Origin of the sequence: Microbacterium meiriae, assembly GCF_040702565.1 — a bacterium.
Taxonomy (GTDB): Bacteria; Actinomycetota; Actinomycetes; order Actinomycetales; family Microbacteriaceae; genus Microbacterium; species Microbacterium meiriae.
In genome coordinates this window covers 394,246-505,239 of the sequence record NZ_JBFBLJ010000002.1, presented here as the reverse complement: position 1 = coordinate 505,239, position 110,994 = coordinate 394,246, and the positions used below count along the sequence as shown (strand labels likewise).

General features: G+C 68.9%; 117 protein-coding genes (2 of these 117 cut by a window edge). 72 read left to right on the top strand and 45 right to left on the bottom strand.

The window, feature by feature from the left end; translation table 11 throughout:
* Positions 1–60, bottom strand: partial view of a glycogen debranching protein GlgX gene (gene glgX / locus AB0310_RS09890; RefSeq protein ID WP_259953756.1) — the 5' portion only. The gene continues 2,121 nt to the left of window position 1, outside the view; 60 of the gene's 2,181 nt are visible here — the first part of the coding sequence; its start codon is at positions 58–60; the stop codon falls past the left edge of the window.
* Positions 57–341, bottom strand: coding sequence for a hypothetical protein (locus AB0310_RS09885; RefSeq protein WP_060922071.1), 285 nt, complete (start codon positions 339–341; stop codon positions 57–59). Before AB0310_RS09885 ends, glgX begins: the two co-directional genes overlap by 4 nt.
* 206 nt (positions 342–547) lie before the next feature.
* On the opposite strand from AB0310_RS09885, the gene AB0310_RS09880 reads away from it, so the two are divergent.
* The 4 genes from AB0310_RS09880 (at position 548) to AB0310_RS09865 (ending at position 4,540) form a co-directional block, all read left to right on the top strand.
* Positions 548–1,870: a GAF domain-containing protein gene (locus tag AB0310_RS09880; RefSeq protein WP_259953759.1), complete on the top strand. Its 1,323-nt coding sequence runs from the start codon at positions 548–550 to the stop codon at positions 1,868–1,870.
* A 170-nt stretch (positions 1,871–2,040) separates the two neighbouring features.
* Positions 2,041–3,591 carry an acetaldehyde dehydrogenase ExaC gene (gene exaC, locus AB0310_RS09875; protein WP_280567886.1) on the top strand — a complete coding sequence of 517 codons (1,551 nt, stop codon included), beginning with the start codon at positions 2,041–2,043 and terminating at the stop codon, positions 3,589–3,591.
* A 70-nt stretch (positions 3,592–3,661) separates the two neighbouring features.
* Positions 3,662–4,051, top strand: coding sequence for a DUF779 domain-containing protein (locus tag AB0310_RS09870; RefSeq protein ID WP_366237139.1), 390 nt, complete (start codon positions 3,662–3,664; stop codon positions 4,049–4,051).
* An 84-nt stretch (positions 4,052–4,135) separates the two neighbouring features.
* Positions 4,136–4,540 (top strand): arsenate reductase ArsC, encoded by a 405-nt coding sequence (locus AB0310_RS09865; protein WP_522727336.1) that lies wholly within the window; start codon positions 4,136–4,138, stop codon positions 4,538–4,540.
* A gap of 259 nt (positions 4,541–4,799) precedes the next feature.
* Here AB0310_RS09865 and AB0310_RS09860 read toward each other — a convergent pair whose 3' ends face one another.
* Complete coding sequence (locus AB0310_RS09860) at positions 4,800–5,000, bottom strand: hypothetical protein (RefSeq protein WP_366237138.1); 201 nt, start codon at positions 4,998–5,000, stop codon at positions 4,800–4,802.
* 61 nt (positions 5,001–5,061) lie between these two features.
* A complete protein-coding gene (locus AB0310_RS09855) occupies positions 5,062–5,700 on the bottom strand; it encodes a TetR/AcrR family transcriptional regulator (protein ID WP_366237137.1) in 639 nt (212 codons plus the stop codon).
* A gap of 63 nt (positions 5,701–5,763) precedes the next feature.
* Here AB0310_RS09855 and AB0310_RS09850 point away from each other — a divergent pair, with 63 nt between their 5' ends.
* A complete protein-coding gene (locus tag AB0310_RS09850; protein WP_366237136.1) occupies positions 5,764–7,074 on the top strand; it encodes a glycosyltransferase in 1,311 nt (436 codons plus the stop codon).
* 224 nt (positions 7,075–7,298) lie between these two features.
* On the opposite strand, the gene AB0310_RS09845 is transcribed toward AB0310_RS09850, so the two are convergent.
* On the bottom strand, positions 7,299–8,387 hold the full coding sequence (locus AB0310_RS09845; RefSeq protein ID WP_259953769.1) for a DUF3137 domain-containing protein: 1,089 nt from the start codon (positions 8,385–8,387) through the stop codon (positions 7,299–7,301).
* On the bottom strand, positions 8,384–9,289 hold the full coding sequence (locus AB0310_RS09840; RefSeq protein ID WP_366237135.1) for a hypothetical protein: 906 nt from the start codon (positions 9,287–9,289) through the stop codon (positions 8,384–8,386). Before AB0310_RS09840 ends, AB0310_RS09845 begins: the two co-directional genes overlap by 4 nt.
* Before the next feature lie 65 nt (positions 9,290–9,354).
* Between AB0310_RS09840 and AB0310_RS09835 the strand changes: the two genes are divergently transcribed.
* The gene (locus tag AB0310_RS09835) at positions 9,355–9,714 is read left to right on the top strand and encodes an avidin-fold protein (RefSeq protein WP_292797011.1); all 360 of its coding nucleotides are present in this window, start codon (positions 9,355–9,357) and stop codon (positions 9,712–9,714) included.
* A 2-nt stretch (positions 9,715–9,716) separates the two neighbouring features.
* Here the strand turns inward: AB0310_RS09835 and AB0310_RS09830 are convergent, their stop codons facing one another.
* Entirely contained in the window at positions 9,717–10,304 is a 588-nt protein-coding gene (locus tag AB0310_RS09830) for an Lrp/AsnC family transcriptional regulator (protein ID WP_234024180.1), read from the bottom strand.
* A gap of 151 nt (positions 10,305–10,455) precedes the next feature.
* On the opposite strand from AB0310_RS09830, the gene AB0310_RS09825 reads away from it, so the two are divergent.
* Genes AB0310_RS09825 through AB0310_RS09805 form a run of 5 tightly spaced genes read left to right on the top strand, consistent with a single transcriptional unit; the run spans position 10,456 to position 15,664 of the window.
* The gene (locus AB0310_RS09825; protein WP_187662751.1) at positions 10,456–12,039 is read left to right on the top strand and encodes an ABC transporter substrate-binding protein; all 1,584 of its coding nucleotides are present in this window, start codon (positions 10,456–10,458) and stop codon (positions 12,037–12,039) included.
* 11 nt (positions 12,040–12,050) lie between these two features.
* Positions 12,051–13,112, top strand: coding sequence for an ABC transporter permease (locus tag AB0310_RS09820; RefSeq protein ID WP_280567911.1), 1,062 nt, complete (start codon positions 12,051–12,053; stop codon positions 13,110–13,112).
* A complete protein-coding gene (locus tag AB0310_RS09815; protein WP_366237134.1) occupies positions 13,109–14,020 on the top strand; it encodes an ABC transporter permease in 912 nt (303 codons plus the stop codon). The genes AB0310_RS09820 and AB0310_RS09815 overlap by 4 nt, the downstream gene beginning before the upstream one ends.
* Positions 14,017–14,832 carry an ABC transporter ATP-binding protein gene (locus AB0310_RS09810; protein ID WP_187662748.1) on the top strand — a complete coding sequence of 272 codons (816 nt, stop codon included), beginning with the start codon at positions 14,017–14,019 and terminating at the stop codon, positions 14,830–14,832. The genes AB0310_RS09815 and AB0310_RS09810 overlap by 4 nt, the downstream gene beginning before the upstream one ends.
* Positions 14,825–15,664 carry an ABC transporter ATP-binding protein gene (locus tag AB0310_RS09805; RefSeq protein WP_259952709.1) on the top strand — a complete coding sequence of 280 codons (840 nt, stop codon included), beginning with the start codon at positions 14,825–14,827 and terminating at the stop codon, positions 15,662–15,664. The genes AB0310_RS09810 and AB0310_RS09805 overlap by 8 nt, the downstream gene beginning before the upstream one ends.
* A 58-nt stretch (positions 15,665–15,722) precedes the next feature.
* Here AB0310_RS09805 and AB0310_RS09800 read toward each other — a convergent pair whose 3' ends face one another.
* Positions 15,723–16,427 (bottom strand): hypothetical protein, encoded by a 705-nt coding sequence (locus AB0310_RS09800; RefSeq protein ID WP_315636742.1) that lies wholly within the window; start codon positions 16,425–16,427, stop codon positions 15,723–15,725.
* A gap of 226 nt (positions 16,428–16,653) precedes the next feature.
* On the opposite strand from AB0310_RS09800, the gene rpsF reads away from it, so the two are divergent.
* The 4 genes from rpsF (at position 16,654) to rplI (ending at position 18,321) form a co-directional block, all read left to right on the top strand.
* Positions 16,654–17,022: a 30S ribosomal protein S6 gene (gene rpsF, locus AB0310_RS09795; RefSeq protein ID WP_021201450.1), complete on the top strand. Its 369-nt coding sequence runs from the start codon at positions 16,654–16,656 to the stop codon at positions 17,020–17,022.
* Positions 17,023–17,027: 5 nt separating this feature from the next.
* The gene (locus AB0310_RS09790; RefSeq protein ID WP_025102815.1) at positions 17,028–17,531 is read left to right on the top strand and encodes a single-stranded DNA-binding protein; all 504 of its coding nucleotides are present in this window, start codon (positions 17,028–17,030) and stop codon (positions 17,529–17,531) included.
* 71 nt (positions 17,532–17,602) lie between these two features.
* Entirely contained in the window at positions 17,603–17,857 is a 255-nt protein-coding gene (gene rpsR, locus AB0310_RS09785; protein WP_017829850.1) for a 30S ribosomal protein S18, read from the top strand.
* A gap of 11 nt (positions 17,858–17,868) precedes the next feature.
* A complete protein-coding gene (gene rplI, locus AB0310_RS09780) occupies positions 17,869–18,321 on the top strand; it encodes a 50S ribosomal protein L9 (protein ID WP_187662744.1) in 453 nt (150 codons plus the stop codon).
* Between the two features lie 80 nt (positions 18,322–18,401).
* Here rplI and AB0310_RS09775 read toward each other — a convergent pair whose 3' ends face one another.
* Positions 18,402–20,096 (bottom strand): trypsin-like serine protease, encoded by a 1,695-nt coding sequence (locus tag AB0310_RS09775; protein ID WP_366237133.1) that lies wholly within the window; start codon positions 20,094–20,096, stop codon positions 18,402–18,404.
* An 87-nt stretch (positions 20,097–20,183) separates the two neighbouring features.
* Between AB0310_RS09775 and AB0310_RS09770 the strand changes: the two genes are divergently transcribed.
* Positions 20,184–22,310 (top strand): CapA family protein, encoded by a 2,127-nt coding sequence (locus AB0310_RS09770; RefSeq protein ID WP_366237132.1) that lies wholly within the window; start codon positions 20,184–20,186, stop codon positions 22,308–22,310.
* Between the two features lie 16 nt (positions 22,311–22,326).
* Positions 22,327–22,692, top strand: coding sequence for a cupin domain-containing protein (locus AB0310_RS09765; RefSeq protein ID WP_062637798.1), 366 nt, complete (start codon positions 22,327–22,329; stop codon positions 22,690–22,692).
* 201 nt (positions 22,693–22,893) lie between these two features.
* Here AB0310_RS09765 and AB0310_RS09760 read toward each other — a convergent pair whose 3' ends face one another.
* Together AB0310_RS09760 and AB0310_RS09755 are read right to left on the bottom strand one after the other, a co-directional pair.
* Positions 22,894–24,600: a beta strand repeat-containing protein gene (locus tag AB0310_RS09760; protein ID WP_366237131.1), complete on the bottom strand. Its 1,707-nt coding sequence runs from the start codon at positions 24,598–24,600 to the stop codon at positions 22,894–22,896.
* Between the two features lie 102 nt (positions 24,601–24,702).
* Positions 24,703–25,767 carry a hypothetical protein gene (locus AB0310_RS09755; protein WP_366237130.1) on the bottom strand — a complete coding sequence of 355 codons (1,065 nt, stop codon included), beginning with the start codon at positions 25,765–25,767 and terminating at the stop codon, positions 24,703–24,705.
* A 517-nt stretch (positions 25,768–26,284) separates the two neighbouring features.
* Between AB0310_RS09755 and dnaB the strand changes: the two genes are divergently transcribed.
* The 5 genes from dnaB (at position 26,285) to AB0310_RS09730 (ending at position 32,262) form a co-directional block, all read left to right on the top strand.
* Positions 26,285–27,658, top strand: coding sequence for a replicative DNA helicase (dnaB, locus tag AB0310_RS09750; RefSeq protein WP_268776890.1), 1,374 nt, complete (start codon positions 26,285–26,287; stop codon positions 27,656–27,658).
* A gap of 108 nt (positions 27,659–27,766) precedes the next feature.
* Positions 27,767–29,509, top strand: a complete 1,743-nt coding sequence (locus AB0310_RS09745; RefSeq protein ID WP_366237129.1) for a KAP family P-loop NTPase fold protein — start codon at positions 27,767–27,769, stop codon at positions 29,507–29,509.
* Positions 29,510–29,586: 77 nt separating this feature from the next.
* Positions 29,587–30,264, top strand: coding sequence for a hypothetical protein (locus tag AB0310_RS09740; protein WP_366237128.1), 678 nt, complete (start codon positions 29,587–29,589; stop codon positions 30,262–30,264).
* A gap of 122 nt (positions 30,265–30,386) precedes the next feature.
* The gene (locus AB0310_RS09735; RefSeq protein WP_366237127.1) at positions 30,387–31,529 is read left to right on the top strand and encodes a queuosine biosynthesis protein queC; all 1,143 of its coding nucleotides are present in this window, start codon (positions 30,387–30,389) and stop codon (positions 31,527–31,529) included.
* Positions 31,507–32,262: a TatD family hydrolase gene (locus AB0310_RS09730; protein ID WP_366237126.1), complete on the top strand. Its 756-nt coding sequence runs from the start codon at positions 31,507–31,509 to the stop codon at positions 32,260–32,262. Before AB0310_RS09735 ends, AB0310_RS09730 begins: the two co-directional genes overlap by 23 nt.
* Before the next feature lie 75 nt (positions 32,263–32,337).
* Here AB0310_RS09730 and AB0310_RS09725 read toward each other — a convergent pair whose 3' ends face one another.
* Complete coding sequence (locus AB0310_RS09725; protein ID WP_366237125.1) at positions 32,338–32,622, bottom strand: helix-turn-helix domain-containing protein; 285 nt, start codon at positions 32,620–32,622, stop codon at positions 32,338–32,340.
* Between the two features lie 676 nt (positions 32,623–33,298).
* Between AB0310_RS09725 and AB0310_RS09720 the strand changes: the two genes are divergently transcribed.
* On the top strand, positions 33,299–33,673 hold the full coding sequence (locus tag AB0310_RS09720) for a hypothetical protein (protein WP_366237124.1): 375 nt from the start codon (positions 33,299–33,301) through the stop codon (positions 33,671–33,673).
* Positions 33,674–33,684: 11 nt separating this feature from the next.
* Here the strand turns inward: AB0310_RS09720 and AB0310_RS09715 are convergent, their stop codons facing one another.
* Positions 33,685–33,966 (bottom strand): helix-turn-helix domain-containing protein, encoded by a 282-nt coding sequence (locus tag AB0310_RS09715; RefSeq protein ID WP_127012852.1) that lies wholly within the window; start codon positions 33,964–33,966, stop codon positions 33,685–33,687.
* 319 nt (positions 33,967–34,285) lie between these two features.
* Between AB0310_RS09715 and AB0310_RS09710 the strand changes: the two genes are divergently transcribed.
* From AB0310_RS09710 to AB0310_RS09660, 11 genes are all read left to right on the top strand, one after another.
* Positions 34,286–35,005: a TnsA-like heteromeric transposase endonuclease subunit gene (locus AB0310_RS09710; protein WP_127012851.1), complete on the top strand. Its 720-nt coding sequence runs from the start codon at positions 34,286–34,288 to the stop codon at positions 35,003–35,005.
* The gene (locus AB0310_RS09705; protein ID WP_366237123.1) at positions 35,002–37,122 is read left to right on the top strand and encodes a TnsB C-terminal domain-containing protein; all 2,121 of its coding nucleotides are present in this window, start codon (positions 35,002–35,004) and stop codon (positions 37,120–37,122) included. Before AB0310_RS09710 ends, AB0310_RS09705 begins: the two co-directional genes overlap by 4 nt.
* Positions 37,119–38,249, top strand: a complete 1,131-nt coding sequence (locus AB0310_RS09700; RefSeq protein WP_366237122.1) for an AAA family ATPase — start codon at positions 37,119–37,121, stop codon at positions 38,247–38,249. The genes AB0310_RS09705 and AB0310_RS09700 overlap by 4 nt, the downstream gene beginning before the upstream one ends.
* Positions 38,249–40,246 carry a TniQ family protein gene (locus AB0310_RS09695; RefSeq protein ID WP_366237121.1) on the top strand — a complete coding sequence of 666 codons (1,998 nt, stop codon included), beginning with the start codon at positions 38,249–38,251 and terminating at the stop codon, positions 40,244–40,246. The genes AB0310_RS09700 and AB0310_RS09695 overlap by 1 nt, the downstream gene beginning before the upstream one ends.
* 102 nt (positions 40,247–40,348) lie before the next feature.
* A complete protein-coding gene (locus AB0310_RS09690; protein ID WP_366237120.1) occupies positions 40,349–42,298 on the top strand; it encodes a type I restriction-modification system subunit M in 1,950 nt (649 codons plus the stop codon).
* Positions 42,295–43,623, top strand: coding sequence for a restriction endonuclease subunit S (locus AB0310_RS09685; RefSeq protein WP_366237119.1), 1,329 nt, complete (start codon positions 42,295–42,297; stop codon positions 43,621–43,623). Before AB0310_RS09690 ends, AB0310_RS09685 begins: the two co-directional genes overlap by 4 nt.
* Complete coding sequence (locus tag AB0310_RS09680) at positions 43,620–46,718, top strand: type I restriction endonuclease subunit R (RefSeq protein WP_366237118.1); 3,099 nt, start codon at positions 43,620–43,622, stop codon at positions 46,716–46,718. The genes AB0310_RS09685 and AB0310_RS09680 overlap by 4 nt, the downstream gene beginning before the upstream one ends.
* Before the next feature lie 31 nt (positions 46,719–46,749).
* On the top strand, positions 46,750–47,682 hold the full coding sequence (locus AB0310_RS09675; protein WP_366237117.1) for a hypothetical protein: 933 nt from the start codon (positions 46,750–46,752) through the stop codon (positions 47,680–47,682).
* A 28-nt stretch (positions 47,683–47,710) separates the two neighbouring features.
* Positions 47,711–48,736, top strand: a complete 1,026-nt coding sequence (locus AB0310_RS09670) for a DUF4238 domain-containing protein (RefSeq protein ID WP_366237116.1) — start codon at positions 47,711–47,713, stop codon at positions 48,734–48,736.
* Positions 48,733–50,202, top strand: coding sequence for a nuclease-related domain-containing protein (locus tag AB0310_RS09665; protein WP_366237115.1), 1,470 nt, complete (start codon positions 48,733–48,735; stop codon positions 50,200–50,202). The genes AB0310_RS09670 and AB0310_RS09665 overlap by 4 nt, the downstream gene beginning before the upstream one ends.
* A 21-nt stretch (positions 50,203–50,223) precedes the next feature.
* Entirely contained in the window at positions 50,224–50,796 is a 573-nt protein-coding gene (locus AB0310_RS09660; protein ID WP_366237114.1) for a GIY-YIG nuclease family protein, read from the top strand.
* 188 nt (positions 50,797–50,984) lie between these two features.
* Here the strand turns inward: AB0310_RS09660 and AB0310_RS09655 are convergent, their stop codons facing one another.
* Positions 50,985–51,617, bottom strand: a complete 633-nt coding sequence (locus tag AB0310_RS09655) for a helix-turn-helix domain-containing protein (RefSeq protein WP_366237113.1) — start codon at positions 51,615–51,617, stop codon at positions 50,985–50,987.
* 91 nt (positions 51,618–51,708) lie between these two features.
* On the opposite strand from AB0310_RS09655, the gene AB0310_RS09650 reads away from it, so the two are divergent.
* Entirely contained in the window at positions 51,709–52,185 is a 477-nt protein-coding gene (locus AB0310_RS09650; protein ID WP_366237112.1) for a hypothetical protein, read from the top strand.
* On the opposite strand, the gene AB0310_RS09645 is transcribed toward AB0310_RS09650, so the two are convergent.
* Positions 52,182–52,787 carry a TetR/AcrR family transcriptional regulator gene (locus AB0310_RS09645; protein ID WP_366237111.1) on the bottom strand — a complete coding sequence of 202 codons (606 nt, stop codon included), beginning with the start codon at positions 52,785–52,787 and terminating at the stop codon, positions 52,182–52,184. The two genes, AB0310_RS09650 and AB0310_RS09645, sit on opposite strands and share 4 nt — an antisense overlap.
* Positions 52,788–52,819: 32 nt before the next feature.
* Between AB0310_RS09645 and AB0310_RS09640 the strand changes: the two genes are divergently transcribed.
* Positions 52,820–53,809 carry a DMT family transporter gene (locus AB0310_RS09640; protein WP_187662735.1) on the top strand — a complete coding sequence of 330 codons (990 nt, stop codon included), beginning with the start codon at positions 52,820–52,822 and terminating at the stop codon, positions 53,807–53,809.
* Here AB0310_RS09640 and AB0310_RS09635 read toward each other — a convergent pair.
* From AB0310_RS09635 to AB0310_RS09610, 6 genes are all read right to left on the bottom strand, one after another.
* Positions 53,749–53,976: an RNA-binding S4 domain-containing protein gene (locus tag AB0310_RS09635; RefSeq protein ID WP_366237110.1), complete on the bottom strand. Its 228-nt coding sequence runs from the start codon at positions 53,974–53,976 to the stop codon at positions 53,749–53,751. The two genes, AB0310_RS09640 and AB0310_RS09635, sit on opposite strands and share 61 nt — an antisense overlap.
* A 28-nt stretch (positions 53,977–54,004) precedes the next feature.
* A complete protein-coding gene (locus tag AB0310_RS09630; protein WP_232089130.1) occupies positions 54,005–54,904 on the bottom strand; it encodes a hypothetical protein in 900 nt (299 codons plus the stop codon).
* 170 nt (positions 54,905–55,074) lie between these two features.
* Entirely contained in the window at positions 55,075–56,400 is a 1,326-nt protein-coding gene (locus AB0310_RS09625) for a sensor histidine kinase (protein WP_366237109.1), read from the bottom strand.
* Positions 56,393–57,070 (bottom strand): response regulator transcription factor, encoded by a 678-nt coding sequence (locus AB0310_RS09620; protein ID WP_187662732.1) that lies wholly within the window; start codon positions 57,068–57,070, stop codon positions 56,393–56,395. The genes AB0310_RS09625 and AB0310_RS09620 overlap by 8 nt, the downstream gene beginning before the upstream one ends.
* A 119-nt stretch (positions 57,071–57,189) precedes the next feature.
* Positions 57,190–57,714 (bottom strand): putative immunity protein, encoded by a 525-nt coding sequence (locus AB0310_RS09615; RefSeq protein WP_366237108.1) that lies wholly within the window; start codon positions 57,712–57,714, stop codon positions 57,190–57,192.
* A gap of 23 nt (positions 57,715–57,737) precedes the next feature.
* Entirely contained in the window at positions 57,738–58,196 is a 459-nt protein-coding gene (locus tag AB0310_RS09610; RefSeq protein WP_366237107.1) for a DUF6194 family protein, read from the bottom strand.
* Positions 58,197–58,257: 61 nt separating this feature from the next.
* On the opposite strand from AB0310_RS09610, the gene AB0310_RS09605 reads away from it, so the two are divergent.
* Positions 58,258–59,055 carry a MerR family transcriptional regulator gene (locus tag AB0310_RS09605; protein WP_366237106.1) on the top strand — a complete coding sequence of 266 codons (798 nt, stop codon included), beginning with the start codon at positions 58,258–58,260 and terminating at the stop codon, positions 59,053–59,055.
* On the opposite strand, the gene AB0310_RS09600 is transcribed toward AB0310_RS09605, so the two are convergent.
* The gene (locus AB0310_RS09600) at positions 58,988–59,737 is read right to left on the bottom strand and encodes a DeoR/GlpR family DNA-binding transcription regulator (protein WP_187662729.1); all 750 of its coding nucleotides are present in this window, start codon (positions 59,735–59,737) and stop codon (positions 58,988–58,990) included. The two genes, AB0310_RS09605 and AB0310_RS09600, sit on opposite strands and share 68 nt — an antisense overlap.
* A 54-nt stretch (positions 59,738–59,791) precedes the next feature.
* Here AB0310_RS09600 and AB0310_RS09595 point away from each other — a divergent pair, with 54 nt between their 5' ends.
* Together AB0310_RS09595 and AB0310_RS09590 are read left to right on the top strand one after the other, a co-directional pair.
* Positions 59,792–60,157, top strand: coding sequence for a DUF4406 domain-containing protein (locus AB0310_RS09595; RefSeq protein ID WP_366237105.1), 366 nt, complete (start codon positions 59,792–59,794; stop codon positions 60,155–60,157).
* Positions 60,158–60,166: 9 nt separating this feature from the next.
* Positions 60,167–60,343 carry a hypothetical protein gene (locus AB0310_RS09590; RefSeq protein ID WP_025102796.1) on the top strand — a complete coding sequence of 59 codons (177 nt, stop codon included), beginning with the start codon at positions 60,167–60,169 and terminating at the stop codon, positions 60,341–60,343.
* Between the two features lie 70 nt (positions 60,344–60,413).
* Here the strand turns inward: AB0310_RS09590 and AB0310_RS09585 are convergent, their stop codons facing one another.
* The 4 genes from AB0310_RS09585 to AB0310_RS09570 all read right to left on the bottom strand — a co-directional run bounded on the left by AB0310_RS09585 (position 60,414) and on the right by AB0310_RS09570 (position 64,009).
* Positions 60,414–61,778: an LLM class flavin-dependent oxidoreductase gene (locus tag AB0310_RS09585; RefSeq protein ID WP_366237104.1), complete on the bottom strand. Its 1,365-nt coding sequence runs from the start codon at positions 61,776–61,778 to the stop codon at positions 60,414–60,416.
* A 73-nt stretch (positions 61,779–61,851) separates the two neighbouring features.
* Entirely contained in the window at positions 61,852–62,559 is a 708-nt protein-coding gene (gene pnuC, locus AB0310_RS09580) for a nicotinamide riboside transporter PnuC (RefSeq protein ID WP_187662726.1), read from the bottom strand.
* 2 nt (positions 62,560–62,561) lie between these two features.
* Positions 62,562–63,089 carry a GNAT family N-acetyltransferase gene (locus AB0310_RS09575; RefSeq protein WP_366237103.1) on the bottom strand — a complete coding sequence of 176 codons (528 nt, stop codon included), beginning with the start codon at positions 63,087–63,089 and terminating at the stop codon, positions 62,562–62,564.
* A 2-nt stretch (positions 63,090–63,091) separates the two neighbouring features.
* Complete coding sequence (locus tag AB0310_RS09570) at positions 63,092–64,009, bottom strand: DUF808 domain-containing protein (RefSeq protein ID WP_315636724.1); 918 nt, start codon at positions 64,007–64,009, stop codon at positions 63,092–63,094.
* Positions 64,010–64,161: 152 nt separating this feature from the next.
* On the opposite strand from AB0310_RS09570, the gene msrB reads away from it, so the two are divergent.
* Positions 64,162–64,629: a peptide-methionine (R)-S-oxide reductase MsrB gene (gene msrB / locus AB0310_RS09565; protein WP_268776905.1), complete on the top strand. Its 468-nt coding sequence runs from the start codon at positions 64,162–64,164 to the stop codon at positions 64,627–64,629.
* Positions 64,626–65,168, top strand: a complete 543-nt coding sequence (gene msrA, locus AB0310_RS09560) for a peptide-methionine (S)-S-oxide reductase MsrA (RefSeq protein WP_268776906.1) — start codon at positions 64,626–64,628, stop codon at positions 65,166–65,168. Before msrB ends, msrA begins: the two co-directional genes overlap by 4 nt.
* An 87-nt stretch (positions 65,169–65,255) precedes the next feature.
* On the opposite strand, the gene AB0310_RS09555 is transcribed toward msrA, so the two are convergent.
* The 5 genes from AB0310_RS09555 to AB0310_RS09535 all read right to left on the bottom strand — a co-directional run bounded on the left by AB0310_RS09555 (position 65,256) and on the right by AB0310_RS09535 (position 69,823).
* On the bottom strand, positions 65,256–66,056 hold the full coding sequence (locus tag AB0310_RS09555) for an alpha/beta fold hydrolase (RefSeq protein WP_366237102.1): 801 nt from the start codon (positions 66,054–66,056) through the stop codon (positions 65,256–65,258).
* Between the two features lie 108 nt (positions 66,057–66,164).
* Complete coding sequence (locus tag AB0310_RS09550; RefSeq protein WP_136052327.1) at positions 66,165–67,634, bottom strand: catalase; 1,470 nt, start codon at positions 67,632–67,634, stop codon at positions 66,165–66,167.
* Positions 67,635–67,698: 64 nt separating this feature from the next.
* Entirely contained in the window at positions 67,699–68,118 is a 420-nt protein-coding gene (locus tag AB0310_RS09545; protein WP_187662721.1) for a Fur family transcriptional regulator, read from the bottom strand.
* Positions 68,119–68,187: 69 nt separating this feature from the next.
* Entirely contained in the window at positions 68,188–69,105 is a 918-nt protein-coding gene (locus AB0310_RS09540; RefSeq protein ID WP_187662720.1) for a J domain-containing protein, read from the bottom strand.
* 64 nt (positions 69,106–69,169) lie between these two features.
* On the bottom strand, positions 69,170–69,823 hold the full coding sequence (locus tag AB0310_RS09535) for an IMPACT family protein (protein WP_268776908.1): 654 nt from the start codon (positions 69,821–69,823) through the stop codon (positions 69,170–69,172).
* Between the two features lie 133 nt (positions 69,824–69,956).
* On the opposite strand from AB0310_RS09535, the gene AB0310_RS09530 reads away from it, so the two are divergent.
* From AB0310_RS09530 to AB0310_RS09520, 3 genes are all read left to right on the top strand, one after another.
* A complete protein-coding gene (locus AB0310_RS09530) occupies positions 69,957–71,201 on the top strand; it encodes a sensor histidine kinase (RefSeq protein ID WP_366237101.1) in 1,245 nt (414 codons plus the stop codon).
* Positions 71,198–71,821, top strand: coding sequence for a response regulator (locus AB0310_RS09525; protein WP_025102775.1), 624 nt, complete (start codon positions 71,198–71,200; stop codon positions 71,819–71,821). The genes AB0310_RS09530 and AB0310_RS09525 overlap by 4 nt, the downstream gene beginning before the upstream one ends.
* Before the next feature lie 78 nt (positions 71,822–71,899).
* Positions 71,900–72,352 (top strand): DUF2871 domain-containing protein, encoded by a 453-nt coding sequence (locus AB0310_RS09520; RefSeq protein ID WP_187662717.1) that lies wholly within the window; start codon positions 71,900–71,902, stop codon positions 72,350–72,352.
* Positions 72,353–72,356: 4 nt separating this feature from the next.
* On the opposite strand, the gene cycA is transcribed toward AB0310_RS09520, so the two are convergent.
* Positions 72,357–73,820 carry a D-serine/D-alanine/glycine transporter gene (gene cycA, locus AB0310_RS09515; protein ID WP_259952645.1) on the bottom strand — a complete coding sequence of 488 codons (1,464 nt, stop codon included), beginning with the start codon at positions 73,818–73,820 and terminating at the stop codon, positions 72,357–72,359.
* Between the two features lie 176 nt (positions 73,821–73,996).
* On the opposite strand from cycA, the gene AB0310_RS09510 reads away from it, so the two are divergent.
* On the top strand, positions 73,997–75,469 hold the full coding sequence (locus AB0310_RS09510; protein WP_259952644.1) for an MATE family efflux transporter: 1,473 nt from the start codon (positions 73,997–73,999) through the stop codon (positions 75,467–75,469).
* Positions 75,470–75,582: 113 nt separating this feature from the next.
* Positions 75,583–75,984, top strand: coding sequence for a hypothetical protein (locus tag AB0310_RS09505; protein WP_187662715.1), 402 nt, complete (start codon positions 75,583–75,585; stop codon positions 75,982–75,984).
* Positions 75,985–75,987: 3 nt separating this feature from the next.
* Here AB0310_RS09505 and AB0310_RS09500 read toward each other — a convergent pair whose 3' ends face one another.
* Positions 75,988–77,697, bottom strand: coding sequence for an AMP-binding protein (locus tag AB0310_RS09500; RefSeq protein ID WP_366237100.1), 1,710 nt, complete (start codon positions 77,695–77,697; stop codon positions 75,988–75,990).
* Positions 77,698–77,739: 42 nt separating this feature from the next.
* Positions 77,740–78,207, bottom strand: a complete 468-nt coding sequence (locus AB0310_RS09495; RefSeq protein WP_366237099.1) for an Lrp/AsnC family transcriptional regulator — start codon at positions 78,205–78,207, stop codon at positions 77,740–77,742.
* Positions 78,208–78,319: 112 nt separating this feature from the next.
* On the opposite strand from AB0310_RS09495, the gene AB0310_RS09490 reads away from it, so the two are divergent.
* Complete coding sequence (locus tag AB0310_RS09490; RefSeq protein ID WP_366237098.1) at positions 78,320–79,558, top strand: trans-sulfuration enzyme family protein; 1,239 nt, start codon at positions 78,320–78,322, stop codon at positions 79,556–79,558.
* A gap of 150 nt (positions 79,559–79,708) precedes the next feature.
* Complete coding sequence (locus AB0310_RS09485; protein WP_366237097.1) at positions 79,709–81,115, top strand: hypothetical protein; 1,407 nt, start codon at positions 79,709–79,711, stop codon at positions 81,113–81,115.
* Positions 81,116–81,209: 94 nt separating this feature from the next.
* Here the strand turns inward: AB0310_RS09485 and AB0310_RS09480 are convergent, their stop codons facing one another.
* On the bottom strand, positions 81,210–81,680 hold the full coding sequence (locus AB0310_RS09480; protein ID WP_081811533.1) for an acyl-CoA thioesterase: 471 nt from the start codon (positions 81,678–81,680) through the stop codon (positions 81,210–81,212).
* Between the two features lie 136 nt (positions 81,681–81,816).
* Here AB0310_RS09480 and AB0310_RS09475 point away from each other — a divergent pair, with 136 nt between their 5' ends.
* A complete protein-coding gene (locus AB0310_RS09475; protein WP_187662710.1) occupies positions 81,817–82,431 on the top strand; it encodes a ClpP family protease in 615 nt (204 codons plus the stop codon).
* Entirely contained in the window at positions 82,428–83,030 is a 603-nt protein-coding gene (locus tag AB0310_RS09470; protein WP_280569888.1) for a ClpP family protease, read from the top strand. Before AB0310_RS09475 ends, AB0310_RS09470 begins: the two co-directional genes overlap by 4 nt.
* Positions 83,031–83,100: 70 nt before the next feature.
* Here the strand turns inward: AB0310_RS09470 and AB0310_RS09465 are convergent, their stop codons facing one another.
* The 3 genes from AB0310_RS09465 to AB0310_RS09455 form a co-directional block, all read right to left on the bottom strand.
* Positions 83,101–83,451, bottom strand: a complete 351-nt coding sequence (locus AB0310_RS09465) for a helix-turn-helix domain-containing protein (protein WP_366237096.1) — start codon at positions 83,449–83,451, stop codon at positions 83,101–83,103.
* 62 nt (positions 83,452–83,513) lie between these two features.
* The gene (locus tag AB0310_RS09460) at positions 83,514–83,984 is read right to left on the bottom strand and encodes a MarR family winged helix-turn-helix transcriptional regulator (protein WP_366237095.1); all 471 of its coding nucleotides are present in this window, start codon (positions 83,982–83,984) and stop codon (positions 83,514–83,516) included.
* 17 nt (positions 83,985–84,001) lie between these two features.
* Positions 84,002–84,652, bottom strand: a complete 651-nt coding sequence (locus AB0310_RS09455; protein WP_268776914.1) for a GTP cyclohydrolase II — start codon at positions 84,650–84,652, stop codon at positions 84,002–84,004.
* A 115-nt stretch (positions 84,653–84,767) separates the two neighbouring features.
* On the opposite strand from AB0310_RS09455, the gene AB0310_RS09450 reads away from it, so the two are divergent.
* A complete protein-coding gene (locus AB0310_RS09450) occupies positions 84,768–85,607 on the top strand; it encodes a sulfurtransferase (RefSeq protein WP_187662705.1) in 840 nt (279 codons plus the stop codon).
* Here the strand turns inward: AB0310_RS09450 and AB0310_RS09445 are convergent.
* Positions 85,595–86,521 carry a hypothetical protein gene (locus AB0310_RS09445; RefSeq protein WP_268776915.1) on the bottom strand — a complete coding sequence of 309 codons (927 nt, stop codon included), beginning with the start codon at positions 86,519–86,521 and terminating at the stop codon, positions 85,595–85,597. The two genes, AB0310_RS09450 and AB0310_RS09445, sit on opposite strands and share 13 nt — an antisense overlap.
* A gap of 289 nt (positions 86,522–86,810) precedes the next feature.
* Between AB0310_RS09445 and AB0310_RS09440 the strand changes: the two genes are divergently transcribed.
* From AB0310_RS09440 to AB0310_RS09430, 3 genes are read left to right on the top strand one after another with little or no spacing between them, the layout of a single operon-like run.
* Entirely contained in the window at positions 86,811–87,461 is a 651-nt protein-coding gene (locus AB0310_RS09440) for an acyl-CoA synthetase (protein WP_259952631.1), read from the top strand.
* The gene (locus AB0310_RS09435) at positions 87,458–87,817 is read left to right on the top strand and encodes a hypothetical protein (RefSeq protein WP_187662702.1); all 360 of its coding nucleotides are present in this window, start codon (positions 87,458–87,460) and stop codon (positions 87,815–87,817) included. The genes AB0310_RS09440 and AB0310_RS09435 overlap by 4 nt, the downstream gene beginning before the upstream one ends.
* A gap of 49 nt (positions 87,818–87,866) precedes the next feature.
* Positions 87,867–89,300 carry an MFS transporter gene (locus AB0310_RS09430; RefSeq protein ID WP_366237094.1) on the top strand — a complete coding sequence of 478 codons (1,434 nt, stop codon included), beginning with the start codon at positions 87,867–87,869 and terminating at the stop codon, positions 89,298–89,300.
* A gap of 10 nt (positions 89,301–89,310) precedes the next feature.
* Here the strand turns inward: AB0310_RS09430 and purB are convergent, their stop codons facing one another.
* Both purB and AB0310_RS09420 read right to left on the bottom strand, forming a co-directional pair.
* Complete coding sequence (purB, locus tag AB0310_RS09425) at positions 89,311–90,693, bottom strand: adenylosuccinate lyase (protein ID WP_259952724.1); 1,383 nt, start codon at positions 90,691–90,693, stop codon at positions 89,311–89,313.
* A gap of 14 nt (positions 90,694–90,707) precedes the next feature.
* A complete protein-coding gene (locus AB0310_RS09420) occupies positions 90,708–91,229 on the bottom strand; it encodes a low molecular weight protein-tyrosine-phosphatase (RefSeq protein WP_187662700.1) in 522 nt (173 codons plus the stop codon).
* Positions 91,230–91,394: 165 nt separating this feature from the next.
* Here AB0310_RS09420 and AB0310_RS09415 point away from each other — a divergent pair, with 165 nt between their 5' ends.
* The gene (locus AB0310_RS09415) at positions 91,395–91,649 is read left to right on the top strand and encodes a hypothetical protein (RefSeq protein ID WP_187662699.1); all 255 of its coding nucleotides are present in this window, start codon (positions 91,395–91,397) and stop codon (positions 91,647–91,649) included.
* Entirely contained in the window at positions 91,646–92,941 is a 1,296-nt protein-coding gene (locus AB0310_RS09410; protein ID WP_366237093.1) for a hypothetical protein, read from the top strand. Before AB0310_RS09415 ends, AB0310_RS09410 begins: the two co-directional genes overlap by 4 nt.
* 35 nt (positions 92,942–92,976) lie before the next feature.
* On the opposite strand, the gene AB0310_RS09405 is transcribed toward AB0310_RS09410, so the two are convergent.
* Genes AB0310_RS09405 through AB0310_RS09395 form a run of 3 tightly spaced genes read right to left on the bottom strand, consistent with a single transcriptional unit; the run spans position 92,977 to position 94,009 of the window.
* Positions 92,977–93,381: a phage holin family protein gene (locus AB0310_RS09405; RefSeq protein WP_187662697.1), complete on the bottom strand. Its 405-nt coding sequence runs from the start codon at positions 93,379–93,381 to the stop codon at positions 92,977–92,979.
* 34 nt (positions 93,382–93,415) lie between these two features.
* On the bottom strand, positions 93,416–93,799 hold the full coding sequence (locus tag AB0310_RS09400) for a type II toxin-antitoxin system death-on-curing family toxin (protein WP_366237092.1): 384 nt from the start codon (positions 93,797–93,799) through the stop codon (positions 93,416–93,418).
* A gap of 3 nt (positions 93,800–93,802) precedes the next feature.
* Entirely contained in the window at positions 93,803–94,009 is a 207-nt protein-coding gene (locus AB0310_RS09395; RefSeq protein ID WP_101847995.1) for a ribbon-helix-helix protein, CopG family, read from the bottom strand.
* A gap of 67 nt (positions 94,010–94,076) precedes the next feature.
* Here AB0310_RS09395 and AB0310_RS09390 point away from each other — a divergent pair, with 67 nt between their 5' ends.
* The 6 genes from AB0310_RS09390 (at position 94,077) to AB0310_RS09365 (ending at position 100,205) form a co-directional block, all read left to right on the top strand.
* Positions 94,077–95,144 (top strand): histidinol-phosphate transaminase, encoded by a 1,068-nt coding sequence (locus AB0310_RS09390; protein WP_187662694.1) that lies wholly within the window; start codon positions 94,077–94,079, stop codon positions 95,142–95,144.
* 105 nt (positions 95,145–95,249) lie between these two features.
* Positions 95,250–96,377: a thiamine pyrophosphate-dependent dehydrogenase E1 component subunit alpha gene (locus tag AB0310_RS09385; protein ID WP_366237091.1), complete on the top strand. Its 1,128-nt coding sequence runs from the start codon at positions 95,250–95,252 to the stop codon at positions 96,375–96,377.
* Positions 96,374–97,354: an alpha-ketoacid dehydrogenase subunit beta gene (locus AB0310_RS09380; protein ID WP_366237090.1), complete on the top strand. Its 981-nt coding sequence runs from the start codon at positions 96,374–96,376 to the stop codon at positions 97,352–97,354. The genes AB0310_RS09385 and AB0310_RS09380 overlap by 4 nt, the downstream gene beginning before the upstream one ends.
* 122 nt (positions 97,355–97,476) lie before the next feature.
* Positions 97,477–98,841 (top strand): dihydrolipoamide acetyltransferase family protein, encoded by a 1,365-nt coding sequence (locus AB0310_RS09375; RefSeq protein WP_268776921.1) that lies wholly within the window; start codon positions 97,477–97,479, stop codon positions 98,839–98,841.
* 51 nt (positions 98,842–98,892) lie between these two features.
* Positions 98,893–99,516, top strand: a complete 624-nt coding sequence (locus tag AB0310_RS09370; protein WP_366237089.1) for a flavin reductase family protein — start codon at positions 98,893–98,895, stop codon at positions 99,514–99,516.
* Between the two features lie 17 nt (positions 99,517–99,533).
* The gene (locus tag AB0310_RS09365; protein WP_366237088.1) at positions 99,534–100,205 is read left to right on the top strand and encodes an ArsR/SmtB family transcription factor; all 672 of its coding nucleotides are present in this window, start codon (positions 99,534–99,536) and stop codon (positions 100,203–100,205) included.
* A 247-nt stretch (positions 100,206–100,452) separates the two neighbouring features.
* Here AB0310_RS09365 and AB0310_RS09360 read toward each other — a convergent pair whose 3' ends face one another.
* Complete coding sequence (locus AB0310_RS09360; protein ID WP_366237087.1) at positions 100,453–101,667, bottom strand: ROK family protein; 1,215 nt, start codon at positions 101,665–101,667, stop codon at positions 100,453–100,455.
* 96 nt (positions 101,668–101,763) lie between these two features.
* On the opposite strand from AB0310_RS09360, the gene AB0310_RS09355 reads away from it, so the two are divergent.
* The 10 genes from AB0310_RS09355 to AB0310_RS09310 form a co-directional block, all read left to right on the top strand.
* A complete protein-coding gene (locus tag AB0310_RS09355) occupies positions 101,764–103,089 on the top strand; it encodes an ABC transporter substrate-binding protein (protein WP_259952563.1) in 1,326 nt (441 codons plus the stop codon).
* Positions 103,086–104,000, top strand: coding sequence for a carbohydrate ABC transporter permease (locus AB0310_RS09350; protein ID WP_101848001.1), 915 nt, complete (start codon positions 103,086–103,088; stop codon positions 103,998–104,000). The genes AB0310_RS09355 and AB0310_RS09350 overlap by 4 nt, the downstream gene beginning before the upstream one ends.
* A complete protein-coding gene (locus tag AB0310_RS09345; protein ID WP_366237086.1) occupies positions 104,000–104,878 on the top strand; it encodes a carbohydrate ABC transporter permease in 879 nt (292 codons plus the stop codon). The genes AB0310_RS09350 and AB0310_RS09345 overlap by 1 nt, the downstream gene beginning before the upstream one ends.
* A 37-nt stretch (positions 104,879–104,915) precedes the next feature.
* Positions 104,916–106,607, top strand: coding sequence for a glycoside hydrolase family 13 protein (locus AB0310_RS09340; RefSeq protein ID WP_366237085.1), 1,692 nt, complete (start codon positions 104,916–104,918; stop codon positions 106,605–106,607).
* 64 nt (positions 106,608–106,671) lie between these two features.
* Positions 106,672–107,679, top strand: coding sequence for a metal ABC transporter substrate-binding protein (locus tag AB0310_RS09335; protein ID WP_366237084.1), 1,008 nt, complete (start codon positions 106,672–106,674; stop codon positions 107,677–107,679).
* A complete protein-coding gene (locus AB0310_RS09330) occupies positions 107,676–108,527 on the top strand; it encodes a metal ABC transporter ATP-binding protein (RefSeq protein WP_370428263.1) in 852 nt (283 codons plus the stop codon). Before AB0310_RS09335 ends, AB0310_RS09330 begins: the two co-directional genes overlap by 4 nt.
* Positions 108,524–109,396, top strand: coding sequence for a metal ABC transporter permease (locus tag AB0310_RS09325; protein ID WP_419181691.1), 873 nt, complete (start codon positions 108,524–108,526; stop codon positions 109,394–109,396). Before AB0310_RS09330 ends, AB0310_RS09325 begins: the two co-directional genes overlap by 4 nt.
* A gap of 121 nt (positions 109,397–109,517) precedes the next feature.
* A complete protein-coding gene (locus AB0310_RS09320) occupies positions 109,518–109,934 on the top strand; it encodes a Fur family transcriptional regulator (protein WP_187662687.1) in 417 nt (138 codons plus the stop codon).
* A complete protein-coding gene (locus AB0310_RS09315) occupies positions 109,931–110,971 on the top strand; it encodes a permease (protein ID WP_187662686.1) in 1,041 nt (346 codons plus the stop codon). Before AB0310_RS09320 ends, AB0310_RS09315 begins: the two co-directional genes overlap by 4 nt.
* Positions 110,964–110,994, top strand: the beginning of a protein-coding gene (locus AB0310_RS09310) for a TIGR03943 family putative permease subunit (RefSeq protein ID WP_187662685.1). 782 nt of this gene lie beyond the right edge of the window; the window shows 31 of its 813 coding nt (coding positions 1–31); the start codon lies at positions 110,964–110,966; the stop codon falls past the right edge of the window. Before AB0310_RS09315 ends, AB0310_RS09310 begins: the two co-directional genes overlap by 8 nt.

The following is a 110,994-nucleotide window of genomic DNA, read 5'->3' as shown; positions in this document are numbered from 1 at the left end:
CTGACCGTCGAAGGTGGCCCCCAGCGGGTACGCGGACCCGGGCCAGACCTCGCCGCTCATCCGGCGAGGGCGTGGTCGCGCGAGCCCGCGGCCATGGCACTGACGATGCTGACGGCATGGTCGTAGTCGTACACCTGAGCGATCTCCACAGCCCGAGGATACGGGTGTCCGAGGTAGCAGACGTAGAGCGGCGGCACGACCTCGATGTATCCGACGGGAGCGTCGTGCGCGACGACGTACCGGTCGAAGTCGATCCGCTCGCAGGCCGGCTCGGTCGCGGCGGGGTGGGCCGCGTCGGCGCGCTGCGAGGAGCCAGTGCTGGTGGGGGTGTGGACGTTCATGGCGCCTCCTGACTCGTGATGGGACCACGATAGGAACCGGGAACGGATTCGAGAACGGTATTGCCATCCGGGCCTCGACCGGCTACGCACCCGATGACGGCGGGATCACTCCCTGTTGCCCTGACCACTGCCGCGGCCGCTGTTCCGCCCGGTCGATCCTGCTCGTACACTGAGGGCACGCTCTCGACTCCAGAAACGGAGAACGCGTGTCTGCGACGTGGCACGATCCGCGGGAGGCGTCGCCGACGGCGTCTCGCCTCCTCGTCGAGCGTGCGCACGAGGAGCTCATCGCCGGCAACCTCGACGACCACCGCCTCCGCGAGGTGCGGCCACTCGTGCGGGAGTCGTGGGAGCGGTCCTGGCGCCGCCGTGTCGGTCCGGAGGCGCTGCCACCGCTCGACCTGTTCGAGGACGAGCTCGACGCCTATCGTCTGACTCACCCGCTCGCCTCCGCGATGGAGATGATCCGCGCGCTGCTGCTTCCGGGCGACTCCGAGGACTCGGGGGTCGTGATCGCCGTCGGAGATCAGGCAGGGCGCCTGCTGTGGATCGAGGGCGATGCGCAGCTCCGGTCCCTCACCGAGGGCATGGGGTTCGTGGCCGGCGCGAACTGGGCGGAGGACGCCGTCGGCACGAGCGCCCCGGGCACGGCGCTCGCCCTGGAGCGGTCGGTGCAGATCCGTGGGGCCGAGCACTACAACCGCCTGGTGCACCCGTGGTCGTGCAGTGCGGCGCCCGTGCGCGACCCGGAGACGCAGCGGGTCCTCGGCGTGATCGACATCACCGGCGGACCCGAAGTGGTGACCCCGCAGGCGCGACTGCTCGTCGACGCGACGGCGCGGGCGGTCGAGTCCGAGCTCCTCGTGGCGCGGCTGCAGCGACGAGCGGAGCCTCCGGCTCGACGCCTGCCGGGCAGGACCCCGCCGGAACCCCTCGCTCGCGCGCGACTGCAGGTGCTCGGACGCGACCGTGCCCGGTTGGAGACCGCGTCGGCACACGAGGAGGCCGTCACCGAGCTCAGCGCCCGGCACGCGGCCATCCTCCTGATGCTGGCCGTGCACCGCCAGGGCCTCTCCGCCGACCGGCTCGCGGAGCTCGTCTACGGTCCCGGGGTCTCGCCGGACACCCTGCGGCCGGAGATGGTGCGCCTGCGCAAGGTCCTGGAGCGGGCGGCCCCGGATCTCGTGCCGGAGTCCCGCCCGTATCGCCTTCCAGTGCCGCTGGAGACCGATGCTCAGGACGTGCTATCCCTCCTTGATCGCGGCGCCCACCGGGTCGCGCTGACGGCCTACCGGGGGCCGGTGCTGCCGGATTCGACTTCGCCCGGCGTCGAGGAGTTCCGCGATTCGGTCCGTGCGGCGCTGCGGGAGGTGATGCTGTCGGGGGCGAGTCTGGACGTGCTGCTCGCCTATGCGGACACCCCCGAGGGGAGCGAGGACGCGGAGGTGCTGCGGCTCGCGCTGGAGATGCTGCCGGCGCGCTCGCCGCGTCGTGCCGGTCTCGTGACGCGGATCGAGCGCCTCGGCTGATTCGAATCGCCCGATTGGTGCCATTTCGGCCGCGGATGCAGCCAGGTGAGCGATTCGAACGGGGCGCAACCGGCTGCAACGTTGCGCATCGGGAGTGCAACGGGGAGCGGCCTAGCGTCGAGGGAACACCGCGGCATCGACGCCGCGGCGCCCCCGTCGAAGGAGACCCCATGACCATCGTCGAAGAAGACGTGTCCCTCGCCTACGCCGCCCCCGGACAGCCCGGAGCGGTCGCGAACTACCGGCCCCGCTACGGTCACTACATCGGCGGCGAGTTCGTCGAGCCCGCCAAGGGCCAGTACTTCGAGAACATCAGTCCCGTCAACGGCAAGCCCTTCACCGAGGTCGGCCGCGGCACCGTCGAGGACATCGACCGCGCCGTCGACGTCGCCTGGAAGGCCTTCAGCGCCTGGGGCAAGACCAGCCCCGCGGAGCGCTCCGTGATCCTGAACCGCATCGCCGACCGGATGGAGCAGCACCTCGAGGAGATCGCGGTCGCGGAGACGTGGGAGAACGGCAAGCCCGTGCGGGAGACCCTCGCCGCCGACATCCCGCTCGCGATCGACCACTTCCGCTACTTCGCGGGGGTGCTCCGCGCGCAGGAGGGCGGCATCAGCCAGCTCGACGAGAACACCGTCGCGTACCACTTCCATGAGCCGCTCGGCGTGGTCGGGCAGATCATCCCCTGGAACTTCCCGATCCTCATGGCCGTGTGGAAGCTGGCGCCGGCGCTCGCCGCGGGCAACTGCATCGTCATCAAGCCTGCGGAGCAGACCCCCGCGTCGATCCTGTTCCTGTTCGACATCATCGGCGACCTGCTGCCGGCCGGGGTCGTGAACATCGTGAACGGCTTCGGGATCGAGGCTGGCGCGCCGCTCGCGCAGCACAAGCGCATCCGCAAGGTCGCCTTCACCGGCGAGACCACGACCGGCCGCCTCATCATGCAGTACGCCTCGCAGAACCTCATCCCGGTCACCCTGGAGCTCGGCGGCAAGAGCCCGAACGTCTTCTTCGAGGACGTCGCCCGCTCCACGAGCGACCCGTTCTACGACAAGGCGCTCGAAGGCTTCACGATGTTCGCGCTCAACCAGGGCGAGGTCTGCACCTGCCCGTCACGCGCCCTCATCCAGCGCTCGATCTACGACGGCTTCCTCGCCGACGGCCTCGAGCGTGTGGAGAAGGTCGTGCAGGGCAATCCGCTCGACCCTGCGACGATGATCGGCGCGCAGGCCTCGAACGATCAGCTGGAGAAGATCCTCAGCTACATCGACATCGGCAAGCAGGGCGGGGCCCGGCTGCTCACGGGAGGCGAGCGCGCCGACCTCGGCGGCGACCTCAGCGAGGGCTTCTACGTGCAGCCGACCGTGTTCGAGGGGACGAACGACATGCGGATCTTCCAGGAGGAGATCTTCGGTCCGGTGCTCTCGGTCACCTCGTTCGACGACTTCAACGACGCGATCTCGATCGCGAACGACACCCTGTACGGGTTGGGGGCCGGTGTGTGGAGTCGCAGCGGCGACACCGCGTACCGCGCGGGCCGGGCGATCGAGGCTGGTCGCGTGTGGACGAACACCTACCACCAGTACCCGGCGCATGCCGCGTTCGGCGGGTACAAGCAGTCGGGGGTGGGCCGCGAGAACCACAAGATGATGCTCGACCACTACCAGCAGACGAAGAACCTCCTCGTCTCGTACGCGGAGGGCCCGATGGGCTTCTTCTGATCCGCCCGAGCCCGGGTGTCGGGCGGCGCTCGCCGCGCCGTCCGGCACTCGGCATTCCGGAAGGAGTCCCATGGCCAGTCAGACCACGCCCGCCCGCGTCGCGGTGACCGACCCCGCCGCCGCGCTCGTCCGCGAACTCACCGCGCAGCACGGGCCGCTCATGTTCCACCAGTCCGGCGGCTGCTGCGACGGCTCCGCCCCCATGTGCTACCCCGTGGGGATGTTCCTCACCGGTCCCGGCGACGTGCTCCTCGGCACCCTCGACGTCGGGCTCGACGATCCGGTCGAGGTCTACATGTCGGCCTCGCAGTTCGAGTACTGGAAGTTCACGCACCTCACCATCGATGTCGTGCCGGGGCGCGGCGCCGGGTTCAGCGTCGAGGGCCCCACGGGGATGCGCTTCCTCATCCGGTCGCGAATGCTCGACCCCGCCGAGCTGGCGGGCCTCAGCCTGGCCTGAGGGCCTTCGAATCGCCCGATTGGTCCCATTTCGGCCGGAGATGCAGCTAATCAAGCGACTCGAGCGGGATACGCTGGCCCCATCGTGAACGCACCACACCGACCCTCCGTCCTCTTCGTCTGCGTGCACAACGCGGGGCGCTCGCAGATGGCCGCCGGCTTCCTCCGGCACCTCGCCGGCGACCGCATCGAGGTGCGCTCCGCCGGGTCGATGCCCGCTGCCGAGATCAACCCCGTCGCGGTGGCGGCGATGGGGGAGCTCGGCATCGACATCACGGCCGAGCAGCCGAAGGTGCTCACGACCGAGGCCGTGCAGGCGTCGGACGTCGTGATCACGATGGGCTGCGGTGACGCGTGCCCGTTCTTCCCCGGCAAGCGCTATGAGGACTGGGTGCTCGATGACCCCGCCGGTCAGGGAATCGATGCCGTCCGGCCGATCCGCGACGATATCCGCGGCCGCATCGAGACCCTCGTGGCCGAGCTGCTCTGACCCGCGCTCAGCCCGCCCCGTCGAGCACCTGTCAGGGGGAGAGCTTCGGCCTGGAGCTCTCTGGCAGCGACGGCACCCGAGTGCCCTGGACCCGGACTGCGGAGTTCAGGTAGAGAGCTGCCACTGCGAGCGCCACCAGGCCACCGATCACGGCCAGCACCGGACTCGGTGAAGCGAATGCTCCGAAGGAGGCCATGATCCCTTGGATCAAGAACATTGCGCTGAGGAGGATTCCGCTCCCTCGTGTGCTGGTCATCTTTCACCAGGGGCGTGGGGCGTCCGACTCTCCGGGGCTACGGAACGTTCGTGCCGCCACGACGACGGCCGCCACGATAACCACGGTGGCCCACACGAATCCGAGTTCGAACCTGAGGACCGTGAGCGGTACGACGGTGAGCACGATCCCGACGATGACGACGAGCAGATACCCGACCTTGGCGGTCGGTGTCTTGATGCGCATGAGTAGCACGTTACGCGTTGGTTGACGAATCGGTCAACGAATGTCCTCGCCGACCTCGTCGTCACGCCGACGGAGAGGCCGCGGCGAGCACAGCACTCCGCAGCCAGGAGCGGTAGCGGTCCGGCGACCAGCCGGACTGCACGACGAGCTGCTGGTGGCTCTCGGGCGAGAGCAGGAACGAGAGCACGTCGGCGAGGGTGTCGCCGTCGAGGTCGGAGGCGACGATGCCCCGGCGCTGCAGTTCCGCCGCGAACCCCCGGTAGTCCGCCGCCCGGTTCGCGAGGATGCGCTGCAGGGCGGCATCGACGACCGGGTCGGAGAGCGCCGCGCCCAGGAGGACCGTCCAGAGGGCATGCCCGCGCTCGTTCGCGGCGCCGATCTGCGTGATGACGGCGTCCAGGAAGACGTCGTCGGGCAGGGCCGTCAGTCCCGAACCGGCCTCGGTGTCGGCGAGGGTCTCGGCGGCTTCCGAGCCGGAGAAGGTGACCTCGAAGGCGGCGATGAGCAGTTCCGCCTTCGCCGCCGTGGTCTTCACCGTCTCCGCGGACACCCCGGCCTCCCTGGCGATCGCGGAGATCGTCGTCGCCTGGTATCCCTGCGCGGCGAACAGGCGGGCGGCCGCCGCGACGATGCGCGCACGGGTCTCCTCGGCCTGGCGGGTCCGCAGGGCGGAGCGGTAGGGGCGCACACTCGACGTCATTGACTTTCCTCAAAGGGTGATGAATACTTCAACGGTACAACCAACCCTATCGAGAGAGCCGCCATGTCCCGTTACCTCCTCACCTGCACTCCCGCTCACGGGCACGTGCTCCCGCTGCTGCAGGTCGCCAGGCACCTGGTCGCGGGCGGGCACGAGGTCCTCTTCCTCACGAGCAGCCGATACGAGGAGCGGGTGACAGCGGCCGGTGCGCTGTTCCGCCCGCTGCCCGCGGAGGCCGACGTCGATCTCGACGACGCGAACGGCGCGTTCCCCGAGCGCGAAGGTCTCACCGGGGCGGCCGCGCTCCGTTTTGATATGAGCACCCTCTTCATCCGCCCGGGTCGGGCTCAGCTCGAGGCCGTGCGCGTCGAGCTGGCGCGGAACCGCATCGACGCGGTCCTCACCGAACCGCTGTTCGTCGGTGCTGCGCTGCTGCAGCGGTTGCGGAAGGCCGAGCGGCCCCCGGTCGTGGTCCTCGGGATCTTCCCGCTCGGCGCTCGCAGCGTCGACACGGCCCCGTTCGGGCTCGGAGTCACGCCGATGCCCGGGCCGTTCGGACGCGTGCGCAACGCCTTCCTGCGTCTGGTGGCGGAGCGCGTGATCTTCGGGGGCGTGCAGAGGGAGGCCGATGCCATGGCGCGCGAGGTCGTCGGCCGCGATCTCGGCGGATTCGTGCTCGACTGGGCGGGCCGCGCCGACGCGTACGTGCAGTTCTCGGTTTCCGCGTTCGAATACCCACGGTCCGACCTCCCGGCGTCCGTGCATTTCGCCGGGCCCCTTCCGGCCGCGCCGTCGACGGCACCGCTGCCGGACTGGTGGTCCGACCTTGACGGTCGGCGGCCCGTGATCCACGTCAGTCAGGGCACCATCGCCAACGCGGACTTCGGTCAGCTCGTGCTTCCCACGATCGCCGGGCTCGCCGCGACCGACGCCCTCGTGGTGGTATCCACCGGCGGCCGTCCTGTCGTCGCGCTCCCGGCGGAGCTGCCGGCGAACGTCCGGGTCGCCGAGTACCTGCCCTACGACCGGCTGCTGCCGGAGATCGACGTGTTCGTCACCAACGGCGGCTTCGGCGGGGTGCAGCAGGCCCTGGCCCAGGGTGTCCCGCTGGTGGTCGCGGGTCAGACGGAGGACAAGGTCGAGGTCTCCGCCCGAGTCGGGTGGACCGGCGTGGGCATCAACCTGCGGACGAATGCGCCGAAGCCGGGACAGGTCGTCGCGGCCGTGCACCGGGTGCTGGCCGAGCCGGCGTTCCGCGACCGCGCACGGCAGGTCGGAGAGGCGATGCGCGCTGCGGACGCCTGGCAGACGCTCGACGCGGTCCTGGCGGGGGAGGCCACTCGGGCCGCACCAGACAGCGCGATGCACCGCTGACTGCCGCGCGGGAAAGTGCATTCCCGCGCATGAACGCAACCGGGTGCAACGTCCGCCGGTATACCATCCGGGTATCGCCACGCAGCGTCAGTCCCCAGCTGACCACGGGCGGGACGGTCGAACCGTCAATGCGGAGGGAACGTCGAATTCCTTTCGATCCCGAGGGGGGATGGGGTGGGCGTCGGTTCCCCAGAACGACACCCACCCCCACATCGGACTCGTCGTCAGTTCCAGCGGCTGAGCATCCAGAAGACCGCGAAGCCGATCACCACGAGGATCGGCACCCACGTGCCCGTGCGCTTGAGGCGCCGACCCTGCGGCGCGACCCCCGGCGGTGGGGTGATCATCCCCGCCGGCGGAGCGAACGGGAGCGCGTGGCCCCCGGGCGCCGCCGCGGCAGCGAGGCGGTCGTCGCGCCACCGCGCCCACTGGTCGAGCTTGGTCAGCAACGCGCCCACCGTTCCGAACAGCCAGGCCCACGTCGCCGGATCGAGTGTGGAGGCCCGGCGGGGCGTGTAGAGGAACAGCCAGTCGTCGACGATCTCGACGTCGAGCTGCGCGGCGTTGTCGATGAAGCGCGCCATGATGTCGGGCGTGAAGAGGTAGAGCGCGTCCTGCTCGTAGCCTTCGGGGCAGTACAGGGTGAAGTGCTGATCGAAGTCGCCCTCGAGCGACAGACGCTGCGCCCGCTGGAACGACGCCGGCAGGTTGGAGCCGAAGCCGTTGTTGCCCTTCGCGTCGAGCACGATGTTCGGCAGGGGCACATCCAGCTTCACGGCGACGTAGCCCCAGCGATACGTCGTCGAGTTCTTCCCGGACTGCACCGTGTACTGGTAGTTGCCGAACTCCACGAACCGCGGGTGGGTTCCGCGGACGAGGTCGGTGGCCAGGCGCGAACGGCCGAGGTGGAAGATCATTCCGGGGAGCGGCGGATCGTCCACGCGGGGCTCGTACGTCATGCCGTTGGCCTGCGCGAACCGGTGCAGGCGGTACCGAGCGGTGCGCGCGTTGCGGACGCCCATCCAGACGAGCACACCCACTCCCGCCGCCACCAGGAGCAGGAGGACGAGCGGGATCGCCGCGGAGGCGGGGGACCCACTGCCCGCTGCCAGCGCCACCACCACGGAGGCGAGGATCGGGAGCAGCACGACTCCGGCGATCGCCACGGCTACGACGGCGATGATCGACGACACCGCCATGCCGGTCGTCCGCCGGGACCGGAGCTCCGCCGTGAAGGCGCGGACGGCGGCCGGGTCGACCGGATCGGTGAGGGGACGCGCGTCGAACGACGCCGACGCCTGCGGAGACGTCATCGGTTGACCTCGTCGGCGTCCCAGGTGAGGTCGGCGCCCTCGCGAAGCGCCTTCGCCTCCAGACGTTCGTCCGTGCAGATCGCGCGGACGAGGTCGGGCGAGCCCGCGACGATCGTGGAGTCGTAGTCGATCTCCGAGACCATCACCCACGTGCGATCCTTCGGCCACAGGATGTTCGGGCTCTGCGCGGAGGGCGGGAAGCCGTGCTCCTCGCCCACCCGGTCGCGCCACGGCACGCCGAGCACCCAGGCCGGATCGATGAAGTCCCTGGCGCCGCCGGAGAACAGCACGTAGCCGCGCCCGGGGAGCTGCAGCCGCGGCCCTTCGGAGATCTCCCGCGAGAGGATGCCGTCCTGCCAGGTGGGCTTCCGGAAGACGTTGTTGAACGGGTCGTGGATGCTCCGGTCGAGCATCGCCTGATGGTTCGGGTCGTCGCTGAACGTGAGGAACGCGCGGGACGGGCCGTCGCCGAAGAACCCGACGAGGGCGCCGAACCCGTCCCAGAGCGCGACGACCCCGTCGTCCGGGGTCGCGGTGTGGGCGGCGAGGTGCCCGGCCAGGATCGACACGAGGTCGCTGTCGAGCGCACCCTCGAGCGGCGCCGTGAACTCGCGGCCGTCCGGAGCGATGCGGGTCCGCCAATCGGCGTCGACGGGAGTCCGCACGATCCGGTGCCACTGCGCCTCCGCGTGCATCGTCGTGCCGAAGGTGGCGGCGGTCTGCGCCCAGCTGACGCGTACCTCGGAATCCGCTGCCGTGGGACTCTCCCGCACGGTGGCGGGATGGAAGACCCGGGCGTACGCGGGGAAGCCGCGGGGGACGACCGCGTGCATGCTGCCCAGACCGTCGTCGAGGGTCTCGCGCAGCCACGCGCCGACGCCGGGGTCAGCGATCCACTCCATGCGACCACGGTACCGGCCGTGTCCGACGACGCGAGCCGCGGCCGTCGATCCCTCATAATCGAGGGGTGACTGCCACCGCGATCCTCCCCTCCCTCGACGGCCGACGCTTCCGCATGGTCTCGTCCACGACCTCCGCCGTCGACCCCGACGCCCCCAGCGTCTTCGAGTACTTCGAACGCGACGGCGCGATCTGGGGCGGCTACGAGGGCGACACGGTCACCTTCGGGAAGTTCGTGGGCACGCGTACCGGCGACACGATCTGGGTCTCGTTCGTCCACGTGCTCAAGGCCGACGGCACCGTCGTCACCGGGGACGGCGAGAGCGAGCTGGAGCTCACCGACGACGGCCGCATCCGTCTGGTCGAGCACTACGAGATGCACGGTCTCCCGCAGCTGAGCGTCGTCGAGGAGATCCCGGCCGCCTGACCTCAGCGCGGCGGGAGCGCATCCCGACCGGGGGAGGCCGGCGTCCACCGGGTCATCCCCAGCGGGACCTCGGTCTGCCGCTCCGGCAGGTCGCCGGGCAGCAGGTAGGGCCGCCGGATCACTTCGTCGAGCACGACGACGCTGACCACCGTCCGCACCTCCGGAAGCTGCGCGATGACCCCCGTCGAGAACTCGTGCACGCCGCTCACGTCGACGGCGCGGATGAGCAGCATCGCGTCGTGCTCCCCGGTCGTGATCGCGCACCACTCCACGTCCGGCATCTCGATGATGCGCTCCCGGAACGAGGCCCAGGCCTGCGGCATCACCGTGACGAAGACGAGCGCCCCGATCGACAGCCCGGCCTTCGCCTGATCCACGCGCGCGCTGAATCCGGTGATGACGCCGTCGTGCACGAGCGACTCGACCCGCGTGTAGGCGCTGGCCCGCGAGATGCCGACCTTCTCGGCCAGCGCGGCGATCGAGACGCGACCGTTATCGCGCAGCACATCGAGGATTCTGTACGCCGTCTCATCCAAAGGGGCGGCACTTCGTCCAGATTGCTTCGACGGATCCGCGTCCTTGCTGGACATATTGCTCCTCACATCCGAGGTTCTCGACAATGCGTGCCTGTGTGACGCGCACTTGCTGGACACATCGTCGCATATGATGCGAATCTGATCCCCGGTCGTCCACATCGGTGGCGACCGGACCCGAATGTACTCCTCGCCCTTGGAGGCCCTGATGTCGTCACGCCGTATCACGCCGGTCATCGCGCTCGGAGCCGTCGCGCTCCTGGCGCTCGCAGGTTGCTCGGGAGGGAACTCGGCGAACAACTCCGAGTCGTCCCAGGGCTCCGACTCCCTCGTCATCGACACCGCGTTCTCGATCGAGACGACCGACCCGGGTCACACCTACGACCCGACCGGCAACATGATCGCGAAGGCGCTGTACGAGACCCTCGTCGACTTCGAGGGCTCCGACGTCTCCACTCCGGTCCCTGGCCTGGCGTCGTGGGAGCAGAACGACGAGGCGACCGAGTTCACCTTCACGCTCGACGGCGACCGCGTGTTCTCCGACGGCTCGCCCATCGAGGCGAAGGACGTCGTGTTCTCGCTGCAGCGCATCCAGGGCATGGCAGACGCCAAGCCCAACTTCCTGCTCGGCGGCCTGACGATCGAGGAGGTCGACGACAAGACCATCCGGTTCACCTCGGAGACCCCGCTGCTGCAGCTCCCCGCGATCCTCGCGAACCCGGCGCTCGGCATCGTCAACGCCGACGTCGTCATGGAGAACGGCGGGACCACCGACGGCTCCGACAGCGCCCAGGGCTTCCTCGACGGCGAGTCCGCCGGATCCGGCCCCTTCGTGCTGGACACGCTCGACCTCAGCTCGCAGGTCATCCTCACCCGCAACGACGAGTACAACGGCGACGAGGAGTCGGCCTACAGCCGCGTCGTCGTGCGCAACGTCTCGGAGAGCGCGACCCAGCTCGCCAACCTCAAGGGCGGCGACTCGATGGTCGCGATGGACCTCAACGGCGACCAGGTCGCGGGCCTCGGCGACGACATCAGCGTCGACTCGGTCCCTTCCGGTCAGACCATCTTCCTGCTGCTCAACCAGGGCGAGGCCGGCGGTGACCTCGCGAACGTGAAGATCGCGGAGGCCATCCGCTACGCGCTCGACTACGACGCGCTGCTCGAGCTCGCGGGCGCGGGTGCCGTGCAGGCGACCGGCGTCATCCCGCCCGGGTTCGAGGGTGCCCTCGACAGCGGCGTGGAGCAGGACCTCGACAAGGCGAAGGCCGCGCTGGAGGAGGCCGGCTACACCGGTCAGACCCTCAAGCTCCAGTTCCCGAACGACTACCCGGTGGGCGGCGTGGAGTTCACCCCGCTCGCGGAGCGCATCCAGGCGCAGCTCGAGGACGCCGGCATCGCCGTCGACCTCGCTCCTGCACCGTTCGCGACCGAGCTCGACGCGTACGTCAACGGCACCGAGGGCTTCGGCCTGTGGTTCTGGGGTCCGGACTACGCCGACTCCGCGAACTTCCTGCCCTTCGCCCCGGGTCTGAAGGTCGGCCTCCGCGCCGGCTGGGCGGCCGAGGCCAACCCGGAGATCGCGGGCATCGCCGCCGGTGCGGCCGCCGCGACCGACGCCGAGCAGCGCACCGAGGCCTTCACGGAGTTCGCCGAGGCCATGCAGGCCGAGGGCCCGTTCGTGCCGCTGATCGTCCCCGGTCGCAACATCTCCTCCGCCTCCAGCGTGTCCGGCGCCGTCTACAACTCCGTGTGGGAGATGGACATCGCCGAGATCACGCCCGCCGGCTGATCGGACGACTCATGACGACAGTGGCCGTGCAGAGGCAGGCGCAGCGGCGCCGCTCGCCTCTCGTCGGGTACCTGCTGCGGCGGGCCGGGACCTCCCTGCTCCTGTTGGTGGGCGTGACCATCGTCACGTTCGCGCTCACCAACCTGGTGCCGGGAGACCCGGTCTCGGCCGCGCTCGGCGAGGGCGCGTCGCAGAACCCCGCGACGCGCGAGGCGTTCATCACGGCGAACGGTCTCGACCAGCCACTGTTCGTGCAGTACTTCATCTATATGGGGAACCTGCTCCGCGGGGACCTCGGCACGTCGCTGGTGACCGGACGCCCGGTCACCAGCGACCTCGCCACCGCCGTGCCCGCGACGATCGAGATCGCGATCAGCGCGATCATCGTCAGCCTCGCGGTCAGCGTCGTGCTCGGCACGCTCGCCGCCTACCGCCGCGGACTCGTCACCGACCAGGTCATCCGCGTCGTCACGCTCGTCGGGCTCAGCGTCCCGACCTTCTGGCTCGCGCTGGTCAGCTTCTACGTGTTCTTCCTGGAGCTGCGCATCGCGCCGGGCTCCGGACGCATCTCGCCGTCGATCACCCCGCCGCCCCGTGTGACCGGGCTCTACACGGTCGACTACCTCCTCAACGGCGACGCGGTGGGCTTCTTCGACGCCCTCGCGCACCTCGCGCTGCCGGTTATGGTGCTCTCGCTCGTGACCATCGGACTGCTCACCCGCTTCATCCGCACCTCGGTGCTCGAGGTCCTCGGCAGCGACTACGTGCGCGCGGCCCGTGCCAAGGGCCTGCCGGCCATGCGCGTCATCCTCGACTACGTGCTCCGGGGTGCCTCGCTGCCGATCCTGACGGTGGTCGGCGTGGCCTTCGGAGCCCTGCTCTCCGGAACGGTGCTCGTCGAGTCGGTGTTCGCCTGGCCGGGGCTGGGCACGTACGCCTACAACTCCGCCGCCAATCTCGACCTGCCCGGCATCATGGGTGTCGGTCTCGTGGTCGGTGTCATCTACCTCCTCATCAACTTCATCGTGGACCTGCTCTACGGCGTGCTCGACCCGAGAGTGAGGATCGCATGAGCCGCATCGCCGCAGCGACCCCCGCCGGACGCTTCCGCTTCCGCTGGCCGCGCGCCTGGCGCACCCCGCTCGGCATCATCGGCACCGTCATCGCCGGTGCGTGGATCATCGTCGCCTTCACCGCGCAGTGGTGGGTGCCCTACCCGCCGAACGCGCAGGTGCTGCCCCGTCTGCAGTCGCCGGGCATCGACACGATCCTCGGCACCGACGGCAACGGCCGCGACATCTTCTCCCGATTGATGACCGGCGCGACGGTGAGTCTGCCGCTCGCGCTCATGCTCGTGATCGCCGCCCTCATCATCGGCACCCTCGTCGGCGCGGTCGCCGGGTACTTCGGGCGCGCCGTCGACGAGACGCTCATGCGCATCACGGACCTGTTCATGGCGTTCCCGACCGTGATCCTCGCGATGGTGGTCGCGGCCTCGCTCGGCCCCTCGCTGTTCAACGCCGTCATCGCCGCGATCGTGGTCTCGTGGCCGCAGTACGCCCGCGTCACCCGCAGCATCGTGCTCGGTCTCCGCGGACAGAACTACGTGATCGCGGGCCGCCTGCTCGGACACTCGCCGGTGCGCACCCTGTTCGTCGACATCCTCCCGAACATCGCCGGCCCGGTCCTGGTGCTCGCGACACTCGACATCGGGGCGGCGATCCTGCTGCTCTCCGGCCTCTCCTTCCTCGGCCTGGGGGCGCAGCCGCCGACGGCCGAGTGGGGGTCGATGATCTCCGGTGCGATGCAGAACTTCGACGCCTGGTGGCTCGGAGTCTTCCCCGGTCTCGCGATCCTCACGGTGGTGCTCGCGTTCAACTTCCTCGGAGACGCGATGCGCGACGTGCTCGACCCGACCGCCGAGATCGCCCACGAGAAGCAGGCGGAGCACACGGCTTCCGCGACGGGGGTGCCCTTATGACCGCGCACAGCACGGCGACGCTGAGCATCCGCGACCTCACGATCGACATCGGCCGTCCGCTGGTCAAGGGCGTGTCCCTGGAACTCGAACCGGGGCGCATCCACGGCCTCGCGGGGGAGTCCGGCTCCGGCAAGACGCTCACCTCCCTCGCCGTGCTCGGCCTGCTGCCGCGACAGGCGAAGACCGGCGGCTCGATCCTGCTCGCGGGGGAGGAGCTCGTCGGTCGCAACCGCCGGGGGCTCAACCGCATCCGCGGGAAGCGCATCGCGATGGTCTTCCAGGATCCGTCGGCCTCGCTGCACCCGCAGCTTCCGGTCGGTCGGCAGCTCACCGATCACATGCGCGTGCATCTCGGGCTCAAGGGCGCCGCTGCGCGCGAGCGGGCGGTGGAGCTGCTCCAGACCGTGCAGGTGCCGAATCCGGCCGAGGCGTTGAAGCGGTATCCGCACCAGTTCTCCGGCGGCCAGCGGCAGCGCATCGCGATCGCGTGCGCCCTCGCGTGCGATCCGGAGGTGCTGCTCGCGGACGAGCCGACGACCGCCCTCGACGTGACGGTGCAGGCCGGCATCCTGAAGCTGCTGCGCGACCTCGCGATCGAGCGGAACCTCGCCGTCCTGCTCGTGACCCACGACCTGGGCGTGATGAGCGCGATCGCCGACACGGTCGCCGTCATGAAGGACGGTCGCATCGTGGAGCTCGCCGACCGGGAGACGCTGTTCCGCGCTCCGCAGCACGAGTACACCCGCATGCTGCTCGCGGCCCTGCCGGGATCGCGCATCGATGAGAGCCCGGAGGAGGCCGCGGATGAGTGAGGTCAGCGTCCTCGACGCGCGCGACGTGGTGGTGCGGTATCCGGGCACCCCGCCCGTGATCGCGGTGAACGGCGTCTCGCTGAGTGTCGCGGCGGGAGAGACGGTCGCCCTCGTGGGCGAGTCCGGCAGCGGCAAGTCGAGCCTGGCCCGCGCTGTCGTCGGCATCGAGAAGACCGCCGGCGGGACGGTGTCGTTCCGCGGAGCCCCCGTCGCGCCGCTGGGGATCCGTCGTCGTGACACGGCGCTCACGGGCATCCAGATGGTCTTCCAGGACCCGGCGACCTCGCTGAACCCGCGCCGGCGGATCGGCGACCAGATCTCCGACGGCATCGCGACCGCCCGCGCGCGCGGTGCCGCCGGTTCCACCGTGGAGGAGTGGCTGGAGCGGGTCGGACTGCCCGCTGAGGTGCGCACCCGCTTCCCGCATCAGTTCTCCGGTGGCCAGAAGCAGCGCATCGCGATCGCCCGAGCGCTCGCCGCGCGGCCCTCGCTGCTCGTCGCCGATGAGCCGATCTCCGCGCTCGACGCGTCCACCCAGACGAGTGTCGCGGGGCTCATGCGCGACCTCGTGGCCGAGTCCGGCGCCGGGATGCTCTTCATCTCCCACGATCTCGCCGTCGTGCGCCGCATCGCCGACCGCACGTTCGTGATGTTCGGCGGGAGGGTGCTCGAATCAGGGCCGACCGCTGAGCTCTGGGCGGCGCCGCGGCACCCCTACACGCAGGCGCTGCTCGCCGCGATCCCGGAGCCGGACGGCACCGGCCGCATCCCCGATGCCCCCTCCGCCGACGACCGCGCGGTCTGGGCCGAGGTGCCTCCCGTCGCCTACTGAGGCCTGATACGGCGAAGGGCCGGAGCATGCACCCCGGCCCTTCGCGTGTCTCGTGCGATCAGAGCGGCGCGACGATGTCCTGCTTCACGTCCCACTCGGTGATCTCGAGCGCGACGTCGACCGACTGCCCCTGGACGGTCGCGGAGCTGGTCGAGGCGAGGTTGACGTAGTCCTCGGTGACCTCGAACACGACCTCGACGGGCGTGCCCGCCTGCTCGACGGTGCCGCTGACGAGGTAGACCTTCTGGCCGAGGCGCTCGCCGGTGCCGGTCACGGTGAAGTCACCCGTGATGGCCTTCGCCGTCTCGGCGGGGTCCATCGCGGTGACGTCCTTCGCGGTGGTGCTGAGGCCCGCGATGATCGGGTCGCTCGACGACGGGTCGGCGGTCTGCCAGTCGCTCGACGGCGACTTCACCCAGACGTCGTCGCCGATCGCGACGATCGAGCCCATCGGGGAGAGCGACTCCAGCGCCTTCTCGGACGGGTTGAAGCGCGTGGTGGACTCCATGCCCATCACGACGGTCTTGGCGGCGTAGCCGGCAGTGTCGGTCATGGCCTCGGCGATGCAGGCGCCGAGGGCAGAGCCGTCGACGGTGGCGCCGTCGGTGAGCTCGGGGCAGTCGGTGGACGGCGCTTCGGCCTCCTGCGACGCGGCCCCGCTCGGCTTCGACTCGGCCGGCTTGTCCGACGCTCCCGCCGAGCATCCGGTGAGCATGACGGCGGCGGCGAGCACGACGCCGACCCCCCACTTGTTGACGCGCATGGCGCCCCCCTCCAGGTCACGTGCTGATGACCGTCACCAGGCACGCCCTCCAGCATGCCAAGGACCGAGCGGATGTGCGGGAGGCGGTTCCGAGGAAACTCCGCTAGACTGTCGAGGTTGTCTGCCTTGCGGCGTCCATTCGGGATTCCACGGGCGGGCACGTGCACACACCCTCCTGCTCCCGGGAAAGCCCCGAGAGCCGTTCTAGTCCGAAGGAGGTGGGTAAGTGACGCACCAGTACGAACTCATGGTCATTCTGACCCCCGAGATCGACGAGCGCCAGGTCGCCCCGACGCTCGACAAGTTCCTGAAGGTCATCACCAACGATGGTGGCTCTATCGAGAACGTCGACATCTGGGGCAAGCGCCGTCTCGCCTACGAGATCCAGAAGAAGACCGAGGGCATCTACGCCGTCGTCAACTTCACCGCGACCAGCGCCGCCACGCAGGAGCTCGACCGTCAGCTCAAGCTGAACGAGCAGATCATGCGCACCAAGGTGCTCCGCGCTGAAGAGGCTCAGGCGATGATCGCTTCCGAGGCCAAGCGCTCCGAAGAGAAGGCTGCCCGCAAGGCCGCCAAGGCTGCGAAGGCCTAAGTCTCATGGCCGGCGAAACCGTCATCACCGTGGTGGGCAACCTCACCGCCGACCCCGAGCTGCGCTACACGCAGAACGGGCTGCCGGTGGCGAACTTCACCATCGCATCGACGCCTCGCAACTTCGACCGTGCCGCGAACGAGTGGAAGGACGGCGAAGCGCTGTTCCTCCGCGCCTCGGTGTGGCGTGAGTTCGCCGAGCACGTGGCGGGCTCGCTCACCAAGGGCATGCGCGTGATCGCGCAGGGTCGTCTGCGCCAGCGTTCCTACCAGGACCGCGAGGGCAACCAGCGCACCGCGATCGAGCTGGAGGTCGACGAGATCGGCCCCTCGCTGCGGTACGCGACCGCGCAGGTCACCCGTGCGGCCTCGGGCGGTGGCGGCGGGGGACAGTCCCGTCCCGCGCAGCAGCAGCAGGTGTCGGAGGAGCCGTGGTCCACACCCGGCTCGTCGACCAGCGCCGACGCCTGGAGCACTCCGGGCAGCTTCGGCGACGACACCCCCTTCTGAAAACACTTCTTCACGGGTGGGTCCCTGAGCTCGTCGAAGGGCCGCACCCCGCTCATCACTAAGGAAAAACTATGGCTGGAAAGTCGAGCGGCGACCGCCGCAAGCCGCGGAAGGGTGGCAAGCCCACCGCTCCCGCGAAGTCCATCCGGGTCGGTGTCATCGATTACAAGGATGTCGCCACCCTTCGCAAGTTCGTCTCGGAGCGCGGCAAGATCCGCGCCCGTCGTATCACCGGTGTCTCGGTGCAGGAGCAGCGTCTGATCGCCACGGCGATCAAGAACGCGCGCGAAATGGCGCTCCTGCCCTACGCTGGCGCCGGCCGGTAAGGGGTATCGAGATGGCAAAGCTGATTCTCACGAACGAGGTCGCCGGGCTCGGTAGCGCCGGTGACGTGGTCGAGGTCAAGAACGGGTACGCCCGCAACTTCCTCATCCCGCAGGGCTTCGCTACGGCGTGGACCCGCGGTGGCGAAAAGCAGGTCGCATCGATCCAGGCCGCGCGTCAGGCACGCGCGATCCACGACCGCGACGAGGCTGTGGCCCTGAAGAACACCCTCGAGGGCACCAAGGTGCGCCTCGCGGTGAAGGCCGGCAAGGAAGGCCGTCTGTTCGGCTCGGTGAAGACCGCCGACGTCGCAGAGGCCGTCACGGCTGCGGGCCTCGGCTCGATCGACAAGCGCAAGGTGCACATCACCTCGCCCATCAAGGCGACCGGTGAGCACGAGGCGACCGTGCGTCTGCACGAGGACGTCACTGCCGTCATCACGCTGCAGGTCGTCGCCGCCAAGTAAGGCACCCGACGGGCCCTGCCTGTCGAACAGAACGCCCCCTGTCCTCCGGGACAGGGGGCGTTTCTGCGTCCGGACGCGGGTCAGGCGGCGGGGGTGCTGCCTGATTCCGTGGTCTGGTCGATGAGGTGATGCCTCCGTCGACGCTGCGCGACGAGCGCCCACGCCAACGCCACGATGCCGAGGCCGAACACCGCACCGCCGACGAGGAGCGGGACGTTCAGCGGCTCCTCGCCACGGGCAGCGGCGGCGAGGGTGCACCCGGGAGCGTCCGCGTCGAACACCGAACCGGCCGCGATGCAGTCGTTCAGCACGGTGACCTGACGGGCATAGGCCTGATCGGTGTGGACGCTGATCTTCCCGTCCGCCCCCACCTCGCACGGGTTGTCCTCCGTGCACTTCTCCCCGTCGGTGTTGCTCGAACTGTTCACCCCGACGATGGTCTTCCCGTCGGCGGCGACGAGGGCTGCCCCGGAGGTGCCGTGGTAGGTCTCGCAGTCCTCGTCCTTCGCCAGTCGCAGCGAGTCGTAGAGCTCATACTCGCCTTCGCGCAGGGTGGGGACGACCGTCTCGACGGTGCAGGTGAAGCCCTCATCCGCCTGCAGGGTGACCACGTCTCCGATCTTCGGCGGCGCGGCGGCGATGTCCAGGACGGTGACGCCCTGCGATTCGAGGTCGGCGTAGGAGGCGTCGAGCCGATAGAGCGCGAGATCGGTGCCGGTCATGGTGGCGAACAGCAGCCGCTCGGTCCTCGACGTGGTCAGGAGGTACCCCTTCTCGTCCTTGAACGGGACCGAGGAGTCCGATGATCGGTCGAGCTCGAATGCTCCAGGCTGCGGGATGTCTCGAGACGGATCCACGGCCGGGGTGCAGTGCCCGTTGGTGAGGAGGAGGGCATGGTCCTCGTCCGTCGACGCCGCGGCTCTGACGATGGAGGACGCGCAGGGCCCGACGCCCGGGTAGCCGGCGAGGGGGTCATGGGGCACGACGTCATCGGGAATCGACTCGTACGTCGACATGACGGTCCGGATCCAGTCGGCGTGCGCGGTCACGTCGGTGAAGAGGCCGCTGACCTCCGGGTTCTGGTCTTCGCTGCCGGTGAGTATGCCGGCGAGGGCCCACCCTCCGTTCACGCGGACGAGCAGCGGCCCCCCGGAGTCTGCGTTTCCGGTCTTGCCGTCGCCGTCGCCGGCGCACATCTCGCTGGCTCGTTCGATGGTAGGGCAGTCGGCGTTGTCGAGGACTCGCGCGTCGAACTCCTTCAGCATCGTCGGGTAGTGGGATTGTTCGCCCGGACTCGCGTCATTACCCCAACCGAGAAAACGCACCGCCGTGCCGACCTTCGGCCGCGCCGACGCGAGAGGGATCGGCGTCTGCGACACCGGCTCGTCGAAGCGCAACAGCATGAGGTCTTCACCGAACACGGGCTCGGTACCCCCGGGGAGGCGGAAGAACCGGCTCACCGTGGCGACCTCACCGCCTTCCGTCACGTCGGCGGAACCGAACTGGACCGTCCATCCCTTCGGCCTTCCCGTGCTGACGAGGTTGTTCTTGCGGCAGTGCGCGGCGGTGAGGCCCCAGTTCGCGTCGATCAGGGTGACGCCGCAGCCGTTGCCTCCCGGCCCCGGCGTCTTCGGGTAGCCGGGCTTGTAGGCGCCCATGAAGGGGTAGGGCTCCGTCGCGTCGCTGCCGTCGCTGATCGCGAGCGCGGGCGTCGTGCCCGCGAGGACCAGGAGCGAGGCGAGCACGGCGGCGACGAGGTGTCTGATGCGTGTCATGCGAAGGACCGTACGGACGGGGATGTTGCAGGACTGTCGCCGGATTCGCATACGCTCTCGCAACATCCGGTGGGGTGGGCTGGTGTCATGACCGCAGCGACGACATCGCGCGCGCCCTGGGGCGATGCCGCGAAGGGGCTGCTGATCGTCCTCGTGGTGTTCTGGCACGTCGTGCTGAAGACCTACCTGCAGGTCGACTGGCGGCTCGGCATCCCCCTTCCCGGAGCCTGGGGTCTCGCGAGCGATCTCATCTGGCCGTTCCTCATGCCGCTGTTCCTGTTCCTGTCCGGATACTTCGCCTCCGCAGCGTTGGCTCGACCGTGGGCGGCCGTGCTCCGTCCGCGCGTGGGCCGCTTCCTCTACCTCTATCTCCTCTGGAGCCTCATCCATGCCGCCGCGATGTGGGCGTTCCCCGACTTCCCGACGTTCGTACCGAGGAGTGTCTCCGCGTTCGTGGAGGGGGTGACGATCAGCCCGCCGAACACCTGGTACCTCTACGCCCTCGCGCTGTACTTCGTCGTCGCGAAGGGATTGCAGCGACTGCCGCGCGGCGTCCTGCTGGCGGGTTCCGGAGTCCTCTCGGTGGCGGTGGCCGCCGGGCTGGTCGATGTGGTGAGCAACCGCGGATCGCTCCTCTACAACCTCTTCTTCTTCCTCGGAGGTGCGTACCTCGCACCGCGCATCCGTCGCTTCACCGCTCGTCCGCGACCAGCACTCGCCGGGGCCCTGATCCTCGGGTACCTCGCCGCCTACGCCGTCATGCGCGTGACGGGTACGGAGACCGTTCCCGGGGTGTGGCCGGCGGTGTCCGTCCTCGGGGTGGCGATGGGACTCGCCGTCGCCCCGATCCTCGCGGGCCTCCCTCTGGTCGGGCGGGGCCTGCAGGCGCTCGGCGTCCGGACCCTGCCGATCTACCTCCTGCACATGCCGCTGCTCGCGCTCGCCGACGCCGCGCTCGGGGGGGTCCTGTCCGACGCGGGGCAAGCCGTGCAGCTGCTCGCGGCCGTCCTGCTCCCGGTCGTGCTCACGGCGGGTCTCGTCGCCGCGTGCATCGGCCTCGATCGCCTCACCGCTCGCGATGGACTCGCCTGGCTGTGGGATCTGCCTCGTCGGCGAGCCGCGGTCGACGGCGCGCCTCGCAGAGTCCCCTGGCGGACCCCGGTCGCGATGCTGGCACTGCTGGGGGTCGGCCTCGCCGTCAGCGCGGCAGCGGCGATTCCCGCCCGGCCGGCCGCGACCGCCGACCGCGCCGCCACCAACGAGGGCGAGGTCAGCATCGGCGCCGTCGGCGACATCCTGCTGTACGACGCGTCGCGCGGGATCCCGGTGGATCGCGGACGATCGACCTTCGACGCCGTGCGCCCGTGGTTCACCGAAGACATCGTCACCGGCAACCTCGAGCAGGTGATCGCGGCCGACACCGGCGTCGACAAGTGCGGCGGGAGCGACCACTGCCTCGCGTTCCGCAGCGAGCCGGATGCCGCTGCGGCGCTGCGCGGCTTCGACGTGCTCAATCAGGCGAACAACCACAGTCACGACTTCGGCCGGGAGGGCGTCGACGAGACGAGGGCCGTTCTGCGCGCGGAGGGCATGGACGCCGTCGGGGACCGGAACGAGGTCGTCGTGACGAGGGTGGGGGAGACCACCGTGGCCCTGGTCGGCTTCGCGCCGTACAGGGGATTCAACCGGGTCACCGACCTCCGTCACGTCGGTCAGGTGGTGCGCGCGGCGGCGGAGCAGGCCGATCTCGTCGTCGTCCACGCGCACATGGGCGCCGAGGGACCGGAGGCGGACGCGGTCACCGGGGGGACCGAGCTCAGCTTCGGGGAGAACCGGGGCGATCCGCAGGCGTTCGCGCACGCGGCCGTCGACGCCGGGGCCGATCTGGTGGTCGGGCACGGTCCGCACGTTGTCCGGGGTGCGGAGTTCTACCGTGGCCGGCTCATCGCGTACAGCCTGGGCAACTTCGCGGGAGGGGGCGTCTTCGGGGCCGAGGAGGAGACGCGCTTCGGCGCCTACCTGTCGGTCCGTCTCCGCGCAGACGGAACGTATCTCGGCGGACAGGTCCGCTCGATCGTCTTGGAGGCCGACGGCGGCGCCCCGGCGCCCGATCCGACCGGTCGGGCCGGCGCCCTGATGGACGAGCGCGGCCGACGGGACTTCCCGGGCAGTGCCGCCGTCGTCGACGCCGACGGGTTGATCGCCCCGCCGTGAGGATAGGCTGCTGGCCATGACGGACGACGTTCGCAATGTGCACGAGGCCCTGTCCACCATCCACGAGCACTGGCAGCCGCACCGGCTGACGAGCGTCAACGACTACGACGTCAAGGTCGTGAAGCTGCAGGGCGAGTTCGTCTGGCACACGCATCCCGAGACCGACGAGCTGTTCTTCGTGGTGAGCGGGCGCCTGACGATCCAGCTCCGCGACCGCGACGTCGTCCTGAACCCGAACGACGTGTTCGTCGTTCCTCGGGGGGTCGAGCATTGCCCGAAAGCCGAGGAAGAGGTGCAGGCAATCCTCTTCGAGCCGAAGGGCACGGTCAATACCGGAGACGCAGGCGGCGACATGACGGCGGAGCTCCAGGAGCTCGGCTAACCACCACATCCCGCGCGCTTCGCCGAACGGGCGCACGGATGCCCCGCGGTGGGGGGACCACGGGGCATCCGCCGTTTGCGCGACGGTCACGCTCGGCAGAGGAAGCGCAGCGAGGGCTGCACCGCACGGGCGGACGCTGCCGCGCACCGGCGGGGGCGAGTCTCCTCCCCCGAGGACATCGCCACCGCCGGGGCTCAGCGCCTACGCCGTGCGACGGCGCAGCAGGCCCGCACCTCCCAGCAGCAGGAGAGCGGCGAGGGCCCACAGCCACGGGGCCGAGGCACCACCGGTCATCGCGAGACCGGTGGCCTCACCCGTCGCGGCGGCACCCGCAGCCCACGGCATGCTGGTCATGTCGGCTCCGGTGCTCGGCGTCGTTCCCGGGTTCGCTCCGGGGTCGGTTCCGGGGTTGGTGCCGGGGTCCGTGCCCGGGTCGGTGCCCGGGTCGGTGCCCGGGTCCGTTCCGGGATCAGTGCCCGGGTCCGTGCCCGGATCGGTGCCCGGGTTCGTGCCGGGATCGGTCACCGTGCTCTCGCCGACGACGGAGATCGCGTTCCCGCCGATCGTGATGGGAAGCGTCACCGGGAGCTCCAGCTGAGTCCCGCCGAGGACGCTGTCGTCGCCGCCGGTGGTGCTCCCTCCGGTCGCGGGTGCGGTCGGGGACGTGGCGCCGCCAGCGGTGCCGGTGACGGTGGCGTCGTCGGTGACGGAGATGGCGTTGCCGGTGACGCCGACGGGGGCGGTCACGGGCGCGACCACCTGGGTGCCGCCGAGGATGCTGTCGTCACCGCCGGTGGTGCTGCCTCCGGTCGCGGGTGCGGTCGGGGCCGTGGCGCCGCCGGTGGTGCCGGTGGCCTCGCTGTCACCGAGGAGCGAGATGGCGTTGCCGCCGACGGTGACGGGGGCCGTCACCGGGGCGACGACCTGGGTGCCGCTCGCGGTGCCGTCCTCGCCCGAGGTGCTCGACCCGGCCGCGGGCGCAGCCGGTGCCGGGCTGGTGCCGCCGGAGGTGCCGGTGGCCTCGCTGTCGCCGAGGAGCGAGATGGCGTTGCCGCCGACGGTGACAGGCGCCGTCACGGGTGCCACGGCCTGCGTGCCCCCGAGGATGCTGTCGTCACCGCCGGTGGTGCTGCCTCCGGCCGCGGGTGCGGTCGGGGCCGCGGTGCCGCCGGTGGTGCCGGTGGCCTCGCTGTCGCCGAGGAGCGAGATGGCGTTGCCGCTCACGGTGACGGGGGCCGTCACCGGGGCGACGACCTGGGTGCCGCTCGCGGTGCCGTCCTCGCCCGAGGTGCTCGACCCGGTCGCCGGGGCAGGCGCCGGTGCTGCGGCGCTCTCTCCCTCAGCGGCCGACTCGGAGTCACCGAGCAGCGAGATGGCGTTGTCGGACACGGTCACCGGGGCGTTGACCGCCACCAGAGCCTGCGTGCCCGAGAGCACGCCATCCAGGCCGTCCGTGTCGAGGGAGAGCACCCCGGCCGCGTCAGGGGCCTGGGGAGCCGCGCTCTGGGGAGGAGCGGCGGCCGGGGTGCTGGTCGTGGAGTCTTCGGTGAGGCTGATCGCGTTGTCCGTCACCGTGACGGGGAGGTTCACGGTCACCACGGCTTGGGTGCCGGATGCGGTGCCCTCCTCGCCGCTCGTCTGCGGAGCGGGGGCGGACGCCGGTGCGGGAGCCGGAGCAGGGGCGGGAGCCGGGGCCGGAGCCGGCGCGGTGGATGCCGCGTCGCCGAGCACGGAGATCGCGTTGTCGACGACCGTGATCGGGGCGGTGATGGGCGCTACTGCCTGGGTGCCGGAGAGGAAGCCGTCGTCTCCGGATGTCTCGGCCGCATTGGCGGCCGTCGCGCCGAGCAGGGTGATCCCGCCGGCGATGAGCGTGCCCCAGAGGACGCGCTTCGCGTAGGTACGCATGATGGTTCTCCTGACGTGACTGGTCTGTCTGATGGGATGCGCGCGAGGAAGTGCGCGCGCAGCACGGCATCTGTCATCCCGGTGGGATGACGCGACAGTCCGTCAGTCAGGCGAGACGTCGGTGTCGGCGACGGGTGCGCCCGGAAGGGCGTCGTCCCGTGCGCCGGCGGCCCGCTCCCAGGCACGGAGCGGGGTCGCGCCGATCTCGCTGAGGCGAGCGGGGGCGCTGGCGGAACCTCCGGCCGAGGTGGCGGAGGAAGAGGCGGGGGCGGTCGGAGCGGCCGGAGGAGCACCGAACGGCACCGGAGCGGTGTCACCGGCACCGGCGTCCGAGGAGTCGGGTGCGGAGACCGGACCTGCGAAGGAAGCCACGGTGCGGAGCACAGAGTCCTGGCCCGTGCTCGGCGAGGCCGACGGTGCGGGAGCAGGCTCGGGAAGCGCGGCGATGTCCTCGCGCACAGGGGGGACGCCCATGGGGACGGAGCCCTCCGGGGTCTGCGGTGCAGCCGGCTCATGTGGCGTGAGCACCTCGACGACCGGCGGAACGGTCTCTTCGACGACGCCGCCGATCAGGCTGGTCGTGCCGTCGACGACACCGACGACGTTCTCGACCAGGTCGATGGCGCCGGAGTCCACGACGATGCCGCCGACCAGCGGAAGGCCGCCGACGAGGTCGAGCACGGGCGCGGTGATCTGCGAGACCGGTGCAGAGCCGAGCACGTCGGTCACGGGCTCGACGACCGTCTCGGTGGTCTCGGCGACCGCCTCGAGCACCGGAGCCGCAGTGTCTCCGACGACCGGGACCTGCGTCACCGTTTCGGTAACCGTCTCGACGACGGCGGGAGCCGCCTCCTGGACGGGAGCAACGGTGTGGGTCACGACGGGAGCGACGACCTCCTGCACGACGGGGGCCACGACCTCCTGGACCACCGGCGTCGCCACCTGCTTCACCACCGGAGCCACGACGTTGTTCACGACCGGCTTCGTCACGGCGGTGACCGTCTCCGACACGACGGAGGTGAGGCCGTCGAGCGGACCCTTCGGCTCCTCGGCCGCATGCGCGGAGCCCCCACCGGTGAGGACGGTCAGGGCCGCCCAGGCGAGCACGCCGACGCCACCCCAGAGGACGGCGTTGGGTACGCCGCGTCGGGTGGTCCGAGCGTCCACGTGGTCCTCCCCCTCCGAAAAGTCTACGGGTGTGTCGATGGGAGGGAGAATACTCGCGCACCCCCTCTCTGTCCAGGGGCGTTTACATCCGATTCGTCTCGTGTCAGATCGTGACGCGCCCGGCGGATTTCCGGCTTGACTTTCCCCAGGTTCTACACATGCCCCCTCCCGAGGGGAAACCTTCAACGCGCAATTTAAACTCGTTTTCATCCACAGGCTGGGGAAACGATTTATGCCTGGTCGGCTGGTAGAAAAAACTTCGCTCTTCACACCGTCCACCGGGTTATCCACACCCGTTCTGCACAGACACTCCGAGATTGTCCGCACGCTGTCCACATGGTTATCCACAGGCCGTGTTGCACCGTGTGGAGACCGCTCATAGCGTGGTCGAGCGACCGAATGTCGGGGGCACCTGCTTGTCTGGGGATGGCCGCCGCGCGGCCGCGGTCCCCCGCACCGGCATCCGCGGATGCGAGCGCGGGGCCCGCCTCAGAACCGTCGCATCGAAGGGAACACAGTGTCGATCGCCGACATCTCCGCGGAGCGCCTGGGAGGGCAGCGTCCGCCCGAGCGCACCCCTCCGCACGACCTCCTCGCCGAGCAGAGCGCCCTGGGCGGCATGCTCCTGTCGAAGGACGCCGTCGCCGATGTGATCGAGACGCTCAAGGGCGCCGACTTCTACATCCCGAAGCACGAGCTCATCTTCGAGGCCATCCTCTCCCTCTACTCCCACGGTGAGCCGACCGACGTCGTCGCCGTCACCGACGAGCTCATCAAGACCGGTGAGCTGAACAAGGCGGGCGGCGCGGACTACCTGCACACCCTTACGTCGATCGTCCCGACCGCGGCCAACGCCGGCTACTACGCGGGCATCGTCTCCGAGCGAGCGATCCTCCGCCGCCTCGTCGACGCCGGGACGCGCATCGTCCAGCTCGGCTACGACGGCCAGGGCGACGCGACCGACATCGTCAACAACGCGCAGGCGGAGATCTACTCGGTCACCGGCTCGGAGACGGCCGAGGACTACGTACCGCTCACCGTCGCGGTCGATGCCGCCGTCGAGGAGATCGAGGCGGCCAACGGCCGCGACGGTTCCATGACCGGCATCCCCACCGGCTTCCGCGAGCTCGACGAGCTCACCAACGGCCTGCACGGCGGCCAGATGATCGTCGTCGCCGCGCGACCCGCGATGGGTAAGTCCACGCTCGCCCTCGACTTCGCCCGTGCGGCCTCGATCGGGCACGACTTCCCCTCGATCTTCTTCTCGCTCGAGATGGGCAAGAGCGAGATCGCGATGCGTCTGCTCAGCGCCGAGGGGGCGATCCCGCTGCAGAACATGCGCAAGGGAACGCTCGACCCGCGGGACTGGACGACGGTCGCCGCCACCCGCGGCCGCATCAACGACGCCCCGCTCTACATCGACGACAGCCCGAACATGACGCTCGTCGAGATCCGGGCGAAGTGCCGACGGCTGAAGCAGCGGGCCGGTCTGCGGATGGTCATCATCGACTATCTCCAGCTCATGACATCCGGCAAGCGCGTCGAGTCCCGTCAGCAGGAGGTCTCGGAGTTCTCCCGAAGCCTCAAGCTCATCGCCAAGGAGCTGCAGGTGCCGGTCATCGCGCTGTCGCAGCTGAACCGTGGTCCCGAGCAGCGACAGGACAAGAAGCCCGCCATCAGCGACCTGCGAGAGTCCGGATCGATCGAGCAGGACGCCGACATGGTCATCCTCTTGCACCGCGACTCGGTCTACGACAAGGACGTCCGTCCCGGCGAGGCCGACCTCATCGTGGCCAAGCACCGTAACGGTCCGACCGCGACCATCACGGTCGCCTTCCAGGGGCACTACTCCCGGTTCGCCGACATGGCCCCGGGCGGCGACTTCAACTGAGTGTAGGTTCCGCGTGAAGATGACAAATTCCACCGCTACTTGTCAGTCACTTGGCAGTACTGCCAAGTGCAGTGGCAGCTGATTCAACCGCGACCGAGGGGACGGGTGGTGACGGAGTCGATCTATCTGTTCGATGACAACCCTGCGACGCAGGATCTGACTGGGTTGAGTGCGGTTGCGGTTGCGATCGCAGATGTTGCTGTGGATGACCGGTTCGAGACGCTCACGGTTGGCCTTAACTCTCCCTGGGGCGGGGGCAAGAGCACCGCGCTCAACCTAATCGAAGCGGAACTGCGACGCCGAGACGACGTTGTCGTGGTCGTAATTGATCCGTGGGAGTTCGTTGACTCCGGAGATCCGCGCGGCACACTGATCAACCGTGTTCTGGAGGGCATCGCGGCAGAGTTGTCCGCGGAGCGCCTCGCAGAGCGACAGGGCGGTCCGGCGAAGCTCGCGGGGGTGGCCTCTGACCTGGTCGAAAAACTGAACGACCTCCGCAAGCGCGTCTCCTGGAGCAAAGTCGCTCAGGTCGCGATCACCTCCGCCGTGACTCTGACACCGAACATCGCGGGTTTGGTCGATGCGCTTACGCCCGAGCCGGCCGCGACGCCGGCCGCGAAGGGGATGCGCGACTTTCGTGCTGACTTCGGAACCTTGCTCGCTGGACTGGGTGACGGATGGCGTGTCGTCGTGCTCATCGACGACCTCGATCGCTCGCTCCCCGAAGATGTGCTCGGCGCGCTTGAAGCGATCAAGCTCTTCTTGAGTGTGAAGGGGATGTCCTTCGTCATCGCTGCGGACGATGACTTCATCCGCGAGAGCCTTCGCGACGCCCTTGATCGCAGTGGCGGAAGTCGAGGCCGTTTCGCGGACCGCTACACCGAGAAGATCGTTCAGTTGCCTTTCACGCTGCCGCGAATGTCGTCGCCAGACGCCGTCGCTTACCTCGCAGCGCTTTTTGTGGAGGCGGACGCGGGAAAGGAATGTGCTGGGGCCGTCGCAGAGAAAGCTGCCATGCGACGCGTCAAGGGCGAGGTGCCCTACGTCGCAGCAAACCTTCACGAGTCCTTCCCGACGGAGGCGCACATCCGGCTGGCGAACCAGATCGTGCGCGGAATGAGTACTTCACGTCGCGAAACACCGCGGCAGCTCAAGCGGTTCCTCAATAATTTCGCTGTGCGCGCCCAGATGCTTGGCGCCCAGTTCGAGGGGTTCCCAGTCGAGATCCTGATGAAGCTCTGGCTACTCGAGCAGAACCACCCCTTTCATTTCAGGGAACTGGTCGGAACGAGCGAAACACAGAGGACACACCTTCTCGACGGGTGGGAGAGCGGGCAGATCGTCGTGCCGGCCGAGATAACCGCGTGGGCAAACGAAGCGCCGAAGGCGTCTGACGTCGCAGGATGGGTCGACCGGTACGTTTCTTTCGCAACGGCCACAGTCGCAACACTCCAGTCCGCTGCGGTGCTAGACGACGATCAGAGTTCCCTTCTCGCGCAACTCACCGACTCCAGCGTTCTTATCAGAACCGAAGCCGTCAACAGGCTCACGACGATGCCGTCCAGTGGCGATGAGGATGTCGCGCGTCACCTTGCAACGGCGATCATCGGAGACCGCTCCTCTGAGGCTCTGGAGTCGCTGCAGGCGTTGAGCGTGAAGCGACCCGATCTCCGTCCGATAATGAGCACGGTGCTACTGGACGAGTTCGTTTTAAACGCCCTCGACGCGGAGCATGTCCCGTGGCTGACCGCATCGTTCCCTGAGTTGGTGGCGGCGCTTCGCGCTCGGCCCGGTGCCACACCTGAACTGCTGGCGGCGATCGACGAAGAGTCCGATGGGGTGTCCCTCTGATGGGCACATCGGGAGCATTCGGCGGATCCGGAGCATGGTCGGGCACGGTTGACTCGCTATACGACGCGGCTGACGCATTGAACATCTCGCCCGCAGCACCGATTGCAGGTGGCGTGATGACCGCGCTCGGCAAGTCGCTGTCTCGAGGTGACCAGAAGGGCAAGTCCTACAAGGTTCAGGATCTTCTTCGTGGCCGAAGTCGCGATGGATCCTCTAGCTCCGGAGATGGCCGTGACAGCGGCGGGGCTCCGTTCTCACGTCAGGCCGCGCGCGGATCGTTGGTGCTGGACGCGCTGGTTTCGATACAGCAGGGAGACGTTCCTCATCTCGTCGAGTACGGCGTCGACTTTTCCGTGCTTGAGGGGCTCAGCGGCGTCCGGCTATTCACCGAACTCATCGCGCTCGTCTTGGGCCCGGCGTCGCACCCAGACGATGCCGCACTTCAGCAGGCTCTCCTTGCCACCATGCGATCCACGGAACAGGGCGCTGACGCATCCCTCGCGGACACGGTAGGGCGCTTCGTGACTGAGCTCGCGTGGAAGACCACGCTCGTGCAGCTCTCCGCGAGCGAACGTCGTGTCTCGGTGGTGCGAAGTGCGCTCGTGCAATTGGAGCAGAAGGTCCGCACCTACATCGGTGGCAAAGTCAAACAGATCGCAGGGCAGCTCGTGAACGCCACGCCCCAGGCGGTGGCTGACTTCGCGTCTTCGCTCGCTGCAAAAGCATGCCGCGTGTTCGGCAAGGGGGACGGCTGATGGTAACGCGCCGAATCGAAGTGCATCCGGCGGGAGTTTCGCCCGCTGGCGCGGACCTCGCATTTGCATGGTCGACGAAAGATATGTCGAGCGCGGACCTCGCGGCGACTATGAGCTGGGACTTGGAAGAGTTCGCCTCTGCGCCAGCGGTCGCGCGCGACTTGTTTAGGATCGCGGCAGCCGCGTATCTCGCCGACACGGCAACTGCGAAGCCCGGGGTCTCGCTGCACCGCAACTTCGAGCTCACCGTCCATGTCGAGGATCCCTCCTCATGGGATGGGAACCCGATCTCCGACTTCGCTGACATTCTCCATTGGTTGACAGGCGATGCGTGGAGCATCATTCTGAAACCGGCCAGCGCGCAACTGCCATTGGCGGTTTCGGAGCCGGCTACGCGAGTGCAGCTGCTTTCGGGCGGTCTGGACTCCTTGTGCGGTGCCGTGGTCGGTCTTCGAGAGACTGAGGTTGGCATACGATTCGTTGGCCACCGAGATGCGTCCAAGGCGGTGAGACACGCGCAGAACGTAATCGCCGAAGCGATCGGCGACCGCCCGTACGACAGATACGAGCTCTACATCCGTGACTCCAAGCGCCGCAAGAACCACGGTCCGCGCTCTCGCTCACTGATGTTCATGGCTCTCGGGGTAATGACTGCGGCCGCACACTCAGCGCCCGAGCTCTGGGTTCCGGAGAACGGGTTCACCAGCATCAACCCGCCGCTCGATGCAGGCCGAGGAGGTGCGTTGACTACCCGATCCACGCACCCGTACACATTCAACCTGTTGTCGAGCTTGCTAGCCGCCCTTGAGATCGACGTCGTGGTTATCAATCCCTTCACGAATCTAACGAAGGGTGAGTTGGTCGCCGCCGCACTCCCTGAATTGATGTCCGACCAGTACCGGGACTCAGCCACGGAGTCGTTCTCGTGCGCGAAAGGGGGGACTCAGTTTCACCACGGTGACTCCAACCACAACTGCGGCCTCTGTGTCGCCTGCGTTGTCCGGCGCGCAGCATTTCTCGGCGCAGGGGTTCATGACCCGACCCCCTACGACAGTGAGCTGTTGCTTGATGCGAATCTGGCCGGCCTTATCAAGCAACGTTGGCGCGACGTCATCAGCTTGCGCGACGTTTTCGCCTACGGGATCGACGAGAATGCCATTCTCAGTGCGACGGTCTGGCCACCTGGCACCGACCTCGACGCGGTTCTGAAGTTGGTTAATCGCGGTCTGGAAGAGTTGAGACATGTTCCCCTTCCCGCTCCTTGACTGCCACGCCCATATCGCACCCGACGTGACGGAGGCGCAGACCCGCACACTGGACGGCGCGCAGGTGTTTGCTATGACGCGGAGCCTTGATGAGTTTGACGCGGCGATCGAGAACCCTCAGGCGGGGTTGCTCTGGGGTATCGGCACGCATCCCGGGGTGCCCGCTGCTTTGACCCAATGGTCGGAGCACCGCTTTCAGGAAGCGGTGAGTCGCTCGGTACTGGTCGGCGAAGTCGGGCTTGACCGACGGGGTGATGCTTCACGGCAGCGTGAGATCCTCGTCGGCGTCCTTCGTAGCGCCTCACCGGCGTTGATTTCCATCCACTCGACGGGACGTGCGAAGCAAGTCGTGGACCTCGTTGAGAAGCACCCACACCCCGGCGTGATCCTCCACTGGTTCACTGGTGATCGGGACGACGCGGCCCGCGCTGCCGCTGCAGGCTGCTTCTTCTCGATCAACGCAGCGATGTCCGACGAACAGATGACCGCCCTACCACTTGACCGAGTCATACCAGAGACAGACTTTCCTTCCTTGCGCTCCCGCACCCAGGCCCGAGCGCCCGGCGACATCGTCGCACTGGAGAAGACGGTTGCCAGGCTCACCAAACAGCCACTACTCGAAGTGAGGCTTCGCTGGTACCGAAACCTCGCGGTGCTCGCGGAGCGCGCAGACGTACGGCACAGGTTGCCGTCGGAACTCCAGCGACTAGTTTCGATCGCCCGCGAAGTGTAGCGAGCGACGCGACGCTTACAGCTCAATGCCCGGTCACGCGGAGACGACCGGCGAGGGAGCTCACGCAGTGCTTGACTAGCGTGCGCGAAGATCCGGAGGAGCGTCAGGAATTAACTCATCCACGGAAACGGCGAGTACTTGAGCCATCGCGATCAGCGTACGAAGCGTGGGATTCGCTGGGTTGCCAGGCCTCGACTCGCCCTTCTCATACTTCTGATAGGTGTAGCGGGTGAGCCCGGAGCGGTAGGCGACCTCTTCTTGGCTGAGGCCGGCGCGCTCGCGCACGGAACGAAGCGTGGTCGCGAAGCGCTGGGAGTAGAGGCGCCACTCCCGCTCAGTCGCTTCGTTCCGACGGGTCACATTCTCAGCGTGCTGAAGGTGGAGCCGCGGTATGGCCTAATCGGTATGGCATAATTTGGGAGGTCATACGAAACAATCCTTGCTCTCCGGATTTCCTCCGCTGCTCCTGCACGTGTGCTGCCCTTCTCGACGACAGCCGGTCGCATCTCGGGAGAGGCCCGTGCGTGCGATCGTGATTGAGATGGTGGCGGTGGGACCCGATTCCAACCCGATCTGGTGGAGAGGAATCGGCTCGCCGGCTCCTGCATCTTGGGCGTACGTCTTCGAGGACTTCACCGGCGACGACACGGCGGAGTCGTGGGCTCTCGCCGCGGCGGTCTTCGTCGCTCAGACCCGTCGACGGACGGGACTGAGTCCGACATTCGCGGAGCTGTTCGCTCACCTCCTACCGGACACGTGCGGGCTACCGGCTCCCTTTCCGCCAGGCCTGGAGTTCATGGAGCGGCGTCGTGCCATCTCGGGGTTTCGTGGGCATGTGGCGATCGAGTGGCGGCGTCGCAACATGATCGCGTGGGATTCCGGAGTGACGCGAAGCTTGCGTGTGGGGCGAGCGTTCAGAGAGCTCTCTCGCGCGAGGAACAAGAGTGGCAGGGGGCGTGAAGATCGCGATGTCTGACGCCAACAGCAGACTCGACGTCGATGTGGTTAAAGGGTAGGTCACGCTAGGGAGGCCCGCATGAACGACGAGTATCCGCCGAGCATCCGGAAGATTGTCGCGCGCATCGATGCGGGTTGGCCGCCCGTCGTGGACGTCAACCCTGGCTGGTACACACTCCTGGAACGCCTTGATGCCGCGCTCGTGGAGATCGCACCCGATTACCGTGTTCAACAGGTCAAGTCGAAGTTCGGCTCGCTGAGTTACTCCGCGAGTCCGTCAGACGACCCGTACGACTACAACGAGGCGTTCATCGAAGCGATCCGAGCTGCGGAGTGGGCCAGCATCGAGGTGTGCGAGCTCTGCGGCGCTTCGGCCAAGCAGTACGTGATTCGCATGTGGGTCTGGACGGTGTGCGACGAACACGCGGACGCGCTGAGGTCCATGTCGCACTAACCGCTGTTGCGCTACGCGTACTGGCGGGCGGCGTCCCACCAGGGGTTCTCGTTGATGACATACGGCCGGGTGCGTTCCCCAGGGGCCGTTCCGACGAAGGTGATGAAATCGGCGTCTCGGAGCTTCTTCATGAGGGAGGTCACGATGCTGTTCGGAAGTCCCGTTCGCTCGACCAGCAGTTTCGCTGAGAACTCGCCGTCGATGCGCACGATCGACACAACCAGATCGAACATGTGACTGTTCCCGAAGAACAGTTTGGACTGATCTGTCGATAGAAGTGCGGTGGCGGTCATATAGCGAGTTTCCCACACGTGCCGGACATCGCTCTGGTCGTCACTGCATAGTTCATTTGAGCTGTACCAATATCGGGCTATCATCAAGCTGGGCGCTCATGAATGTCATGTTCATCAGGCCATTAAGTGCGAATCGCGAGTCGCTTTTCATGGTTTGTTGTCAATATTCGCAGCCTGCTGAATACTGACGAAGATTCGGTGCGATACGACGCTCCGTACATACACCCGCTGCTCGCATCGTGGATCGTATGACACGTTCCCGACTCCGCGATACGCGATCCAGAGAGCACGAAGCACGACACCGCCGGTGGTGCCGCCGATGATCGCAGAGACAGTGATCCGAGTCCGCCGCCAGTCGGGCGAGGAGATGGCGGTTCCCCTATCCGAGGTTGGAGCCAGACATCTCATCGACGCCCGTCCCTGGCGCACGTTCCGTTGGTACCGAGGGCAGCGTCATCTTCCGGGAACCTACTGGTCTGCGCGGATGGAGGCGCCAGTCGGCTACGAGTCGCGGCTCGAGCTCGCCAACCTCATCCTGATGGATTTCGACTCCGACGTTCTGTCGATTGTGTCGCAACCGTTTCTCGTCGAGGGATGGGATGGGAAGCGGATTCGCCGTCACGTGCCTGACTACCTGCTCCGTCTCCGGGACGGCGGCATCCGCGTGATCGACGTCAAGCCCACGCATCGACTTGACGTTCCGAAGGTCCGCGATTCTCTCGGATGGACGAGACGCCTGATGGCGGTCCCCGGCTGGGAGTACGAGATCTGCTCTGAGCCAGACCCCACACTCAGCACAAACGTGCGATTCCTCAGCGGATTTCGTTGGAGCGACCGGTTCGAAGAGGCCGAGGTCGAGAGCGCGCGAACTGCCGTGAACGCGCCCACGACGTTCGCTTCGGCTGTGGGACAGGTGTCGCTTGCGCTCAACAATCGAGCTCGCGCTCGAGCCGTGGTGCTGCACCTGCTGTGGCGCCGGCTGCTCGCGAGCGATCTCACGCGAACGCTCGATAACGACAGCGAGGTGATCCCGGTATGACCACGTCGCATGTCGTGCGAATCAACGCGCCGATCGCTTTTGATGGCTCGCGCTACGTAGTTACCGAGATTCTCGACAGTGCCGTCGTCCTCCGCGCCGTGAACGGCCACTTCCGGCGAGTGGAGATTGCTGAGCTCCTCCGACCGCTGTCTGACGGCGGCAGGGCGCGACTTGGCGACATAGACCTACCGGAGGACGCCGGGGAGCCTGGCGTCCTCTGGGCGGATGCCTCCGACAAAGCGCGGGAAGCGGCACGGGATCGTGCTGCCCACATTCGCGAGGCCCTGACCGGATATCGCTCGGGTGACTCCTCCACAGCACTCGCGAGCGAACCCAAGGTCGAGTTTGCACCCGACAAGAGCAGGGGAAGCCGCGTGACAGCGAAGGCGGCCGAGCTCGGGGTGAGCCAGCGCACATTGGAGCGATGGATCGGCGAGTATCGCTCTTCCGGCGAGTTCGGCCTGGTCGACGGACGGCAGAAGACTCCTGATGGACCGGCGCCCAGCATCGATGCACGGTGGTTGTCGATGGCGAAGGTCGTACTCGACGAGCAGATCAACGAGCCCAAGGTCACTAAGAGGATCGTGCTGAGCCGGATCGAAGCACGGCTCGCGAAGGTCCATGGGGTGGGTGAGATTCCAGTTCCGGGTCAGAGTACTGCGTACAAGGCGTTGGCGGCGCTCGATCGTGGTCGCAGCACGTTCGAGGGCTCGACGAAGCGCAAACGCTCCAACGCAAACAGACCCCAGGGAGCGTACGGAGAGATCCGCGCCACGCATCCGGGCGAGTACGTGCTGATGGACACGACTCCGCTGAACGTGTTCGCGTTGTCGCCGGTAACCGGAAAGTGGGTGTCGGTCGACTTGACCTTCGCGATGGACCTCTACTCGAGATGCGTGCTTGGCATGCGGCTCTCGCCGGGGTCGACAAAGTCGGTCGACGTCGCCGGCGTGCTGGTCGAATCGCTTTATCCATTCGAGCCATCGCAGGATGACATGAACAAGGGGCGTTGGCCGTACCACGGCGTACCGAAGACACTGATCGTCGACCCCGATCGTGTCATCGTTGCAGGCCGATTCATGCCGCCGCCGACGATCCCGCAGTGTCTCGTCACCGACCACGGGAGCGCCTACGTCTCCGAGCACGTCACGAGCGCATGTACCCGTCTTGGGATCTCGATTCAACCGGCACGTGTCTACACGCCCACTGACAAGGGCCCGGTCGAGCGGTTCTTTCGAACCCTCGACTCGCTGCTCCAAGAACTTCCCGGATACAAGGGCGCCGATGTCGCCTCTCGTGGCCAGGACCCGGAGTCGGAGGCTGTCTACACCCTTCCTCAGCTCGAGCAGATCATCAGGGAGTGGGTGGCCACCGTGTATCACGTGCGTCCGCATGCCGCTCTCGCGGACCCGGGGATGTTTGGCGTGAAGATGAGTCCCGCAGAGCGCTACTCACAGGGGCTGGCAGTGACGGGTGAGCTTCGGATTCCGCGGAACCGCAACTATCTCCTCGAACTGCTACCGGTGGCGAAGAGGCAGTTCAATCACTACGGCGTCGAGCTCAACGGCATCCGCTATCGCGGCGAGATCGTCGCGAAGTACCGGAATCGCACTCGCGGCAGCGATGGGGATGTGCTCTGGCCCTTCTCGTATGACCCGGATGACGTGCGCCGGATCTACTTCCGTGATCCCGAGGACGGCACCTGGCACGCGCTGCGCTGGCAGTTGAAGGGGGCGCAGTCGGTGCCGTTCAGTTCCGAGGCGCTCGAGCATGCGAAGCGTCTCGCGCTCGAGATCGCGGATGGCAAGAGACCTGACGTCGATGCGGCCGCTGCGAAGCTGCTGGCCGACTGGGGCGCCGGCCGAGATCTCACGCCGACTGAGCGTCGCGTGAGCGCTCGTCTGGCATCACAGTTGGCGGAGAACCACAGAGGGGATGAGGGCGCATGGTCATTGCGGACGGTTCAGCGGATGCTCGGCACCGCGGTCGGCGAGTGGCCAGACGACGAACCAGAAGCCCCAGCGTCAGCCATACCGCAGGGCGGAGACGATGACGACGATGACGATCTCTTCGCCGCTTTCGTGTTCGGTGACGATGAGCTCATGGAGATGATGTGACCAGCGCGCAACCGCTCCGAGGGAGCTTCTCGACGTACGAGAGCTGGAGCCAGTTCACCGAGCGGGAAGCTCGGACGATTCCTGAACGACTCACGACGCCGCAGCTCGTTGGCCTGAGCGACAGCGCTCGCGCCGACTACAACCGGCGTCGTCGGGAATGGCACGCCAACATCGTCTTGCGGTCCGAACAGGTCGACCGTCTCCACCAGGATCTGTTGGACATCGTGGACAGCAACCAACAGGACTCGGACCGAGTGAAGAGTGCTGCGGCGATAGACGCGCCTCCGACGATGGGGAAGACGACCGCGCTGCGCATGTTCGGGCGCGACTTTCACCGTAGGCGAGTCGCAGAAGCAGGCGAGTACCTCGACCCGGATACGCAGACGACGAAACACATTCCCGTTTGCCACGTCACACTGGCCGGCAAGCCGACGATCAAGGCGTTGCATCAGATGCTCTTGGGCTTCTACGCTCACCCGAGCGTTCGGAGCGAGCTCCGGCAGTCGTTGACCCTGTCACGTGATCTCGCCCGTGCTGCGGCCGACTGCATCGCCAGGCACGATACGCGGCTCGTCATCATCGACGACCTGCACTTCCTCAACATGAGGACCAACGACAGCGTCCAAGTTGCGAACCAACTCAAGTGGCTCGCCAACGAGTACGACGCCACGTTCGTCTTCGCTGGAGTTGCATTACGAGAGAGCGGACTTCTCAAGGAGGGGCGCTCGGGGGAGGATGCGGCGCTCGCGCAGACATTCCGCCGCTGGACGGTACTCGGCATGAATAGCTTCTCGCTGCAGACCCAGGCCGACAAACGCGAGTGGGCGAGGTTGATGGGCTCCTTGGACAAAGCGGTCGTGCTTGCAAACGGTCACGACCGGATGATCCAGGAGCTCGCGACGTACATCTTCGTCCGCACAGGCGGCAACATCGGTTCGCTCATGGATCTGATCCGCCGCGGAACGACCAGGGCGATCCGCACCGGTGTCGAGAAGCTCGATCGCGCGCTGCTCGACACCATCCGGCTGGATGAGGGAGCCGAGTCCGGGCGCGCCGACCGTGAGAAGAAGTTCGATCGAAAGCTGAAGCGTGAACTGGACGACGGATCGACGGAAGAAGCTGCGTGATGACGGCGGAATTGCGCCGACTCCCGTTCGTCGTGCGGCCGCTCCCTGACGAGCCGTTCGGGTCCTGGTTCGAGACAATGGCGGCAACGCTGCGGACGACGTGCGGAGATCTCGCCCGCGCGCTCGGTCTGCGTGTGCTGGCGCAAGGCCCGTTGGGAAGCACGTCGTGGTCCGTGCAGCTTGATCACCAGCAGCTGGCCAACCTGGAACGGAGCACAGGTCTGACAAGCGATGTCCTGCGTGCCACTACCCGCGAAGGCTTTGCGGCCAACGCCGTCCAGTTCGACCGGCGTGGGGCGATCTCGCTCTTCAGCCCGATCAGCGGGGCATCCGGGCGGTACTGCCCAGACTGCTTGCGCGACTCGAACGGTCGTTGGCGACTGACGTGGCAGTTTCCGTTCGGGTTCGCGTGTGTGCGCCATCATCGGCTCCTCAACGACGTGTGCGCAGCATGCCGAGAGCCTTCCCACCGAAGCGCACTTCCGCACCGTCTCGTGCCGACGCCAGGCGCGTGCCGCAATCCGATAGGGCGCCTCGACAACGGACGGGTGAGACCCTGCGGCGCTGATCTTCGTGATGATCACTCTGATGCGATTGATGCCGGCGCTGACGTGCTCGATGCGCAGCGACTCATCATGCGCGCACTGTCGAAGCCCCGGACTGCTGATGGAATTTGGTCCTCGGGCCCGCAGCCGGCAAGCCGTGTGCTCGGCGACCTTGTTCTCCTCGCGGGTTTCGCTCGTCGCGACATGGCGGAACGGGGCCCAGACGAAACTCCGACATCATCGAGCGGCGCCAGCGCGACTCATCGCGCCTCCGGCTATGCCGTCGCATGTCGAGCGGTGTACGACACTGCCCTGCTCAACGAACTGCTCCGCGACAACGTCAACGTCAACACCTCTTACGACGGACTATCGCCGCAGATGCAGACCTTGATCGCATCTACCCGAGGTACGAAACGTCGAGCCACGTTCGTCCTTCAGACGGCTTTCGATGGCGGAGACGCGGCGGCCCGCGCAGCCAAGATTCCCGCTCTTCTCTGGCCGGAGTGGACCGCCCGCCTTGCGCCTCGACGTGTTGATCGCACGATTGCATCGGCGGCCCTGTCGGCCGCGGTCGTCCTGGCAGGAAGCAGACTCACGCACGCCGCGAGCCTGGGCCTGCTTGATCGGGAGGCACCGAGTCGCCGAGTCACCAACGTGATGCGTTCGCTCGGCAGGAGCGGTGCCGAGGCTGAAACTCTGCCGACGATCGTGCAGCTCGCTCAGTTCCTCGATGACGCTGAGACACCCATCGACTATGCCCGGCGACGCTCGCTCGACTACACGGAGCTGCTGCAGCCAGAGGAGTGGGAGAGGATCGCCATCGCGCAGAACGTCCATTCCGGCTTCCCGCGCAGAGCCGTACTCGCTCGCGCATACGTGCATCGTCTGCTGAGCGGTGATCGAGTCCAACGCCTTCCGCAGCTGGACAGGGTGACGGAAGTTGTCACTGACTCGGAGGTCGACGGATTCACACGGAACGCGCCCTCTCGGGTGCTCTCCGCTCTTGAAGACGTCGGGGCGTCGTATCTGGACCGCCTCGGCATCGAGGAGCCGGTGTCGTGGCACCCGAGCCCGAGCGCGCTTGGCTTAGGACCGCTCGAACCCGATCGAGCAGATGACTGCGAGTGGGTCGCGCGGCGTCCGGTGCGCGGTGCGAGTGGGGGTCCCGAGGACATCGCGATCACCACGGCACACGACGAGGGCCTTTCGATACGTGCCACCGCAGTCAAGCTCGGTCTCTCGCGGCAGTCGGTCGCTCGGACTCGAGACGCGCACGGTATTCCGTCGAGACTGGGTCGCCAGCCGCGATTCCACGTAGACATCGAGTGGCTGCGCGAGCAGTACGAGACGGAACGACGGACCGCGGTGAGCATGGCTCGCGAGCTCGGCTGCAGTCCGACGACGATCCGGAGGCATCTACGCGCGGCGGGACTGGTGCGCGGGGCGACATGACTTCAAAGTCGCTCGGGCGGCACATCACGATGCGCGTTCCGTGCGCCAGGATAGGGAGACGAGGCCCGACCGGTCTCGTTGAGCTGTCAGGAGTCCCCGCCGTTGGTCAATCACGTCAACTTCATCTGGAACATCGCGGAGTCACTGCGCGGCCCGTTCAAGCCCGCGGAGTACGGATCGGTTGTTCTTCCGTTCACGGTGTTGCGGCGACTGGATGCTGTGCTCGCGGAGACCAAGCCGAAGGTGCTGAACGTCGCGAAGGCGACGGAGTTGATGCCCGACATGCTGCGGCACCTCCGACTCACCGAGGCAGCAGGCCACCAGTTCTACAACACCAGCCCGTTCGACTTCGCGAAACTCGTCGCCGACCCGCAGGATCTTCGCGCGAACCTGTCGGCCTACCTCGCGGGGTTTTCGGAGAATGTCCGCGACATCTTCGAGCGCTTCGAGTTCGACAAGACGCTCAACAAGCTGGCCGAGAAGAACAAGCTCTACGCCGTGACCGAGAAGTTCGCGCAGGCGGACTTCCACCCGAACGTCGTCAGCAACATCGACATGGGGCTGATCTTCGAGGAGCTCATCCGGTGGGCGAACGAGCGATCGAACGAAACCGCCGGCGATCACTACACACCGCGCGAGGTCATCGCGCTCATGGTGCAGCTGATCTTCGCGCTCGACGATGACGCACTCTCGAAGCCGGGAGTCGTCCGTTCCATCTACGACCCGACCGCCGGCACCGGCGGCATGCTTTCCGTCGCAGACGAGTACCTGCGCCGGATGAACCCCGGCGTCCAGCTGAGCCTTTATGGGCAGGATTACAACGACGCCTCCTACGCAATCTGCAAGGCCGACATGGTCATCAAGGGCCAGGATGTCGACAACATCGTCCTCGGCGATACCCTCACCGAGGACGCCTTCGACGACAAGAAGTTCGACTACGGGCTCTCCAACCCACCATTCGGCGTCGACTGGAAAGACCAGCGCGCCTACGTCGATGCGGAACACGCCAAGCTCGGCTTCAACGGGCGCTTCGGACCGGGTACGCCCGCGGTCAGCGACGGCGCGATGCTGTTCTTGCTGCACTTGGTGTCGAAGATGCGCAAGAAGGAAGACGGCGGATCGCGCGTCGCAATCGTGCTGAACGGCTCGCCGCTGTTCTCTGGCGGTGCCGGCGGTGGCGAGTCGAACATTCGCAAGTGGCTGCTCGACAACGACCTCGTCGAGGCGATCATCGCTCTGCCCAAGGACATCTTCTACAACACTGGCATCTCCACGTACATCTGGGTGCTCAGCAACCGCAAGACCGACGAGCGCAAGGGCTGCGTGCAGCTCATCGATGGCCGCGAGATGAAGAAAAAGCTGAGCAAGGGCCTCGGTTCGAAGCGCAACGAACTGTCCGAAAAGAACATCGAGACCATCGTTGGTCTATATGCCGGGTTCGAGGACGGCGAGCACTCAAAGATCTTCCGTAACGAGGACTTCCTCTATCGCACCATCACGGTCGAGCGCCCGCTAAAGCTTAACTGGCAGGCCACCCCTGAGCGTATCGACACGGTGTTCGCGGCGAAGGCGGTGCAGAAGCTGAGTGAGGCGGATGCTGTTGCGTTGCGTCGCGTGCTCGAGTCTCTGGGCGACGACGCGGTGTGGAAGAACCGCGCCGTGTTCCACAAGTCGCTGAAAGATGCCGCGAAGGCCGAGGGCATCGCGATCACCGGGCCACTGCTGAAGACCGTCACAACCGAACTCAGCGAGCAGGACGACACCGCCGACGTGTGCCTGGATGCAAAGCGAAGCTCTGAGCCGGACGCTTCGCTACGGAACACTGAGAACGTCCCGTGGGAAGAAGACGTCGACGAATACGTTCGACGTGAGGTGCTACCGTACGCGCCGGATGCCTGGATCGATCACGCCAAGACCAAGGAGGGCGCGGAGATTCCGTTCACTCGCCACTTCTACAAATACGTGCCGCCTCGATCGCTCGACGAGATCGATCGGGATCTCGAGGCGGTCATGGACCAACTCCGGGCGATGCTCGTCGAGGTCGAGCGGTGAGCGACGAGATCTCCCGAGCGATGCTCGAATGGGCGCCGGATATTCCGCCCACATGGGACGTCGTCAACCTGAAGATGCTGGCAAGAATTTTTGCCGGCGGCACCCCCGACCGAAAGAACGCCGACTACTGGTCTGACGGCACAGTTCCATGGCTGAACTCCGGGTCGGTGAATGACTGGGCAATCTCGAAGCCGTCAGAGCTCATCGCTCGGGAGGCGTTGGCCAACGGTGCGACGCGATGGGCGCCGAAGGGGTCTGTGCTTGTGGCTCTTGCGGGACAGGGCAAGACGAAGGGGATGGCTGCACGCCTCGAAATCGATAGCACGCTGAATCAGTCGCTGGCAGCCATCGTCCCAGGAGCCTCGCTTGACTACCGCTTTCTTCAATACTGGCTCGCGTCCAACTACCTGAACATCCGCGGGCTCGCTGGCGGTGACCTTCGCGACGGGCTAAACCTCCAGCACATAGGGTCGATTCAGGTGCCAAGACCTCCCGTCGAAGAGCAGCGCGCAATTGCAGACTATCTGGACCGGGAGACGGCGCAGATCGACGCGTACATCGCGAAGAACGAGGAACTCATCGCCATCCTCTCCGAGCGCCGCGCTGCCGTTATCGCTGAGGCCGTTACTCGGGGCATCGACGCCGCGGCGTCGATGAAGGCAAGTGGTGTGGAGTGGCTGGGAGCTATTCCTGTGCACTGGTCGGTTCAGCGGCTGGCCTCCACGATTGCTCGTGCGAGGAATGGAGTCTGGGGCTCTGAACCAGAGGGTGGTGCAGAGGACCTCCGCTGTGTGCGAGTGGCCGATTTCGATCGGCCCAGGCAGCGCATTCATGATCGCGCACACACTCTTCGGAAGCTGAGTGCGTCCGAGAGGGCTGGCCGGGTCTTGCGGAACGGTGACCTGCTACTCGAGAAATCGGGCGGAGGTGACAAGTCGCCGGTCGGCTTCGTCGTTTTGTATGACCGAGATGAGCCTGCAGTTTGTTCCAACTTCGTCGCCCGGGTGCAGCTGCGCGAGGGCATGGACCCGACGTTCTGGACCTACGTTCACGGCGCGTTGTACAGGCTCAGAATCACGGAGAAGTCGCTCAAGCAGTCGACCGGGATCCAGAATCTGGACCAATCGGCCTACTTCAATGAATACGTCGCAGTACCGCCATACCAAGAGCAGCGCGTCATCTCTGATTACCTCGAGCGCAGGTCGGGAGAGACTGACGCCGCAATTGGAACCGCGCGCCGTGGAGTCCAACTTGCGCGGGAGCGCCGTGCCGCCCTGATCTCCGCAGCCGTTACTGGGAAGATCGACCTGAGGGAGCCAGCATGACGGGATTCGCGGGGGCGCACCTCGAGTCGGTGCTCGAGAACGAGATTGCAGACCATCTGGCCGCGAACGGGTGGCTGTACTCACCGACCGGTGCCGGGTATGACCGCGAGCTCGCGGTGTTCCCGGACGATGTCCTTGGCTGGCTCGCGGAGTCGCAGCCGATCGAGTTCGCGAAGGTCGTGCGGCCCGATGACACCGAGGCGCAGCGCGAAGCGGCATCCCGGAGCATCCTGACGCGCCTGGCGAAGTCTCTCGACAACGACCCGATGAAGAACGGCGGTACGATCCGCATTCTTCATGAGGGTTTCTCGATGGTGCCGCTGCACGGTGGAGCAGTGAAGTTCCGCATGGCGCAGTTCCGGCCGGCGACATCGAACAACCCCGAAACCGTTGCCGACTACGCGAAGATGCGCGTGCGGGTGATGCGACAGGTGCATTACTCGGCGAAGCATCCGAACAAGGCGCTCGACCTGGTGCTGTTCGTCAATGGCATCCCGGTAGCGACGATCGAGCTGAAGACCGACTTCACACAGCCGATCAGTAACGCGGTCGCGCAATACCGATTTGATCGCAGCCCGGCGGGCGAGCCGCTGTTCGCGTTCGCGAAGCGGTCGCTCGTGCACTTCGTCGTGTCGAACAATGAGGTGCGGATGGCGACGAAGCTCGCCGGCGCTGGCACTCGCTTCCTTCCGTTCAATCAGGGATATGACCAGGGTGCGGGGAACCCGCCTAACCCCGCAGGCTCGGCATCCTCCTACTTCTGGGAAGAGCTGCTGCAGCGGGATGCCTGGCTGCAGGTGCTCGGGTCGTTCGTCCACCTGCAAGTCGAGGTCGATGTCGACCCCGACACGGGCAAGAAGACGCGCAGTGAGAAGATCCTGTTCCCGCGCTACCACCAGTGGCGAGCGGTCAACAGGCTCGTGGGGGCAGCACGTACGGAGGGTGCGGGTAGTCGCTACCTTGTGCAGCACTCCGCCGGCTCAGGGAAGACGAACTCGATCGCGTGGCTCGCTCACCGGCTATCTCAACTGCATGACGAGCAGAACGAGAAAGTGTTCGACACAGTCGTGGTCGTGACCGACCGCACGGTGCTCGATAAGCAGCTGCAAGACGCGATCGGCCAGTTCGAGAAGCACGCCGGCGTGGTGCAGTCGATCACCCGCGAGAGCGGGGAGTCGAAGTCGACGGAGCTTGCGGCCGCGCTGTCGGGTGGCAAGCAGATCGTCATTGTGACGATCCAGACGTTCGAGGCGCTGATCGCTGCGATCCAGTCAAAGCCGGAACTGCAGGGCCGCCGGTTCGCGGTGATCGCGGACGAGGCTCACTCGTCGCAGACAGGCTCGACGGCGGGCGCGCTCACAAAGGTGCTGTCACCTCAGGAGCAGGCTGCCGTCGCGGAGGGCGCTCCGATCGATTCGGAGGCGTACCTGCAGTGGGCGATGGAGGTCACCGCTAACGCATCCAACATCTCGTACTTTGCGTTCACCGCGACACCGAAGGCAAAGACGCTGGAGCTGTTCGGTCGGATTCCTGATGGGGCCGAGACGCCGGAGCCGTTCGACCTGTACTCGATGCAGCAGGCGATCGAGGAAGGCTTCATCCTTGACGTGCTGCAGAACTACACCCCCTACAAGGTCGCGTGGCAACTGCAGCATCCGGGAGCGGACTACGACGGGCCGGGTGAGGTCGACGAGTCAACAGCGGTGAAGGCGCTCGTGCAGTACGTGCGGCTGCACCCGACGAACATCAGCCAGAAGGCGAAGATCGTCGTCGATCACTTCCGGGCTTTCGCGCAGCCGCTGCTGGACGGCAAGGCGAAGGCGATGGTGGTCACCGGCTCCCGCAAGGAGGCGGTGCGCTGGAAGAAGTACCTCGACACGTACCTGTCGGACTCGCACATTCAGGGCGTGAAGGCGCTCGTCGCGTTCTCCGGCACTGTCGAAGATCCCGAGGATGTCGGCGAGGGGCTGACGGAGAAGACGCAAAACCCGGGCCTGTGGACGTCAGATCTGGCGGCGGCGTTTAAGCCGTCGACGTACAACGTGATGATCGTCGCGGAGAAGTTCCAGACCGGATTCGACCAGCCGCGCCTGGTGGCGATGTATGTCGATCGCAAGCTCGGCGGCGTGCAGGCCGTGCAGACGCTGTCGAGGCTCAACCGCACATACCCGGGCAAAGACAAGACGTTCGTGCTCGACTTCGTCAACGAGCCGCTCGAGATCCTCGATGCGTTCAAGGACTACTACCGCAAGGCGACGCTGACGGCGACGACCGACCCCAACCTGATCTACGACTTAGTCACGAAGCTCGACGGTGCTGGCATCTACACGATGGCCGAGGTCGCGCAGGCATTCGATTCCGCCTTGGCTGGTGGAGTGAACGCGAATAGCGCGGTGAGCGCGGCAACTGCACCGGCGGTCGATCGGTTCTCCAAGCGGTGGTTCAACGCGGTCACCGACGGGGACGCCGCGGAGCAGGATGAGCTCAAGTTGTTCAAGAGTGACGCGGGCCAGTACGTGAAGTTCTACGACTTCATCTCGCAGGCGCGGAACCTCGAGGACACCGACCTGCCTCGGCGGCACTACTTCTTGCGGCGCATCCTCCCGCAGTTGTCGACGGCGACGTATGAGGAACCGGTCGATATTTCGAAGGTGCAGCTCACGGAGTACAGCATTGCGCCCGGGGAGCCCGTAAAGCTCAACCTGGAGCAGGGTCCGGGACTCGATCCGATCACCGCGATCGGTTCCGGTGCGATTCACGAGAAGCACCGCAGCGCCCTCGAGGAGATCATCGGCAAGCTCAACGAGCGCTTCGGCGACAAGTACGGCATCGGCGCCGTGGACCTGACCGTGACCCACATCATGGGCAAGCTCGCCGTCGACTACGACCTCGCCCGGCAGGCGGAGGTGAACACTCCGCAGCAGTTCGCGGAGTCGCCCGCGCTGCCGAAGGCGTTCGCCAAGGCCGTCATCGAGGTCCGGGATGAGACGCCCCTTCTTGTCGACGACATGCTCAGCGACAGTGGGCTGTTCGCGGAGCTGAGCAAGGCGCTGCCGGCGATGTTGTATGAGTTCCTGAAGGACAAGCAGGCGTGAGCAGTCACCGAGTCGCGTTGGGAGGGGAAGCGTGAGCGAACTGACCTCAGTGTGGCACTACACGACGGCAGATGGACTGCACAGTATCGTAACGAAGAGTGTGCTGTGGGCGAGCTCTCACCGCTTCATGAATGACTCAGAGGAGCCGAAGTACGCAACGAACGTCCTCAGAGCGGCTGCTGCAGAGGTTCGTCTAGGCCTTCATTCCGAGCAAGCGGAACGCTTCGACAAGCTCATGAGGTTCGCCGAACGCAGCAACCTGGAAGCGTTCCTGCTCTGCGGTGCGCACCAGCCCGACCTGCTCACCGTCTGGAGAGGCTACGGCTCGGCAGTTCCATATGCGATTGAACTGGATGCGCAGATTGAACTCCTGCCCGTTGCGCAGTCGGATATCGGCGAGCATCCGTCGCCCCCGCAAGGATGGGGTCGCCACGTGGTTGATGAGGACGAGGACGGCCGACCTATCTATGGCGAGGATCCGGACGCTGTCCGCGTTGAGGTTCAAGCGTGGGCGCCTGTGCAGTATGATCCTTCGACCGCGCGTTCACGGGTCGAGCGGATTGCGAAGCTCGCGGCCAGACGTCCGGACGCGCTGGCAGACGCGTTGCTTCCGTGGACGAATCTCGCCGGGATAGACCTGCTCCAGCTGAAGCATCCCGCGTTCGAAGATGAACGCGAAGCGCGAATGGTTTTCGAGGTGCATCCAAGATGGAAGTTCGTAAAACACCGGACTACCCGATTCGGGCTCACGCCTTATATTGAGGTCTCCGCTCCGGAGCGTGGCAATCAGCACGCGATCAACGACCGTTTCTTGACGAAGCCAGCGTCGAGGTTGCCGATTCGGGCCGTGCACATCGGACCGAGCCCGCTCGGCGATGAGTCGGTAGATTCCCTGGCTGAGTTCCTCGAGTTCCATGGATACCCAAATGTTCCGATAGAGAAGAGCTCTACTCCGTTCCGCTGATAGGACACGGGTGGGAGAGCTCTGCCCGATGCTGGGAATCAGTCGGACGCCTTGTGCCTCGGGCGGGCGGACCGTTGGAATATGGCGACCGCGGACCCGAAGCGCCACACTTGATCTCATGAGCCACCCAGACGGGGACAAGCACCACTTCGTTCCACAGAGTTACCTGCGTCGTTGGGCGGCTGCGGGGGAGGTTCGTGTCGTGACCATCGCCACGGGCCGCCGCGCGCGGGGAGGTGTCGGTGTCACCGCGATGAAGCGAGGCTTCTACGCCGTCAATTCCTACGCCCAAGACCCTAGTGCCGTCGAGAAGGCGTTCGGCTCGGTGGAAGACCCAGGCAAGCGGGTCATCGACAGGATCGTGAACGGTAAGAAGGGCGAGGCTTGGCCGTTGTCGCTCGACGACCGCGTCGCGCTCGGCGCCTACATCGCGCTTCAAGCGCTCCGCGGCCCCGAACAGCGGCGGCGTATGCAATCGTTGCAGGACGACATGGTCGAACGAGAGACGCGACTCGTTGAGGAGTATGGCGCAGGGAAGTGGTTCGCAAACCACGGAATGCCGTTGACGGATGAACGCGCTCGCGACGCGTGGGACTCAGAGGTCGGTGCCGGAAGGTCTCTCGTGGACATCGACGCGCTGTACCACGCGCAGCGGATTGCGGATGGATCCGATACCGCGATGAACCTCTTCCTTAGCCGCTACTGGAGGCTCGTTCGCTTCGGCACTCCGTCGCTCATCACCTCTGACGTGCCCGTGAGTCTCAACGACGCTCACGACGAGCGAGGGGAATGGGGCTTTCAGAACGCCCCATGCATTTCGTTGCCGCTAAGCCGAACAACCGCGCTGGTTCTCGGTGCTGTTTACCCGTCTCAGTCGGTGGGCGAAACAGAAGCTCTCCTCAACGGAGCCTTCGACAGCGAGGTCGAAGGAGACGACACTTGGGCGAAGCGGTTGAACGCGCGGACGATCCACAACGCCGAGTATGAGCTGTACTTCCACCCTGACGATGCGGCGCTGATCCCCTCCGAGCTGCCAACTCGGAATGACTCGTGACCACCCCCGCCATCGAAGGCGCTACTCGGTATCAAGACCTGCGGGCGTTCTGCCGACGGTTCGACCGCGATGCGACGCTCCAGATGCTCAGCGTCGTGTCGAGAGCGTGGGACGGCCAGCCCACAGATGAACGCGGACGAGTAAAGCCCTTCCTCCCATGGGACATCGCCGGAGTCGCGGCAACATTCCTGCAATGGGGCACGGCGGGAGGCGGCGCGCCGACACCCGACGAACTCGGACGGATGTGCTGGATGTTCCTCAACCTTGAACATCCAGGCCTCGGGGAGCCGGGGTCAGGGTTCGCGATGGTCCTGCGCCTCATCTACTCGCAGATACCCTTCCAAGCGCCCGACGCAGGGATGCATTGGGCGCGCGCTGTCGCGCTCTTCCGCGACACGGAGTTTCAGGAGGGCTACGTTCCCGAGGCAATGACATCGGGCTGGCAAGAGGAACTGCTTGGCTGCTCCGTGGAGCAGTGGGTGTCGGTCGGGTTCGCTCTCCACGCCGCGCTGCTTCAGGGGAGCAACTACCCGTTCGAGTGGGATCCCGAGCTTGAACCGGCCCTCGAAGCGCTAGGAGGCTCAGAGGACTTCGACCGTGTTGTTCGGCAAGGGTTCACCATGACGGTCGGAGACTACCGGGCACGGCGACGAACTCACGTCGAGCGCTTCGGCGGCACGATCGCCCAGCAGTTCCTTCGCGAGCCTTTCGCCTTCAACCCGCTGTTCAGCGCGCCACTCATCGATGGCATCGCGGACCACTTCGTCGCACCGTGCTTTCCCGCTATCGAGGTGCGAGCCTCAACACTCGGAATCGTTCACGAGGGCACCAGCAAATGGGGCGAGGCCTTCCGGCGTGACTCTGGTCAGTTGTTCGAGCAGTATGTCGGCAGGCAGCTCCGGCAGATTGCCGGTGCGGTTGTCATTCCCGAACTCTCGTACGGCCCCCGGCGGAGCCGTGTGAAGACCATTGATTGGTTCGTCGTACTGCCCGACGTTGTGCTGCTCATCGAGTGCAAGGCGATGACCCCCGCTCGCAATCTCCAGGAAGGGTTCGGCACTGTCGAGCAGGTTCACGCGCGTCTCGCGAAGCCGCTCGACCAAATCAGTAAGACGGTCCAGGCTCTTGGCGCAGGGCACGCCGAACTCGTTGACATCCCCACCGACCGACCGGTCGTGGCACTTGTCGTCACCCTCGGCAACTTCGTGATGGCGAACGGACCGGAGGTACGCGAGTCCCTGCCGGTAACGACCGTGCCTTCCGCGTTCGTCGGCGTGGATTTCCTCGAGGCGCTCGTGACTACCGACGCAGTGGAGATGGGCCGGTACTTCGCCGGGGTGCATGCGCCGGACGAGCGGCCTGGAGTTCTACCGGTGGAAGATATCGACCTGATTGGCGGAACGAACGCCCTGCTCGACGCAGCCTTCGAGTCGCTGCCCATTCTGTCGCTCACGCCCCGCGAGTGACGCCGCCGATACGCTGATGCCATGCCAGGCCTTTCATTCTCCGCCGAGCGCATTCTCAACCCACGAGAACTGACCAGAGTGTTCGACGTCGGGACGGCGCCGAAAGAAGGCGGCATCTACGCTTGGTGGTTCACGCCGGGTGCGTTAAGGGTGCCCGCACGTGAGTATGCGACCACGGACGGATTTGACCTGCTGTACACCGGCATCTCGCCGCGGAAGCCGACCGCCGCGGGCAAAGCCAGTACCGGGAACGTCCGCTCGCGGCTCCGTTCGCACGCGAAGCGGGACGCGTCGTGGAGCACGTTGCGCCTCTCGCTCGGCATTCTGCTCGCGGACGATCTTGGCCTGACGCTCGCGCTACACGCAGGACGGGTCCACTGGGGGACTGGCGAGGCGGTGCTCACCGGGTGGATGCAACGGCATGCGCGAGTGAGCTGGGTGCGTGACCCCGCGCCGTGGATTGTGGAGGACGAATTGCTCGCCGCGTCGAACGTGCCTCTCAACATCGATCAGCACCTCCACGATCCGTTCTCACGTGAGCTGACCCAGCGGCGCATAGACGCGAAGGCCGCTGCACGGTCCGAGGGCCTTTGATATGTGGCGGTAGCGCCATGCTCCGATCACCGTGTGCAGCATGACGCAGAGATAATCGCGCATGCTGGTGAGGGGCGTAGGAATCCGCCACCTTTCGTGGAATCCCGGAGCTGAAACCAGTGCCAACTACCGTGGAATTCCGGGTATCGGCTGCCACCTCGACCGGGAACCTACACTGAGCCGCGGCGTCAGCGTCCCACGTCGGACGCCGACTCCTCGCGGAGGCTGAGCCGGACGTGGCAGGAGTGCGCACTGGTGAACGGGATCACGCGTTCGATCTCCACGGGGCCGCCCGCTCTCGCCAGCACCGACTTCATGAGTTCCTCGTGCACCCGGCAGACCACGGTCTGGTCATCGGTCAGCAGCGTGTGGAAGCGGCAGGGGGAGAGGTCGACGGTCATCGCCTTCTCGTCGATGTCCGGCTGTAGGCCCACGTCGTCGAGGTGGTGGAACAGCGCATCGAGCTGATGCGTCGCGGCCTCCGGGAGCCCGGATCGCGTCGCCGGGAGCACCGCGCGCATGAGGTCGCCGTGACGGATCGCCTCCTGGACCCGCCGCTCCTCGATCTCATTCGGCTCGCTCGGCAACACGGGGGAGAAGCGCAGCCGCGGCCGTCCGCGACGACCGGTGTGCTCCACCTCGGACCGGGCGAGGCCCTCGCCTTCGAGCACGCGAAGGTGGTCGCGCAGGGTGTTCACGTGGAGGCCCATCCGGAGGGAGAGCTCGGCGAGCCCGATTCCGGGAGAGTCCATCACAGCGGCGAGAACCCGCAGCCGACTGCTCTGCATGAGCCCGCGGTAGGCGTCGGTAGTACGTGGCATGTTACCCATCATCCCCCGGATGCCGGATGAGGGGTCGATTTCCACGGCCAGGCCTGGCGACGGCGGCAACCGGTCCGGTTACCCTGAGGCCATGACGGGTGGACGCACGGTGACTGCGCTGCGCCTGCTCCTGCCCGCATTCCTGCTCGGGGCGATCGTCGCGATCTCATTCCTGGAGGCGCCGTTGAAGTTCCTGGCTCCCGGAATCACGATCCCGCTGGGGCTCGGCATCGGTCGCCTCGTCTTCACCGCCCTCAATGTCCTCGCGGGAGCGGTGCTCCTCGTGTTGACCGCGGTCAGCATCCGCGCCAGGGCCGGACGTCCCTCGGCGCTGCTGCTCGGCGGGCTGTGGCTGGTGTTCCTCGTCGAGGTGATCGTCATCCGCCCGATCCTCAATCGGCGCAGCGATCTCGTCATCGCAGGGCAGGAGGCTCCGGGAACCGACGGCGCGCACTACGCCTACATCGTCGCGGACGTGACGATGGTCGTGCTGCTCGTGGCCCTTCTCGTGGTCACGGTGCGCGCTGTGCTGCCGCCGCGCGCGTCCTTGCCGACGACCGACGTCTAGGACGCGTCGGACGGTGTGGACTCCAGGATCCGCCGTGCACTGTCGCGAGCGGTGACGAACGGTTCGGTGAACGTCCCCATGCCGACGGTGACGATGGCTCCTTCATAGAGGAGCATGAGCGTCTCCGCGAGCCGTTCCGGATCGCGGAAGCCCGCCTCATCGCAGAGCTCTGCGAAGACCGCGAGCAGCCACTCCTTCTCGCGACGGGCCTCGGCGAGCACCAGCGGGGCATCCCCGGGGCCGTCGATCTCGGCACGCGCGTTGATGGCGCTGCATCCCTTGGTGCTGTTGTCGGGCACCCAGGCTAGGGCTGCGTCGAAGATCGCGAGCACACGGGCAGGCCCCGGCTCCGGCACCCGTGTGAGGTGGGCCGCGACGTGATCGCGCCAGCGGGCGTCCCGGTGCTGCAGGTACGACACGACGAGCGCTTCCTTCGATCCGAAGCGGTCGTACAGCGTCTTCTTCGTGACGCCGGCGGCCGCGGCGATGGTGTCGACTCCGATGGCGTGGATGCCGCGCTCGTAGAAGAGGTCGGAGGCGGCATCGAGCACACGGCGTGCTCCCGGGGTCAACGGGGGGAGTTCCGGGGCGGGGATCGACATGCGCCGAGTATACCAACCTGTATAGTGGGCGGATGAGTAAACAGATCGGTATACTCGGGCGCCTCCTCACCGTCGGTGCCGCGGTGGCTTTCGTCCTCACGTGGAGCTCGGGATTCCTCATCCCCGCGGTCGCCACCACGGACGTCGACCCGCTGACGCTCCTGGTCTGGCGGTTCACGCCGCTCGCCGTCGTGCTCGTGGTCCTCGTCGCGGTGTCCGGTGCGGCGAGGGGGATGACCGGTCGCGAACTCGGCGTCCAGGCGCTCGTCGGATCGCTCGCCCAGTTCGGATACTGCGCCGCTGTGTACGCCGCCGTCGCCGCAGGCATCGCCACCGGCACCGTCGCGCTGATCGATGCCGTCCAGCCGCTGCTCGTCGCCGTGCTGGTCGGTCCGGTGCTAGGCCTCCGCGTACGCGGCGCTCAGGTCGCGGGGCTGGTGATCGGGGCGGTGGGGGTGCTGCTCGTCGTCCAGTCGCAGTTCGGCGCCGGCCGCGCGCCGCTCGTCGCCTACCTGCTTCCGGCGACGGCGATGGTCTGCCTCGTGATCGGCACGCTGGTGCAGCGGCGGACGGCCGTGCGCACGGGGGTGCTGCTGACCCTGACCATCCACGTGAGCGTGACCGCCGTGCTGCTCCTCGTCATCGGCGCGCTCGCCGGGGCACTCGTGCCGCCGGCTCGACCGTCGTTCTGGATCGCCGTGGTCCTGACCGCGGTCTTCCCGACGCTCGGCGCCTACGGACTGTACTGGTGGCTGCTGCGCCGGGTCGGCATCACCGCGCTGCAGGCCCTGCTCTTCCTCGTCGCCCCGGCGACCGCGATCGGCGGGGCGCTGCTGCTCGGCGAGCCCCTCACCGCGATCACGCTCGGCGGGTTCGCGCTGTGCGGGGCCGGGGTGACCGCCGTGCTCGTGAGCGAGGCGCGGAATCGGGGCCAGGAGGAGGACGGCTCCGCGGTGCCGAGTCAGGGCCGGACGCGCACCGCCCGGCCCTCGAAGGTCACCACATCGCCATCGCGGAGCTGACGCCCGCGGCGCCGGTCCACGTCGCCGTTCACGGTGACGCAGCCGTCGATGATGACCTCTTTCGCGTCGCCGCCCGAATCGAGCAGGCCCGCGAACTTGAGGAACTGCCCGAGGCGGATGACCTCGCCGCCGATGGAGACTTCGTCGATCGGATCGGAGTTCGTCATCCTTGCATGCTAGCCGTCGGGCCGACCGTCACTCGTCGATGTCGGTGCCCACGACCGCGAACGAGGCATCGAAGGAGATGTCGATCGAGCGGTTGTCCGTCGTCAGGACGGAGGCGTCGTAGGGGCTCACGTCGTCGGAGTCCACGTCGAGGTCGGTGATCATCCCCTCGGCCTCGGCGAGAGCGGCATCGACGAGCGTGCGGATGGTCTCCTCGTCGAGCGTGAGAGTCGGACCCTGGTCGTCGCCGTCCGCAGCGTCTGTCGACACCACGGTCGCGGCGAGCTCGTCGTCGACGCGCACCTCGGTCTCGTCCCCAGCGGACGTGGTGAGCTGCACCTCCCACGTCCCGTCGCGCTTCGCGTCGATCGAGGTGACCTCGCCCTCCGCGGCGTCCTGGGCGGCGGCGGCGATCGCGAGGAGCTCGTCGACGTCGTCGGTGCCGATGCCGGTCACCGGACCGCGGTCGCCCCGGTCTCCGCTCGGGCGCGCGTCGTCGTCGCCGCGGTGGTCTCCGCGCGGGCCGTGATCGCCCTCGTGTCGGGGGCCCTCCATGGCGGGACGGTCGTCGTCGTCACCGAACTCGTCGCCGATCGCGGCGCCCACTGCCACGCCTCCGCCGGCGAGCAGCACCGCGGCCGCGATCCCGCCGCCGATGAGGAGCGCGCGCTTGCGTCCGGGCTTGGTGGGGGTCGCTGCGGCGGCCGGTGCCTCCGGCGCGCCGTTCGGCGTCGCGGCAGGATCGGTGGTCGGCGCGACCGGCACCGTCGGGTCGTCGGCGTTCGCGTTCGTGCCGGGGCCGGCGGGGGAGCCCTGTCCTGCGGTGTGGTCCTGGCCCGCGTTCGGGACGGCGGATGCCGAGTCCGGTCCGGAGGCGCGGTTCTCGTCCGGCGTGGGGTTCTGGTCGGAAGCAGGAGTCTTGTCGTTCATGTCTCGATGGTCTCCCGACGCCGCTGAAGCCACCCTGAAGCCTCCTGAAGCCCCGTTCAGGAACCGATATCCCGGGCACGATTTCGGAGCTCGGCGACGACACGCCGTCCGGGAGGAGGTCATGGCCGGGGTGTCGTGGGCGATCTCCGAAGCTGTGCCCGGGGGCGGGGTCAGGAGAGAGGGCCGGCCGAGGGGAGGGTGACGGTGAAGCGGGCGCCGCCCCACCGGGAGGCGTCCACCGCGATCGCGCCGTGGGCGGCGGTGGCGATACCCTGGGCGATCGCGAGACCGAGCCCGCTGCCTCCCGCGTCGCGGCTGCGGGCCTCGTCGAGCCGGACGAAGCGCTCGAAGATGCGGTCCCGCTCCTCCGGCGGGATGCCGGCGCCGTCATCTTCGACCGTGAGGACGACGTGCGGCGGCCGTGACTCCACCCCGATCGCCACGCGGCCGTTGCTGTGCCGGGCGGCGTTGTCCGCGAGGTTCCGCAGCAGCTGGCCCAGCAGGCGGGGATCGCCGGCAGTGCGGGCCGCGCGGATGCCGGACCCGTCGACGTCGAGCCCGGCAGCCCGCAGCCGACGCACCTCCGCGAGGGCCAGGTCGTCCAGGTCGACCGGTTCGGTGCTCCCGGTGACACCCTCGTCGAGGCGGGCGAGGAGCAGCAGCGACTCCACGATGCCCTGCAGCCGCAGCCCCTCCTCGGCCACCACCTCGGCGAGCTCGTCGATGCTCGTCACCTCCGGGTGCGCCTGGGCGAGCTCCGCGTGCTGACGGATCGTCGCCAGGGGAGACCGCAGTTCGTGCGAGGCGTCGGAGACGAAGCGGCGCTGCGCGGTCGCCGCCGCGTCGAGCCGGTCGAGCATCCCGTTCATCGTCACGGCGAGGGAGTGGATCTCATCCGCCGTGTCGGGAACCGGCACCCGGTGATCGAGGCGCTCGGCGGTGATGCCCTCGACCTCCTGGCGGATGCGTGTGACCGGGCGCAGCGCGCGCCCCGTGACGAGCCAGGTCGTGACGGCCACGAGCAGCAGCAGCGCGGGGACGGCGATCACGAGCAGCGTCGCCACGGTGGCCAGGGTCTCCGCGTCCTCGTCCATCGGCACCGCGAGGACGAGGGTCTGGTCGCCCTCGACGTCGTCGGACACCACGACCATGGGTTCCCCGTCGATGCGGACCACCTGCGGATCGTCGCCCACGGGCAGCGGGGTGGCGCCGAGCGCATCGGCAGCCTCCTCGCTGGACGCCCGCACCGATCCGTCTCGTCCGAGCAGCTGCACGAGGTCGTCGTCGAGCTGGTCGGGGCCACGCCGGCCCGGACCGTCGAACCGGCTGACGAGCTCCTCCAGCCGCTGCTCCGCCGCGCGTTCGGTGCTGCCGTGGATGCTCGCGCTCAGCACCCCGTAGAAGGAGAAGGCACCGAGGAGCAGCGCGACCGCGACGACCAGGGTGGCACCCAGGGTCGTCCGGCCGCGGACCGACCGCCAGAGCCGCCTAGCCACCGTTCGCCGCCAGCCGGTAGCCCGCACCGCGGATGGTCTCGATCGCCTCGCGCCCGAACGGCTTGTCGACCTTGCGGCGGAGGTGGCCGACGTAGACCTCGACGATGTTCGGGTCGCCGTCGAAGTCGTCGTCCCAGACGCCGGCCAGCAGGTCGCGCTTCGACAGCACCTGCCCCCGGTGCCGCATCAGGTGCTCGAGCACAGCGAACTCGCGCGCCGTCAGGGTGATCGGGGCCTCGCCGCGCCAGACGTGGTGTCCCGCGGGATCCAGTCGCAGGTCGCCGGCCTCGAGGATCGTCGGTCGCGCCACGGCGCCGCGCCGCACGAGTGCCCGGAGTCGGGCCACGAGGATCGCGAACGAGAAGGGCTTGGTGACGTAGTCGTCGGCGCCGCTCTCCAGCGCCTCCACCTGATCCCACTCGCCGTCCTTGGCGGTGAGCATCAGCACGGGGGTCCAGTTCTCCTCGGCGCGCAGGGCCTCGCAGACCTTCCACCCGCTCATGCCGGGCATCATCAGGTCGAGCACGATGGCGTCGTACCGGGTCTCGCGGGCCCGCCACAGGCCGTCGACGCCGTTGTGGGCGACGTCGACCGCGAAGCCCTCCGCCTCGAGTCCGCGGCGCACGCCTTCGGCCAGACGCACCTCGTCGTCCACCACCAGGATCCGCATCCCCCCAGTGTGGCGGGTCGACGCTGAATCGGGGCTGAAGCCGTCGGACCGCTTTCGAATCGCGCAACTGGTTCCATCTGCGGCTCAGATACAGCCAGTTGCGCGATTCGAAGAGGGACTCAATCGACGGCGGACGAGAGGTGTGCCTGCAGGTCGCGGATCACCTCGCCGAGGGGGCCGGAGGAGAGGAGCCCGGGGCCGAGCGGGCCGGCGGGGTCGGTGCCCAGGGGCGGGAGGGTGCGCAGGGCCGCAGCGGCCTCGGGGGAGAGGTGCGTGAGTTGCCAGCGCACCTCTGCGACGCGGACGTCGGGGGCGTCCGGGTGTGCCAGCTCGACAGCTCGCGCGGCGTAGGCGGCTGCCCCGAGAGCATGCGCACCCATGTGCGCGACCCCGGCGGCCTGTGCCGCGGAGCGAGCGGCCGCGGTGCCGGCAGGTGTCACGGCGCTGCGGGCAGCCCTGCCCGCGACGAAGCGACGACGGATCTCGCCCGCAGCCGTGAGCTCGCCACGGGCGAAGGCGCGCGTCCTGGCGATGGCATCACGCGCACGGACGTCGTCCGGGGCCTCCCTCTCGAACAGCGGGATCACGCGCTCGGCGCAGTCGGCCGCCCACACCGCGACGATGCGACGGTCGGACTCGGTCATGCCCTGAGGAGTCGACACGGGACTCATCTCGCCCGTCGTCCGGTGCGCGCACGTGCCGCCTCGTGCGCCTCGCGGAGGAGGGCGAGCACGGCACCCTCCGTCGCCTCTGCGGGGTCGATCACGCACACCCAGCCGGCGTGGCCGTACAGGGGGTGAGGGCGGAAGACGTCGACCGCCGTCGGGTCGTTGCCGTCGCCTGTGAGAGACGCCGCCGCGATGATCGACTCCGCGCGCGCGTGTCCGACGTGGATGTTCACCCGGAAGCGCCCTGGAGCGTCCAGCGCGGAGGACGTGTCGTCGGGATAGTCCTTCGTGATGATCGTCCCGTACGGCTGAGTGCGCTCCGGCATCCGGCCGTCGGGCGCGTGGTAGAAGTACGCGTCTCCCCATGACAGTTCGGGGAAGTCGCTGCCCGCCTCCGGGGCGATGACGAGCACGCCGTCGAACGAACGGACCTCTGCGATGATCTCCTGCATTTCCATCCTTCAATGCTGAGGCTGATGTGCTTATGTGGACTCAAGGACCGGAAAGACGAGGAGCAGTGTGCAGAACCCTCAAGAGCAGGTGATGACGACGGCGGCGCTCGGCCGGCTGGTCGACTACTCGACGCAGCAGGTGCGCGACCTTGAGCGCCTCGGAATCCTCCCCGCCGCGGAGCGCGGCGCGAACGGGTACCGGCGGTATCGGACGCCGCATGCCCTGGCGCTGCGTGCCTATCGCGCGTTGGCGGCGGCGCTCGGTCCGGTGCCCGCGCGTCGACTGATGCCGGCTCTCATCGGCGGATCGGTCGAGCACGCGGCGGAGCGGATCGACGCCCTGCACGCGGACGTCGCCCTCGAACGCTCACGGGTGCGCGCGGCCCTGCGCGGACTCGAGGACGCCGTGGCGGAGGCCGACGATCCGTTCGTCGAGGACGATGCGATGGCCATCGGCGAACTCGCCCAGGCGCTCGGCGTCCGCTCCTCCGCACTTCGGCACTGGGAGCGAGAAGGGCTCGTGCGCCCCCTTCGTCGCGCGGGATCGGTCCGCTCCTATGACTCCCTCGCGATCACCGAGGCGCGGATCGCCGCCGCCCTGCGCTCGGGCGGCTACGGCATCCCCGCGGTATCCCGGATCATCGACGAGGTGCGCGCGCATGGTGACACCGAAGACGTGCAGCGCATCCTCGCGGAGCGGCTGGCTGACCTCACGCGCCGTAGCGTGGCGCTTCTCGCGGCGGCAGGTCACCTGCACGCCCTGCTCGCGGAACGCCTCGCGGAGGAGGGATCCTCGCTCACGCCCCCGCCGGGATCTGCGCCAGGACCTCGGGGATCAGCGGATTCTCGTCGAGGGGGTCGGTGATGACCGCGGCGACCGCCTCGAACGGCAGCACCGGGTAGCGCGAGGCGGCGCCGATCTTCTCGTCGCTCGCGAGCACGATCGTCGCGGCACATCGGGAGGCGATCGCTCGCTTGGTGACGGCATCGTCGAGCTCGCCCGTCGTGAGGCCGTGACGCGGGTCGACACCCGTGACCCCGACGAAGAACACGTCGGCAGCGAGGTGCTGGATCGCCTCCATCGCGAGTCCCCCTCCGGCGACGAGAGAGTGCCGGGCGAGCTCGCCGCCGATCATGATCACGCGCGCATCCGAGTGCTCGGCGACGGCCAGGGCGACGGCGGGACTCGGGGTGATGACCGTGACGCCGGTGCCGGAGGGCAGCAGTCGCGCCATCGCGAGCGTGGTGGTTCCGGCATCCAGCACGATCGTCGATCCGGGGCGGATGGTCGTGACGGCCTGGCGGGCGACCCGCTCCTTGCTCTCGGTCGCCAGGTCGTGGCGCTCGCGCACCGGGCGATCGGCCGCGGCGATGGGCAGCGCGCCGCCGTACACGCGCTGGAGCCTGCCCTCCTCGGCGAGCTCGCGGAGGTCGCGGCGGATGGCGTCTTCCGATACTCCGAGGTCATCGGCCGCAGCCTTCGCCACGACCCGTCCCTCGCGGGCGAGCACGGCGAGCAGGTGGTCTTTGCGCTGAGCAGCGAGCATACGTTTCCTCACGAAGTTGCACGTTTATGCATGATTCAGATTACAGTCATCTCCATGATGAAGCCACTCCTGATCCTGATCGCCGGCCCCTACCGTTCCGGCACCAACGGCGACCCCACCCTGATCGCCCGCAATCTCGCGCGTCTGGAGGAGGCGTCCGGTCCGATCTTCCGCCTCGGCCACGTGCCGATGATCGGGGAATGGGCCGCTCTGCCCAGCCTCCGCACCCTCGACGCGGCCGAAGTGGAGACCGGCGACGTGATGTACGAGACCGCGCACCGCCTCCTCCAGCACTGCGATGCGGTGCTGCGCCTTCCGGGGGCTTCGACGGGCGCGGACCAGGATGTCGCCATCGCCCACGAGCGCGGACTGCCTGTCTACCGGTCGCTGGAGGAGATCCCGGCCGCCGCGACTCCGTAGGCTGGAGGCATGACCAAGAACATCTGGACCGTCCTCGGCGTCATCCTCGCCGTCGTGATCGCGTGGTGGATCGTCAGCGCGCTGTTCTCGGTGCTCTGGTTCATCGCGAAGCTCGCCATCGTCGCGGTCGTCGCCGTGGTGGTCTTCCTCGTGCTGCGGAGCCTCTTCACCCGCGACGCCGACTGATCGGCCTTCGAATCGCCCACTTTGCGCCACACCGGCCGGATTTGCAGCACAGCGGGCGATTCGAACGGGGTCAGAGGCGGTACTGGGCGGCGCGGTGCGTGGGCTGGACCCGGTCGCCGCGGCCGTGCAGCTTGTGGCGGAGCGTGCCGGGCACGTACTCCTCGGGGTAGGCGCCGCGCTCGCGCAGCACCGGGATGACGTGCTCGATGACGTCCTGCCAGGTGCCGGGGGTGACGGCGTACGCGAGGTTGAAGCCGTCGATGTCGGTCTCCGCGACCCACGACTGCAGCTCGTCGGCGATCTCGACCCCGGAGCCGACGATCGTCGGGCCGAGCCCGCCGATCGCGTTGTGGCGACCGAAGTCGCCCACCGTCCACTCGCGCCCGAGGTCGGCCTCCTCCTTCAGGTGCTGCAGCACCGACTGGATCGCGTTCGACTCGACGTTCCCCACCGGCTCGTCCTCGGCGTACTGCGACAGGTCGACGCCCATCCACCCCGACATGAAGGTGAGCGCCCCCTCCGGGCTCGCGTAGGAGAGGTACTCGGCGTGCTTCGAGGCCGCCTCCTCGCTCGTCGCGGCGGTGATGACAGTGAGCAGGGTGTAGATCCGGGCGTCGTACCGGTCGCGCCCCGCCGCCTCGAGAGCGTCGCGGATGCGCTTCACGGTGCCGGCGAGCACCTCCTTCGACGGCGCCGCGACGAAGATGGCCTCGGCGTTCTCCGCCGCGAACCGCACTCCGCGCGGGCTGGCGCCGGCCTGGTAGATCACCGGAGTGCGCTGGGGCGACGGCTCCGAGATGTGGATGCCGGGCACGGAGAAGTGCTTCCCCTCGTGCCGGATCGGGTGCACCTTCGACGGGTCTGTGAAGATGCCGCGCTCGCGGTCCTCCACCACCGCGTCGTCCTCCCACGACCCCTCCCAGAGCTTGTAGAGCACCTCGACGTACTCGTCCGCGTGGTCGTAGCGGTCGTCATGCGCGAGCTGGTCCTCCTGCCCCATGTTCCGGGCGGCGCTGGGCAGATAGCCGGTCACGACGTTCCAGCCGACGCGGCCCTGGGTGAGGTGGTCCAGAGTGCTCAGACGCCGCGCGAACGGGTAGGGGTGCTCGAAGGCCGTGCCGGCGGTGACGCCGAATCCCAGATGCTCGGTCACCGCGGCCATCGCGCTGACCAGGAGGATCGGGTCGTTCACCGGCACCTGGGCGCCGTTGCGGATGGCGGCCTCGTTCGTGCCGCCGTAGACGTCGTAGGTGCCCAGGACGTCGGCGATGAAGATGCCGTCGAAGGTTGCGCTTTCCAGCAGCTTCGCCAGGTCGGTCCAGTACGAGATCGTGTTGTACTGGCGCGACCGGTCGTCGGGATGCCGCCACAGGCCGGACGACTGATGGGCGACGCAGTTCATGTCGAAGGCGTTGAAACGGATCTGCCGGGTCATGCCCCCATGAAACGGGACCGGGCGGCATCGGGGCGAGCGACGGCGACACGCACCGAAACAATCGCGACGCCGGTCAGGCCTCGTCGTCCGGACGGCGGGGGCTCGGGTCGGGCGGGAGGATCTCGATCGGACGGGCAGCCTGCCGTTGCGCCCGCCACCAGATCACGAACCCGATCGCGGTGAAGACGCCGTAGAACACGTACATGAGGCCGGTCGCGTAGTAGCCGGAGCTGAACAGCAGCGGCACCCCCACCACGTCCACGGCGATCCAGATGAGCCAGAACTCGGTCCAGCCCTTGGCCATGCCGTACGTCGCGAGCAGTGACCCGACGAAGGTCCAGGCGTCGGCCCAGACCGGTTCCCACGAACCGAGGGCGCGGAACAGGGGGGTGAGCGCCACGGTTCCGACGACGAGGACCACGACCAGACCGACGCGGGCACCGGTCGGCGCCCACCGCGGCACGATGCGACCGCCGTCGGCATTCCGCCAGCGGATCCAGCCGTAGATCGCGACGGCGATGAACATGATCTGCCGCCCGGCCTGACCGAGGAGATGCGGGAGCGACGGGTCGGGGCTCAGCGCGGAACCGAGGAACACCGTCAGCAGCAGGACGTTGCCGACGATGCCGACCGGCCACGCCCAGACCTTGCGCCGCATGCCCCCGAGGGCGCTCGCGAGTCCGAACGCGTTCCCGACGACCTCACGCACCAGGAGGGTCTGGCCTCCCGGCAGCACCCAGGACGAGGAGAAGGCGTCGACGAGCCACTGCAGGAAGCCCATCGCTAGAGCGCCGCGTCGGGGGTGGGGCGGTCGTCGAGCACGAGCTGCAGCATGCTGAGGTCGAGCCAGCGGCCGAACTTCGCACCGACCTGCGGCATGCGGCCCACCTCCCGGAACCCGAGGCGCTCGTGCAGGGCGATGGAGGCGGTGTTGCCGCTCTCCACCCCGCCGATCATCACGTGCATCCCGGCTGCCCGAGCCCGGGCGATGAGCTCAGTCATGAGGAGCGTGCCGATGCCGCGCCCGCGCTGATCGCCGCGCACGTAGACGGAGTGCTCGACGGTCAGGCGGTAGCCGCTGTGCGGGCGCCACTGGGCGTAGGACGCATAGCCCACGACCCCGCTGTCGTCGGCGGCGACGATCACGGGGTAGCCGCGCGCGATCCGGTCGGCGAGCCAGGCTTCCCGGTCGGCGCGATCCACCGCCACCTCGTTCCAGATCGCGGTCGTGTGCACGACGGCGTGGTTGTGGATCTCGGTGATCGTGTCGAGGTCGTCGCTCTCGGCGGCCCTGAGGTGCACGGCGGTCATCGTCAGACGTGGATGTCGGCGGGGGAGGCCTCGCCCTCGTGGAAGCTCGGCTTCTTGCCGAAGACCTTCGCGATGCCGAGGACGGCGCCGACGATCACGAGACCCCAGATGAGACCGGCGATGGCGGAGATGATGGTGTCGACCACCCAGACCACGAAGCCGCCGAGGGGCTCCAGCGCGTGCTCGACCGCATGGAGCACGTCGGCCGGCGCGTGCAGCCCGACCTCGCCGAGGTTGATGAGGACGAGGTGCCCGCCGACCCAGAGCATCGCGACGGTGCCGAGCACGCTGATGAAGCGGAAGACCGCGGGCATCGACCGGACGATACGCGTGCCGGCGTGCCGCACGCGCTGCACGGGGTTCTTCGCCATCTTCAGGCCGATGTCGTCGATCTTCACCAGGAGCGCCACGGCGCCGTACACCGCGACGGTCATGACCAGCGCGATCACCGCGAGGATCGCCAGGGTGGACCAGATGCCGAGTCCCTTGTCGAGGCTGGCGAGGGAGATGAGCATGATCTCGGTCGAGAGGATGAGGTCGGTGCGGACGGCGCCGAGCACGAGCTTCCTCTCGTCGCGGGCGCCCTCGTCCGCGTGACCGTGCTGCACCCCGAACCACTCGAGCACCTTCTCCGCCCCCTCGAAGCACAGGTACGAGCCGCCGAGGATCAGCAGATAGGGCAGTACCCATGGCGCGAAGGCGGTGAGCAGCAGCGCGATGGGGATGATGATGACGAACTTGTTCACCAGCGACCCGAGGGCGATCTTGCCGACCACGGGGAGTTCGCGGGCCGGCGTGATGCCCTGCACGTACTGCGGCGTCACGGCGGCGTCGTCGATGACGACTCCCGCAGCCTTCGCCGACGCCTTCATCGCGGCGCTCAGGATGTCGTCGACGACGGCGAGCAGTCCAACGGACATGGCAGTTCCCCTCGGGTGGTGTGTGGTGCGGAGGCAACTCTATCGAGTGGGAAAACTCCCAGCCCGCTCCCAGCCCCGCGGGACCAAAAGCCGCGCCCGCGTGGTTCTCCTCTATGACGCCGCAGCCAGCGGCGTCGGACAAGGAGCCACTCATGTCGAACGACTACGGCAGGACCCCCGAGGCCGTCAGCGGTCTCACGAACCTGCAGTACGAGGTCACGCAGCAGGACGCCACCGAGCCGCCCTTCCGCAACGCCTACTGGAACACGCACGACGACGGCATCTACGTCGACGTCGTCTCCGGCCAGCCGCTGTTCTCCTCGAAGGACAAGTACGACAGCGGTACCGGCTGGCCGAGCTTCACCCGTCCGATCGATGCCGAGGCCGTGACCACGAAGACAGACCGCACCCTGTGGATGACCCGCACCGAGGCGCGGTCCTCCGGAGCCGACAGCCACCTGGGACACGTCTTCGACGACGGACCCCGCGCCGAGGGCGGCCTCCGCTACTGCATGAACTCGGCGGCCCTCCGCTTCATCCCGGCGAAGGATCTCGAGAAGGAGGGGTACGGTCGCTACAGCCCCCTCTTCACCACCCACACCTCTGAGGAGCAGTCATGACCGACACCGGAACCATCACCCGCACCCCCGGGACCGAGACGGCCGTCCTCGCGGGCGGCTGCTTCTGGGGCATGGAAGACCTCATCCGCCGCCAGCCCGGCGTCATCGACACCCGCGTGGGCTACACCGGCGGCGAGAACGACCACGCGACCTACCGCAACCACCCCGGTCACGCGGAGGCCGTGGAGATCGTGTTCGACCCGAGTGCGACCACCTATCGCGACATCCTGGCGTTCTTCTTCCAGATCCACGACCCGTCGACGTTGAACCGGCAGGGCAACGACATCGGGTCGAGCTACCGGTCGGCGATCTTCCCGCTCACCCCCGAGCAGGAGCAGGTCGCCCGCGACACGATCGCCGATGTCGACGCCTCCGGCCTGTGGCCGGCGAAGGCCGTCACGACGATCGAGCCCGCCGGTCCGTTCTGGGAGGCCGAGCCCGAGCACCAGGACTACCTGATCAAGTACCCGAACGGCTACACGTGTCACTTCCCCCGCGCCGGCTGGGTCCTCCCGAAGCGCGAGGACGCCACCGCCTGATCCCGAGACCCCGCTCTCGCGCCGAGACCCCCTCCTGCACACGCGTGCGGGAGGGGGTCTCGGCGCGAAGACGGGGTCTCGGCGGGCTCAGGACTCGGCGAAGAACGCGAGCGCGGCCTCCTTGAAGTCGCGGGAGCCGGGGGCGTTGAAGTGGTGGCGGTTCGGGAGCTCGACGAAGCGGGCATCGGGAGCCGCCGCGGCCAGTGCCCGGGAGCCCTCGATGATCGCGTCCTTGGACCCCGTCGCGAACAGCAGCGGCACGACCGGGGCGTCCGCGGGATCGGGGTCGATCGTGCCGGAGCCCCGCAGCCCCTCAGCCAGCGCGACGAGCGCACGCAGATCGTTCCCGGGCACCCGCTCGGTCAGCGCGATGTAGTTCTGCGTCGTGCGGTCCTCCACCGAGGTGCCGTCCGCGATGTACGCGCGCACCTGGTCGAGGTCGAGACGCGCGAGGGGGATGCCATCGGGAACACCGCCCAGGACCGCCCGGCCGATCCGATGCGGGAGCTCACGGGCCACTTCCCACCCCACCCGCGCGCCGAGGGAGTAGCCGAGGTAGAACGCGTCGTCGACGAGGTACGTGTCCATGACGGTCTCGACGTCGGTCACGAGGTTGCGGATGGCGTAGGCGTCGGACTCATGCGGCTTGTCGCTCTGCCCGTGGCCCCGCTGGTCGAGTGCGAGCACGCGGAACCCGGCCCTGGTCAGCTCCCGCACCCAGCCCGTCAGCACCCAGTTGTCGCGGGCGCCGGAGGCGAAGCCGTGCACGGTCACCACGACGGGGGCGTCGAGCTCCCCCCACGTGTACGTCGCCAGTCGTGTGCCGTCCGCCGCGTAGACGTGCTGCGGGGCGGGCATCTCGGTGAGGTCGGAGAGGGAAACAGCCACCCCTCCATCTTGGCCCTGACGTCGACGCAGAGACCCCGGTTACACGCCGAAACCCCCTCCCCGCAGTGTCGCGGGGAGGGGGTTTCGAGGAGAACCCGGGGTCTCGGGTCAGACGCGGTCGCGGAGAGCGGCGCCGAGCTCGGCGTCGACGTTCGTCCAGTACTGGAAGAAGCGCTCGCGGATGGCGTCGACCGTGATCGAACGGCCCTGACCGGTCAGCACCTCCAGGAAGCGGGCGCGCTGCGGGCCGTCGAAGACCTCGCGGTACAGCGTGCCGGCCTGACCGAAGTCGTCGTCCTCGGCGTGCAGCGTCGCGGCGGAGCGGGTGAGCTCGCCGTCCGCCGACCAGTTCACCTCGATGCCCTTGGCCGGGTCGGCCTCGGGGCCACCGGGGGTCCCGAAGGAGTTCGGCTGGTAGGTGCGGTGCGCGGCGTCGTTGTACTGGTACCGCATCGAGCCCTCGTGCTGGTAGTTGCGGGTCTCGGCGGCGTGCGGCTGGTTCACCGGCAGCTGGTTGTAGTTCGCGCCGATGCGGTGACGCTGGGCGTCCGGGTAGGCGAACATCCGGCCCATGAGCATCTTGTCGGGGGAGATGCCGGTACCGGGCACCTGGTTCCCGGGCGCGAAGCCGGCCTGCTCGATCTGCGCGAAGAAGTTCTCCGGGTTGCGGTTCAGGGTCAGCGTGCCGACCTTGATGCGCGGGTAGTCCTTCTTCGAGATCGTCTTGGTGAGGTCGAACGGGTTGAAGCGGTAGTCCTTCGCCTCGTCGTACGGCATGATCTGCACGTACAGGTCCCACTTCGGGAAGTCGCCGCCGTCGATCGACTGGAACAGGTCGCGACGGTAGTGGTCCGCGTCGGAACCGGCCAGCTGCTCGGCCTCCTCCGGGCTCATCGCCTCGACGCCCTGGTGGGAGATGAAGTGGTACTTGACCCAGAACACCTCGCCCTCGGCGTTGATCCAGGAGTAGGTGTGCGAGCCGTAGCCGTTCATGTGACGCCAGCTGCGGGGGAGTCCGCGCTCGCCCATGAGGTAGGTGACCTGGTGCGCGCTCTCGGGCGAGAGGGTCCAGAAGTCCCACTGCATGTCCGCGTCGCGCAGACCGGAGTCGCCGAGGCGCTTCTGCGAGTGGATGAAGTCCGGGAACTTGATGGCGTCGCGGAGGAAGAACGTCGGGGTGTTGTTGCCGACGATGTCGAGGTTGCCCTCGGTCGTGTAGAAGCGCAGCGAGAACCCGCGCACGTCGCGCCAGGTGTCGGGCGAGCCCTGCTCACCGGCGACGGAGGAGAAGCGGAGGAGGGTCTCCGAGGTGGCGCCCGGCTGGAACACGGCCGCACGGGTGTACTTCGAGACGTCCTCGGTGACGACGAACTCGCCGAACGCGCCGCCGCCCTTGGCGTGCGGGTTGCGCTCCGGCACGCGCTCGCGGTTGAAGGAGGCGAGCTTCTCGACCAGGTAGTGGTCGTGCAGCGCGGTGGGGCCGTCGGGGCCCACGGTCAGCGAATGGGTGTCGCTCGCGATCGGCGCTCCGGCCTGCGTCGTCGTGGCCGGACGGCCCGCGTCGGTGGGGTTGGTCATGGTCTTCTCCTTCTCCGCGCGGACATGCCGAACGGACCCTCGGGGAGGGGATCGGTGGATGCGCCTACGCGGCGTTCTGGCAGCTGGGGCAGAGGCCCCAGAAGGTGACTTCAGCTGTCTGCACGGTGAAGCCCCCCGTCGAGGACGGGGTGAGACACGGCGCCTCGCCGACGACGCAGTCCACATCGCCGACTGCACCGCAGGAGGTGCAGACGATGTGGTGGTGGTTGTCGTCGATGCGCCGTTCGTACAGCGCCGCGGATCCTGCCGGTTCGATCCGGCGGATGAGGCCCGCCGTCGTCAGGTCCGCGAGGATGTTGTGCACCGACTGGATCGACGTGGTCGGAAGCACGTCGGACACGGCGCGGTAGACCCGCTCCGCATCCGTGTGGGCCATGGAGCCGAGAGCCTCGAGGACGGCGACGCGGCCCGCAGTCGCACGCAGCCCGGCGTCGCGCAACGCCGAGTCGAGTTCCGTCTCCATGTCCTCGACTCTACACGTGTTTTGAGTGATTCAAAAGAGCATGCTGGGATGCCGGGCGCGTCGCAGCCTTCAGACGAAGCGGACCGTCTGCTGGAGACGGGTGCGGACGTCGAACAGCTCGTTGCCCCCGATGGCCCGCGCCCCGGGGACGCCCTGCCGCAGCACCATCGCCAGCGCGCTGCGTCGGACCACCACGACCGGGACGCCGCGGCTGCTGCCGAGCGGGGTGACGGCTTGGGCGAGGTCGTCGTCGGGGAGCACCACGATCGCGCCGCCGAACTTCACCTTCGCGGCCTTCGCCACCGCGCGCATCCGGGCGAGAGCCGCCGTGACCGGGGCGCGGGTGCCGAGGCTCGGACCGGTGATCTCCCCGCGGCGAAAGCCCACGACCCCGCCGAAGTCCTCGGACATGATGCCGTAGAGGCCGGAGGGGCTGAGCACGACGTGGTCGAGCTTGTCCTCCGGGGTCTGCCCGGCGGCGACGTCGTGCCAGACCGTGAAGCCCATGCCGAGGTCGGAGACCGTGCGGGCCGTGGCCTCCTCCGCGAGCGCATCGGCGAGCAGCCGCCGGAGTTCGCGCGGGGCCGCACGGACCAGAGCCGGGGCGTACGGATCGGGGACCTCGACCCCGTGGCCCGCCCACTCGCGGATGAGGGAGAGGTAGCGCTCTCGCCGCCAGCCCCCGGGGTGTCCGTAGGAGCGGGCGCGCGGCCGGGTGTCGGTGCGCACGGTCTGGGGGCGCCAGCCGCTCCACTCGCCGCCGTCGTCGGTCAGGCCCGCGCGGCGGTCGTACGCGGCACGGTCCTCCGCAGTACCGATGAGCTCCCAGGCGCGCTGGACCTGGATGAACACGGCCGCGTCGCCGCCGGTGTCGGGGTGGGTCTGCCGCAGCCGCAGCCGATACGCCCGCCGGAGCTCGGCGTCGTCGACGGCCGGATCCACGCCGAGGACCTCGTACGGCGAGGCCGAGAGCGGACTGTCGAACATCGCTCTCCTTCCGCGACCGCGGCGTCCAGGATATCCGGCGGACGGTGTGCGGCCGCCGGGAGCCTCAGTCCGCGACGTCGACGATCCGCTCGATCCCGGCCACCGGGGCGACGGCGCCCCCGGACGCGGCGGCGAGGTCGGCGGTCAGACGCGGCAGCGCGGCGGCGGGCACCCACAGCTCGAGGTGCGCGGAGGCCCCGTAGGTCGGAGTGCCGAGCGTGGCCCCGTGCGACGCCGCCCAGTCGCGGAGCAGGTTGTCGTAGCGGCCGGCGTCGGCGTGCGGGACCTCGACGGTCGCCTGGGTGAGCGCCTCGCGACGGACGAGTGAAGCACGATCGAGCGTCTCGGACACGGCGGTGGAGTAGGCGCGGATGAGGCCGCCCGCCCCGAGCTTCACCCCGCCGAAGTACCGGGTCACCACCGCCACGACGTCCGTGAGGCCGCGACGCCGCAGGACCTCGAGCATCGGGACGCCGGCCGTGCCGGAGGGCTCGCCGTCATCCGAGGACCGCGCCTGATCCCCGTGCAGGCCGGTCACCATCGCGGTGCAGTTGTGGTTCGCGTCCCAGGCGCGCTTCCGGATCGCCGCGATGACGGCCTCCGCCTCGGCCACCGTCGACACCGGTGCGACGTGCGTGAGGAAGCGCGACTTCCGGATGACGAGCTCGTGGTCGACGGCCGCCGCGATCGTCGCCGGGAACGGGTGCGGTGTCGACATCGGCCCCACGATACCTCCGTTCGAGTCGCCTGATTGGTCCCAAATCCGGGCCGGATGCCGCCAATCGGGCGATTCGAACCGGCTCGACCGAACGATGGAGGCGGACTGTGGCCCGGCGGACGAGAATGTCAGCATGCCGACCGGAGACACCGCCGAGCCCGACCTCCCCGGAGGGCGGACGGGAGCGCGCACGCGCTCCTGGGGGCGCCTGGTCACGTCGCTCCGCATCGGCCAGGCCGTCATCACCGTCGTGCTCACCGTCGTCGGCGTCGTGCGCTCCCTCGCCGACGGGATCCCGGTGCCGTGGCTGCTCGCGACCGCCCTCGCCTTCCTCGGCTGGTACGGCGGCGGACTCCTGCTCTCCTCCCGCACGGACGACCGCGCGCTCGCCGCCGGCTGGCTGCTGGGGCTCACGGCCATCTGGCTGGGGGCGGTGGCGCTGTCGCCGGAATTCGTCTGGCTCGCGTTCTCGCTGTGGTTGCTCGCCGGCTTCCTGTTGCGGCTGCGATGGGCCGTACCGCTGAGCCTCCTCGTCCTCGCCGTCGTGATCGTCGCGCCGCTGCTGCACACCGGAACGACCACCTACGCGAACGTCATCGGACCGCTCGTGGGTGGCATCTTCGCCCTCGGGATCTCCCGCGGCTACCTGGAACTGGTCCGCGACGGGCGCGAGCGGCGGCGGCTCATCGCCTCCCTCGTCGCGACGCAGCAGGAGATGGCGGCCCTCCAGGACGAGCTCGCCCGGACCCAACGGGAGTCCGGCGCCGCCGCCGAGCGCACCAGGGTGTCCCGCGACATCCACGACACGGTCGCCCAGAGCCTGTCGTCCATCGTCCTGCTGGCGCGGTCGGCGGCCGAGCACGAGGACGGTCGGGAGCAGGCGCTCGGGCAGATCGGGGCGCTCGCCGCGGAAGGGCTCGCCGACGCCCGGCGCATCGTGGACGACCTCATGCCCGCCGAGCTCGACGGTTCCGCGTTGAGCGACGCCCTCGCCCGGATGCTCGAGCGCCTGACCGCCGAGACCGGGATCGCGGCCACCCTCCACGCCGACGAGGAACTCCCCGCACTCGGCCTCGACGCCGAGGTCGCCCTGCTGCGGACGGCGCAGTCCGCACTCGCCAACGTGCGCAGCCATGCCGCCGCGACCCGGGTGGTGGTGACCCTCGCGGACGCCGGCGACGCCGTGCGGCTGGACGTGGTCGACGACGGCCGCGGCTTCGATCCGTCCCGGCTGGAGTCGGCGGGGCCCGGCGGCGGCTACGGTCTGCGGGCGATGCGCGCCCGACTGCGCGAGCTCGGCGGCGGTCTCGACGTGGAGAGCGCCCCCGGCGACGGCACCGCGCTCTCCGCCCACCTGCCGCTCGGAGGACGGTCGTGACCCCGGTGCGCATCCTCCTCGTCGACGATCACCCGATCGTGCGGGCCGGCGTGCGTTCGCTGTTCGACCGCCGCGACGACGCCGAGGTCGTGGGCGAGGCGGCGTCGGGGGAGGAGGCGGTCGTGCTCGCGCGGCACCTGCGTCCCGACGTCGTGCTCTGCGATCTGCGTCTGGGGGCGGGGATGGACGGCGTGCAGACGACGGCGGCGCTCCGGGCGCTCGACCCGGCGCCGGCGGTGCTCATCCTCACGACGTTCGACCGCGACGCCCAGATCCTCGGCGCGATCGAGGCGGGGGCGGCGGGGTATCTGCTCAAGGACATCGACCCGGAGGACATCGTCCGTGCCGTGCGACAGGCCGCGTCGGGCGGGCAGGCGCTGACGCCGGAGCTCACGGCGCGCGTCGGGCGGGCCCTCCGTGCCCCGCGGGTGCAGCTCACGGGGCGCGAGCTCGACGTGCTGCGGCTGCTCGACACCGGGGCCTCCAACCGGGAGATCGCGAAGGCGCTGTTCGTCACGGAGGCGACGGTGAAGACCCACCTCGTGCACGTCTTCGAGAAGCTCGGGGCCGACAGCCGCGCGAAGGCGGTCGCGATCGCCAGGGAGTCCGGTCTGCTCTGACGCCCGCGGTCTCCACCGTTCGATGGATCCGCGGCGACGGCTCCCCGGCGAGGCTGGAGGCAGACAGAAAGGACTCCCATGCGCAGGCTCTTCACCGCCGCGTTCGCCTCCATGCTGGTGGGCGTCGCCTCCGGACTCTTCTACCGCGAGTTCACCAAGATCAACGGCTTCCCCGAGGGGGCGCCGACGCAGCTCGGACTCGTGCACACGCATCTGCTCGTGCTGGGCTTCGTCGTCTTCCTCGTGGTGATGCTCTTGGAGAAGGCATTCGCGCTCTCCGAGAGCCGCCTGTTCGGCTGGTTCTTCTGGACCTACACCGCCGGTCTCGTGCTGACCTCCGCGATGCTCGTCTGGCACGGCTGCCTCACGGTGCTCGGGCAGGACTCCACGAAGATGATCGCCGGCATCGCGGGCGTCGGGCACATGCTGCTCGCCGCCGGCATGGTGCTGCTGTTCCTCGCGCTCCGCCCTCGTGTCTTCGCGCCGAAGGTCGCGGCCACCGGGCCCGCGACCCTCGAGTCGGTGGCCTGACGCCTCAGTCGGCCGGGATCGTGTCGTCGCGCAGGTAGGCGATGTGCGCGGCGTGACGCTCCAGGTGGTGCGGCGACTTCCGGACGAACAGCCACGCCACGATGAGGATCGCGAACCAGATCGGCGTCACGAGCAGCGCGATCAGGGTGTCCGGCTGGGTGGTCAGCGCCCAGAGGATGAACAGGAAGAACGCGAGCACGACGAACACCATGAACACGCCGCCCGGCATCTTGAACGCCGAGGTCGCCGCCTTCTCCGGACGCCGGCGCCGGTACACGAGGTAGCTGCAGAGGAAGATCGTCCACACGAACATGAAGCACACGGCCGACACGGTGGTGACCATCTCGAACGCCGTGCCGATGTCCTTGCCCGCGTAGAGCAGCACGACGCCGGACAGCAGCAGGATGCAGGACAGGAACAGCGCGTTCTGCGGCACGCGGCGCTTGGAGAGCCGGCCGAAGAACCGGGGGGCGTCGCCGTCCTGCGCCAGGCCGAACACCATGCGCGACGTGGAGTAGATGCCGGAGTTCGCGCTGGACATCGCCGAGGTGAGCACCACGAGGTTGACGACGGTGGCGGCGATGCCGAGTCCGGCGAGGGCGAACATCGCGATGAAGGGGCTCTCACCGGCGACGTACTCGGTCCACGGCGTGACGGCCATGAGGATGATGAGCGCGCCCACGTAGAACAGCAGGACCCGGATCGGGATGGCGTTGATGGCCTTCGGGAGGTTGCGCTCCGGGTCCTTGGTCTCCGCGGCGGCGGTGCCGACGAGCTCGATCCCGACGAACGCGAACACCGCGATCTGGAAGCCGGCGACGAATCCGAGGAAGCCGTGCGGGAACATGCCGCCGTGCTCCCACAGGTTCGAGAAGCTCGCGGTGCCGGCGTCGTGGGAGAAGCCGGTGAGGATCATGACGAGACCGGTGACGATGAGCGCCACGATCGCGACGATCTTGATGAGTGCGAACCAGAACTCCATCTCGCCGAAGGCGGCGACGGTGGGCAGGTTGAGCGCCAGGAGGATCACGACCACGAGGAGACCCGGGATCCACAGCGGGACGCCGGGGATCAGGGCGTCGGTGTACCCGGCGATCGCGATCACGTCGGCCACGCCCGTGACCACCCAGCAGAACCAGTACGTCCAGCCGGTGAAGAAGCCCGCCCAGGGGCCGAGGAGGTCGCTCGCGAAGTCGCTGAACGACTTGTACTTGAGGTTCGACAGCAGCAGCTCGCCCATCGCCCGCATGACGAAGAACAGCATGAACCCGATGATCATGTAGACGAAGATCACGGAGGGGCCGGCGACCGAGATCGTCTTGCCGCTGCCCATGAACAGGCCCGTGCCGATCGCCCCGCCGATCGCGAGCAGCTGGATATGCCGATTGCTGAGCGCGCGCCGCAGGTGCTCCTCGCCTCCGGCTCCGGTCTGCCCCTGGCGGATGGCCCCCGTGTCTTGCTTCGTCACGCTCTTCTCCTCCGGTCGTCGTCGACTGATGCAGAGTAACCACCGGGATGTGCCAGGCCGAAATCGACGGGCGTGGACCGGCATTTCGGCATTCGCGTGTTCCCTTCGCCCGAAACGATTCGATAAACTAAGCGCACCCCCGATCCATCCCTCCTTCCCTGCGAGCCCCTTCCTTCATGGCCACCACCCTCACCACGGGCCGTCCGTGGCGCGTCATCCTCGCCTTCTCGATCCCGCTCCTGCTCGGCAACGTCGTGCAGCAGCTCTATCAGTTCGCCGACGCGATCGTCGTCGGACGACACCTCGGCGTCCAGTCGCTCGCCGCCGTCGGCGCGACGGGCAGCCTGCTCTTCCTCCTCCTCGGCTTCGCCTGGGGTCTGACGAGCGGTTTCGCGATCCCCATCGCCCAGGCCTTCGGTGCGCGCGACGACGCCGCCGTGCGCCGCTCGGTCGCGACGGGTGTGCTCCTCAGCGGCATCACGAGCGTGGTCCTCACGGTGGTCGCGCCGCTCATCGCGGGGCCGATCCTGACGCTGCTGCAGACGCCGCCCGAGCTCATGGCCGAGGCGACGGTGTTCACGCAGATCAGCTTCCTCGGCGCGGGCGCGACGATGTTCTTCAACTACCTCTCCGCCATCATCCGCGCCATCGGCGACTCGAAGACCCCGCTGGTGTTCCTCACGGTCTCCTGCGCGCTCAACGTCGGCCTCGTCGTGCTCATGGTCGGTCCGCTGGAGTGGGGCGTCGCCGGGGCCGCGCTCGCGACCGTCGTCGCACAGGCCGTGTCGGTGATCCTCTGCCTGGAGTTCGTGCGCCGGCGGCTGCCCATGCTGCACCTGCGTCGTTCGGACTGGCGCATCTCCCGCACGGACATCGCCGACCACCTGCGCCTCGGCCTCCCCATGGGCTTCCAGGCCTCGATCATCGCGATCGGGACCCTCACGGTGCAGGTCGCCCTCAACACGCTCGGAGCTGACGCCGTCGCCGCGTACACGACGGCGTCGCGGGTCGACAGCCTGGCGGTCGCCCTGCTCTCCTCGCTCGGGCTCGCCGTGTCGATGTACGCGGCGCAGAACCACGGCGGCCGTCGCCCCGACCGCATCCGGCGCGGCGTGGTCGAGGCCACCTGGATGGCGGTCGCCGCGGCGATCGTCCTCGGCGGGCTGCTCATCGCGTTCGGCGCGCCGATGGTCCGGCTGTTCGTCGGTGACGGTTCGGACGACGTCGTCGCCATGGCGCACCGCATGCTCATCATCAACGGCTGCGGCTACTGGGCGCTCGGCATGCTCTTCGTGCTCCGCGGCGCACTCCAGGGGCTCGGCCACACGCTGGTGCCGACCGTCACCGGCGTGATCGAGCTCGTGATGCGCGTCGTCGCCGCAGTGGTCCTCGGCGCGATGATCGGGTTCGACGGCGTGGCCCTCAGCAACCCGCTCGCCTGGGTGGGCGCGATCGTGCTCCTCGTGCCGGCCTACGTCAAGGCGCATCGCGCGCTGGCGACCCAGCCCGTGGCCCCGACCGAGGCCACCGAGACCTCCGCGATCGCGATCGTCGGCCCCACCGACGGCTCGATGGTGGTCGACGCGGTCGTCACCCGCCCGGTCCGCGTCGTGCGCCCGCGCCGGCTGCGGTGGCCGGTCCGGCGCTGATCCGCGATATCCACCGGAAGGATGACCCGGATCGGACTTGAGACGGATGGCCTTCCGGAGAGACACTTCTAATGTCGAAGGTGCGGAGGGGTTCCGCCGGACGGGGGGTCGTCATGACGACATTGGGAGTGGCCAGAGATCTGGCCGCCATTCTGGTACCGATCGGATACGTGGGTGCGGCGCTCGCCGCGGTCTGCGCGATCGTGGCCGCGATCGCGATCATCCGTGGAGCCGGGGGGCTCGCGGGAGGCGCGGTCGGACTGTGGATCGTGTGCGCGCTGATGAGCTTCACCGCGAGCTTCGCGAATCAGTGGCTTCCGCTGATCGCGGCGGGCGCGTCGCTCGGGGGCATGCTCGTGATCGGCGGGATCGTGCGCGCGATGCTCACGGCGGGCGGCTTCGAGTCGCGACGCCGGGCCGCGCGCGTGAAGCCGGCGCCGGCGACCACGACGACGGCCACGCTCAAGACCGGCTCGACCGCGACGCCCACGGCGCCGGTCGCCGTCGTCTCCTAGCGTTCAGCGGTAGTCGCGGTCGCGGTGCTGACGCGCCTCGTCGCCCGCCGCCACGCGGGCGCTCTCGCGTGCCCGCAGCTCGATGCGGCGGATCTTCCCGGAGATGGTCTTCGGAAGCTCGGGCACGAACTCGATGATCCGCACCCACAGGTGCGAGGACAGCCGTTCGTGCGCGTAGCCGAACACGGCGCGCGCGGCGGCGGCCTCGTCCGCGCCCGCGTCCGGTGTCAGGCACACGTACGCCTTCGGCACCGCGAGGCGCGTCGGGTCGGGGCTGGGGATGACGGCCGCTTCGACCACGAGGTCGTGCTCCAGCAGCACGGACTCGAGCTCGAACGGCGAGATCTTGTAGTCGGAGGCCTTGAACACGTCGTCGGAGCGTCCGATGTAGGTCAGGTAGCCGTCGGCGTCGCGCACGGCGATGTCCCCGGTGTGGTGGAAGCCCCCGGCCCGCGACTCCGCGGTCTTCTCCGGGTCGTCGTAGTACCCCGCCATGAGGCCGAGCGGCGGCTGGGCGAGGTCGAGCGCGATCTCGCCCTCGTCCTCCACGACCTCGCCCGTCGACGGGTCGAGCAGCACGACCGGGTAGCCGGGCAGCGGACGGCCCATCGACCCGACCTTGACCGTCTGGCCAGGGGAGTTGCCGATGCAGGCCGTCATCTCGGTCTGACCGAAGCCGTCGCGAATCGTGCCGCCCCACGCCTCGCGCACCCGGTCGATGACCTCGGGGTTCAGCGGCTCGCCGGCGCCGACGAGCTCCCGCGGAGGGTGCGCGAGCCGGGAGAGGTCGGCCTGGATGAGCATGCGCCAGACCGTGGGCGGGGCGCAGAAGGTCGAGACGTGGTGGGTGTCCATGACCTCCATGAGCGTGTTCGCGTCGAAGCGGTCGTAGTTGTACACGAACACGGTCGCCTCGGCCAGGAAGGGGGAGTAGAAGCTCGACCAGGCGTGCTTGGCCCACCCCGGGGAGGAGATGTTGAGGTGCACGTCGTCCGGGCGCACCCCGAGCCACCACATCGTGGAGAGGTGGCCGACGGGGTACGAGACGTGGGTGTGCTGCACGAGCTTCGGGCGGTTCGTCGTGCCCGACGTGAAGTACAGCAGAGCCGTGTCGCCGGCGGGCGTCGGGCCGTCCGGGACGAACTCCTCCGTGGTCGCGGCGGCGTCCGCGAACCGCTTCCAGTCCGCAGGCAGCGATGCGCCGACGCCGATGCGCAGGACCGCGGGGTCGATCCCTTCGAGGCGGTCGGCGAGGGCGCCGAGCGTGACGACGGCGTCGGCCCGACCATGCTCGATGCGGTACGCGAGGTCGGAGGCCGACAGCAGGGTCGAGGTCGGGATCGACACCGCGCCCAGTTTGGTGATCGCGAGCATCACCTCCCACAACTCGATCGTGTTGTTGAGCATGACGATCACGTGGTCGCCCCGGCCGATGCCGAGGCTGCGGAGCCAGGCGGCCACCTGATCGGAGCGCGCGGAGAGCTCCCCGTACGTCCAGGACCGGAGGCTGAGGTCGGCCTCGACGATCTGCACGGCCGGACGATCGGGGTTCTCGCCGGCGACGACGTCGAACCACTCGAGCGCGAAGTTGAAGGCGGTCAGGTCCGGCCAGGCGAACTCGCGGCGCGCGGCGTCGTAGTCCGTGGCGTGCGTGAAGAGGAGGTCCCTCATCCCGCGGATCGCTTCGGTGGCGGGGGTGGCACGACGGCTCATGGTGCTCCTTTGCAACGGCGTCCCTCCATCCTGCCCCTTCGTTCAGCGGGGGAGGAAACCCGTGCCGTCGCGGAGCTCGAACACGAGCTGGGTCTCGGTGCCGCGCACCACGGGGTGGATGGTGATGTGCTCGAGCACGATGTCGCGCAGGGCGGTCGCATCCTGCACGGCCACGTGCACCAGGAAGTCGTCCACCCCGGCGACGTGGAACACCTGGAGCACCCGGGGGATCGCGACGAGCGCGTCGAAGAGTGCCGTGACCTTGGGGCCGGTGTGGTGAGCGAGCCGGACCTTGATGATCGCCTGCAGCGGGTAGCCCAGAGCGGACCCGTCGAGGCGGACGCGCGTATCGCGGATCACTCCCCGGTCTCGGAGCGCGCGGATGCGGTGTGCGCATGTGGACTCCGCGAGCCCGAGGCGGTGGGCCAGCGCCTTGTTGGTCACGGCCGCATCGCGGCTCAAGGCCGCGAGCAGCTCCAGGTCGATCTCGTCGAGTTGCGCTTTCGCCAACGTGCCCTCCTCGGTACGACCGGATGTTGCACAGAATAGCGAGAATCCCGGATTCGGCGAGCTGTTCTGTCGATGATCAGCGAGAACCTCGTGATTCGGTCACCGTGGAGGGATGACCGCACCGCTGCATCCCGACACCGTCGCCGTCCACAGCGGCCGAGCCGACCTCGAGGCGCTCGGGGTCCACGCCCTGCCGATCGACCTCTCCACGACCAACCCGCTGCCGGACGTCGAGCGCGGCGGGGACTCGTACGAGGCGATGGCCACGGGAGGTCGTCCGCCGCAGGACGGCAGCATGGTCTACGCCCGCCTCTGGAACCCGACGGTCGCGCGCTTCGAGGACGCCCTCGCCGAGCTGGAGCACGCTGAAGCCGCCGTCGCCTTCGGCTCCGGGATGGCGGCCATGACCGCCGTGATCCTCGCGCACACCGGTGACACGGGGGCGCGGCACGTCGTCGCGGTGCGTCCGCTCTACGGAGGGACCGACCACCTCCTGGGGTCGGGTCTGCTCGGTGTGGAGACGACGTACTGCCGTCCCGACGAGGTCGCCGCCGCACTGCGCGCCGACACCGGACTCGTCGTCGTGGAGACGCCGGCGAACCCGACCCTCGATGTCGCGGACATCGCCGAGGTCGTGCGGCAGGCGGGGAGCGTACCGGTGGTGGTCGACAACACGTTCGCGACCCCCGTGCTGCAGAACCCGATCGACCACGGCGCGGCGATGTCGTTGCACAGCGCCACCAAATACCTCGGCGGCCACGGTGATGTCATCGCCGGCGTCGTCGCCTGTGACGAGAGGACCGCGGAGGCGCTGCGTCGCGTGCGTGCGGTGACCGGGGGGCTCCTGCACCCGCTCGGCGCGTACCTGCTGCACCGCGGTCTCACGACCCTGCCGGTCCGCGTGCGGCACCAGCAGGAGAGTGCTCGTCGCATCGTGCAGTGGCTGGTCGATCGACCCGAGGTCGCCGAGGTCTTCTATCCGGGGCTCGACGGGGATCCGCGGGGCATCCTGGAACGGCAGCTCCGCGGGCCGGGGGCGATGATCGCCCTGCGGCTCCGAGGCGGTTATGCGGCGGCCGCGGCGGTGGCCGGGGCGACCCGCCTCTTCACGCATGCGGTGTCACTGGGCGGCGTGGACTCCCTCATCCAACATCCCGCCGCGCTCACGCACCGCCCGGTCCCCGCGGAGGCGCGTCCCGCCGCCGACGTCCTTCGCCTGTCCATCGGCCTCGAGAACGTCGACGATCTCCTCGCCGACCTCGCGAACGCCTTCGCCACTCTCGCCGACCCACCCCTTTCCGTGCCACCCACCCCGGAAAGTGCGTCACATATGGGGGTGGCTCGCACGTAGGGGGCCGGGTCGGCGATTGTGTGAGGACGACAAGAAACTGAGTCTCGACTGAGGTGGGACTTGGTACCTGACGGCAAAACCGGGGGGTCGCGGAGAGGGGGGGCCTACAGTCGCGGGTGGCAACGACGCCACTGACCTCGGGAGTCCTCAATGACGAGTGAAAAGACCCACGCGCACGGCCTCGGCATGCGCATCGCCGTGATCGTCCTCAGTCTTCTGCTGGCGGCGATGGTGCTGCTGTTCTTCGCCACGATGAGCAAGGTCTCCGCTGGGGCCGCCGAGCTCGCGGACGGCACGACCACCGCGCGGGGCGGATCCGCGGACCTCGCCGCCGGTGCCTCCGACCTCGCCGCGGGAGCCGACGACCTGGCCGCGGGCACGCAGGATCTCGCGGCAGGCACGGCGACGGCGCAGCAGGGCTCCGAGAAGCTGAGCGACGGGGCGACGACGGCCGCCGCGGGCGCCACGACGCTCGCCGAGGGCGCCGGAACCCTCGCGGCGGGAGCCGCCACCGCTCTCGACGGTGCAGGACGAGTGAGCGGCGGAGCGCAGACGGCGCTCGCCGGGTCGCAGGAGCTCGCGGCGAAGATGGCGGCGGCGGATGCCGGGGCCCGAGAGCTCGTCGCGGGAGCGACCACGCTCGCCGCGGGCGTCGACGGCGCGCACCGGTACGCGAACGGCGTGCTCGAGGGCGCGACGACTCTGAGCACCACGCTGCGCGCCGGAGTGAGCGCCGACGTGCAGAAGCTCGCCCATCCGGACACGCAGACGCTGCTGACGGGCGTCGCCACGAGCGCTCCCGGCAATGCGCGGACGCTCGCGGCCGGTCTGCAAGGTCTCCTCGCCGCACACCCTGATGACGTGCAGCTCCAGCAGCTCGCGACGCTCGCCGCCGGTGTCGAGAAGCAGGTCGGCGCGCTGGCCGCCCCCGCCGCGGCTGCTCCGGGCCTCGCACAGGGACTCATCGGCGCCGCCGACGGCTCCGCTCGCGTCACGGCAGGCGTCGGCGCGCTCATCAACGGGGACTCCTCGAAGGGCTGGCCGGGGACCGTGGCGCTGGTCTCCCCGAAGGGCGCTCCCGCCCTGGTCGCCGGAGCGCAGACGCTGCAGGACGGCACCTCCCGGCTCGCGGCGGGCGCGGCGGATCTCTCGTCCGGGCTGCAGACCCTCTCGACCGGGGCGTCGTCGCTGTACTCCGGCACCGCGGAGCTCAGCGCCGGCGCGGCGCGGCTCGACGACGGCGCCGGGTCTCTGGCCACGGGCGTCGGCGCGCTGCAGTCGGGTGCCGGTGACCTCCGATCCGGGATGAGCGAACTCCGCACCGGCGCCGACGCGGTGGCCGAGGGCTCCGGGGCCCTTGCGAGCGGAGGCGCGAGGCTCGACGCCGGTGCCGCCGACCTCGCGGCCGGCAACGGACGTATCGCCGACGGTTCGGGCACCCTCGCGACGGCCACGGCGGGCGCCGCGCCCTCTCTGCTCCCGTGGATCCTCGGGATCGGTCTCGTCGGCCTGATCGCGATCGGGTTCTGGATCGGCCACCGCGTCACCCACCGCTGATCGTCGACCCACCCCCTTCCGCGCGACCCACCCCCGTAAGTGACGCACTTTCGGGGGTGGGTCGACCGCAAGGGGGTGGGTCGGCGAGCGCGGGTCAGCGCTTCGGGAGGGGGATCGTGCCGGTGGCGATGCGCTCGGTGGGCATGCGGTCGCGATCGTAGGTGATCTCGTCGTAACCGTGCGGGGTCGGCAGGCCGTCCTCACCGATGCTGACGAACACGATCTCGTCGATGGTGAGGATGCGCTTGCGGGTGATCATGTTGCGCGCGACGGCCCGCATCGTGAGCGACGTCGTACCGAAGCGCGTGGCCTGCAGCCCGATCTCGATGAGGTCGCCCTGCACCGCCGATGCCTCGAACGTGATGGCGGAGATGTGCCGGGTGACGACGCGGTAGTTGCCGAGCTGCACGATCGCGTAGATCGCCGCCTCCTCGTCGATCCACTTCAGCAGGCTCCCGCCGAACAGCGTGCCGTTCGCGTTGAGGTCTTCCGGGCGCACCCACTTGCGGGTGCGGAAGTTCAGGCCGTCCTCGGACTGCCATGCCGGTGCTTTCTGTTTCGCCATGCCCCGAGGCTAGGCGGCTCGTGCGTCGGCGGTGTTACGCCGGGTTTTCGGACGGGTGCACGCGCCGCCGCTCACAGCGGATCTGCTCCGGGCGGATTCGCGCCCGCGGTCATGACCGGAGCCGGATGCTGGGGACATGAGCGAAGACACCCCTCTCCCGCAGTTCGGCCCCGAGGCCCGGCGCGCCCTGTTCCACGAACGGGTGCTCGTCCTCGACGGCGCCCTCGACGACGACAACGGCACCCTCCTGATGACCCAGCTCCTCGGCCTCGCCGCGGAGGACCCGACGACCGACATCGCCCTCTGGATCCACTCGCCGGGCGGCTCTGTGCCGTCGATGCTGGCGATCCGCGACCTCATGCACCTCATCCCCAACGACGTTTCCACCCTCGCCCTCGGCCTCGCCTGCAGCGCGGGACAGTTCCTGCTCTCCGCGGGGACGAAGGGCAAGCGGCGCGCTCTCCCGCACGCCCGGATCCTCATGCACCAGGGCTCGGCGGGGATCGGCGGATCGGCGGTGGAGATCGAGGCGCAGGCCGACGACCTCCGGCACATGCGCGACACCGTCCTCGGCCTCATCGCCGACGACACCGGCCAGCCCCTCGCGCGGATCTTCGAGGACTCCCTCCACGATCGCTGGTACACCGCGGCCGAGGCGCAGGGCTACGGGTTCATCGACGAGATCGTGCGATCCGCGGCGGAGATCATGCCCCGCCGTCGGGCGCGGGTGGGACTGGGGGCGGACGTATGAGCAGCTACACGATCCCCCACGTCATCGCGCAGCATCCGCGGGGTGAGCGCGTCATGGACGTCTACTCGCATCTGCTCGCCGAGCGCGTCATCTATCTCGGCACCGGGATCGACGCGGGGGTGGCCAACGCCCTCATCGCGCAGCTCCTGCACCTCGACGCGGACAGCCCGGAGACCGGCGTGCAGTTCTACATCAACAGCGAGGGTGGGGATCCCGGTGCCGCGCTGGCGATCTACGACACCATGCAGCACATCCGCCCGCGGATCGCGACGACCTGCGTCGGCCAGGCCATCGGTCCGGCGGCGCTCCTGGTCGCGGCGGGAGCGCCGGGGGAGCGGGCGGCCCTCGCCCACGCGCGCATCGTGCTGCATCAGCCGGCCGGGCAGTCACGCGGAGCCATCCCGGACCTCATCCTCGCGGCCGACGAGGTCGTGCGGGTGCGGGCCGACATGGAGTCGATCCTGGCCCGGCACAGCGGTCGCGCGCTCGCGGAGCTCCGCGTCGACACCGACCGGGACCGGGTCTTCACCGCCGCCGCCGCTCTCGAGTACGGCCTCATCGACACCGTGCTCGGTCCCCGTGATCCGGATGCACGATGAGGTGACGGGTGCACGACGGATTCCCGAGATCCGTCGTGCACCCGGACTCCGGTCGTGCAGGTGACAGGGGTCAGGCGGCCAGAGCGAAGGCGCCGCGGGAGGTCGACACCGCCGCCGCGGCGGGGGTGCCCTGACGAAGCTCCTCGGCGACCGCGCTCGTGAGCTCCACGAGGGAGGAGTCCAGCGCGCCGGCGATCGCGGCGATCATCTCGCTGGACGGCTCCTTCCGGCCGCGCTCGACCTCGGAGAGGTACTGCGGCGAGACGCCGGCCTTCTCCGCGGTCTCGCTGAGTGTCTCCCCGCGGTCATGGCGTCGCCGTCGCAGCTGATCGCCGAGCATCTCGCGCCACAGCGGTTCGGGTCCGTTGGACGGCGGACGGACGGGATGCGGGGCGCGGGGGAACGGGACGATGTCGGCCATGCCTCACGATAAGCCGCCGCCCGCGGGGCGATCGAGACGTTCTGCTCAGAGCAGAACGCGGCTCAGAGCGCGGCCGTGACGCCCGGCAGCAGCGCCCCCAGGATGTCCTGCAGCCGCTGCCGATCCTCCGCGGACAGCGGGTCGAGGATGAGCTCGCGGATCTGGGCCACGTGGACCGGTGCGGCCGCGCGGAGCATGTCCCGTCCGGCCGGGGTCAGCGTCGCGGAGAGGGTGCGCTTGTCCGTGCTGCACGAGGTCCGTTCCACCCACCCGCGCTCCTCCAGCGAGTCCAGGGCGTGGCTCAGGCGCGACCGGCTGAGTCCGGCGATGCGCGCGAGCTCGGTCATGGTGACGGCGTCCTCACCCTGGCCGGCGAGGGTGACGAGGATCGCGTAGCGGGCGTGGTTGAGCCCGACCTCGTCCTTCAGCGCCCGGTCGAGGACCTGCGGCAGCAGCTGGACGAACCGGATGATCGGCAGCCAGGTCGCGAGCTCGTCGTCGTCGAGCCGCCGCGGGTGCCGCGCCTCGTTCATGTCGTGCTCCTCGGAGGTCACGCCGCGGTCAGGTCGATCGTGTGGGCCGTGTGGTCGCGCTTCGCCTGGAGGTAGCGCGAGTTGGCTGCGGAGAGGTGCACCTCGGTGCGGACGCGCTCGGTGACCTGGATTCCGAGCCCGTCGAGCTGCGCGGCCTTGTCGGGGTTGTTGCTGAGCAGGCGGATGCGGTCCACGCCCAGCGCTCGCAGCATCTGGGCCGCCACCGTGTAGTCCCGCTCGTCCTCGCCGCGGCCGAGGGCCACGTTCGCCTCGTAGGTGTCGAGCCCGGCGTCCTGCAGCGCGTAGGCGTCGAGCTTGGCGTAGAGCCCGATGCCGCGGCCCTCCTGCCGCAGGTAGAGGAGGAAGCCGCCCTCCGCGGCGATCCGCTCCACGGCCTCCCGCAGCTGCGGTCCGCAGTCGCAGCGCTCCGAGCCGAACACGTCACCGGTGAGGCACTCGCTGTGCGGGCGGACGAGGGGCGCGACCCCGCCGTCGACGGCGCGATCGAGGGCGGCCTGCCAGTCGCCCAGGCCGAGCAGCAGGTGCTCGCGGCCGTCCACGAGTCCGTCGAAGGTCACGACGTCGGCCGTCGTGCCGAAGCCGTCCGCGAAGCGCAGGGGCACCCGCACGCGGGTGCGCTCCGCGGCGACCGTTGAAGTTTCAATCATGTGAGGGGAAACGCCGGAGACGCGCGGCTATTCCCGCAACCGTCGGGAGGCGATGACCGTGTCCGTCCGTGACGGAGGCAGACGGGGAGCGCCGCGCACTCGGTAGCCTCGCACCATGAGTCACTTCGTCACCGCGACCGAGCTCCACGACCTCCTCGAGAACGGCGCCCCGATCCGGGTCATCGACGTGCGCTGGCGCCTCGACCGCCCAGAGGCGGGCCCGGGCGACTATCGCTCCGGCCACATCCCCGGCGCGGTGTTCGCGTCGTTGGATCAGGAGCTCTCCACACCCGGGGCACCGACCGAGGGCCGCCATCCGCTCCCCTCGACGGAGACCCTGCAGGCGGCGGCCCGGCGATGGGGTGTGCGGCAGGGAGACACGGTCGTCGCCTACGACGACACCAAGGGACTCGCGGCGGCCCGGGCGTGGTGGCTGCTGCGGCAGGCAGGGGTCGACGTCCGGGTGCTCGACGGCGGGCTGCGCGCGTGGACCGCGGCCGGATACGACCTGGCGACCGACGACGTCGTGCCGGAGACCGGCGATGTCGTCCTCGCGGATCCGGGCCAGGACGCCCTCTCGATCGATGAGGCGGAGGCGTTCCCGGAGACCGGGGTGCTGCTCGACGTCCGCGCCCCGGAGCGCTACCGCGGCGAGACCGAGCCGCTCGACCCGATCGCCGGGCACATCCCCGGCGCCCGGAACCTCCCCACCACGCGGCACCTCGACGACAACGGGCGCATCCGCGACCGTGACACGGTGCTGGCGACGCTCGCCGAGGTCGGGGTCACCCCGGAGACGCCGGTGGCGGCCTACTGCGGGTCGGGAGTCACGGCGGCGCACACGGCTCTGGTGCTCCACGAGGTCGGCATCCCGGCGAAGGTCTTCCCCGGCTCCTGGAGCCAGTGGTCGAACACCCCGGGGCGGCCGGTCGCGACGGGGGATCAGCCGGGCTGATCGCCTCCGCGAGGACCGTACCCCCAGCGCAGACCGAGGGCGCCGGGGCCGAACGCCCGACGGACCTGATGCACCGACGTGCCCCGAGGTCGGGGGAGCGCGGTGACGACGGTGCCTCCGGCGGTCTCGACGAGCTCGTCGCACCAGTCCGGGACGGCATCCGGGTGGAAGCGCGTCCACACCAGGACCTCCCGGGCCTGGCGGGACAGGGCGTGTCCGGTCTCGCGATCCGACGGGTGGCCCGGCTCGTACTGCACCGACCACTCGAGCACCGCGGTGTCCGGGGCTGCGAGCGGGACGTCGAGTTCGATCAGCGCACCGTGCGCCTCGCCGTTCGGGTGGGAGTAGCGCGCGGTGACCCGTCCGCCGGCCACGGCCGTGAGCCGCGGCGGAGGCCCGGGCACGCCGGGGGTGAGGTCGAGGACGGGGATGGCGGTGATCACGCCGCTCGTCGACTGCACGATGCTGCGGGTGAGGCAGGAGGACACCTCGCCGTCGGCGTCGACGTCCGTGACGGAATGGACGGTGAGCTCCCGCGACGGGTCCGGGTACGTGGCGCCGAGGGCGGCGTAGACCTCGCGGACGGCCCGTTCCATGTCGACCTGCTCCAGCGGGAACCCCTGCGGTCCCAGGGGTCCTGTGCGGTGCGGACGGAGGAGACGGCTCAACGCCCCGGATTCGAGGCACAGCAGGTCCTCGATGTCGGCGAGGGCGGCGAGGGACTGCGGTCCTTCCGGGCGACGGGCCCCCGAGCGCCAGTAGCTCAGCGTGGCCATCGAGACGCGGTTGCCCCGGTCGCGGAGCTGCCGCTGCAACCACGACAGCGTCACCGGTCTCGCATTGATCGCATCGCGCAGTGCCGCGGCGAACGCGTCCGGCGTCGCCGCTCTCCTCTCGCCGTCCCCAAAACCCATCACAGCCCCCGCCCGGTATGTGAAGAACACACCTCTACAGTGAGCATAAGACCGCACGCGCGCACCTCAGGGGACCAGGTGGGCATGTGGGTCACGGGGCTGCGATGTCGCGGGGAGGGTGCCCGACCCGGCGACAGCGGCCCGACGCAGTGATGCCCCCCTTGCTGCGTATGTCGTGAAGCCCGGCAATCGATCTGGGGAGATCCGCCGGGCTTCACGAGCATCCCCGGGCGCGTGCGGCTCGCGGCCCCGCGTAGACTGGGGGGAAACCCCGGAGGATCTGGCCGTTATGTCTGCCCCTGCTCGCGCGTTCACCATGCGCCACGTGCAATTGCTGCGCGCGTTGTTCGCGGCCGTCGCCGCCCTGATGATCACCTTCTCCTCGGATCACTCCGCCGCGGTCGGTCTCGCCGTCTTCAGCGGCTTCGCGCTGGTCACCGCCCTCGTGCACATCCTCGCGGCCTGGCTCGTCCTCCCCACGGGGTCGCGCTGGGCGGCGATCCTCCTCGCGGTCGTCAGCGTCATCGCGGGTATGGCGAGCGGTGTGCCCGCGTGGCGCACGGACGACATGTTCTTCATCGTCCTCATCACCTGGGGTGTGCTCAGCGGTGGCCTCGAGCTGCTCGCCGGCATCCGGGCCCGCCGCGCCGGGGGAGCGCTCGCCACCGACGCGATCACCGTCGGGGCTCTCGGCCTGCTCCTCGCCGTCGTCCTGCTGCTGATCCCCTCGGGCTTCGTCCAGGAGTACACGATCGAGAAGGCGGGCACGTTCCAGCTGTCCGGCATCATCCTCGGCGTGGGGATGTTCGGAGGGTATGCGGCCATCGTCGCCGTCTTCCTCGGCATCGCCGGCCTCACCCCGAAGCGTGCGGACGCCGATGACGTCGCTCCCGCCCCCGAGAACGATGCGGCTCCTGTGGAGCACGGAGGAGAGCGATGAGCGACGACAAGCCCACCCGACGGGACATCCTGCGTCCCCTCCACCTGCTCGGCATCGCCCTGGGCTGCGGCGTGTTCGCCATGGTGGTCACTCTCGTCTCCACCGGCGCGTTCACCCTCCGCGTGAACACGGCCATCGCGAACGGCACCTACGAGGGTCTCACCCCCGTGGCGTTGAGCCTCGTCGTGGGTGGCGGCGCCTTCATCGCGACGCTCCTGATCCTCGCGATGCTGATGCTCGCGATCGACCCCGCCGACGTCACCAAGACCATCGACCGTCCCGTGCTCTACGACGCGGAGGACGACGGCAAGGGTGACGGCACCACCGACGAGCCGGGACGCCCCGCCTCGACCTGATCCGTCATACGGGCGGAATATCGGTGAGGTCCTTCCGCTTGTCCCTGGAGTGACTGCCTCCGTCGACCGCGCCTCCATCGGACTCCGGTCGGAGCGCGGACCCATCCTCGGCGCGCTCATGCTCGCCACCGGCCTCATCGCGATCGACGCGACCATCCTCGCGACCGCTGTCCCGAGCATCGTGCGCGACCTCGGCAGCTATCAGCAGTTCCCGTGGCTGTTCTCCGTGTACCTCCTGGCGCAGGCCGTCAGCGTGCCCATCTACTCCCGCTTCGCGGACACGGTGGGCCGCAAGCCGATCATCCTGCTCGGCATCGCCCTGTTCCTGCTCGGATCGATCCTCTGCGGGTTCGCCTGGAGCATGCCGGCGCTGATCGTGTTCCGCATCATCCAGGGCATCGGCGCCGGTGCCGTCGCGCCGATGTCGATGACCATCGTCGGCGACATCTACACGGTCGCCGAACGCGCCAAGGTGCAGGGATACGTCGCGAGCGTCTGGGCCATCTCCTCGGTCGTGGGCCCGGCGCTCGGCGGGATCTTCGCGCAGCTCGACGCCTGGCGATGGATCTTCTGGATCAACGTCCCGCTGTGTCTGATCGCCGGGTGGATGCTGCTGCGCACCTACCGGGAGCAGAAGCAGACGCAGAAGCACAGCATCGACTACGGCGGAGCGGTGCTGCTCACGATCGGGTTGACCGCGCTCATCCTCGGCATGCTGGAGGGTGGGAACGCGTGGGCCTGGCTGTCGGTGCCGAGCGCCCTCTGCTTCGGTATCGGGGTGGTCGCGCTGGTGGCCTTCGGGTTCGTCGAGCGCCGGGTCGCGGAGCCGATCGTCGATCTGCGCCTCGTCACACGTCGGCTCATCCTCACGACGACCATCGTGTCGCTCGGCATCGGGGCGTTGATGCTCGGGGTGACGAGCTTCGCCCCCGCCTACCTCGAGGGGTCCATCGGCATCGCTCCGCTGCTGTCAGGTCTCGCGGTGGCTGCTCTGACCCTCGGCTGGCCGCTCGCCGCCGCGAACGCCGGCCGGCTGTACCTGCGCATCGGCTTCCGCCGCACCACCCTGATCGGCATGAGCATCACCACGGTCGCCGCCGTCGCGCTCGCCGCCGTCGCCTCCTGGCCGAACCCGTTCGTCGTCGCCGGCATCGCGTTCCTCCTCGGCTTCGGGCTCGGGTGGAGTGCCGCGCCGACCCTCATCGCCGCTCAGGCGTCGGTCGGCTGGGGCGAGCGCGGAGCGGTGACCGGGATGAACGCGTTCGCACGGTCCGCGGGAAGCGCCGTGGGGGTGGCGGTGTTCGGGGCGATCTCCAACGCCGTCATCGCGCAGGGCGCGGGACCCGACGACCCCGACACGATCATCCACGCGTCGGTGTGGGTGTTCGTCGCGTTCGCCGTGACCGCCGTGCTCACCCTGATCGCCGCCGCGTTCATGCCGAAGGACAGCGTCGAGGAGCACGCCGGGGAGTCCGGCTCCTAGCTCCCCGGGCTCAGCGGGCGAGGCGCTCCGCGATACCGGTGTAGGTCGCGGGGGTCAGCGCGAGCAGCCGCTGCTTGGCCGCGTCGCCGATCTCCAGGCCCTGCACGAACTCGGCGAGGTCGTCGGCGCCCACCCGGTGTCCGCGCGTGAGCTCCTTGAGGAGCGCATACGGGTCCTGGATGCTCGACCGGCCGGCGACGACCTCGGCACGGATCACCGTCTGGATCGCCTCGGCCAGCACCTCCCAGTTCACGTCGAGGTCGGCGAGCAACACGTCGCGCGACAGCGAGATCGCGTTCAGGCCGCGGCGCAGGTTGTCGAGCGCGAGCAGCGAGTGCCCGAATGCGACGCCGATGTTGCGCTGCGTGGTGGAGTCGGTGAGGTCGCGCTGCAGGCGGCTCGTGACGAGGGTCTGGCCGAGCGAGGCGAGCAGAGCGCCCGAGATCTCCAGGTTGGCCTCGGCGTTCTCGAAGCGGATCGGGTTGATCTTGTGCGGCATCGTCGACGAGCCGGTGGCCCCGGCGACCGGGATCTGCGCGAAGTAGCCGAGCGAGATGTAGGTCCAGATGTCCGTCGCCAGGTTGTGCAGGATACCGCCGGCGTGACGCACGCGGTCGTACAGCTCCACCTGCCAGTCGTGCGACTCGATCTGCGTCGTCAGCGGGTTGAACCCGAGACCGAGCCCTTCGATGTACTCGCGGGCGATGGTCGGCCAGTCGGCGTCCGGGTCGGCCGCGAGGTGAGCGGACCAGGTGCCGGTCGCTCCGGAGAACTTCGCGAGGTACTCGGAGCCGGCGATCTGGCTGCGCACGCGCTCGAGGCGCCAGGCGAAGACCGCGAGCTCCTTGCCCATGGTCGAGGGCGTGGCGGGCTGCCCGTGCGTGCGGGAGAGCATGGCGGCGTCGGCGTGCTCGACGGCGAGCTCCCGCAGCTTCGCGATCACGGTGTCGAGAGCCGGGAGCCAGACCTCCTCGACGGCGCGCTTGACGGTGAGCGCGTAGGACGCGGAGTTGATGTCCTCGCTCGTCGCCGCGAAGTGCGTCAGCTCGGCGATGTGGTCGAGGCCGAGCGTGGCGAGCCGGTCGCGCACGAGGTACTCGATGGCCTTCACGTCGTGCTGCGTGACGGCCTCCTTCTCGGCGAGCCAGTCGATCTCGGCCTGCCCGAAGTCGCGGTAGAGCGCGCGCAGGCGCTCCTTGTCGTCGCCCGACAGGGGGCTCGTCTCGAACAGCGAGCGGTCGGTGAGGGCGATCAGCCATTCCACCTCCACCTCGACCCTGGCGCGGTTGAGTCCGGCCTCGGAGAGGAAGTCGGCGAGCCCGGTGACGGCGCCGCGATAGCGGCCGTCGAGGGGGCTGAGGGGCTGCGGCGGGAGCGAAGGCTGGAAAGTCAGGGGAATCCTCCTGATCAGGCCCCGAAGGTTCGGGGCGTGCGGGGCAGGCGCAGGGCGGGTTCGAGCTGGCGGAACAAGCCGCGAGTCGCCGTCTCGATCATACCGAGCACCGAATCGAACATCTCCGGGCCCGCGTAGTAGGGGTCGGGGACATCGTGGGTCGAGGCGTCGGGATCGAAGGCGAGGAGGAGGGTCACCTTGCCGTCCTCGTCCTCGTCTCTGGCCCATTCGCGGAGGATGCGCTCGTGCGTGCGGTCCAGGGCCACCACGAGGTCGTTCTCGGCGAAGGACGCGGCGGTGAACTGGCGGGCGCGGTGCAGCGAGCCGTCGTAGCCGCGACGGGCGAGCGCATCGATGGTGCGGTGATCGGCGCGCTCCCCGAGATGCCAGTCCCCGGTGCCCGCGCTGCGGGAGACGATCCGGGAACCGAGACCCTGCCGTTCCGCGAGGTCCCGGAACACGGCCTCCGCCATGGGGGAGCGGCAGATGTTGCCGGTGCAGACGAAGATCACGCGGAAGGGATCTCGGGCTGTCACGGATCCATTCTGCCGGTCGATGCGGTTCCTGCACAGCGCCGCCCGGATCGCGACCCGCCTTCGACTCTCCTGCACCGTGGTGTGTGGGCGACGACTGTCCACGGTCCGTGCCCGTGTGAGGCGCATCCGGAGCCGGGGAACGAAGGGCGGGGAAAGGGTGGATCCATGTCGTCCTTCCCTCTCACCGCCCTCTCTCCCGGTGTCGACCCCGCGCTGCGCGCCGCAGTGCTGTCCGAGCTGGATGCGGCCGGGGAGCGACTCGACGAGGCGGCGTCCGTGCTGACGGCCCTGCGTGATGCGTGCTCCTGGGAATCCGAGGGGGTCGAGGCGCTGCGGATGGCGCTCTGGCGGCTGTCCGAGGACGCGGCGCCGGTGCGCGCCATGATGCAGCAGTGCCGCAGGGAGGCGGAAGCGGCATGAGCGGGCTCAGCATCGACCACGGCGGCGCGATCGCCGTGGACACCGCGCAGCTTCGCGACCTCGCGGTACGGGTGCGGGGCGTCGTCCCGGTGTTGGCGGAGGTGGCCGATGCCGTGGCGCGCGCCGAGGCGCTGCTCGCCACGGCGGCGTGGACGGAGCTGGCCCCCGCGGCCTGGTCGCTGCGGTCCGTGGCGACGTCGCTGGACGGGCTGACGGCCCGCGTCGAGAAGACGGCCGCCGATCTCGTCCTGATGGCCGAGGCGTACGAGGTCGTCGAGCTGCGCGCGCGGGCGGAGGCGCTGGCGCACACCGACGCGGCCGCCGCCGCCGCGGTGGAGGCGCGCCTGGCGCGGCTCCTCGCCTCGGACGGGAGTGTGGGAACGCTCGCGGACACTCTGGAGCGGACCGCGGATGCCCGGAGGTTCCGCGGCCTCGACGACCAGTACGACGCCGCCGGTCTGCTCCCACCGGTCTTCCTGGGCGGTGCGTTCGTAGGGGTGACGTCGGGACTCGGGCGCGTCCGACCGGGAATGGCACTCGGCGCGACGGCCGATCCGGTACGCGTCTCCGTGGCCTCCCGCTCGCGGCCGACCGGCGCACCGAGCGGACTGGCGAGTGCGCTCCGCCGACTGCCCTCCGCCTCCGGGGCGCAGGTGGCGATCGAGAAGTACACGATGCCCGGTGAGGCGCCGCGATACGTCGCCTACCTCGCCGGCAGCCGCTCGATGTCGCTCCGCACGGCCGGCGGGACGGAACCGTGGGACATGAAGTCGAACATCGAGCTCTACACCGGGGGCCGGTCCGCGTCGTATCAGGCGACCTTCGACGCCCTGGCCGCGGCCGGTGCGAGGCCCGGGGATCGGGTGGATGTGGTCGCGCACTCGCAGGGTGGGATGATCGCGGCGCACCTGGCCATGGAGAGCCCGTTCGCGGTCACGACTCAGATCACCGCTGGAAGCCCCGTGGAGCCGACGCTCTCCGCCGATCACACCCTGGTGCAGCTTCGGCACACCGACGACGTGGTGTCCGCGCTCGCCGCGGGAGGGGCGAGGGAGGGCACAGGCTCGGCCGACAGCTTCACCGCGAGCCGGGTGGGCGACCCCGACGCCGGTCAGCAGGACCTCGCGCTCGAGACGCACTCCCTGGAGAACTATGTCGAGACCGCGGCGATGGTGGATGCCTCCGCCGACCCGCGGGCGGAGGCTCTCGACGCCTACTGGGCGGACCTGGACCGCGCCGTCACCGTCGACCGCACCGAGTACCGCGCGGAGCGTGTGCTCCCCGATCCGTGAGCCGCATGCGGCGTCGGCAGACGTCGGTGGACGGGTCAGTCGCGGCGGGAGCGCTTGTTCTGCGGGCGCAGGATGAAGCCGAAGATGCCGTTGATGATCGAGATGATCAGGGCGGCGAGAACACCCCACCAGAACGACTCGACCGTCAGGCCCCATCCGAAGCTGCTGGTGATCCAGGCGGTCAGCCAGAGCAGGAAGCCGTTGATGAGGAAGCCGATGAGGCCGAACGTGATGATGTACAGCGGGAAGGCGACGATCTTCACGACCGTGCCGATGATGGTGTTCACCAGCGCGAAGAGGGCTCCGACCGCGAGGAGCGTCAGGACGAGCTGCAGCGTCTCGCCCGGCGGGAAGGCGCGCACCGTGACCTGGAGCACGGGGATGAGCGTGACGACCCAGATGGCGAACGCGTTGACGACGACCCGGATGATGAAGCGCATGATGTGTTCAGTCTCCCACGCGGGGCTCGCGGTGTCAGCCGCGGTCGTCCACCGGACGGATGTGGGCGGCGAGGACCTTGGAGATCTCCCCGAGATCCATCCGGCTCTGCGCGACATCGATCACGAACTCGAAGGCTTCGTCGTTCGTAAAGGTGAGGTCGTAGCCGTTCAGCCGGATAAAGATGAAGGTGAGATAGAGCGCCGTGCGCTTGTTCCCGTCGAACAGTGCGTGATTCTGGGCGACGGAGCTCATCAGGGCGGCCGCCTTCTCCGCGAAGGTCGGATACGCATCGACGCCGAACATCCCGGCGGCAGGTCGCGCCAGAGCGGAGAAGAGCAGTCCCTCGTCGCGCACATGCAGGCCGAGCTTCGCGATCAGCGCGAGGGCCTGCTCGGGCTCGATGTACTCGGTGGTCATCGATCAGGCGTCCTCGAGGCGCGTGATGGCGTCGCCGTAGCGTTCGGTCACCTCGTCCGCGAGCGCCAGGACTCGATCGGTCTTGGACTCGCTGTTCGCGAACCGGGTGGCCGCCTCGATGATCACGGCGTGCTTGGAGACGTGCCGGGCTCGTGCGATGTCTTCCAGCCGTGCATCGAGTTCCGCAGGGAGTCGCACCGTCATAGCCATACCAGAATGGTATCACCGCACCCTCGGCCTCGAAAGGGTGGCGGGACACACGTCCTAGACTCGACGCGTGACCGAGCCGACCCTGCCCCGCATCCGTCCCGCCATCGCCTCCCTCGCGCCGTACCGCCAGGGCAAGCAGGCCGGTCCCGAGGCCTTCAAGCTCTCCAGCAACGAGAATCCGTTCGATCCGCTGCCCTCGGTCGTCGAGGCGCTGCAGCACACGACGCCGATCAACCGCTATCCCGATGCCACGGCCGGCCGCCTGCGTGCGCGGCTCGGAGCCCGCTACGGGGTCGAGCCCGAGCAGGTCCACGTCGCCTCCGGCAGCGTCGCGATCCTGCATCAGCTCGTTCTCGCCACCGCGTCGGTCGGCGACGAGGTCGTCTACGCCTGGCGGTCGTTCGAGGCGTACCCGAGCCTGCCGCTCGTCGCCGGGGCGACCGGGGTGCAGGTGCCGCTGACCGCCGACTCCCGTCACGACCTCGATGCGATGGCCGACGCCGTGACCGACCGCACGCGCGCGATCATCGTCTGCACGCCGAACAACCCGACCGGCCCGATCATCACCTCTGCCGAGTTCGCTGCGTTCGTGGATCGCGTGCCCTCTGACGTGCTCATCATCCTCGACGAGGCCTACGCGGAGTTCGTCACCGCCCCCGACGCCGTCGACGGCCTGGCCGAGCGCGTCTTCGAGGCGCACCCGAACGTGGTCGTCCTCCGCACGTTCTCCAAGGCCTACGGTCTGGCCGGGCTCCGGGTCGGCTACGCGATCGGCCACGAGAAGGTGCTCGACGCGGCGCGGACGACCGGCATCCCGCTGTCGGTGACATCCGCGGCCGAGAACGCCGCCATCGCGAGCCTCGACGCCGAAGCCGAGCTCCTCGAGCGCGTCGCCGTGATCGTCGAACGCCGCGCCCGTCTCGTCGAGGGGCTCCGCGCGCAGGGCTGGGAGGTGCCGGACGCCCAGGGCAACTTCGTCTGGCTGCCGACCGGCGCGCGTACGGACGAGGTCGCGGCGGCGTTCGTCGACGCCGACCTGATCGTGCGCCCTTTCTCCGGCGACGGCATCCGGATCTCCGTCGGCGAGGAGGCGGCCGTCACCCGTGTGCTGGAGGTCGCCGCAACCCTCCGCTGAGCGCGACGCCGCCCGGCGAACCGCGGAATCTCGGGGTTCCGGGGAGATGCGAGGGCGTCCTAGGTATGCGTGACCCGGCATGCCGTCGCGGGTAGCGTGGGGGCCGTGAGCACCTCTGAGACCCCCCTCGTGCGCGTCCTGGACGAGACCGGAAAGGTCGCCCCGACGCCGGCCGCGGAGCAGTACCTGCCGCTCATCGAGGCCATCCCCGACGACCAGCTCGCGCAGTTCTACCGCGACATGGTGGGCATCCGCGCGATCGACACCCAGGCCACCAACCTGCAGCGCCAGGGCCAGCTCGCCCTGTGGCCGCCGAGCCGCGGACAGGAGGCGGCGCAGGTCGGCTCCGGTCGGGCCGCCCGCGCGCAGGACACGATCTTCCCCTCGTACCGCGAGCACGCCGTCACCCGGATCCGCGGCGTGGACCCGGTCGACATCATCAAGCTCATGCGGGGCGTCTCCCACGGCGGCTGGGACCCGACCGACCCGAAGAACGGCAACACCCGCCTCTACACGCTCGTGCTCGGCTCCCAGGTGCTGCACGCCGCCGGCTATGCCATGGGTCTCACCTTCGACGGCCGCACCGGCACCGGTGACCCCGAGCGCGACGAGGCGGTCGTCGTGTACTACGGCGACGGGGCCTCCAGTCAGGGCGATGTGCATGAGGCGATGGTGTTCGCGGCCAGCTACCGGGCCCCGACGCTGTTCTTCCTGCAGAACAACCACTGGGCCATCTCGGTCCCCGTCACCACGCAGTCCCGGGTGCCGCTCGTGCAGCGCAGCGCCGGGTACGGCATCCCCAGCGTCCGCGTGGACGGCAACGACGTCCTCGCCAGCTACGCGGTGTCCCGCGTGGCCCTCGACGAGGCGCGCGGCGGCGGCGGCCCTCGCGCCATCGAGGCCGTGACCTACCGGCTCGGCGCGCACACGACCAGCGACGACCCCACGAAGTACCGCGGCGACGACGAGGAGCTCGCGTGGGCCGGGCGCGACCCGATCGTCCGGATGCGCGCGTTCCTGGAGAACCGCGGCGCCGAGGAGGGCTTCTTCGCCGAGGTCGACGCCGAGGCCGTCGACGCCGCGGAAGACCTCCGCGCCCGCACCGTGCAGCTCGGGCCGCCCCGCGCCGACCTCATGTTCGACCACGTGTACAGCGAGCCGCATCCGCTGATCGAGGAGCAGAAAGCCTGGCGCGCCCGCTACGAGGCGTCGTTCGAAGGAGAGGGCCAATGACCCGGGAGACCATGCCGCTGGGCAAGGCGCTGAACGCCGGAATGCGCAAGGCGATGAAGGACGACCCGAAGGTCCTCCTCATGGGCGAGGACATCGGCAAGCTCGGCGGCGTGTTCCGCATCACCGAGCACCTGCAGGGCGACTTCGGGGAGCAGCGTGTGCTGGACACCCCGCTCGCGGAGTCGGCCCTGGTCGGCACCGCGATCGGCCTCGCGATGGCCGGGTTCCGTCCCGTCGTCGAGATCCAGTTCGACGGCTTCGTCTTCCCCGCGTTCGACCAGATCACCACCCAGCTCGCCAAGCTCACCAACCGGCACGAGGGGTCGCTGCGGCTGCCCGTCGTGATCCGCATCCCGTACGGCGGGCACATCGGGGCGGTCGAGCACCACCAGGAGAGCCCGGAGGCGTACTTCACGCACACCCCCGGTCTGCGCGTGGTGTCGCCGTCCACCGCGAACGACGCCTACTGGATGATCCAGGAGGCCATCGCGTCGGACGACCCGGTGATCTTCCTGGAGCCGAAGAGCCGGTACTGGCCGAAGGGCGAGGTCGAGCTCGACGCTCCCGCCGTCCCGCTGCACTCCTCGCGGGTGGTGCGGACCGGGACGGACGTGACCCTCGTCGGACACGGCGCCATGGTGACGACGCTGCTCCAGGCCGCCGCCCTCGCCGAGTCCGAGGGCACGAGCTGCGAGGTCGTCGACGTGCGCTCGCTGTCGCCGGTGGACTACGAGCCGATCCTCGGGTCGGTACGCAAGACGGGCCGCATGGTCTACGCGCAGGAGGCTCCGGGATTCACGAGCCTCGGCAGCGAGATCGCCGCGACCGTCATGGAGCGCGCGTTCTACGCCCTCGAGGCTCCGGTGCTGCGCGTCTCCGGCTACGACACCCCGTTCCCGCCCGCGAAGCTCGAGGGCGCGTACCTGCCGGACGCCGATCGCATCCTCGAAGCCGTCGACCGCTCCCTGGCCTACTGACACCGACGTTCCATGTTCACAACTCAGGACAACCGCCTCCTTCACCCGTCCAGCGCGGGCGCAGGGGGGCGCACCGGTTCGAGTCTCCTGAGTTATGAACGCGGCCCACGAAAGGACTCCGCATGAGCACGCAGAACTTCCCCCTTCCGGACGTCGGCGAAGGGCTGACCGAGGCCGAGATCGTCGCGTGGAAGGTGGCGCCGGGTGACCGGGTCGCCATCAATGACGTCATCTGCGAGATCGAGACCGCGAAGTCCCTGGTCGAGCTGCCCTCCCCGCACGCGGGCGTGGTCGGCGAGCTGCTCGTCGACGAGGGGGCGACGGTCGAGGTCGGCACCCCGATCATCACCTTCGTGACCGACCCTGCGGCGGGCTCGGGGAACGGTTCGGTGGCGCCCGGCACCGTCGCGACGGCGGAGGCGCCCGCGCCCGAGGAGGGCGGCGGGTCGGTGCTCGTCGGCTACGGCTCCGGAAGCGGCGCGACCTCGCGGCGCAAGCGCCCGGCCGAGCGCCCCGTGCGGTCGTCGGTCGGCGTGATCGCGAAGCCGCCGATCCGCAAGCTCGCCCGCGACCTCGGCGTCGACCTCACGAGCGTGACGCCCACGGGTGCCGACGGCGAGGTCACCCGCGACGACGTCATGAAGCACGCCTCGCAGGCGAGCGTCTTCCGCAACATCGAGACCCCGGAGTGGGGGAGCGTGCGCGAGGAGACGGTGCCCGCGCCGCAGGCCCCGTCCGGCCTGGCTCGCGGCCTCGCACCGGTGCGCCCGTCGGCGGCCGGCGACGACCGTACCGAGTCCATCCCCGTGAAGGGCGTGCGCAAGGCGACGTCGTCGGCGATGGTGCAGAGCGCGTACTCCGCCCCGCACGTGACGGTGTGGAAGGAGATCGACGCCACCCGCACGATGGAACTCGTCAAGCGCCTCAAGGCCTCGCCGGACTACGCCGACATCAAGGTCTCGCCGCTGCTCATCATGGCTCGCGCGGTGATCTGGGCGGTGCGCCGGACGCCGATGGTCAACGCGGCCTGGATCGACACCGAGGCCGGGGCCGAGATCGCCGTGCGCCACTACGTGAACCTCGGCATCGCCGCCGCCACGCCCCGGGGTCTGCTCGTGCCGAACATCAAGGACGCCCAGGACCTCAGCATGAAGGATCTCGCCCGCGCCCTGAACCGGCTCACGCTGACAGCGCGCGAGGGCAAGACCCCGCCGGCCGATCAGCAGAACGGCACGATCACCATCACGAACATCGGCGTGTTCGGGATGGACGCGGGCACTCCGATCATCAACCCGGGCGAGGCCGGCATCGTCGCCATGGGCACGATCAGCCAGAAGCCCTGGGTCGTCGACGGCGAGGTGCGCCCGCGCTGGGTGACCACGGTCGCCGGCTCGTTCGACCACCGCGTGATCGACGGCGACGGCATGAGCCGCTTCATCGCCGACGTCGCCTCCATCCTCGAGGAGCCCGCGCTCCTGGTGGACTGAGCAGGCTACGGTTCGGCGCGGCCCGAACGATCGGGTGGCGAGAATGGACGGATGAGAACCACGCGGAGCGTCGACCTGCCGGTGTTGTACTTCGGGACTCCTGTCGCGCTGATCACCACCGTCAACCCCGACGGGTCGTCGAACATCAGCCCGATCTCGTCCGCATGGGCGCTGGGGACGCGGTACATGCTCGGGCTCGGTGCCGAGGGGCAGGCGGCCGCGAACATCGGACGGGTCAGGGACCTCGTCATCAACCTCCCCTCCGCCGACCTCGTGCACGCCGTGGAGGCGATCGCGCCGACCACCGGTCGCTCGCCGGTTCCCGCCGAGAAGGTTCCCGCGTACCGGCATGAGCCGGACAAATGGAGTCTCGGGGGCTTCACCCCTGTGCCGTCGGAGGCGGTGATCCCGTTCCGGATCGCGGAATGCCCGGTGCAGATCGAAGCGCGCGTGGCCCAGATCACCCCGATCGACGGCGGCGACGCGCTGGCGGTCGAAGCCGAGGTCCTGCAGGTCCACGTGCACGAGGACATCTTGAAGGCGTACGGACCCGACCGCATCGACACGGACAAGTGGGACCCTCTGTCCTACGCCTTCCGCCATTACTTCGCCCAGGGGCCTCGGGTCGGCTCCAACTTCCGCGCGCCGCTCCTCGACGACCCCGTCGTGGCGTGATCGTCGATCCCTCGTCCGTGTCCCAGCTGGGACACGCGCTCAGCAGCCCGACCCGGGTGCAGATGTGTCTGGCGCTCCTCGACGGCCGGGCATGGACGGCCGGCGAGCTCGCGCGTGCCGCTGGGGTGTCGAGGTCGACGGCGTCGGAGCATCTGACGACGCTCCTCGACGTCCGGCTCGTCGCGCTCCGCCGACAGGGGCGGCACTCCTATGTCACGCTCGCGTCCCCCGATGCCGCGCACATCATCGAGGCCGCGACGGCGTACGCCGGGAAGGCGGCTCCGGTCTCGAGCCTCCGTTCGGCGACGGCGCGAGACGGCATGGCCCTGGCCCGCACCTGCTACGACCACCTCGCCGGTCGCCTGGGGGTCGCCCTCTTCGACGCCCTCGTCGAGCGGGGGCACCTCACGCCGGACCTGACGGTGACCGCGACGGGGCGCGACCTGTTCGAGAGCATCGCGGGGCCGGACGCGTTGGTGCCGTCGTCTCGTCGTCCTCTTGTGCGGAGCTGCCTCGACTGGACGGAACGGCGCTCGCATCTCTCGGGTCACCTCGGCGCCGTCCTCCTCCGCGCCGCGCGCGACCGAGGCTGGATCCACCCTCAGCAGACCTCGCGTGCCGTGATGGTCTCTCCCGCCGGCGCGGCCGCCTTCCACACTCTCTTCGGTATTCCGCCGACACTGTCCTGACCGCGATCGGCATCCGCGTCCCACGACACAGGCGTTCGCGCGGGAACAGGCTCTGGAATGGGGGAGAGCCTGAACTCCCGCGTTCGCCTGAGTTCGCGCGGGGGCCTGTTCTCGCGACAGGCTGGCGGGACAGGCGTTCGCGCGGGAACAGGCTGCCAGGGGCGAGAGAGCCTGAACTCGCGCGCTTGCCTGTTCTCGCGAGAGAGGGCGGGTCGCGAGGGGAGGGGGCGGCTGACGCAAGAGGGGGTCAGGCGGTGAGACGCTGTTCCGCGAGGCGGGGGACGGCACGCTCCCTGGCAGCCCTCCGGGCGGTCGCGATCGCGCCGGCCGACACGACCTCCGCGCCGAGTGTGGAGGCGAGGATCTCGGGTGCGGGCAGGTGCAGCTCGTCCGGGAGGATCCGGCGGGCGGCGGCCAGCACAGGCTCGATGCTCTCCGCCACGGCCCCGCAGACGATCACGCGGGCCGGGTCGTACATGCTGCCGAGCACCCCGACGACGCGGGCGAGAGTGGCCCCCACGCGCTCGGCGACGCGCAGGGCGTCGGCGTCTCCGGAGGCGGCGAGGGTCAGCACCAGCCGCGGATCGACCGGCCCGTCCGCCACGAGCCGTCCGAGGATTCCGTCTGCGGCAGCGCCCCCTTCCTCGACGGCGCTCCGAGCCTGCTCCTCCACGGCGTGCCGGAGGCCCACCGCCGAGCCGACACCGATGATGTGATCGAACACCACGCCCTCGCCGACGCCGCCGTGGGCGCCATGCAGCACGTGCCCGTCGACGACGACGCCGCCGCCGAAGCGCTCACTGGCGAGCAGGGCCACGTAGTCGCGGCAGTCGACGGCCACCCCGAGCGTCCCCTCGGCGATCGCGGCGAGCTGGGCGTCGTTCTTCACCTCGACCACCGGGGCCCAGTCGCGCAGGGCCTCCGCGAGCCCGGGGTTCGTGCGCTCCCAGAAGCCGTCGGGGTGCGGGGGCGAGATGCCGTCGCGGTTGACGGGGGCGGCGACGCCGGCGCACACCGCGAGCACGCGCTCCGCGGGCACCCCGGCCTCGTCGCGCGCGGCGGTGAGGTGCCGCAGGATCGTCGCCCGGCGGTCCTCGACGCTCTGTGCGGGGTCGACCTCCACGCGATGGTGCACGAGCGTGCGATCGAGCAGATCCGCGACGGTGACGGCGAGATGGGTGTCGCCGGCGTCGATGCCCATCACCACGCCGAGGTCTGCCGCGAGGGCGAAGCGGCGCGCGGGGCGCCCGGAGCGGTAATCGCCGATGGCGCGGGCGTTGGGCAGCTCGCGCAGCACCTCCGCGGTGACGAGGGTGTCGATCGCGTCGATGGTGGTCGAGCGCGTGAGCGAGGTGCCGGCCATGGCCTCGGTGGCGGTGAACTCGCCGGCCGTCCAGGCGAAGTCGAGCACCGCGCTCACACTCGCGCGGCCGGTGCCGAGTCCCGTCGAGACCTCTGTCACTCCCCTTGACCTTCCTGTCGCCCAGATGAGACAGTACCTCTAGACGGACTAAATTCGCTCACTAGATTTATTCCGCGGATCTACGAAAGGACGACGGTGTCTGCCACACGATCACGGGCGGTGCGCTGGACCGCCGGAGCGCTCGGCCTCGTGCTGACCGGCGCGGCGCTCACGAGCTGTGCCGCCGGCGGGGGAGCGGAGACGATCCGCTTCACGTTCAGCAAGCGCGAGGCCATCCCGTTCATGACGGAGCTCGTCGCGGAGTACAACGCGTCGCAGGACGACGTCCGGGTGGAGATCGACACCTCCGGCGTCGACGTCGTCTCGGCGAGCTTCGTCCGCGGGAACCCGCCCGACATCATGCTCGCCAACTACAACTACGAGGTCGCCCGGTTCGTGCAGCGGTGCGCGCTCACCGACCTCTCCGACACGGAGGCCGCCGCCGGCATCCGTGAGGACCTGCAGCCATTGATGGACCAGTACGGCTCCTGCGAGGGGCGCACCAGCGCCCTGCCGTACTCGGTCATGGCCGCCTCGGTCATCTACAACACGCAGATCTTCGCGGAGCAGGGCCTCGAGGTGCCGCAGACCTGGGACGAGCTCCTCGCCGTCAGCGACAGCCTCCGCGAGGCCGGGATCGACCCGTTCTACGCCACGTTCAAGGACGACTGGACCGTCGCGCAGGGCTGGTACGACTACGCGGCCGGTGGCTCGCTGGACGTGCTGGCTTTCTTCGACGCGCTCGCCGCCGAGGGCACAGAGGTGGGCCCGGACTCGGAGGTCTCCTTCGAGAAGGACTTCGCGGAACCGATGGACCGGATGATGGTGCTCGCGAACGAGTACACGAACGAGGATGCGGCGAGCCGGGCGTACGGAGACGGCAACCTCGCCTTCGCGAAGGGGGAGGCCGCGATGTACCTCCAGGGGCCGTGGGCGTTCAGCGAGATCGCCAAGACCGACCCCGACCTCGACCTCGGCACCTTCCCGCTGCCCATGACCGACGATCCGGGCGACCTCGCCGTCCGGGTGAACATGGACCTCGCGGTCATGATCCCCGAGGAGTCGCAGCACCAGGAGGCCGCGCGCGACTTCCTGGAGTACCTCTACCTCCCGGAGAACATCGAGGAGTACAACGCCTCGCAGCTCGGGTTCACCCCGACGACGGACGCGGCACCGCCGGACGACCCGCGTATCGAGGGCATGATCGAGTACTACGACGAGGGGCGGATCTACCAGGGCCCCTCGGTCCTCGTCCCGAAGACGCTGCCGATGAACAACTACGCGCAGGCCATGGTGCTCGGCGCCGACCCGTCCTCCATCCTCCGCACCATGGACGCGGACTGGGCCCGCATCGCCTTCCGCGCCCCGATCCCGAGTTCCGAGGATTCCGCATCGGGCGAGACAGAGGAGTCCGCGCCATGAGCACCAGCACGACCGCCATCGTCACCGGCGAGCAGCGGAAGATCCGCCGCCACACGCGCCGCGTCGAGCCGATCTACTACCTGTTCCTGCTGCCGACCCTGGTGATCTTCACGCTCGCGATCACCGTTCCCGGCGTCATCGGCATCTTCTTCAGCTTCACCGACTCGATCGGCATCGGCGAATGGAGCTTCAACGGGCTGACGAACTACATCGCGCTGTTCAGCGACCCGGCGATCCTGCAGAGCTATCTCTTCACCTTCGGGTTCTCGATCGCGACAGTGATCGTCGTCAACGTCATCGCGTTCCTGCTGGCGGTCGGCCTCACCTCCCGCATCCGGTTCAAGACGGGGCTGCGGACGATCTTCGTGATCCCGATGGTGATCTCGGGCATCATCATCGCCTACGTCTTCAACTTCCTGTTCTCGAACTCGATCCCCGCGGCGGGCGCGGCCACCGGCATCCCGTGGCTGGAGACGAGCCTGCTCGCCAACCCCGACCTCGCCTGGGTCGCGATCGTGATCGTCACCGCCTGGCAGGCGGTCCCCGGCACGCTCCTCATCTATATCGCCGGACTCCTGTCGGTGCCGGGCGAGGTGTACGAGGCGGCGAGCATCGACGGCGCCAGCCGCACGCAGCAGCTGACCCGCATCACGATCCCCCTCGTCGCCGGATACGTCGTCATCAACGTGATCCTCGGCTTCAAGGGCTTCCTCAACGCCTACGACATCATCGTCGGCCTCACCAACGGCGGCCCGGGCACCGCCACCCGCAGCGTCGCGATGACGATCATCGCGGGCTTCAACGGCGGCGACTACGCCTACCAGATGGCCAACGCCACGATCTTCTTCATCGTGGCCGTGCTCATCTCCGTCCTCCAGCTCTCGCTGACCCGCGGAAGGAACACGTTCTGATGTCGACGGAGACCCTCACCACCATCCCCGCGGACGGACGCCGGAAGCGGCAGAAGATGGAGCGCGTCAACTGGTCGGGCACCATCATCCTGATCCTGTGCACGGCGACGATCCTCATCCCGCTGTACGTGACGATCTCGATGGCGTTCAAGACCACCGGGCAGGCGGTCGACGGCAACGCGTTCTCGCTGCCGGCGCCGTTCAGCATCGACGGCTTCGTGCAAGCGTGGACGCTGACGAAGTTCCCGGTCGGCGCCGCGATCTCGCTGCTCGTCACGGCAGGGACGGTCATCGCGACGATCGTCCTCGCGGCCTTCGCGTCGTACGCGATCGTGCGCAACTGGGACCGCCGGCTGTTCCGGTACTCCTTCTTCTACCTGCTGGCGGCGATGTTCATCCCGTTCCCCGTCGTGGCACTTCCGCAGATCCAGCTCACCGGACGCGTCGGCCTCGACAACCCGTTCGGCGTGATCATCCTCGCCACGATGTTCCAGCTCAGCTTCAGCGTGCTGCTGTTCACGGCCTTCCTGCGCTCGATCCCGATCGAGCTGGAGGAGAGCGCGCGGATCGACGGCGCCACGACCTGGCAGACGTTCTGGCGGCTCATCTTCCCGCTGCTCGCGCCGATGAGCGCCACGGTCGGCATCTTCGCCTTCCTCTACGCCTGGAACGACTTCATGATGCCGTCGCTGATCATCTCCGACCCGGCGCTGCAGACGCTCCCGGTGCGGCAGAACCTCTTCCAGAACCAGTTCAGCAACAACTACAACGTCGCCTTCGCCTCGTACCTGATGGCCATGGCGCCCGCGATCGTCGCCTATCTCTTCACTCAGCGCTGGGTGATGGAGGGTGTCGCGCAGGGTGCCGTCAAGGGCTGACCCGACCCCCGCAAGAAACAAGGAGAGCCTCTTCCTCATGACCGATTCGCTGCTCACCGCGACCCGCGAAGACGACAAGACCGCGACCTGGTGGCGTCAGGCCGCCGTGTACCAGATCTATCCGCGGAGCTTCGCGGACGCCGACGGCGACGGCCTCGGCGACATCCCCGGCATCGTGTCGCGCGCCGACTACCTCGCCGAGCTCGGCATCGACGCGGTGTGGCTGAGCCCGTTCTACCCGTCGGAGCTCGCCGACGGCGGGTACGACGTGGCGGACTACCGGGACGTCGACCCCCGCCTCGGTACCCTCGACGACTTCGACGCCATGGTCGAGGCGCTGCACGCGCGGGGCATCCGCGTCGTCGTCGACATCGTCCCCAACCACACCTCCGACCAGCACGCCTGGTTCCAGGAGGCGCTGGCTGCCGGCCGCGGCTCGGCCGCCCGGGAGCGCTACATCTTCCGCGAGGGCACCGGTCCCGACGGCGCGGAGCCGCCCACCGACTGGGTCTCGGTCTTCGGCGGCAGCGCCTGGGAGCGCGTCGCGGACGGCCAGTGGTACCTGCACAACTTCGCCGTCGAGCAGCCCGACCTCAACTGGGACCACCCCGAGGTGCGCGAGGACTTCCTCACAACGCTCCGCTTCTGGTCGGACCGCGGCGTGGACGGGTTCCGCATCGATGTGGCCCACATGCTGACGAAGGACCTCACCGAGCCACTGCCGTCGCGTGCCGAGCTCGACGCGATGGACCGCACCTCCGGCACGCACCCGATGATCGACCGCGACGACGTGCACGAGATCTACGCCCAGTGGCGCGCGGTCTTCAACGAGTACGACCCGCCCCGCACCGCGGTCGCGGAGGCGTGGGTCGAGACCCCGGAGCGCCGCGCGAAGTACGCCTCCGCAGAGGGGCTCGGACAGGCGTTCAACTTCGACCTGCTCGTCGCCGACTTCGACGCGGCGGACTTCCAGCGCATCATCGCCGACAACCTCGCCCAGGCGCAGGCCGCCGGATCCTCGACGACCTGGGTGCTCTCGAACCACGACGTGACCCGGCACGCCACCCGCTACGGCCTGCCGCCGCTGCGCGGACGCGCGGTCAAGCAGGGAACCGAGTGGGTGCGCGCGGGCGGCCCGGAGGAGGGACTCGATCGGGAAGGCGGTCTGCGTCGGGCGCACGCAGCGACGCTGCTGCTGCTCGGCCTGCCCGGCAGCGCCTACCTCTATCAGGGCGAGGAGCTCGGCCTGCACGAGGTCGCGGACATCACCCCCGACCAGCGCCAGGACCCCGGGTTCTTCCGCGGCGCGGACTTCGACGGCCTCGGGCGCGACGGCTGCCGCGTGCCGCTGCCGTGGACGGCGTCCGGCAGCTCATACGGCTTCGGCGCGGCCGGCGCGCACCTGCCGCAGCCTGCCTGGTTCGCGGAGTACGCGGTCGAGGTGGAGGACGCCGATCCCGGCTCGACCCTCAACCTGTACCGCGAGGCGCTGCGTCTCCGGCGACTGCTGCAGACCGGGGAGACGCTCGAGTGGGTCGACACGGGTCGGGAGGACGTGCTGCGGTTCCGCCGCCCGAACGGGTGGGAGGTCGTGACGAACTTCGGCACCGCGCCGTTCGATCTGGGCGCCGCGGCCGACGATGCCGTGCTGTCGACCGTGCCCCTCGACGGCTCCGTGCTGCCGGGCGAGGCCACGGCGTGGATCGCCCCGGGGGCGCTCGCGGACTGACTGCAGAGTCGGGGCGAGGACACCGGTTTGATAATGGTTCTCATTAGTGTTTAGAGTGGGAATCATGAAGAAGCCCGTCCTCGCCCTCACGCTCGCCTCCGTCGCCGCCCTCACGCTGGCCGGATGCTCGACCACCCCGGGCGCGGCGGAGGATGACAGCGCGGTGACGGTCGTCGCGAGCACCAACGTCTACGGCGACATCGCCGCGCAGGTCGGCGGGGACCGCGTCGACGTCACCGCGATCATCGACTCGGTCACCCAGGACCCGCACTCCTACGAGGCGAGTGCCCGCGACCGTCTCACGCTGCAGAAGGCCGATCTCGTGGTGGAGAACGGCGGCGGCTACGACGCGTTCATCGACAGCCTCCTGCAGGATGCGCAGGACCCGCACGTCGTCACCGCGGTGGAGTTCTCGCACGACTACCCGGGCAACGAGGGTCACGACGAGGGCGAGGACCACGATCACGACGAGGCGGCGACGGACGAGCCGCACGATCACGAGCACGCCGAGGGCGAGGACGAGCACGCCGGCCACGACCACATCGAGGGCTTCAACGAGCACGTCTGGTTCGACCCGCACACGATGATCCACGTCGTCGACGCGATCGCCGACGAGCTCACCGAGATCGACCCCGACGGCGCCGACACGTTCCGCACGAACGCGGACGAGCTCGTCGCGGAGCTGGAGGGTTTCGAGGGCGACCTCGAGGCGATCAAGGCGGATGCCAGCGGTGCGACGGTGTTCATGACCGAGCCGTTGCCCGGATACCTGGCCACGGCCGCCGGGCTCACCGACGTCACCCCCGAGGGCTTCGCGGAGTCGGTGGAGGAGGGCAGTGATGTCGCGCCCGCCGTGCTGCTCGAGGCGCTGCAGGTCGTCGGGTCCGGCGATGTGACCGCCGTGCTCACCAACGCTCAGACCGGCGGCGCGGAGACGGAGCGCGTGGAGAAGGCCGCGGAGGACGCCGGGGTGCCCGTGGTCGCGTTCACGGAGCTGCTCGAGGACGGATCGTCGTACTCTGAGTGGATGAGTGACGCGATCCAGAGCCTCGCCGCCGCCGTCCAGTCGTGAGCGGAGCCCGTTCACAGGCTCAGCGACCCGCGAGGGAGACCGGCCCGGTCCTCGAGATCGCCGACGGCGCCCTGCAGCGGGGCGACCGCGAGCTCTGGTCGGGACTCGACCTCTCGGTGCAGCCCGGGGAGTTCATCGCCGTGCTCGGCCCATCGGGATCCGGGAAGACGACGCTCCTCCGCAGCATCCTGGGACTCCAGCCCCTCTCGCGCGGCAGCATCCGCGTGGCCGGCGAGCCCGTGCACCGCGGGAACGCCCGCATCGGGTACATCCCTCAGCAGCGCTCGCTCGCTCCCGACACGAGCATGCGCGCCCGTGATCTCGTCGCCCTCGGCGTGCAGGGCAGCCGCTTCGGCTTCCCGGTCCCGCACCGTGGCGACCGGGCGAAGGTCGACGCCCTGCTGGCCGCTGTCGGGGCGACCTCGTACGCGGACCGCCGGGTGGGCCTCCTCTCCGGCGGAGAGCAGCAGCGCCTCCGCGTCGGGCAGGCGCTGGCCGACGAACCCGCGCTGCTCCTCTGCGACGAGCCGCTGTCGAACCTCGACCTCGCCAACCAGGTCGCCGTCACCGACATCATCGATCGGCAGCGTCGGGAGCGCGGAGCCGCCGTGCTCTTCGTCACGCACGACGTCAACCCGATCCTGAACCGCGTCGACCGCATCCTCTACATCGCCGGCGGCCGGTTCCTCCTCGGGACCCCGGAGGAGGTGCTGCAGACCCGGGTGCTGACGGATCTCTACGGCACCCCGGTGTTCGTGCTCCGCGCCGGTGATCGGCTCGTCGTGGTCGGCGTCCCCGATGCGGAGCCGCACCACGACCATGACCACGAGCACGGGGGCGCCGCATGACCGTCCCGTCCGCTCTCGTCCCCATGGTCGGCTGGGACGACATCTTCTCCTTCCAGGACTATGGCGAGCTCGTCGCCCTGCTCGCGAACTCGATCATCGCGGGCGCCGTGCTCGGGCTCGTCGGCGGTCTCATCGGGGTGTTCGTCATGCAGCGCGATCTCGCGTTCGCGGTGCACGGGGTGAGCGAGCTCTCCTTCGCGGGAGCGGCGGCGGCGCTGCTGTTCGGCGGCAGCGTCGTGCTCGGCTCACTCGGCGGAGCCCTCGTGGCGGCGATCCTCATCGGGGTCCTCGGCGCCAAGGCCAGGGACCGCAACTCGATCGTCGGCGTGCTCATGCCGTTCGGCCTCGGTCTCGGCATCCTGTTCCTGTCGCTGTACGACGGCCGCAGCGCCAACCGGTTCAGCCTCCTCACGGGGCAGATCGTGTCGGTCTCGAGTCCCGACCTCGGCTGGCTCGTCGGCATCAGCCTCGTGGTGCTGCTCGGCCTGCTCGTGATGTGGAATCCGCTGCGCTTCGACTCGCTCGATCCGGAGTCGGCGGCAGCCCGCGGAGTGCCCACCCGCACCGTGAGCCTGCTGTTCATGGTGCTTCTGGGACTCATCGTCGCGGTGAGCGTGCACATCATCGGCGCGCTGCTGGTGATGGCGCTCCTGGTGACGCCCGCTGCCGCAGCCATGCGGATCACGGCGGGCCCGGTCGCGGTGCCGGTGCTGGCGGCGCTGTTCGGGTTCGTCTCGGCCGTCGGCGGCATCCTCCTCGCGCTCGCCGGCACCCTGCCCGTCAGCCCCTACATCACGACCCTGTCCTTCACGATCTACGTCGTGTGCTGGATCGTGCAGCGCGTCCGTTCCCGGGTCACCCGCGTCTGACCCCTTTTCGAGTCGCGCACTTCGCTCCATTTCGGTCGCAGATGCCGCCAATCGGGCGACTCGAATCCGCGGTGGGGGCGCTCCCAGCCCTCGCCGATCCCGGCGGCCTAGAATCGATGGCATGGCTCAGCGGAACACCTGGCAGCGCGAACGCGTGCGCGAAGCGCTCGCCGACGCGCGCGGTTTCGTGAGCGCACAGAGCCTGCACGCGACGCTCCGCGACGACAACACGGGGATCGGCCTGGCCACTGTATACCGCGCCCTCGCCGGACTCGCGGCGGCCGGAGATGCCGACTCGCTGCAGAGCCCCGAGGGGGAGGCGCTCTACCGGGCGTGCACCACCCAGGGCCACCACCACCACCTCATCTGCCGGTCCTGCGGCCTCACGGTCGAGATCGAGGCGAAGGACGTGGAGCAGTGGGCGCACCGCACGGCCGCCCTGCACGGCTTCACCGAGGCCGCGCACGTGGTCGACATCTTCGGACTGTGCACCCCCTGCGCGAACAAGCGCGACGCCGAGAGGACTGCGACAGCGTGACCGCCCCGGCACGAACGGCCACCCGTCCGGGCCACACGCACCGTCGAGCGCCCTCGCCGCGCTCGACGTGGATCGCCGTCGGCATCGGCGTCGTGATCGTCGCGGCGCTGTTCCTCATCGACGCCTTCCTCCCCACCCTCTTCCCCGCCTCGCTGCCCACCCGCGCGCAGGACGGTCTGACACTCGCTCTCAGCGTGCTGATCGAGGCGCTGCCGTTCGTGGTGCTCGGCGTGCTGCTGTCGATCGTGGTGCAGGTCTGGCTCCCGGCGGACGTCATCCACCGCTGGCTCCCGCGCCGCGCCTGGGCCCGCCGCGCCGTGCTCTCCCTGCTCGGCATGCTCATCCCGGTCTGCGAGTGCGGGAACGTCCCGTTCGCCCGCGGACTCATGATGCGCGGACTCGCCCCCGCGGAAGCGCTGACCTTCCTCATCGCGGCGCCGATCGTGAACCCGATCGTGATCCTCACGACGCACGCCGCGTTCGGATGGGACGGCGGCATCCTCGTCGCCCGCCTCGTCGGTGGCTACCTCATCGCGAACCTCATCGGCTGGATCTACAGCCGCCACCCCTCGCCGGAGTCGCTGCTCACCCAGCGCTTCGTCGACACGTGCGAGCGCGTGACCCACGAGCCGGGAACTCCCGTGCGCCGCAGCCTCACGCAGTTCCTCGTCGAGCTGCGGGCCGTGATGCCGGCGCTCGTGATCGGCTCCGCGCTGGCGGGGGCCGTGCAGGTCCTCATCCCGCGCGACGTCCTGCTCACGATCGGCGCCAACCCCGTGCTGTCCATCGTCGCGATGATGCTGCTCGCGATCGTCGTGGCGATCTGCTCCAATGTCGACGCCTTCTTCGCGCTGTCGTTCGCGTCGACCTTCTCCTCGGGGGCCCTCGTGGCGTTCCTCCTGGTCGGGCCGCTCGTCGACATCAAGATGCTGGCGCTGATGCGCACGACCTTCACCACCCGGACGCTCGTCGGGATCACCGCTGTCGTGCTGGCGTCGGCCTTCGCGATCGGGATCGGGGTGAACGTCCTTGCCTGAGCTCTCCGTCCGCACGCGCGCCC

Bases quoted from the DNA above. Each gene is read 5' to 3' on its own strand.
- AB0310_RS09885 (WP_060922071.1), bottom strand. From the start codon at position 341: ATGAACGTCCACACCCCCACCAGCACTGGCTCCTCGCAGCGCGCCGAC.
- exaC (WP_280567886.1), top strand. From the start codon at position 2,041: ATGACCATCGTCGAAGAAGACGTGTCCCTCGCCTACGCCGCCCCCGGA.
- AB0310_RS09870 (WP_366237139.1), top strand. From the start codon at position 3,662: ATGGCCAGTCAGACCACGCCCGCCCGCGTCGCGGTGACCGACCCCGCC.
- AB0310_RS09860 (WP_366237138.1), bottom strand. From the start codon at position 5,000: ATGCGCATCAAGACACCGACCGCCAAGGTCGGGTATCTGCTCGTCGTC.
- AB0310_RS09855 (WP_366237137.1), bottom strand. From the start codon at position 5,700: ATGACGTCGAGTGTGCGCCCCTACCGCTCCGCCCTGCGGACCCGCCAG.
- AB0310_RS09850 (WP_366237136.1), top strand. From the start codon at position 5,764: ATGTCCCGTTACCTCCTCACCTGCACTCCCGCTCACGGGCACGTGCTC.
- AB0310_RS09845 (WP_259953769.1), bottom strand. From the start codon at position 8,387: ATGACGTCTCCGCAGGCGTCGGCGTCGTTCGACGCGCGTCCCCTCACC.
- AB0310_RS09840 (WP_366237135.1), bottom strand. From the start codon at position 9,289: ATGGAGTGGATCGCTGACCCCGGCGTCGGCGCGTGGCTGCGCGAGACC.
- AB0310_RS09830 (WP_234024180.1), bottom strand. From the start codon at position 10,304: ATGTCCAGCAAGGACGCGGATCCGTCGAAGCAATCTGGACGAAGTGCC.
- AB0310_RS09825 (WP_187662751.1), top strand. From the start codon at position 10,456: ATGTCGTCACGCCGTATCACGCCGGTCATCGCGCTCGGAGCCGTCGCG.
- AB0310_RS09820 (WP_280567911.1), top strand. From the start codon at position 12,051: ATGACGACAGTGGCCGTGCAGAGGCAGGCGCAGCGGCGCCGCTCGCCT.
- AB0310_RS09815 (WP_366237134.1), top strand. From the start codon at position 13,109: ATGAGCCGCATCGCCGCAGCGACCCCCGCCGGACGCTTCCGCTTCCGC.
- AB0310_RS09810 (WP_187662748.1), top strand. From the start codon at position 14,017: ATGACCGCGCACAGCACGGCGACGCTGAGCATCCGCGACCTCACGATC.
- AB0310_RS09805 (WP_259952709.1), top strand. From the start codon at position 14,825: ATGAGTGAGGTCAGCGTCCTCGACGCGCGCGACGTGGTGGTGCGGTAT.
- AB0310_RS09800 (WP_315636742.1), bottom strand. From the start codon at position 16,427: ATGCGCGTCAACAAGTGGGGGGTCGGCGTCGTGCTCGCCGCCGCCGTC.
- AB0310_RS09790 (WP_025102815.1), top strand. From the start codon at position 17,028: ATGGCCGGCGAAACCGTCATCACCGTGGTGGGCAACCTCACCGCCGAC.
- rpsR (WP_017829850.1), top strand. From the start codon at position 17,603: ATGGCTGGAAAGTCGAGCGGCGACCGCCGCAAGCCGCGGAAGGGTGGC.
- rplI (WP_187662744.1), top strand. From the start codon at position 17,869: ATGGCAAAGCTGATTCTCACGAACGAGGTCGCCGGGCTCGGTAGCGCC.
- AB0310_RS09775 (WP_366237133.1), bottom strand. From the start codon at position 20,096: ATGACACGCATCAGACACCTCGTCGCCGCCGTGCTCGCCTCGCTCCTG.
- AB0310_RS09770 (WP_366237132.1), top strand. From the start codon at position 20,184: ATGACCGCAGCGACGACATCGCGCGCGCCCTGGGGCGATGCCGCGAAG.
- AB0310_RS09765 (WP_062637798.1), top strand. From the start codon at position 22,327: ATGACGGACGACGTTCGCAATGTGCACGAGGCCCTGTCCACCATCCAC.
- AB0310_RS09760 (WP_366237131.1), bottom strand. From the start codon at position 24,600: ATGCGTACCTACGCGAAGCGCGTCCTCTGGGGCACGCTCATCGCCGGC.
- AB0310_RS09730 (WP_366237126.1), top strand. From the start codon at position 31,507: ATGTTCCCCTTCCCGCTCCTTGACTGCCACGCCCATATCGCACCCGAC.
- AB0310_RS09720 (WP_366237124.1), top strand. From the start codon at position 33,299: ATGAACGACGAGTATCCGCCGAGCATCCGGAAGATTGTCGCGCGCATC.
- AB0310_RS09715 (WP_127012852.1), bottom strand. From the start codon at position 33,966: ATGACCGCCACCGCACTTCTATCGACAGATCAGTCCAAACTGTTCTTC.
- AB0310_RS09710 (WP_127012851.1), top strand. From the start codon at position 34,286: ATGATCGCAGAGACAGTGATCCGAGTCCGCCGCCAGTCGGGCGAGGAG.
- AB0310_RS09705 (WP_366237123.1), top strand. From the start codon at position 35,002: ATGACCACGTCGCATGTCGTGCGAATCAACGCGCCGATCGCTTTTGAT.
- AB0310_RS09695 (WP_366237121.1), top strand. From the start codon at position 38,249: ATGACGGCGGAATTGCGCCGACTCCCGTTCGTCGTGCGGCCGCTCCCT.
- AB0310_RS09680 (WP_366237118.1), top strand. From the start codon at position 43,620: ATGACGGGATTCGCGGGGGCGCACCTCGAGTCGGTGCTCGAGAACGAG.
- AB0310_RS09670 (WP_366237116.1), top strand. From the start codon at position 47,711: ATGCTGGGAATCAGTCGGACGCCTTGTGCCTCGGGCGGGCGGACCGTT.
- AB0310_RS09660 (WP_366237114.1), top strand. From the start codon at position 50,224: ATGCCAGGCCTTTCATTCTCCGCCGAGCGCATTCTCAACCCACGAGAA.
- AB0310_RS09655 (WP_366237113.1), bottom strand. From the start codon at position 51,617: ATGCCACGTACTACCGACGCCTACCGCGGGCTCATGCAGAGCAGTCGG.
- AB0310_RS09650 (WP_366237112.1), top strand. From the start codon at position 51,709: ATGACGGGTGGACGCACGGTGACTGCGCTGCGCCTGCTCCTGCCCGCA.
- AB0310_RS09645 (WP_366237111.1), bottom strand. From the start codon at position 52,787: ATGTCGATCCCCGCCCCGGAACTCCCCCCGTTGACCCCGGGAGCACGC.
- AB0310_RS09640 (WP_187662735.1), top strand. From the start codon at position 52,820: ATGAGTAAACAGATCGGTATACTCGGGCGCCTCCTCACCGTCGGTGCC.
- AB0310_RS09635 (WP_366237110.1), bottom strand. From the start codon at position 53,976: ATGACGAACTCCGATCCGATCGACGAAGTCTCCATCGGCGGCGAGGTC.
- AB0310_RS09630 (WP_232089130.1), bottom strand. From the start codon at position 54,904: ATGAACGACAAGACTCCTGCTTCCGACCAGAACCCCACGCCGGACGAG.
- AB0310_RS09620 (WP_187662732.1), bottom strand. From the start codon at position 57,070: ATGCGGATCCTGGTGGTGGACGACGAGGTGCGTCTGGCCGAAGGCGTG.
- AB0310_RS09615 (WP_366237108.1), bottom strand. From the start codon at position 57,714: ATGACCGAGTCCGACCGTCGCATCGTCGCGGTGTGGGCGGCCGACTGC.
- AB0310_RS09610 (WP_366237107.1), bottom strand. From the start codon at position 58,196: ATGGAAATGCAGGAGATCATCGCAGAGGTCCGTTCGTTCGACGGCGTG.
- AB0310_RS09600 (WP_187662729.1), bottom strand. From the start codon at position 59,737: ATGCTCGCTGCTCAGCGCAAAGACCACCTGCTCGCCGTGCTCGCCCGC.
- AB0310_RS09595 (WP_366237105.1), top strand. From the start codon at position 59,792: ATGATGAAGCCACTCCTGATCCTGATCGCCGGCCCCTACCGTTCCGGC.
- AB0310_RS09590 (WP_025102796.1), top strand. From the start codon at position 60,167: ATGACCAAGAACATCTGGACCGTCCTCGGCGTCATCCTCGCCGTCGTG.
- AB0310_RS09585 (WP_366237104.1), bottom strand. From the start codon at position 61,778: ATGACCCGGCAGATCCGTTTCAACGCCTTCGACATGAACTGCGTCGCC.
- pnuC (WP_187662726.1), bottom strand. From the start codon at position 62,559: ATGGGCTTCCTGCAGTGGCTCGTCGACGCCTTCTCCTCGTCCTGGGTG.
- AB0310_RS09575 (WP_366237103.1), bottom strand. From the start codon at position 63,089: ATGACCGCCGTGCACCTCAGGGCCGCCGAGAGCGACGACCTCGACACG.
- AB0310_RS09570 (WP_315636724.1), bottom strand. From the start codon at position 64,009: ATGTCCGTTGGACTGCTCGCCGTCGTCGACGACATCCTGAGCGCCGCG.
- msrB (WP_268776905.1), top strand. From the start codon at position 64,162: ATGTCGAACGACTACGGCAGGACCCCCGAGGCCGTCAGCGGTCTCACG.
- msrA (WP_268776906.1), top strand. From the start codon at position 64,626: ATGACCGACACCGGAACCATCACCCGCACCCCCGGGACCGAGACGGCC.
- AB0310_RS09550 (WP_136052327.1), bottom strand. From the start codon at position 67,634: ATGACCAACCCCACCGACGCGGGCCGTCCGGCCACGACGACGCAGGCC.
- AB0310_RS09545 (WP_187662721.1), bottom strand. From the start codon at position 68,118: ATGGAGACGGAACTCGACTCGGCGTTGCGCGACGCCGGGCTGCGTGCG.
- AB0310_RS09540 (WP_187662720.1), bottom strand. From the start codon at position 69,105: ATGTTCGACAGTCCGCTCTCGGCCTCGCCGTACGAGGTCCTCGGCGTG.
- AB0310_RS09535 (WP_268776908.1), bottom strand. From the start codon at position 69,823: ATGTCGACACCGCACCCGTTCCCGGCGACGATCGCGGCGGCCGTCGAC.
- AB0310_RS09530 (WP_366237101.1), top strand. From the start codon at position 69,957: ATGCCGACCGGAGACACCGCCGAGCCCGACCTCCCCGGAGGGCGGACG.
- AB0310_RS09520 (WP_187662717.1), top strand. From the start codon at position 71,900: ATGCGCAGGCTCTTCACCGCCGCGTTCGCCTCCATGCTGGTGGGCGTC.
- AB0310_RS09510 (WP_259952644.1), top strand. From the start codon at position 73,997: ATGGCCACCACCCTCACCACGGGCCGTCCGTGGCGCGTCATCCTCGCC.
- AB0310_RS09505 (WP_187662715.1), top strand. From the start codon at position 75,583: ATGACGACATTGGGAGTGGCCAGAGATCTGGCCGCCATTCTGGTACCG.
- AB0310_RS09500 (WP_366237100.1), bottom strand. From the start codon at position 77,697: ATGAGCCGTCGTGCCACCCCCGCCACCGAAGCGATCCGCGGGATGAGG.
- AB0310_RS09490 (WP_366237098.1), top strand. From the start codon at position 78,320: ATGACCGCACCGCTGCATCCCGACACCGTCGCCGTCCACAGCGGCCGA.
- AB0310_RS09485 (WP_366237097.1), top strand. From the start codon at position 79,709: ATGACGAGTGAAAAGACCCACGCGCACGGCCTCGGCATGCGCATCGCC.
- AB0310_RS09480 (WP_081811533.1), bottom strand. From the start codon at position 81,680: ATGGCGAAACAGAAAGCACCGGCATGGCAGTCCGAGGACGGCCTGAAC.
- AB0310_RS09475 (WP_187662710.1), top strand. From the start codon at position 81,817: ATGAGCGAAGACACCCCTCTCCCGCAGTTCGGCCCCGAGGCCCGGCGC.
- AB0310_RS09470 (WP_280569888.1), top strand. From the start codon at position 82,428: ATGAGCAGCTACACGATCCCCCACGTCATCGCGCAGCATCCGCGGGGT.
- AB0310_RS09465 (WP_366237096.1), bottom strand. From the start codon at position 83,451: ATGGCCGACATCGTCCCGTTCCCCCGCGCCCCGCATCCCGTCCGTCCG.
- AB0310_RS09460 (WP_366237095.1), bottom strand. From the start codon at position 83,984: ATGAACGAGGCGCGGCACCCGCGGCGGCTCGACGACGACGAGCTCGCG.
- AB0310_RS09455 (WP_268776914.1), bottom strand. From the start codon at position 84,652: ATGATTGAAACTTCAACGGTCGCCGCGGAGCGCACCCGCGTGCGGGTG.
- AB0310_RS09450 (WP_187662705.1), top strand. From the start codon at position 84,768: ATGAGTCACTTCGTCACCGCGACCGAGCTCCACGACCTCCTCGAGAAC.
- AB0310_RS09445 (WP_268776915.1), bottom strand. From the start codon at position 86,521: ATGGGTTTTGGGGACGGCGAGAGGAGAGCGGCGACGCCGGACGCGTTC.
- AB0310_RS09440 (WP_259952631.1), top strand. From the start codon at position 86,811: ATGTCTGCCCCTGCTCGCGCGTTCACCATGCGCCACGTGCAATTGCTG.
- AB0310_RS09435 (WP_187662702.1), top strand. From the start codon at position 87,458: ATGAGCGACGACAAGCCCACCCGACGGGACATCCTGCGTCCCCTCCAC.
- AB0310_RS09415 (WP_187662699.1), top strand. From the start codon at position 91,395: ATGTCGTCCTTCCCTCTCACCGCCCTCTCTCCCGGTGTCGACCCCGCG.
- AB0310_RS09410 (WP_366237093.1), top strand. From the start codon at position 91,646: ATGAGCGGGCTCAGCATCGACCACGGCGGCGCGATCGCCGTGGACACC.
- AB0310_RS09405 (WP_187662697.1), bottom strand. From the start codon at position 93,381: ATGCGCTTCATCATCCGGGTCGTCGTCAACGCGTTCGCCATCTGGGTC.
- AB0310_RS09400 (WP_366237092.1), bottom strand. From the start codon at position 93,799: ATGACCACCGAGTACATCGAGCCCGAGCAGGCCCTCGCGCTGATCGCG.
- AB0310_RS09395 (WP_101847995.1), bottom strand. From the start codon at position 94,009: ATGGCTATGACGGTGCGACTCCCTGCGGAACTCGATGCACGGCTGGAA.
- AB0310_RS09380 (WP_366237090.1), top strand. From the start codon at position 96,374: ATGACCCGGGAGACCATGCCGCTGGGCAAGGCGCTGAACGCCGGAATG.
- AB0310_RS09375 (WP_268776921.1), top strand. From the start codon at position 97,477: ATGAGCACGCAGAACTTCCCCCTTCCGGACGTCGGCGAAGGGCTGACC.
- AB0310_RS09370 (WP_366237089.1), top strand. From the start codon at position 98,893: ATGAGAACCACGCGGAGCGTCGACCTGCCGGTGTTGTACTTCGGGACT.
- AB0310_RS09350 (WP_101848001.1), top strand. From the start codon at position 103,086: ATGAGCACCAGCACGACCGCCATCGTCACCGGCGAGCAGCGGAAGATC.
- AB0310_RS09345 (WP_366237086.1), top strand. From the start codon at position 104,000: ATGTCGACGGAGACCCTCACCACCATCCCCGCGGACGGACGCCGGAAG.
- AB0310_RS09340 (WP_366237085.1), top strand. From the start codon at position 104,916: ATGACCGATTCGCTGCTCACCGCGACCCGCGAAGACGACAAGACCGCG.
- AB0310_RS09335 (WP_366237084.1), top strand. From the start codon at position 106,672: ATGAAGAAGCCCGTCCTCGCCCTCACGCTCGCCTCCGTCGCCGCCCTC.
- AB0310_RS09325 (WP_419181691.1), top strand. From the start codon at position 108,524: ATGACCGTCCCGTCCGCTCTCGTCCCCATGGTCGGCTGGGACGACATC.
- AB0310_RS09320 (WP_187662687.1), top strand. From the start codon at position 109,518: ATGGCTCAGCGGAACACCTGGCAGCGCGAACGCGTGCGCGAAGCGCTC.